The 94,548-nt window shown below is 55.9% G+C and carries 79 protein-coding genes and 2 tRNA genes; 42 read left to right on the forward strand and 39 right to left on the reverse strand.

Annotated features, from left to right (window positions below; all coding sequences use genetic code 11):
* The 3 genes from A1355_RS09885 to A1355_RS09895 all read right to left on the reverse strand — a co-directional run.
* Positions 1-2,215 (reverse strand): ATP-binding protein (locus A1355_RS09885; protein WP_197471775.1); only part of this gene is annotated, 2,215 nt, incomplete at its 3' end.
* A gap of 7 nt (positions 2,216-2,222) precedes the next feature.
* Positions 2,223-3,335, reverse strand: a complete 1,113-nt coding sequence (locus A1355_RS09890) for a substrate-binding domain-containing protein (RefSeq protein ID WP_064027515.1) — start codon at positions 3,333-3,335, stop codon at positions 2,223-2,225.
* A gap of 298 nt (positions 3,336-3,633) precedes the next feature.
* A complete protein-coding gene (locus A1355_RS09895) occupies positions 3,634-8,517 on the reverse strand; it encodes a PAS domain S-box protein (protein ID WP_064027517.1) in 4,884 nt (1,627 codons plus the stop codon).
* Positions 8,518-8,733: 216 nt separating this feature from the next.
* On the opposite strand from A1355_RS09895, the gene A1355_RS09900 reads away from it, so the two are divergent.
* From A1355_RS09900 to A1355_RS25195, 9 genes are all read left to right on the forward strand, one after another.
* Positions 8,734-9,321, forward strand: a complete 588-nt coding sequence (locus tag A1355_RS09900) for a TIGR00730 family Rossman fold protein (protein WP_064027519.1) — start codon at positions 8,734-8,736, stop codon at positions 9,319-9,321.
* A 26-nt stretch (positions 9,322-9,347) separates the two neighbouring features.
* A complete protein-coding gene (locus A1355_RS09905) occupies positions 9,348-9,704 on the forward strand; it encodes a hypothetical protein (protein ID WP_157197833.1) in 357 nt (118 codons plus the stop codon).
* Positions 9,705-9,822: 118 nt separating this feature from the next.
* Complete coding sequence (locus A1355_RS09910) at positions 9,823-10,194, forward strand: hypothetical protein (RefSeq protein WP_064027524.1); 372 nt, start codon at positions 9,823-9,825, stop codon at positions 10,192-10,194.
* Positions 10,191-10,589 (forward strand): glycine zipper family protein, encoded by a 399-nt coding sequence (locus A1355_RS09915; RefSeq protein WP_396641977.1) that lies wholly within the window; start codon positions 10,191-10,193, stop codon positions 10,587-10,589. Before A1355_RS09910 ends, A1355_RS09915 begins: the two co-directional genes overlap by 4 nt.
* A gap of 231 nt (positions 10,590-10,820) precedes the next feature.
* A complete protein-coding gene (locus A1355_RS09920) occupies positions 10,821-11,282 on the forward strand; it encodes a septal ring lytic transglycosylase RlpA family protein (protein WP_064027526.1) in 462 nt (153 codons plus the stop codon).
* Positions 11,283-11,622: 340 nt separating this feature from the next.
* Positions 11,623-12,816 (forward strand): HlyD family secretion protein, encoded by a 1,194-nt coding sequence (locus A1355_RS09925; RefSeq protein ID WP_064027528.1) that lies wholly within the window; start codon positions 11,623-11,625, stop codon positions 12,814-12,816.
* Positions 12,813-15,878, forward strand: a complete 3,066-nt coding sequence (locus A1355_RS09930) for an ATP-binding cassette domain-containing protein (protein WP_064027530.1) — start codon at positions 12,813-12,815, stop codon at positions 15,876-15,878. Before A1355_RS09925 ends, A1355_RS09930 begins: the two co-directional genes overlap by 4 nt.
* The gene (locus tag A1355_RS09935; protein ID WP_064027533.1) at positions 15,875-18,007 is read left to right on the forward strand and encodes an ATP-binding cassette domain-containing protein; all 2,133 of its coding nucleotides are present in this window, start codon (positions 15,875-15,877) and stop codon (positions 18,005-18,007) included. Before A1355_RS09930 ends, A1355_RS09935 begins: the two co-directional genes overlap by 4 nt.
* A gap of 338 nt (positions 18,008-18,345) precedes the next feature.
* Positions 18,346-19,779, forward strand: coding sequence for a glycosaminoglycan attachment protein (locus A1355_RS25195; RefSeq protein WP_157197834.1), 1,434 nt, complete (start codon positions 18,346-18,348; stop codon positions 19,777-19,779).
* 337 nt (positions 19,780-20,116) lie between these two features.
* Here the strand turns inward: A1355_RS25195 and A1355_RS09945 are convergent, their stop codons facing one another.
* The 3 genes from A1355_RS09945 to dbpA form a co-directional block, all read right to left on the reverse strand.
* Positions 20,117-20,947, reverse strand: a complete 831-nt coding sequence (locus tag A1355_RS09945; protein ID WP_064027537.1) for a molybdenum storage protein subunit alpha — start codon at positions 20,945-20,947, stop codon at positions 20,117-20,119.
* 10 nt (positions 20,948-20,957) lie between these two features.
* Positions 20,958-21,770: a uridine kinase gene (locus A1355_RS09950; protein ID WP_064027539.1), complete on the reverse strand. Its 813-nt coding sequence runs from the start codon at positions 21,768-21,770 to the stop codon at positions 20,958-20,960.
* 385 nt (positions 21,771-22,155) lie between these two features.
* Positions 22,156-23,541 carry an ATP-dependent RNA helicase DbpA gene (gene dbpA / locus A1355_RS09955; RefSeq protein WP_064027541.1) on the reverse strand — a complete coding sequence of 462 codons (1,386 nt, stop codon included), beginning with the start codon at positions 23,539-23,541 and terminating at the stop codon, positions 22,156-22,158.
* A gap of 626 nt (positions 23,542-24,167) precedes the next feature.
* Here dbpA and A1355_RS09960 point away from each other — a divergent pair.
* Both A1355_RS09960 and A1355_RS09965 read left to right on the forward strand, forming a co-directional pair.
* Positions 24,168-24,473: a hypothetical protein gene (locus A1355_RS09960; protein WP_197471776.1), complete on the forward strand. Its 306-nt coding sequence runs from the start codon at positions 24,168-24,170 to the stop codon at positions 24,471-24,473.
* A 34-nt stretch (positions 24,474-24,507) separates the two neighbouring features.
* Positions 24,508-24,810: a hypothetical protein gene (locus A1355_RS09965; RefSeq protein ID WP_064027545.1), complete on the forward strand. Its 303-nt coding sequence runs from the start codon at positions 24,508-24,510 to the stop codon at positions 24,808-24,810.
* 184 nt (positions 24,811-24,994) lie between these two features.
* Here A1355_RS09965 and A1355_RS09970 read toward each other — a convergent pair whose 3' ends face one another.
* Complete coding sequence (locus A1355_RS09970; protein WP_064027547.1) at positions 24,995-25,363, reverse strand: hypothetical protein; 369 nt, start codon at positions 25,361-25,363, stop codon at positions 24,995-24,997.
* A 3-nt stretch (positions 25,364-25,366) separates the two neighbouring features.
* Complete coding sequence (locus A1355_RS25200; RefSeq protein ID WP_157197835.1) at positions 25,367-25,528, reverse strand: hypothetical protein; 162 nt, start codon at positions 25,526-25,528, stop codon at positions 25,367-25,369.
* 396 nt (positions 25,529-25,924) lie between these two features.
* Between A1355_RS25200 and A1355_RS09980 the strand changes: the two genes are divergently transcribed.
* The 9 genes from A1355_RS09980 (at position 25,925) to A1355_RS10020 (ending at position 31,853) form a co-directional block, all read left to right on the forward strand.
* Positions 25,925-26,302 (forward strand): hypothetical protein, encoded by a 378-nt coding sequence (locus tag A1355_RS09980; RefSeq protein ID WP_064027551.1) that lies wholly within the window; start codon positions 25,925-25,927, stop codon positions 26,300-26,302.
* Between the two features lie 2 nt (positions 26,303-26,304).
* The gene (locus tag A1355_RS09985; protein WP_064027553.1) at positions 26,305-27,429 is read left to right on the forward strand and encodes a phage/plasmid replication domain-containing protein; all 1,125 of its coding nucleotides are present in this window, start codon (positions 26,305-26,307) and stop codon (positions 27,427-27,429) included.
* Positions 27,430-27,452: 23 nt separating this feature from the next.
* On the forward strand, positions 27,453-27,782 hold the full coding sequence (locus tag A1355_RS09990; protein WP_064027555.1) for a single-stranded DNA-binding protein: 330 nt from the start codon (positions 27,453-27,455) through the stop codon (positions 27,780-27,782).
* A 256-nt stretch (positions 27,783-28,038) separates the two neighbouring features.
* Positions 28,039-28,263, forward strand: coding sequence for a hypothetical protein (locus tag A1355_RS09995; protein WP_064027557.1), 225 nt, complete (start codon positions 28,039-28,041; stop codon positions 28,261-28,263).
* 67 nt (positions 28,264-28,330) lie between these two features.
* A complete protein-coding gene (locus tag A1355_RS25205; protein ID WP_157197836.1) occupies positions 28,331-29,689 on the forward strand; it encodes a hypothetical protein in 1,359 nt (452 codons plus the stop codon).
* Between the two features lie 2 nt (positions 29,690-29,691).
* Positions 29,692-30,060: a hypothetical protein gene (locus tag A1355_RS25210; RefSeq protein WP_157197837.1), complete on the forward strand. Its 369-nt coding sequence runs from the start codon at positions 29,692-29,694 to the stop codon at positions 30,058-30,060.
* Positions 30,061-30,076: 16 nt separating this feature from the next.
* On the forward strand, positions 30,077-31,012 hold the full coding sequence (locus tag A1355_RS10010; RefSeq protein WP_064027564.1) for a zonular occludens toxin domain-containing protein: 936 nt from the start codon (positions 30,077-30,079) through the stop codon (positions 31,010-31,012).
* Between the two features lie 53 nt (positions 31,013-31,065).
* Positions 31,066-31,422 carry a hypothetical protein gene (locus tag A1355_RS10015; protein ID WP_064027566.1) on the forward strand — a complete coding sequence of 119 codons (357 nt, stop codon included), beginning with the start codon at positions 31,066-31,068 and terminating at the stop codon, positions 31,420-31,422.
* Between the two features lie 5 nt (positions 31,423-31,427).
* The gene (locus tag A1355_RS10020; RefSeq protein WP_064027567.1) at positions 31,428-31,853 is read left to right on the forward strand and encodes a DUF29 domain-containing protein; all 426 of its coding nucleotides are present in this window, start codon (positions 31,428-31,430) and stop codon (positions 31,851-31,853) included.
* 495 nt (positions 31,854-32,348) lie between these two features.
* Here A1355_RS10020 and A1355_RS10030 read toward each other — a convergent pair whose 3' ends face one another.
* The 3 genes from A1355_RS10030 to A1355_RS10040 all read right to left on the reverse strand — a co-directional run bounded on the left by A1355_RS10030 (position 32,349) and on the right by A1355_RS10040 (position 33,550).
* Positions 32,349-32,720, reverse strand: coding sequence for a hypothetical protein (locus A1355_RS10030; protein ID WP_064027571.1), 372 nt, complete (start codon positions 32,718-32,720; stop codon positions 32,349-32,351).
* Positions 32,721-32,860: 140 nt separating this feature from the next.
* Positions 32,861-33,145: a hypothetical protein gene (locus A1355_RS10035; protein WP_064027573.1), complete on the reverse strand. Its 285-nt coding sequence runs from the start codon at positions 33,143-33,145 to the stop codon at positions 32,861-32,863.
* 328 nt (positions 33,146-33,473) lie between these two features.
* Positions 33,474-33,550: transfer RNA gene (locus A1355_RS10040), tRNA-Met, on the reverse strand.
* 456 nt (positions 33,551-34,006) lie between these two features.
* Here A1355_RS10040 and A1355_RS10045 point away from each other — a divergent pair.
* From A1355_RS10045 to hypB, 6 genes are all read left to right on the forward strand, one after another.
* Positions 34,007-34,669 carry a hydrogenase expression/formation protein gene (locus tag A1355_RS10045; protein ID WP_231883632.1) on the forward strand — a complete coding sequence of 221 codons (663 nt, stop codon included), beginning with the start codon at positions 34,007-34,009 and terminating at the stop codon, positions 34,667-34,669.
* Positions 34,666-34,887, forward strand: coding sequence for a rubredoxin (locus A1355_RS10050; RefSeq protein WP_064027576.1), 222 nt, complete (start codon positions 34,666-34,668; stop codon positions 34,885-34,887). The genes A1355_RS10045 and A1355_RS10050 overlap by 4 nt, the downstream gene beginning before the upstream one ends.
* A complete protein-coding gene (gene hybE, locus A1355_RS10055; protein ID WP_064027578.1) occupies positions 34,888-35,355 on the forward strand; it encodes a [NiFe]-hydrogenase assembly chaperone HybE in 468 nt (155 codons plus the stop codon).
* On the forward strand, positions 35,331-36,536 hold the full coding sequence (locus A1355_RS10060; RefSeq protein ID WP_082885476.1) for a hypothetical protein: 1,206 nt from the start codon (positions 35,331-35,333) through the stop codon (positions 36,534-36,536). Before hybE ends, A1355_RS10060 begins: the two co-directional genes overlap by 25 nt.
* Positions 36,537-36,674: 138 nt before the next feature.
* Positions 36,675-37,016, forward strand: a complete 342-nt coding sequence (gene hypA, locus A1355_RS10065; RefSeq protein ID WP_064027581.1) for a hydrogenase maturation nickel metallochaperone HypA — start codon at positions 36,675-36,677, stop codon at positions 37,014-37,016.
* Positions 37,016-37,858: a hydrogenase nickel incorporation protein HypB gene (gene hypB, locus A1355_RS10070; protein ID WP_064027583.1), complete on the forward strand. Its 843-nt coding sequence runs from the start codon at positions 37,016-37,018 to the stop codon at positions 37,856-37,858. The genes hypA and hypB overlap by 1 nt, the downstream gene beginning before the upstream one ends.
* Before the next feature lie 49 nt (positions 37,859-37,907).
* Here hypB and A1355_RS10075 read toward each other — a convergent pair whose 3' ends face one another.
* A complete protein-coding gene (locus A1355_RS10075; protein WP_064027585.1) occupies positions 37,908-38,321 on the reverse strand; it encodes a DUF4124 domain-containing protein in 414 nt (137 codons plus the stop codon).
* A gap of 227 nt (positions 38,322-38,548) precedes the next feature.
* On the opposite strand from A1355_RS10075, the gene A1355_RS10080 reads away from it, so the two are divergent.
* The 3 genes from A1355_RS10080 to A1355_RS10090 are packed head-to-tail and all read left to right on the forward strand — an operon-like array spanning position 38,549 to position 42,067.
* Positions 38,549-40,270, forward strand: a complete 1,722-nt coding sequence (locus A1355_RS10080) for a lysophospholipid acyltransferase family protein (RefSeq protein ID WP_064027587.1) — start codon at positions 38,549-38,551, stop codon at positions 40,268-40,270.
* An 8-nt stretch (positions 40,271-40,278) separates the two neighbouring features.
* Positions 40,279-41,292: a M14 family zinc carboxypeptidase gene (locus A1355_RS10085; protein WP_064027589.1), complete on the forward strand. Its 1,014-nt coding sequence runs from the start codon at positions 40,279-40,281 to the stop codon at positions 41,290-41,292.
* Positions 41,285-42,067, forward strand: a complete 783-nt coding sequence (locus tag A1355_RS10090; protein WP_064027591.1) for an alpha/beta fold hydrolase — start codon at positions 41,285-41,287, stop codon at positions 42,065-42,067. Before A1355_RS10085 ends, A1355_RS10090 begins: the two co-directional genes overlap by 8 nt.
* On the opposite strand, the gene A1355_RS10095 is transcribed toward A1355_RS10090, so the two are convergent.
* The gene (locus tag A1355_RS10095; RefSeq protein WP_064027593.1) at positions 42,064-42,381 is read right to left on the reverse strand and encodes an H-NS family nucleoid-associated regulatory protein; all 318 of its coding nucleotides are present in this window, start codon (positions 42,379-42,381) and stop codon (positions 42,064-42,066) included. The two genes, A1355_RS10090 and A1355_RS10095, sit on opposite strands and share 4 nt — an antisense overlap.
* A 65-nt stretch (positions 42,382-42,446) precedes the next feature.
* The gene (locus A1355_RS10100; RefSeq protein ID WP_064027595.1) at positions 42,447-43,139 is read right to left on the reverse strand and encodes a DUF2914 domain-containing protein; all 693 of its coding nucleotides are present in this window, start codon (positions 43,137-43,139) and stop codon (positions 42,447-42,449) included.
* Positions 43,140-43,279: 140 nt separating this feature from the next.
* Here A1355_RS10100 and A1355_RS10105 point away from each other — a divergent pair, with 140 nt between their 5' ends.
* The 3 genes from A1355_RS10105 to A1355_RS10115 are packed head-to-tail and all read left to right on the forward strand — an operon-like array spanning position 43,280 to position 47,929.
* The gene (locus A1355_RS10105; protein ID WP_064027597.1) at positions 43,280-46,117 is read left to right on the forward strand and encodes a 2-oxoglutarate dehydrogenase E1 component; all 2,838 of its coding nucleotides are present in this window, start codon (positions 43,280-43,282) and stop codon (positions 46,115-46,117) included.
* Positions 46,107-47,285, forward strand: a complete 1,179-nt coding sequence (gene odhB / locus A1355_RS10110) for a 2-oxoglutarate dehydrogenase complex dihydrolipoyllysine-residue succinyltransferase (RefSeq protein WP_064027599.1) — start codon at positions 46,107-46,109, stop codon at positions 47,283-47,285. The genes A1355_RS10105 and odhB overlap by 11 nt, the downstream gene beginning before the upstream one ends.
* Positions 47,286-47,287: 2 nt before the next feature.
* Positions 47,288-47,929, forward strand: a complete 642-nt coding sequence (locus A1355_RS10115; RefSeq protein WP_064027601.1) for an MBL fold metallo-hydrolase — start codon at positions 47,288-47,290, stop codon at positions 47,927-47,929.
* Between the two features lie 11 nt (positions 47,930-47,940).
* Here the strand turns inward: A1355_RS10115 and A1355_RS10120 are convergent, their stop codons facing one another.
* The 23 genes from A1355_RS10120 to A1355_RS10230 all read right to left on the reverse strand — a co-directional run bounded on the left by A1355_RS10120 (position 47,941) and on the right by A1355_RS10230 (position 78,254).
* Positions 47,941-48,348 (reverse strand): Rrf2 family transcriptional regulator, encoded by a 408-nt coding sequence (locus A1355_RS10120; RefSeq protein ID WP_064027603.1) that lies wholly within the window; start codon positions 48,346-48,348, stop codon positions 47,941-47,943.
* Positions 48,349-48,487: 139 nt separating this feature from the next.
* Complete coding sequence (locus A1355_RS10125) at positions 48,488-48,958, reverse strand: copper resistance protein NlpE (protein WP_064027605.1); 471 nt, start codon at positions 48,956-48,958, stop codon at positions 48,488-48,490.
* A gap of 99 nt (positions 48,959-49,057) precedes the next feature.
* Complete coding sequence (locus A1355_RS10130; protein WP_064027607.1) at positions 49,058-52,132, reverse strand: efflux RND transporter permease subunit; 3,075 nt, start codon at positions 52,130-52,132, stop codon at positions 49,058-49,060.
* A complete protein-coding gene (locus tag A1355_RS10135) occupies positions 52,129-53,223 on the reverse strand; it encodes an efflux RND transporter periplasmic adaptor subunit (RefSeq protein WP_064027672.1) in 1,095 nt (364 codons plus the stop codon). The genes A1355_RS10130 and A1355_RS10135 overlap by 4 nt, the downstream gene beginning before the upstream one ends.
* A gap of 14 nt (positions 53,224-53,237) precedes the next feature.
* A complete protein-coding gene (locus A1355_RS10140; RefSeq protein WP_064027609.1) occupies positions 53,238-53,966 on the reverse strand; it encodes an esterase family protein in 729 nt (242 codons plus the stop codon).
* A 10-nt stretch (positions 53,967-53,976) separates the two neighbouring features.
* Positions 53,977-54,930 carry an acetylxylan esterase gene (locus A1355_RS10145; RefSeq protein ID WP_064027611.1) on the reverse strand — a complete coding sequence of 318 codons (954 nt, stop codon included), beginning with the start codon at positions 54,928-54,930 and terminating at the stop codon, positions 53,977-53,979.
* 51 nt (positions 54,931-54,981) lie between these two features.
* Positions 54,982-55,287, reverse strand: coding sequence for an integration host factor subunit beta (locus A1355_RS10150; RefSeq protein WP_064027674.1), 306 nt, complete (start codon positions 55,285-55,287; stop codon positions 54,982-54,984).
* A gap of 69 nt (positions 55,288-55,356) precedes the next feature.
* Positions 55,357-57,018, reverse strand: a complete 1,662-nt coding sequence (rpsA, locus tag A1355_RS10155; RefSeq protein WP_064027613.1) for a 30S ribosomal protein S1 — start codon at positions 57,016-57,018, stop codon at positions 55,357-55,359.
* A gap of 98 nt (positions 57,019-57,116) precedes the next feature.
* Complete coding sequence (gene cmk / locus A1355_RS10160; protein WP_064027615.1) at positions 57,117-57,773, reverse strand: (d)CMP kinase; 657 nt, start codon at positions 57,771-57,773, stop codon at positions 57,117-57,119.
* A gap of 1 nt (position 57,774) precedes the next feature.
* Positions 57,775-59,094 carry a 3-phosphoshikimate 1-carboxyvinyltransferase gene (gene aroA / locus A1355_RS10165; protein ID WP_064027617.1) on the reverse strand — a complete coding sequence of 440 codons (1,320 nt, stop codon included), beginning with the start codon at positions 59,092-59,094 and terminating at the stop codon, positions 57,775-57,777.
* Between the two features lie 5 nt (positions 59,095-59,099).
* Positions 59,100-59,981: a prephenate dehydrogenase gene (locus A1355_RS10170; RefSeq protein ID WP_064027619.1), complete on the reverse strand. Its 882-nt coding sequence runs from the start codon at positions 59,979-59,981 to the stop codon at positions 59,100-59,102.
* Positions 59,974-61,077 carry a histidinol-phosphate transaminase gene (hisC, locus tag A1355_RS10175; protein WP_064027621.1) on the reverse strand — a complete coding sequence of 368 codons (1,104 nt, stop codon included), beginning with the start codon at positions 61,075-61,077 and terminating at the stop codon, positions 59,974-59,976. Before hisC ends, A1355_RS10170 begins: the two co-directional genes overlap by 8 nt.
* 12 nt (positions 61,078-61,089) lie before the next feature.
* The gene (gene pheA / locus A1355_RS10180) at positions 61,090-62,175 is read right to left on the reverse strand and encodes a prephenate dehydratase (protein ID WP_064027623.1); all 1,086 of its coding nucleotides are present in this window, start codon (positions 62,173-62,175) and stop codon (positions 61,090-61,092) included.
* 5 nt (positions 62,176-62,180) lie between these two features.
* Positions 62,181-63,260: a 3-phosphoserine/phosphohydroxythreonine transaminase gene (gene serC / locus A1355_RS10185; protein ID WP_064027625.1), complete on the reverse strand. Its 1,080-nt coding sequence runs from the start codon at positions 63,258-63,260 to the stop codon at positions 62,181-62,183.
* On the reverse strand, positions 63,260-65,857 hold the full coding sequence (gene gyrA / locus A1355_RS10190) for a DNA gyrase subunit A (RefSeq protein ID WP_064027627.1): 2,598 nt from the start codon (positions 65,855-65,857) through the stop codon (positions 63,260-63,262). Before gyrA ends, serC begins: the two co-directional genes overlap by 1 nt.
* Positions 65,858-65,983: 126 nt before the next feature.
* A complete protein-coding gene (locus A1355_RS10195) occupies positions 65,984-66,703 on the reverse strand; it encodes a dienelactone hydrolase family protein (protein ID WP_064027629.1) in 720 nt (239 codons plus the stop codon).
* Between the two features lie 20 nt (positions 66,704-66,723).
* Positions 66,724-67,206 (reverse strand): low molecular weight protein-tyrosine-phosphatase, encoded by a 483-nt coding sequence (locus tag A1355_RS10200; RefSeq protein WP_064027631.1) that lies wholly within the window; start codon positions 67,204-67,206, stop codon positions 66,724-66,726.
* Positions 67,207-67,582: 376 nt separating this feature from the next.
* The gene (locus A1355_RS10205) at positions 67,583-68,584 is read right to left on the reverse strand and encodes a cytochrome-c peroxidase (RefSeq protein WP_064027633.1); all 1,002 of its coding nucleotides are present in this window, start codon (positions 68,582-68,584) and stop codon (positions 67,583-67,585) included.
* A gap of 200 nt (positions 68,585-68,784) precedes the next feature.
* Complete coding sequence (locus A1355_RS10210; RefSeq protein WP_157197838.1) at positions 68,785-72,249, reverse strand: response regulator; 3,465 nt, start codon at positions 72,247-72,249, stop codon at positions 68,785-68,787.
* Between the two features lie 5 nt (positions 72,250-72,254).
* Positions 72,255-72,788, reverse strand: a complete 534-nt coding sequence (locus tag A1355_RS10215; protein ID WP_064027637.1) for a YfiR family protein — start codon at positions 72,786-72,788, stop codon at positions 72,255-72,257.
* Entirely contained in the window at positions 72,788-75,724 is a 2,937-nt protein-coding gene (locus A1355_RS10220) for a TonB-dependent receptor (RefSeq protein ID WP_197471777.1), read from the reverse strand. Before A1355_RS10220 ends, A1355_RS10215 begins: the two co-directional genes overlap by 1 nt.
* Before the next feature lie 46 nt (positions 75,725-75,770).
* The gene (locus A1355_RS10225) at positions 75,771-77,801 is read right to left on the reverse strand and encodes an EAL domain-containing protein (protein WP_064027643.1); all 2,031 of its coding nucleotides are present in this window, start codon (positions 77,799-77,801) and stop codon (positions 75,771-75,773) included.
* 30 nt (positions 77,802-77,831) lie between these two features.
* Positions 77,832-78,254 (reverse strand): response regulator, encoded by a 423-nt coding sequence (locus A1355_RS10230; protein WP_064027645.1) that lies wholly within the window; start codon positions 78,252-78,254, stop codon positions 77,832-77,834.
* A 283-nt stretch (positions 78,255-78,537) separates the two neighbouring features.
* Between A1355_RS10230 and A1355_RS10235 the strand changes: the two genes are divergently transcribed.
* The 5 genes from A1355_RS10235 (at position 78,538) to A1355_RS10255 (ending at position 86,003) form a co-directional block, all read left to right on the forward strand.
* Positions 78,538-78,625, forward strand: a tRNA-Ser gene (locus A1355_RS10235).
* A 431-nt stretch (positions 78,626-79,056) separates the two neighbouring features.
* A complete protein-coding gene (locus tag A1355_RS10240) occupies positions 79,057-79,683 on the forward strand; it encodes a class I SAM-dependent DNA methyltransferase (protein ID WP_064027647.1) in 627 nt (208 codons plus the stop codon).
* A 156-nt stretch (positions 79,684-79,839) separates the two neighbouring features.
* Positions 79,840-80,358: a hypothetical protein gene (locus A1355_RS10245; protein ID WP_139306172.1), complete on the forward strand. Its 519-nt coding sequence runs from the start codon at positions 79,840-79,842 to the stop codon at positions 80,356-80,358.
* A 780-nt stretch (positions 80,359-81,138) separates the two neighbouring features.
* On the forward strand, positions 81,139-83,865 hold the full coding sequence (locus A1355_RS10250; protein ID WP_064027651.1) for an ATP-binding protein: 2,727 nt from the start codon (positions 81,139-81,141) through the stop codon (positions 83,863-83,865).
* On the forward strand, positions 83,862-86,003 hold the full coding sequence (locus A1355_RS10255; RefSeq protein ID WP_064027653.1) for a putative bifunctional diguanylate cyclase/phosphodiesterase: 2,142 nt from the start codon (positions 83,862-83,864) through the stop codon (positions 86,001-86,003). The genes A1355_RS10250 and A1355_RS10255 overlap by 4 nt, the downstream gene beginning before the upstream one ends.
* Before the next feature lie 2 nt (positions 86,004-86,005).
* On the opposite strand, the gene A1355_RS10260 is transcribed toward A1355_RS10255, so the two are convergent.
* Together A1355_RS10260 and A1355_RS10265 are read right to left on the reverse strand one after the other, a co-directional pair.
* Complete coding sequence (locus tag A1355_RS10260; RefSeq protein ID WP_064027655.1) at positions 86,006-86,839, reverse strand: PHP domain-containing protein; 834 nt, start codon at positions 86,837-86,839, stop codon at positions 86,006-86,008.
* Entirely contained in the window at positions 86,836-88,632 is a 1,797-nt protein-coding gene (locus A1355_RS10265) for an ABC transporter ATP-binding protein (protein ID WP_064027657.1), read from the reverse strand. The genes A1355_RS10260 and A1355_RS10265 overlap by 4 nt, the downstream gene beginning before the upstream one ends.
* 45 nt (positions 88,633-88,677) lie before the next feature.
* Between A1355_RS10265 and A1355_RS10270 the strand changes: the two genes are divergently transcribed.
* The 5 genes from A1355_RS10270 (at position 88,678) to galE (ending at position 94,462) form a co-directional block, all read left to right on the forward strand.
* A complete protein-coding gene (locus tag A1355_RS10270) occupies positions 88,678-90,630 on the forward strand; it encodes a transglycosylase SLT domain-containing protein (RefSeq protein ID WP_197471778.1) in 1,953 nt (650 codons plus the stop codon).
* 77 nt (positions 90,631-90,707) lie between these two features.
* The gene (fabA, locus tag A1355_RS10275) at positions 90,708-91,223 is read left to right on the forward strand and encodes a 3-hydroxyacyl-[acyl-carrier-protein] dehydratase FabA (RefSeq protein ID WP_064027660.1); all 516 of its coding nucleotides are present in this window, start codon (positions 90,708-90,710) and stop codon (positions 91,221-91,223) included.
* A 13-nt stretch (positions 91,224-91,236) separates the two neighbouring features.
* Positions 91,237-92,457 (forward strand): beta-ketoacyl-ACP synthase I, encoded by a 1,221-nt coding sequence (gene fabB, locus A1355_RS10280; RefSeq protein WP_064027662.1) that lies wholly within the window; start codon positions 91,237-91,239, stop codon positions 92,455-92,457.
* A 46-nt stretch (positions 92,458-92,503) separates the two neighbouring features.
* Positions 92,504-93,397 carry a tRNA 2-thiocytidine(32) synthetase TtcA gene (ttcA, locus tag A1355_RS10285; protein WP_064027664.1) on the forward strand — a complete coding sequence of 298 codons (894 nt, stop codon included), beginning with the start codon at positions 92,504-92,506 and terminating at the stop codon, positions 93,395-93,397.
* 18 nt (positions 93,398-93,415) lie between these two features.
* Positions 93,416-94,462 (forward strand): UDP-glucose 4-epimerase GalE, encoded by a 1,047-nt coding sequence (gene galE / locus A1355_RS10290; RefSeq protein ID WP_064027666.1) that lies wholly within the window; start codon positions 93,416-93,418, stop codon positions 94,460-94,462.
* Positions 94,463-94,548: the final 86 nt, after the last annotated feature.

Consider the following 94,548-nt stretch of genomic DNA (forward strand, 5'->3'; position numbering starts at 1 on the left):
AATTCGCCGCCAACGCGGCCAGCCGCTCCGCCAGCGCGGCGTGTCCGATGCCGATTTGACTTATCGCCGCCGCTATTTGGGCGGCGTCCAGGCTCTCCAGTGCCTGCCGCAGCGATAGGCGCAACGGCGCCGGCAAGTCGGCCAGCGAGTCCTCGATCGGAGCGTTGGCGGGAGGTTCAACCATATTCGATAAACGGTCGTCAACGAACTCGAGGCCCAAATGCCTGGCCAAGCAATCGTAGATCTCTTGAAACCGGTAAGGCTTGGGAATGAAGTCGTCCATGCCGGCGTCCAGCATTTCCTGCTGCTCTTCCCGGAAGGCGGAGGCGGTAACGGCGATAATCTTGATCCGGTTGCCGCCCGGCAGGCGGCGGATTTGCCGGGTCGCCTCGACGCCGTCCAGTACCGGCATCCGTCTATCCATCCAAATCAGATCGGGTTGCCAGTCTCGACAGAGATCCAAACACTGTTGGCCGTTGCCCGCAATTCGGGTTTCCAGGCCAAGACGGTTCATCAATTGCCGGAGTAGAATCTGGTTTTCGATTTGGTCGTCGGCGATCAAGATTCGATAAGCCGGTTGGCCAGGCGCCAGGCGGATCGCCGCCCCCGATCTGGGGGTAAGGCTTACCGGAAATGCCTCATCCGCCACTAGTTCGACCGGCACGTCGACGGAAAATAGCGAGCCCTTGCCGGGCGTGCTGGTCACCGAGATTCGGCCTCCCATCAATTCGACGAATTGTCGGGTAATGGCCAAGCCAAGTCCGGTGCCTTTTTGATCGCCGTTATCCGCCAACTGCACAAATGGTTCGAACAAGCGTTGTTGGTCCTCCGGGGCAATGCCGGATCCGGTGTCTTCGACCGTCATCAGCAAGTGCTGGCGGTGGTTTTCCAGCGTCGCCAGCCTTACCGTCACGCCGCCTGCCGGGGTGAACTTCAGCGCGTTGCCGATCAGATTCACCAATATCTGGCGGAGCCGAGCTTGGTCGGCCTTGATGAAACGGGGAAACTCGGACGATTGGTCTACGCCGAGCCGTAAACCTTTGGCTGACGCCCGTGCTTGCATCATGTCGGTCACGTCTCTGACCAGGCCGCCGAGGTCGAACGGCGCGACCGTCAATTTGAGTTGACCAGCCTCGATCTTGGCGATTTCCAGCACATCGTTGATCAAATCCAGCAGGTGCTCGCCGCTACGATTAATGATGTCCAGACTTTCCAGCTGGCTTTCGCTCAGTTCGGGATCGTCGCGCAACATGCTGGAAAAGCCCAAAATCGCGCTCAACGGCGTACGCAGTTCGTGGCTCATATTGGCGAGAAACGCGCTCTTGGCTTTGTTGGCCGATTCGGCCGCGTCGCGGGCGCGCGCCAATTCCTCGGTGCGTAGCGCCAGTTGTCGCCTATCCTCGCGAAATTGCGCCACGGCCTGGGCCATCTCATCGATTTCGTCGAGGTCGGATCGCGGCGTACTCCCGGTCGCGTTGTCGGGATGGTCTTCGCGTAATTGGCGACTAATGTGTTGCAGACGCGCCAGTACGTGCCGGCCCACGAAGACTTGGGTGATCGTCCAAGCCAGCAGCAAGCTGCCGGCCAGTAGGATTTCCACCCAATGTTCCTTGTCGCGGGCGGTTTGCCACAGCTCCCTCACGCTGTTCCGGTAGGCTTCGGTGTATTGATCGTTCAAGGTCCGGGCGGCGTCTACCATCGCGGTGGCCTGGCGGCGGAGTTCCTCGTCGAATTCCTGTTGCACGCGATGGCGGGCGGCGCTGTCGGCTACGTCTTGGGGCGCCAGGGATTCGCGCACGGCGCTTTCCCGCAACTGCGCGACGACATTCGCGGTATTGCGAAACAATTGACTGGCTTGCCGCAAATCCAGCAAGGCGGCGTCTTCGCCGCCGGCGGCTAGTTTGTCCACCAATACATCGAAGATTTCCATGCGCTTGGCGATATCGGCGTAACTCGCCCGCATTGGGGCGAGTGCGCCGGTCCTTGCCAATTGGTAGGAGGCGCGTTCGATCTGCAAGGTCTGGTCGACCATCTGTTGCGCTTGCCGCAGGCTTTCCAAGCGCTCCTCCGCCAGCCAGGCGACGGTGTTCGCCGAGCCGCGCAAGGCATGGACCGCGGTCAGGCCGCCGGCCAGAATTAAGGCCGCCAGCGCGGCCAATGTGAACAGAAATTGCCGGCGTAGCGTACGGGGCAGATAACGGCGTGACAGGCTCATGTCGGTTTCAAGGTTTCCAAATGTGCCGGAAAATTTCCCGGTAACCATTGTTCGGATCATACAGCAGGTCGGGCGCGCCTTCCGACGCGATATTCGCGGCCGTGACCAGATGTACCGGAACCACGTAGCCGGTGACCGCTTGGCCGGACAGTAGCCGGTTCAATTCGTCGATGAGCTGCCAGCCTTGCAGATTCAGCGGCTCGGCGGCGGTGGCGGTTTGAAAGGCGCCGGCGCGGATACGCAGAAAGGCGGCGGGGCTGCCGTCGCCGGCCGACAGCAAGGCGATACTGGCACTGGACCGACCGGATTGGGTGAGTTCCGGCACCGCGTAGTCGAAATAAATATCGTTGATCGCCAATAGGTGAGTCAGGCCGGTGCCGTGGCGCGCCAACCATTCGCGGGTGATTTTCGGCATCGTTTCAGCGGCCGTGGAAATCGCGATGTCCCGGATTTCCAGCAACTTGCATTCCGCGCAACGTCGCACAACGATGGCCATTGCTTCGGCCTTGGCTAGGGCAATGTCGAAGTTGCTGTCGGTGACGATCACCACACCGGCGCCGCGCGCGTCCGAAACGGCGGCCGTGGCGGTCACGCGGGCAACTTCCAGCGGGTCGCTGGACACGTTTATCGCGATAGGGCCTTTATCCAGCGCGCCGGCCTTGAGATCGACGTGCCAGCCGACCACCGGGATACCGCGCTCGGCGAATGGCGCCAGTCCGGCGCCGATAGCGCGGGCGTCGGTGCCGACCACGATCACGCCGTCCGGCTGCTGCGCGTTGGCGGCGGTCAAGGCCCGGTCGCGTCCGGCCGGGTTGCCGCCCGCGTCGAATATTTTCGTTTGCCAGCCGATTTCGCCCGCCGCCTCGCGGATGCCCCGGGTGACGCCGAGTACCCCGCCATTGCGCAAGTCTTCGCAGACGATCGCCACCCGCGCCCCGATGCGCGCCGGCGGGCCGTTCCGGGCGCCGCCCCATGCGGTGTCGAACGACGAGGCGTTCGATGCTGATTCCGCTTCAGTCGTTGCAGACTTGTCGTCGGCTATTGACGGCGTGCAGGGCAGGCAGGCGCAGCTCAGCCCCAAAACCCAGGCACCGACCCATCGTAAGCTTGGCGCAAACATTGTTAAATATCCTCCGTCTGGGCGTTGCCCATTTCGGGTTAATACTGAAATCGCCGCCGCCGGCCGGTCGCGGCGGACTAGGGTCGGCGTTGGCTTCAGCGGTCCTGATGGCGACGGTTTAGCGTTATGGGGTGCCTGTCCGCTTTGCGACAACTTGGACTCGGCTGCAATTGTAGCCTTTGCGCCATCGCGCCGCAGCGGTGATGGCGCGACGCGCCGGTTTGAGCATCGCGGCGATCCGACACATTTATCGGTCACGGGTTGTTTCAATACCGGAAAGTTAGGGAAAGCCACTCGGCTAGCTGTTAGGCGCCCGGATTAAGGCCGTGCAGCGATCCAGCGCGGTCAGTATCGTCGGATATTCGAAATAGTCGGCGCATCGGCTCAGAGTTTGCGCCAAGTCGGGAGCGACTTCGGCGATTTCGCCGATCGCGGCGGCGATGCGCGCGGCATCCAGGCTTTCCACGGCCGCGCGCAGATTGAATCTTAGCGGTGCCGGTAGCGCCGCCAAGCGTTCGAGGTCGGGTTCGTTGTCGATTGGCTTGTTTCGCGGTGGCGCGCCGAGGTAAACGTATTTCACCCCCAATTGCCTGGCTAGGCAGTCGTAAATTTCCTCGAACCGGTAGGGCTTGCGGATGAAGTCGTCCATGCCGGCGTCCAGCATTTCTCGCTGTTGTTCCTTGAAGGCCGAGGCGGTCACGGCCACGATTTTCACTTTATCGCCGCCCGGTAAGCGGCGGATGCGTAGCGTCGCCTCGATACCGTCCATTTCCGGCATGCGTCTATCCATCCAGATCAAATCCGGCTGCCAGGTTTCGAATAGCTCGACGCCTTGCTTGCCGTTTTCGGCTATTTTGACCGGCAAATCCAGGGTGTGCATCAAGCGACTGAGCAAGGACTGGTTTTCCGGTTGGTCTTCGACGATTAGGATGCGGTAGCGCGGCTGCCCTGGCTCTAAGCCGACGATCGGTCCGAGCTTGTCGGCGTGTTGGCTGGGTATGTCGACGGTATCCGACAACTCGACCGGTAATTCGATCCGAAATAGCGAACCTTTGCCGGGTTGGCTGTCGACCTCGATCCGGCCGTGCAGCATTTCGACGAATTGGCGGGTGATCGCCAAGCCGAGGCCCGTGCCGCTCTGCGGCAAGCGGCTGTCGGCGAGCTGGACGAAGGGTTCGAATAGGCGCTGGCGATCTTGCGGCGCGATGCCGGCCCCGGAGTCTTCCACCTCGATGATCAGATGGTGGCGGGCGTTTTCCTTGACCCCTAGCCTCACCGTGACGCCGCCTTGTTCGGTGAATTTGATGGCGTTATTGATCAAGTTGATCAGGATTTGCCGCAAGCGCGATTCGTCGCTCTTGATGTAACGCGGAAATTCCGACGATTGATCCAGCGTCAGGCGCAGACCTTTTTCCTCGGCGCGAACTTGCATCAGTTCGGTCACATCGCGAACCAAGCCGCCTAAATCGAACGGGGCTATTTCGACTTGCAAGTGGCCTGCCTCGATTTTGGCCATTTCCAACACATCGTTGATCAAGTTCAATAAATGCGCGCCGCTGCGGTTGATGATGTCCAGGTTATCCCGTTGATTGTCGGTCAATTGCGCGTCGGTACGCATCAGTCCGGAAAAGCCCAGGATCGCGTTGAGCGGCGTGCGCAGCTCGTGGCTCATATTCGCCAGAAACACGCTTTTGGCTTTATTCGCGGCTTCGGCGGCATCGCGGGCTTCCAACAACTCGGCGGTGCGTTGCAGAACCGTGTCTTCGAGATGGTCTTTATAGCGCCGCAGTTCTTCCTCGTTACGCTTACGCTCGCTAATGTCGGTGACCATTGCCAACGAACCTTGGAATACGCCGTCGTCGTCGAAAATTGGGGCCGCCGACACTTGCGCCCAAATGAACTGGCCCCGCCGCGTCAGGAAACGCCGCTCGTAGTTCTCAGTGATACCGGCGCGCCGGCGGCGAAGTTTTTCTAAGTGATCGTCGGCGTCTTCGGCCGGCATGAAATCGCTCATCGGTCGGCCGTTCAGTTCTTCGGCCCGGTAACCGACCAGTTCCGCCATCCGGCCGTTGACAAAGTTGGTCAGCCCGTCCGGGCCCACCACCCAGATGCCCTCGGTGGCGGTATCGACGATGCGCCGGTATTTGGCTTCGCTTTCGCGCATGGCCTGTTCGGCCAGTTTGCGCTCGTGTATGTCCATCCGCGTGCCGAGCACACGGGTGACCTTGCCGTGGCTGTCTCGGCGTATTCCGAAACCGCGCACTTGCTGCCAACGGTATTGACCGTCGGCATGACGGAGGCGGGCTTCGTATTGATATTCCAGGAAGCCGTCGATCAGCACGCTTTCGATTTTACCGAGGACTCGGGCGCGATCGTCGGGGTGTAGCCGCGCTATCCATTCCTGGCGATCGCCGGGACCGGTCTCGGGCTGATAACCCAGCATCGTGAAATAGGCGGGCGAAGCGTACCAGAGGTCGTTCTCGATATCCCAATCCCAAATGCCGATTTGAGTCGCTTCCAGCGTCAGCCTCAGGCGCTCTTCGGAATCGTGCAATTTGGATTCGATCTGTTGACGTTCCGACCTGGCCCGCAACACGCTGATCCCGAACGCCAAATCGTTGGCCAATTCGCCTAACAGACGTATTTCGGCCGAGGTGATGCTGCCCACCCGATCGGCATAAATCAACACGATCCCGAAGACGACATTACCGGTGTCCTTCAGCGGCAACGCGATGCAGGACCGGTAATCGCGACGCAAACACGCTTGCCGCCAAGTCGCCATCAGCGGATCGCCGGCAATGTCCTCTATATACACCACTTGTCCGGAGCGAACGGCTAGACCGCAAGGCCCTTGTCCTCGTTCGTTATCGCCCCAGGACAATTTGGCGTTGCGCAAATAGCCGAGTTCAGCACCGGCCCAAGCCACCGGTTGGACGGTTTGCTCGGCGTCGCGCATCAAAAACCCGACCCAAGTCATTCGGTAACCGGCCTGTTCGCAGACGATCCGGCACACTTCGTCGAGCAGGGTTTGTTCGGTGTCCGCGCGCAGCAAGATTTGATTGCAACTGCCGATTGCTTGCAGCTCCCGATTCAAGCGCCGCAATTCATCTTCGTTACGCTGGCGTTCGCTGATGTCCCGGCAGATCGCCAAGTTGTAGCCTTGGCCGGCGTATTCGACAAAATTGGCGGTAATTTCGACCGGGATGCTTAGGCCGTCCTTGGTCAGGTGGCGGGTTTCGAAACGAATTCGGCGTTCGTTGCGCAATCGCGGCCAAAATTCGGTCAGTCTGGCCGGCGACCAATTCGGATCGATGTCGAATACCGTGACGTGGCCTAGCATCTCTTCGCGGCTGTAACCCAGCACGCTGGTGGCGCTTTGGTTAACGTACAAAAAGTCGGCGGCGTTTTCGGCCATCAAGAACACGGTTTCGCCGACTTGATCCATCGCGTCGTTCAGCAGCTGCAGTTGCTGGCGGAGGGTTTTTTGCTCGGAAATATCGGTGCGCAGGTAGAGAAAGTTAGCGACTTTAAACTCGCTGTCGAAGATAGGCGAGGCGATGATTTGCTCCCAGCGCGCTTCGCCGTTTTTGTGACGGTTGACCAGTTCGGCTTGCCAGAGCCGGCCGGCCTTGACCGTTTTTAGGCTGTCGGCGAATTCGGCTTCGGTCATCTCGGAGGCGATCAGTTCGCGGTGACTTTTGCCGTAGATTTCGCCGAATCGATAGCCGGTGATGCGGGTGTAGGCGGCGTTGGTATAGATGGCGGTGCCGTTGCGCTCGGTAATCAGAATACCGACCGGATTTTGATCGGCGGCTTGGGCCAAGCGGTTGATCTCATGTTCGAATAAGCGTCGATCGGTGATGTCGCGGTTAGACACCCGGTGACCGATGTAACGGCCGTCGCGGCTGAACGCCGCTTGGCAGCAATGTGAAATCCAGCGGATTTCTCCGTCCCGGCGCACGATGCGGAAATCCAGCTCAGCCGGCCTGGCATGTCCGGCGTCGTGACGATGCAGATGATAGCTTTCGCGGTCGTCGGCATGCACGACGTCGTGCAATCGAACGGGATCTTCCATGAAGTGTTCCGGCGGGTAACCGGTAATCCGTTTGCAAGAGGGCGACATGTAATTCAACGTACCGTTTTCGTTTAGCCAATATTCCCAGTCGTAGGGATAGTCGGCAACGATATGGAATTTTTCTTCTTCGGCGGCCAGACGTTCGATGATGCGTTGCTGTTGGCGCCAAGCCCGGACGATTAACCAGGCGCCAATCCAGGATATTGCGATGAACAAACACACCAAGCCGGCGATTTGCCAGACTTCGTTATACCACTCCGCCAAATAATCGATTTCGGCGAGACCGACGCTGACGTAGAGCGGGTAGAAATTGACCCGCCGAAACGACACGATCCGGGCCATCCCGTCGAAACTGAGTGGGCTGTGAAAAGTGCCTTGCCTGGAATCCTTGGCAAGTTGGTTTTTAAATTCCTCGGAAATATCTTGTCGACCAATCGTGCTGGCAATGTCGCCGGAAAACGGCAGGCGCGCGATCAAGCGTAGGTCGGCGTCGCGCAAATTGATCGCGCCGCGCCGACCGACATCTACCCGACTGAGCATTTTGTTGAAATTGTCCAGCGAAATATTGGCGAAGACCACGCCGGCAAAATCGCCGTTCGGCATCCGCAAGCGGCGCGCAAAATTGATCACCCAGGTCCGGTTTATCCGCGACATGACCGGTTGATTGATAAACAGACCCAACTCGGGGCGATCGCGCAGCTCGGTAAAATATCGGCGATCGGCCATGCTCGGTGGCGATTCCTTGGGAATGTCGGTACCGAACGCTACCGTGCCGCGCGCGTCGGTGGCCCGCAGTCCGATAACCCATGGCAGCTTGGTCTGCAGCCACGCCATATGCGCCGATAAACCCGCCGAATCTGGATGGCCGGTGGCAAGCTGCTGTTCTATCCGTTCGGCCGCCAGTTGCAAACCCAAATCGACTTGGTCGATCGTGCTTTCGATCGTTTGGGCAATGACGCTGGCCAGGTTTTCGGTGGCCACTTCGGCGCGCTGCCGATAGGCGGTATAGCTGTGGCGCAAGGCTATAGCGGTTACCGAAACGGCGAGGATATCGATCAGGACAATGCCCCAGATCAAACGAAAAAATAAGCCGCGGGTTACGTTCATTATTATTAGGTTAGTGTTGCCCCGGTCCACGCCAGCCGGGGCCACTCGCGGGCGGATTCGCGTCGAGTGGCCGAGGCCTTTGCCTTGGACCGGTTTTACCACAAATAACGGAACGGCGTGTATCGTTCGATCCCATTTAGCCGGCGCCCTGGCGCCGGCGAGCGAGCGACTTTGCACTACACTTTCAAGTACCGTTGCCGATCACTTGGGGTCACGATGTCCTTTCGCAGTCTTTGCGTCTATTGCGGTTCCAGTCCGGGCCGCTTACCGGCCTATACCGCCTCGGCCAACGCGCTGGCCGAGGCGATGGTGCGGCGGGGCATTCGCTTGATTTACGGTGGCGCCGGCATCGGCATCATGGGAGCGGTGGCGGATCGGGTCCTGGCCTTGGGCGGCGAAGCGGTCGGCGTGATTCCCAAGGCGCTGGCTCACAAGGAAGTCGCGCACGCCGGCTTGACTGAACTTTACGTGACCGCGTCGATGCATGAACGCAAGATGCGGATGGCGGAATTGGCCGACGGCTTCGTCGCATTACCGGGCGGTATCGGTACCTTGGAAGAATTGTTCGAAATCTGGACCTGGGCGCAATTGGGTTTTCACCGCAAACCTTGCGGTTTATTGAACGTCGCCGGTTATTACGACGGTCTGCTCGGGTTTCTGGATCATGTTCGCGCCGAACAATTCGTCAAGCCCGAGCAACGCGAGTTGTTGATGGTCGCCGGCGATCCCGAAACGCTGTTGACGCGCTATGCCGCGTATCAAGCCCCACCGACCAAGCAGTGGCTGGCGAATGACGAGACCTGACGCGCTTATTGCCGGTGGGAGAACGTATGCGGATAAATAGGTTTTTAACGCCGGTCTTGAGCCTGATCGCCGTCGCGGCATCCGCCGCGCCGCCGGTTAAATGTCTGGTTGACGGTAAAATGTTGTATACCGACGACGCGGCGCGTTGCCGGAATGCCGACAAACTGCCGATAGCCGGGAATGTGATTATCGCGCCGAAAGCCAAGGCGGCTGCTCCGACATTACCGGGCTTGCCCGGTTTGGAGACACCCGGTATGTTGGATTCGATATTGGAAAGGTTTGGTTTGACCCGGCAAGATGTTGCCGATGGCTGGAAAACCGTCATGGATGCCCGCGAGCGCGGAAGCTGGCAAGCACCGGCCATTCCCGAGGAGGATCGTTAGTCCCGAGCGGAGCTCGGTTTCGCCGTCTTAATCGTTTCATAATCCCGCCTTAATTTTGCTTTAAGCCCCCGTCTTTAGAATTTTCCGCAACTGAATAATTATCCAAAGAGGGAGTGCAATGTTCAGATTAACAAGCTTAGCAATATTGGGTATCGCGTTTTCGTCGACCGTCAGCGCCGACGACGGTTGGGGTGAGCATCACCACCGCCATCACCACCATCATTATCAGCGCGACTATTTTCCGGCGTATCCGGTGGAACGAGTATATGTGCCGGCGCCTGTCGTGCAATACGTACCGGCGCCTCCGGTTTATTACGCTCCGCCACCTCCACCGGTGCGCTACGGATATTACGATCAACGCAACCCATCCGGCTTGGTCGGCGGCATGGTCGGCAGTGCCTTGGGATACGGAATGGGCGGCGGAGATCCGCTGGCCGCCGGGATTGGCGCGGCGGCGGGTTCCTGGCTGGGCAATGGGATGAACAGATGATGACATTACGTTCGTTTTCGTGCTTGATCATCGTCGCGCTCGGCGCGTCCGGCTGCGCTACCCAAACCGGATGGACCCCGACCGTCGATACCTATAACGACCGGAACAGCTATCGTCTGAATCAAGACATGCAGGAATGCCGGCAACTTGCCGAACAAGCCTCTGGCGGTACCGCCAAGGAAGCCGCGATCGGCGCCGGCGTCGGTGGATTAATCGGTGCCGCGGGCGGCGCGGCCTTGGGTGCGATTATCGGAAATCCGGGTACCGGAGCGGCGATAGGCGCGGCGGCGGGCGGTATCGGCGGCGGCGCCAAGCAAGGCATCCAATCCGAAGACCGCTTCAAAAATGCTTACAACAGTTGTTTGCGGCAGCGCGGACATACCGTTGTCAACTAAACTGATTGCCAGTTTGTGCGTTTTGTCTGGTTGGGAAGTCTTCAGCTACCGCGAATCGCCATTTACTGAATTAGTATGCTCAAACACCGTATAGCTGGCGTCGAAGCTCTCGACAATTATTCTTCGCGCCTGCAATCCCCCGCAGACATCGGTTTAAGGATTGGTCGCGCGGGATTTCACCGTGCGAATCTCGCTAGGTCTATATCGAAGCGGCTAACTCGGCCCGGCCTGATGTTGCGACGCTGCGTATTAGCCTTAACGGTACTGGCGTTCGCCGGTTGTTCGCTATTGCCCGATTTGGAAGAAAGCGATGATAGCGCGAACAGGCCGGCCGGTAGTGGTGCCCGCTACAATAGGCCCTATCGGGTTAAGGGTAAAACCTATGTACCGTTGCAAAGCGCGGTGGGTTATAAGGAACGGGGCAGGGCGTCCTGGTACGGCGCCGAATCCGGCCCGCGGACCGCGAGCGGGATACGCTTCGATCCGCGCGGCTTGACGGCCGCGCACAAGACCTTGCCGATACCTTGCAAGGTTAGGGTTACCAACCTGCGTAACGGTCGCCAGGTTGACGTGGTGATCACCGATCGGGGACCGTTTTCTCCCGACCGGTTAATCGATTTGTCCAAGGCGGCGGCCGAGCGAATCGGCATGCGCGGTACCGCTGAGGTCACTATCGAGTATTTGGGCGGATAGGCTCGGCGTTGGTGTATCGTTTTGGGCCCGCGCGCTACCGCATGCTCCGCAAAATCGTCCAGAGAAACGCTAGTCTTCCGAGACTTTGAAACGCTTCGATAGCGACTCGCCAGTAATAAACGCCAACTCGGCACTCCTAGCTTCCGCCCAGTCGATCCGTAAGCTCGCGGCAGCGGCGGACCTTTAATAACCGGGGGAATGGCGCCGGCGGTCGCGGCCGGCACAGAACCTTACCGACACCACAAGCAAATCCTGCCCCGCTGTGAATTAGTTCATTGCGTCGGGCCGGCAAAACGTTCGAAATCTCCGGGCATTCAACGACCGTTACCGGAGAATTCGTTTGCCTACCCGTTTCTCTCGCACCACCCGTTCCCTGGCGCGCGATTCCGCGCGGCATGCCATTCTCGTCTGGTCGCTGGCAGGCGTTTTGCTGGTGGCTTGGCTGTTTTGGTTTTGCATGGCGCGATTGACAATTTACGAGATCAGCTCGCAAGCCCGTCTCGAGGTCAATCGCTCGGTACATCCTATCGCTGCACCGGTCGCCGGCAAAATCGTCTCGATCGACTTTTCGTTAGGTCAGCAAGTCGAGGCCGGTCAGGTGTTGGCAACATTGGACACGGTCAGTGAAACCTTGCGTTTGCAAGAAGAACAGGCGAGATTGACGGCCTTGCCGCCGCAAATAGAGGCGTTGCATAAGCAAATCGCTGCATTGGAGCAGTCCAGGCTGGACGACCAGCAAGCGGCGTTGGCGGCTATCGACAGCGCTCGATCCCGACAGCGCGAGGCTAACGCGGCGGTGTCGTTCGCCAAGGACTACGAGCGGCGCTTGAGCGAGTTGAAGGGAGCCGGCAAGGGCGCTTTGATCGATACACTCCGGGCCGGCACCGAAGTGCAAAAACTCAGTTCCGCCCGCTCCGCGCTGTCCGCCGACATTCAGCGCTTGCAAATGGATGCACAAACCCATTCCCACCAAAAACTGGCCGAAATCGAAGAGTTAAAACAGGATGCCGCCAAATTGAGCGGTGAACAAGCAACCTGCCGCATCACGATAGACCGCTTACGCGAAGAGATCGAAAAACATCGGATCCGCGCGCCGGCCGCCGGGCAAATCGGCGATATCGCGCCGTTGCAGGTCGGCGGCTATGTGGCGATCGGCGACAAGCTGGGTTCGGTGGTGCCGCACAGCGAACTGCGTATCGTCGCCGATTTTCCGCCGGCGGCGGTAATCGGGCGAATTAAGCCCGGCCAAGCCGCCACGATGCGGCTGGACGGTTTTCCGTGGGCACAATTCGGCACGCTGGCGGCGAAAGTGAGCACCGTTGCTTCGGAGATTCGCGACAACCGAGTGCGGGTCGAATTCGCGCCCGAGCAGGCGGCGAACTCGGCCATCGTGTTGCAACACGGTCTGCCGGGCTCCATCGACGTCGTCATCGAACAACTCAGCCCGGCGCTACTGGTATTGCGCAAGGCCGGACAATTGTTTGACGACGGCATTCGCCAACCGCGTTCGTCCGCCGGTGCGCCCGAGTCATGAGCTGGTTCGGAGGGCGGTGTTGGCTGGTGCCGGAGGTGGTACAAACCTCGGCGATGGATTGCGGGCCGGCGGCGCTGAAATCCCTGCTCGAAGGGTTTCGAATTCCGGTCAGTTACGGGCGCTTGCGGGAAGCCTGCCAAACTAATGTGGACGGCACTTCGATCGACATGTTGGAACTGGTCGCCAATCGCTTGGGCCTGCAAGCAGAGCAAGTGATGGTGCCGGTCGATCATGTGTTTTTGTCCGAGGCCGCCGTCTTGCCGGCGATGGTCGTGGCACACCGGGCCGACGGATCGACGCACTTTGTCGTCGTTTGGCGCCGGCACGGCGATTGGCTGCAAGTGATGGACCCGGCGGTGGGCCGGCGCTGGCTGCGTTGCAAGTCATTCGCCGAGGAGATATTGCAGCATAAACTGCCGGTTTCGGCGGACAACTGGCGGGCTTGGGCCGCCTCCGCGGAGTTTGTGAATCCACTCAGACAGCGCCTGGCCGCGCTTGGGGCCGGAAGGGCAGTGGTCGATGCGATCATAGACCAGGCGGAACAAGACCCCGATTGGTTAGGTTTCGCCAAATTGGACGCCGGTTTGCGGCTGGCGTCCACACTGCAATCCGTCGGCGGTATCGGTGCCGGCGCGGTGGCGGTTCGCTTGCTGCGGACCGTGCTCGGCGCGGTTTCCAGCCAGGATTTAACCCGTACCGTTCCGGCGGCGTATTGGTCGGTGGCGCCGTACGATGCCGGGACCGACGAAGCCCTATTGCTGCTGCACGGCGCGGTGTTGTTGCAAATCCGAGGTCGGCAACCCGCGTTGGAAGCCGATCCGCCGGTGCAAGATGCGCTGGAAGCCGAGTTGACAAGCGCGCTGAACCAGCGCCCCGTGAATCCGGAACGAACTGTTTTCGACTTGTTGAAAGCCGACGGCTTGTTGTCGCCGCTAGCCTTGCTGGGGGCCTTGACCGTAGCGGTGGCCGCGGTACTGCTGGAGACCTTGTTGTTCCGGGGCGTGTTCGATATTGCCTGGGAACTGAAAGCCGCCGAACAACGTCTGGGGGCGTTATGTAGCTTATTGGCCTTTGTCACGTTGCTGTTGTCGATCGAAGTGCCGATTGCGATGGAAACACTACGTTATGGCCGGCATCTGGAAATTCAACTGCGTATGGCATTGCTGCGTAAACTGCCGCGTTTACCCGATCGTTATTTTCAAAGTCGGCCGGTGTCCGACATGGCCGAACGCAGCCACGCCATTGCGCTAACCCGACAGATTCCGGGCTTGGCGATTCAATTCATGCAAACCCTGTGCGACTTATGCTTGACGTTGATCGGCATTCTATTGCTGGATCGCGCCGGATTCGCTTGGGCGGCGCTCGCCGCGGGGTTGGCGGTGGCAGTGCCTTTATTTGGTCAAGCCTGGTTAAACGAGCGCGATTTACGGGTGCGCAATCACACCGGCGCAATGATCGGCTTTTATCTCGACGCCTTGCTGGGCTTGGTGCCTATACGCACTCACCGAGCCGAACCGGCGGTGCGCCGCGAACATGAAGGACTGTTGGTGGATTGGGCGCTCGCCTGTCGCGGTTTAATTCGTTCGGCGTTGACGATAGAAGCGGTGCAGGGAGCGGCCAGTTTGAGCGCGATCGGCGTGATGCTGTGCCAACATTTTATTCGGACCGGCAGCGTCACCGGTTCTGACCTGTTGTTGGTATATTGGGCTTTGAAATTGCCGGCGCTGGGTCAAAAATTGACGACGCTGGCGCATCAATATCCGGCCCAGCGCAATAGCCTGTTGCGTTTACTGGAACCGTTGGCCACGCCGGAAGAAGCGGATGATCCGGAAGTGTCGCCGTCGTTCGATACCCGCGATGCCGTGGTCGGCTCGCGGCCGCGGTCGGCGAGTGAGGTTATTGGCGGCAGCGACAGCGGCGGGGCCAGCCCCTTCGGCTCCGCTCAGGGCGAGCACTTCGACTCCGCTCAGGGCGAGCACTTCGACTCCGCTCAGGGCGAGGAATCCATGTCGGGTGGGCCGTTTGGTTTGGCGGACGGCGCGCTTTCGGGTAACGAATCGGGCATTTCCCTTGATGGACACTTCATTTACGGTGTCGGCCGGCCGGGCAAACGCCGATTTGGCAAGGCGCGGAGGAGGGCGGACGCATCCCGGCCTTCCTTCGCCAGACTTGGGGGCGAGCAGCCCGGAATCAACAAGCGGAGCCCCGACAAAATTCGGACGCATCGGCTAGGCGGCTTTACGCGGCCGCCCGCCATCCGCATCAACGAAGGCCACGTGGTCGCCGCCGGTCACGATATCTTGCTGAACGTCGATTTAAGCATCGCTCCCGGCGAGCATATCGCGATAGTCGGTCCTTCCGGCGCCGGTAAGTCCAGTTTGGTCGGTTTGTTGTTGGGCTGGCACCGCTTGGCGGTGGGCAGGTTGTTGGTCGACGGCAAGCCGTTGAGCGGCAAGTATCTTGCCGCGTTGCGCCGGCAAACCGCCTGGCTGGACCCGGCCGTACAGCTTTGGAACCGTTCGTTTTTGGAAAACCTGACTTTCGGTGTCCAGCATGGCGGATTCGGCCGGATAGGCGAGGCCATCGACGCGGCGACCTTGCGCCCGGTGTTGCAAAACTTGCCGGCCGGCTTGCAGGCTCACTTGGGCGAAAGCGGCGCCTTGCTGTCCGGCGGCGAAGGCCAGCGCGTGCGGCTAGCCAGAGCGTTGATGCAAACCCAGGTGCGGCTGGCCTTGCTGGACGAGCCGTTTCGCGGCATGGACCGCGTTCAGCGCCGACAATTGCTGATGGAAGCCAGACAATGGTGGCGCGCCGCGACGCTGTTATGCGTAACGCACGATGTCGAGGAAACCCTGAGTTTCGAGCGGGTGTTGGTCGTCGAAAACGGCGCCATCGTCGAGGACGCCGCGCCAAGGGTCCTGGCCGGCCGAGACAGCCGATATCGCGAGATGTTGAACAGCGAACGCCGTCTGCACGATCGGCTTTGGCAAGGCAAGCATTGGCGGCGTTTGGCTATAGCTAACCGGCGCTTGTCGAGCGAGCGGGCCGGGAGCTCGGCGTGAGTTCGACAATTGCCGCGCTGAGTTGGCCGCTCGCCCGATTGGGGGAGGGTATCGAACAACTCGCGCGCGGTGCCAACTTACTGGCCACCGGCCCTCGGAATCCGCTCACCGCTACTTCACCTCCGCAGCACCGGGCCGAGCTCGGAACTTGGATCGAGTGGGCCGGCGAACGCTTGGGTTTGGAAGCCGAACCGATCGAGAGTTTCGTTCCCCAGGTCGCTGAGTGGTTGCGCGACATCGGGCCGGCTATCTTACAAATCGATATTGCCGGGGAAGCGCGCTGCCTGTTTTTATTGCGCTCGCGCTTTGGCGGTCTGCAAGTGTTGGGGCCGGATTTACAATGGTCGACGTGCTCGGTTGCCGGTTTGCGCAATGCGTTGTGTGCGGATTTCGAAGCGCCGTTGCAAGCGGAAATCGAAGGCTTGCTGGCCTTGGCCGACGTGCCGGAACGACGGCGGAAGGCTGTAAAGGCATTGCTACTGGACCAGCGCCTGGCAACCCAAAAGATTGAAAACTGCTGGTTGTTGCGTCAGCCGGCGACGGCCAATCTGCGCCGCCAATTGGCCGAATCGGGTTTGCCGAGACGGGCATTGGGCTTGCTGGTCGCGCTAGCGGTGGTCTATGCGCTGGAAATTGCCGGCTGGCGTTTGATTGGCGCAGCGGCGTTGAACGGTCGGCTGGATTTCGGTTGGCTGTCGGCTTGGGGTTTGGCGGTGTTCTCGCTAATTCCGCTGCATTGGATCAGCGGCTGGCTCGACGCCGGCTTTGCATTGGACGTTGGAATCTTGCTGAAGAAGCGCATGCTGGCCGGTGCGTTGCGTTTGGATCTGGAAGCTGTCAAACAGCAGGGTAGCGGACAATTGCTGGGAAGGGTCATGGAATCGCAGGCCTTGGAGTCCTTGTCGCTGAACGGCGGATTTTCGACGTTGATCGGCCTTGTCGAGTGGCTGTTCGCCGCATGGATCTTGAGCGCCGGCGTCGCGGGCTTCGGCCACTTGTTGATGCTGGCCGGCTGGACGGTGTTGGCCTTGTGGCTGACCGGACGCTATCTGCGCCGGCTGAAACACACCACCTTTCAGCGGATGACCATGACCGAGCAGTTGGTCGAGCGCATGGTCGGTCATCGTACCTGTCTGGCCCAGGAATCACCCGAACGCCGCGATGCCGACGATGACAGCCTGCTCAACGACTATTTGCTTAGCGCCAGCGAAACCGACGCCGCGCTAATACCGCTGATCGGCTCGCTGGCAAGGGGCTGGCTGGTGCTGGCCTTGCTGGGTCTGTCGCCGGCTTTCGTCAGCGGCGATACCGCATCGATCGGTTTGGCGATCAGTTTGGGCGGCATTTTATTGGCCGGCCGGGCTTTCTCGAACGTTGCAACCGGCTTGGCGGTGCTTGCCAGGGCCTTTATTGCCTGGCAACAGGTGGCGGTTTTGTTTCATGCTGCCTATCGAGCGCCGCCCAGCCAGCCGTTTTTGTCGGCCGCCGATTTGCGCGGCGAAGTCGGCATCGCCGGGTCCGGCAAACTGGTAGATGCCAGCGATTTGAGCTATCGGTATAGATCGGGCGGCGAGCCGGTCTTACGCGGTGTCGATCTGACGATTCGGCGCGGCGAACGCTGCTTGCTCGAAGGTCCTTCCGGCGGTGGAAAATCGACGTTGGCGGCCTTGCTGGTCGGATTACGCCAACCGGAGTCCGGATTGTTGCTACTGAACGGCTTGGACCGATATACCTTGGGTGATAACTGGCACAAGCTGGCCGGCGAGGCGCCGCAATTTCACGAGAACCACATCCTGACCGGCACGTTGGCTTTCAACCTACTGATGGGCCGTCATTGGCCGGCCGACAAGCCGGATCTTCTGGAGGCCGAGGAATTGTGTGTCGCGTTGGGGCTGGAACCCTTGTTACAGCGCATGCCGTCCGGTATTCATCAACGGGTCGGCGAAACCGGTTGGCAACTTTCCCACGGCGAACGGAGCCGGATTTTCCTGGCGCGCGCGTTGCTGCGGAACACCGCGTTGACAGTATTGGACGAGAGTTTCGCGGCACTCGATCCGGAGACGATGGAACAATGCTTGAGTTGCGCGCTCGCCAGAGCCGATACCTTGCTGGTCATCGCTCATCCTTGAGCGCGGCGAACGCGTGTTTATCACTGGCAACGCCAACCCACCTCGCAAGTGACCACGGTCCCACCGGACAACATCCCGAAATCGCATCGACCGCTGGCGATAGCGGCGTTCCGAGCATGAATTCATAGGCGTATTCCATGCCTTTTCAGCGGCTGATTCCGATTGAATACCGGCATCGGTTCCGATGCAAACCAGGCCATCGATTCCGATAAGATCGCGCCAATGTTTGGCGACCGTTCATGGAAGTGGTGAAATGCTGGAATCGACCCTTTGCGGTCTGTTGTTCGAAGTGATTCAATGGCGGCTATCAAGCCCTTACCGCCCCCAATTTTTTAATTATGAAACCAATTTCTAAAGAACGATTTGAAGCATTTATCGCTTACACAAGGCAACCACCTGCGGCAGGCGAGTACTCTCGTGAATTAGAATGGTATGCGAGTGATAATGAAGTATTACTTGCGACTATTATTATCGACTTTGAAGATGAGTTTTCAGCAGTTATTCTTGGAAGAGATGTGGATTCAAAATTCCGTTGTATTAATTTTCCAATGGTATTTCAAAAAATAGAAGAAGCAAGAGAATATATGCTCTGTGAATCAAGAAAAATTCTTTTAGATGATAAATACATCTTTCCTCTGGGCGATGAAAGACATAAAAAACTTGATTTATTCAGTTCAATATGCGACCCAAAAAATCTTAATCAACATTTTGAGGCTGTACGCACGCTAAAAGAGTATTCATCAGCAAGAGAAATTATTGCTGAATTAATGGCTAATTTCAAAGATATTGATGGAAATTTTGTTGAACAGTTTCAATCAACGGGATTTGATTCTCGGATTTGGGAGCTGTATCTATTTGCTTATTTGAGCGAAGAAAGGCTATATATTAATAGGGAATACGAAGCTCCCGATTTTCTTGTTACAGATGGTAGACAGAAGGTAGCTATTGAAGCGATTACTGTGAACTCCTCAGAGGGAGATAAAGACATAGAAAATCTTATGCCCGAAAAAATTGTAGAGCTTTTAAAAAATGATATGCCCTTAAAGTTTGGCAGTGCTTTGTTCTCCAAAATGAATAGAAAAAACAAAAAAGGAAAGCCTATTGAAAAATATTGGGAGCTAGAACATGTTAAAGATTGTCCACTTGTTTTTGCAATTGCCGATTTTTCTTCAGAAGGCTCCATGTGTTGGTCATCTAATGCCATAATAGATTACTTATATGGCACAAAACGCAATTGGCAGGTTTCTGATGATGGGCAGCTAATTATAGATTCAACGGAGATTGATTTTATAAAACATAATGGAACGAAAGTGCCTGGATTTTTCTCTTCAGAAAATGCCGAAAATATTAGTGCTGTTTTATTTTCACCCTCAGGAACAATATCAAAATTTGTCAGAATGGGAAAATCAGCAGGTTTTGGTGATTCTTCTGTTTGTGTAAAATATGGTGGTGTTTGTCATAATCATGAAGGCTTATTACATCCTAATAAATTCTTTTTTGAGGTTGATAGTAATTACAAAGAATTATGGGGAGCTGGTATTTCAATTTTTCACAATCCAAATGCACTTCATCCTCTGCCTCAAGAATTATTTCCTTCGGTTGCTCATTTTTTCCCAATGGAAGATGGTGTTATCGGATGTCTTCCACCAGCTTTTCACCCCTATACTGGACTAACTTTCATGCATCCTGCTACTGAAAATGTAACCGAAGAATATTTTGAGTTGTTAATTACCCGTTTTTCTACCATTACGGGGAAAACGATAAAGTTATAGGGCCAAGGATGCGCTGAGCAAGGCCGTAAGGTGCGCAGACTATAGGGTGCTGCCGTCAGGCGCACCGTTCGCGATCGTTGCGCCTCGCATGGCTCGGCACAACCTATAGGCGGTTGCACTTTTTTGGGATTACGGCTGGCGGCTGTAGATCAACCAACAGACCTTCGTCAGAAAAACTATCCGTCCGCAATTGGCCGATCTCCGGCGTTCAAAAATACGGCTGACTGTATCGGAATCAGTGGCGGTGGCTGGCTAGGTTGGCCGGGCAAGCTTGCCCGGCTGGTATAACGCGTGTTTCTCCGCGTGGCGGAAAGCGCGGAAATCGCTGAATGCGACTTTAACGCGGGTTCGCGCCGCTATGAATGATGGTGCCGACGTGTTCGCCGCGCAACGCGGCGGTCAGTCGGCCCGGCACCAGGCCATTCACGATCTGAATGTGTTCCAGGTGACGCGCGGTCGCCATCACTTCGAGCAGGGCCGGATCGAAGGGCAGAGGGCCTGCCTGCTTGGCCAATTCGGCGGCGCTGGTTTCGCGAATCCACTGCGCTTGCTCGCCGTCGGCCTTGGGGTCGGCAGTGTAGACGCCATCCACATCCTCGACAATGGTCAGGCCGGCCGCGCCGAGCGCGTCGGCCAGCAAAAAGGCGCCAGTATCGGCCCTGTGATACGGCAACCGCGAGGTTGGAAACTCGTGGTGGTGGTAGGGCGGAAAAGCGCTGCCGACCACCGCGCGGGCGGCGGCGAGGTGGATGGCCAACTGACTGGCGATGGTCGGGTGTTCGACGTAGGATACGCCGTCCGGTGCCAGCAAGGATGCCAGGATATGGCCGTTCTGACCCGCTTCGCTGGCGGCGAGCGGCGCGAGCGAACCCACCGGTAGGCCAAGATCCAGTCCAACGCCGTAAAGATGGCGAGCGCGGATTCCGGCTCCGGTCAGGATCAGCAGGCGGTGTTCCGGCAGGATTTTACGCAATTCGTCGACAATGGGCAGGATGGCGTCGGCGCCGCGGTCCATGATGGAACGACCGCCGATCTTGACGACTTGCAGCCAAGGCAGTAATCGAATAGGGCGCCTGCCGGCAACCGGACGGGTAAGATCGCCGTCCAGCAAGGTCTGGCGGGCCAGCGGCGAAGCAACGTGTTTGATGGTATTGGTATGTTCAGCCATTGTCGTATTCTCAGCTCGCGGTAATGATGGTGCCGACGTGCTCGCCGGCGAGCACGCGGGATAGGTTGCCGGGGACCAGTCCGTTGACCACCTGGATTTCGCGAATATGGCGCGCGGTTTTCAACAGGTCGAGCACCGGGAATTCGAGGATGGAGTCGTGCAAGCCCTTGGCCTTCATCTCGTCCACCGAAATCTTCGGGATGAACGTGGCGTCCTTGGAGGTCTTCGGATTCGCGGTGTAGAGACCGTTTTCGTCCTTGACGTAAATCATGGCTTTGCAACCGAATTGCTCGGCGAGCAGGAAGCAGCCGGCGTCGGTACGGTAGGGCGGAATCACGCCTTCGGGGGCTGGGCGCATCCACAAGTTGTAGGGCGGCATGCCGCTGAACACGACCGCATTGACTTCGGCCAAGTACAGAGGCACCGCCGACAGGCCTGCGCCGTCTACCGCCGAAATACCGTATTTCGCCAGCAGTTGTCCCAGCATCACCGCATTTTGGTCGGCAACCGAGGCGCCGAGTTGCGAGAGTACGCCGGCCGGCAGGCCGACGCCGGCCGCGATCGAATACAGATGGCGGGCTCGGGTGCCCGCGCCGGTGCCGATCAGCATCTTGTGGTGTTTACGGGCGGCGACGATTTCGTCCACCAACGGATAAACGGCGGCGCGGCCGCGATCGATCACGCTTTGGCCGCCGATTTTGATGACGGTGGCATCCGGCAGGATGCGAAAATCCGGGGCGGCCTCGGCCGCCGCCAACAGTTGCGGATCGGAGAGAGATCGCTGCATCAGCAGCTCTTCTAGCTCGGCTGTGGAATGAGTCATGTGGGGTTGTCCTATTCGGTTGGATGGCACCGGTTTTGGGGTGTTGTCGCGAGTTACCGTTATTATTCGGGAAACGAGAATATCGCCATGTTTGAGTATGGCGAAGGGTTTAGTCGTGGTTCGGTATCGATCCCAGGGCTAAGCCTACGGCGAGTGCAAGCCTCGAAACTGCTTGGGTTCGCAGCATATCGCAAAGCAAACGCCGAAACAACGGCGTCGGGCGATTGGATGTTCAATTGTTGGCCCGGTGGCGTTTGTATTCGGTGAGACCACGTCCGCCGAGTTTATGAAACGGAAAATTGGCGTTACCCAATCGCGGTTTTCGAGCACAATCGTACGGCCGGTCAAGCCGCGAGGGTAGGCCGGGATGAAGATCGGTGTCAGATTACCATTGCGATAGGCGCACGTTAAAACGATGGCCCTTGATCTTGCCTTTGCGTAAACAGGCCAATGCCAGGTCGGCACGGTCGCGTTTGATCGCGACGTAAGCCTGCTTATCGAACACGTCGATTTTGCCGACTTCGCCGCCGGCTATGCCGCCGGCGCCGGTCAGGGCGCCCAGAATGTCGCCGGGCCGCATCTTGTCCTTGCGGCCGCCGTCTATCCACAAAGTCACCATCGGCGGCTCGTAGCGTTCCTCGCGGTCGAGTCGGAACGGCGCGACTTCGTCCCACCGCGCGCCGACATTCATATAGTCTTCGATAGCTTTTACCCGGTTTAACTCGGCATCGCCGACCAGACTCAAAGCCAGCCCCTTGGCGCCGGCCCGGCCGGTGCGACCGATGCGATGCACGTAGACTTCCGGATCGAACGGCAGCTCGTAATTAATCACCGCTTGCATGTCTTTAATATCCAAGCCCCTGGCCGCCACGTCTGTGGCGACCAAGATCGAGCAACTTTTGTTGGCGAAGCGCACCAATACCTGATCTCTATCCTTTTGCTCCAGGTCGCCGTGTAGGGCTTGTACCGAAAAACCGCAGTGAGCCAAGGTGTCGGCTACGTCCTGGCACTCGCGTTTGGTGTTGCAAAACACCACCGTCGATTCGGGGCGATGATAGGCCAGCATATAACCCAAGGCATTTAGCCGCTTGTTCTTGTCGATCCGGTGAAAACGCTGTTCGATGTCGTTGTCGCGGTGGCTGGCTTCGACACTGACCGACACCGGTCTGAACTGAAAGCGTTGGCTCAAGGCTCGCACGGCCTCTGAATACGTTGCCGAAAACAACAGGGTTTGGCGGTGGCTAGGCGCGTGGGAAATCACATCGGTGATGATATCGGCGAAACCCATGTCCAGCATGCGGTCGGCTTCGTCCAGCACCAACACTCTCAGGTGCTCCAGCCGTAAGCTGTGTTTTTGCAGATGCTCCCATAAGCGGCCCGGCGTACCGACCACCACGTGCGCGCCGTGCTCCAGCGAGGCACGCTGCGACGTAAACGGCGCTCCGCCACACAATACGAGTACCTTGATGTTTTGGGTAAGGCGGGCCAGCTGGCGGATTTCCTTGCAAACTTGATCGGCTAGCTCGCGCGTAGGGCAAATCACCATTGCCTGGACTTTAAAACTGTTCGAATCCAGTCGCGATAACAAGCCAATGCCGAACGCGGCGGTCTTGCCGCTACCTGTTTTTGCCTGGGCGATGACGTCCTTGTTTTCAAGTATATGCGGTAGAGTTTCGGCCTGGATGGCTGTCATGCGGGTATAACCCAGGGATTCGATGTTTTCCAGCAGAGCCGGCTTTAACGACAGGGAACAAAATTCAGGTGTATTCACAATGGGTCGATTATTGGGGCAGAGCGGCGCGTTTATCGCGATGGTCGCTCATGATAACTGTCCGCCCGATTAGGCGTTAGTTTTTTGGGTGGGGGCTCTGAGCGTGGATGCGAAGCCTTTCAAGAAACCGGTATCGATATTGATGTCTTTACGGTGATTTGCCTTTGGGATTGGTCGCAAATCACCGATTCTGCCTAGTATCCGGAATAATCGTCAGCTGTCACGATAAACCAGCCAAACTTCCATGCAGTCCGGCCAGCGCAGCCAGAGGAACGCCCGCACGGGAAAGCGCCTCGAACATGTCCGCTACGCCAATTACCAGATAGCCGGATCTACAACACAGCAGGGCTTCACGCGTTCCGCTTTTCAACAAGGCTCGAACCTCGATAAGGCAGAAGCGCGCCGTGACGTGTAGCTACATTGGGAGACTGTCCGGACGCGAAGCACCGGAGCCGTAAGGCAGTCGGATCACCGCTGATGGTTTTTGATTTTGCGAAAACCCGGCACGAGTGGGCGCCCGACGACGCCGTGTTGTTCTTTAACGAGGTGCAGAACGTGTACGAAACACCGGAAGCGATGGTCAGGCGTCGGATGGCCATTTTCCGATCAGCCAGGTCATCGTGACGGTGACGACCTGGCCAAGTTTGTCCAATAAGACCGACGCCGTCAAGAGCGGCTACAAGCTGCCCAAACACGTGTTCGAGCTGTACAAGTCGGCGAGCCTGCATACCAAGCAAGAACGCAAGTTACCCGTTCAGGTGTATATCCTAGCCGCGTGTCTGGTGGGGTTGGTCTTGGTCGGCATGCGCTTTAAGGCCCGTTATGATCAAATCACGTCTCCAGTGGAAAATGTTGTCGCGGATCCGGGTCAAATGTCCAATTCTGAACCGCTTGTTAGTCAAGATGTCAATAACGCAAAAAACATGCCTTAATCAGATTTTAGAGATAGTTCTTAAAAAAGATGGCATGCAATTTGATTATAATCCGACTATTGCGAACATCCCCGAGTCCGCGCCGGCGTTTGCCGACCTGGCAAAGCCGGTCACGTTCCCGCGCTTATCCGGTTGCGTCGTCGATCTTCGCCAGCCCGAGGGCTGTCGTTGCTACACGCAGCAAGCGACGCCTTATTTTGTCAGCCCGGACCAGTGCCGCGCGTTCGTGAAGTACGGCCGTTTCGATCCTTACCGCGATACGCCGGCCAGCGTTGCGAGTTCTGGTAGCGGCCGCGACACGCGGTCCGACGCTACGGCTTCACGTCCGGCGTCTTAGTCGCCGGCATTCGTTACAGGTTTCCGTTAGTCAGCGATGATTCACCGTATCGGATGAGGCGTATCGCCTTGCTTTGTCCTGTTTGTATGCGTCGAATGGTCGGCGGTTCTCGCGGCCCGCAGCCTCGTTATTGCTCGCCGGCTTGCCGTCAGAAAGCTTATCGTCGGCGCGAGCCGCCTTCCTCCTAAGGCCGCGACTTCGTATAATGTACATTATCGACAAAAACACCGGATTCTTGCCGCAAAAAATCGCCGCCAGTCCATGCCAACGATATAGCCAGTACCACCCCAGCGGCTACATTTAAACGCCGCGCTAGCGCGTCCCACGCGCTCTTGGTATCACCTTCACTTCTTGCCATTGCGGCGGCCAGCAGTAACTCTCCGCGATCCACGCCTAATAGGTCGGCCATTTTAATGGCCGTTTCGTCGGAAACCTGACCTCTTTTTCTCATGTTTGACAACGATTCCTTTCTAATTTCTAGCCTTTTTGCAGTTGCGTAATCACTTCCGGTTTTTGCTTTTAAATCTTCAAAGTATTCGTTGATTGTTCTCATTTTTCACCTTCCTAAGGCCAGGTCTACTAGGAACTTTGTTACGGTCATTATTAGCGCTATTCCTATCATTCTGCCGATCATATAAGCAATTGTTTTCTCATCGTTATTTTTGTTAGTGGGCGGCGTTTTCTCTCTATCTACTTTGTACCAAGCTTTGTCTTCCATTCGATTTTTCCGCTTCAGGGTATTCAATTTGACAACTTACGCTTGACTTCTCTTTAAAGCAAGGTTTTCAATATGACTACCGTATTCGTATTGAATACCGTGTTTTACATAGAGGCGAAGCTATGAACATTCCTGGTCACAAACTCTGTTTTTTCCTTCGAAGCCTACCCAAGCTGGTTTGCAAGCTCCGACGCTTACCCTACTCGGCCCTTCGCGGTCGCCCTGTTGCCGTATCGATAGAGCAGGGCGGCACCCGCCGCGTTTGTTGTCATGTTTGCCTTGAACAAGGCTTTACCAGGCTTGCCTACTCCGGCGAACTGGTCCCTTGCGTTACTTGCGGTGGTCGCGGTGCTCTGCTGATGACCGAGCTCGAATTCAACGAACTCCCGTTCTGATATGCGTCCGTCCATCTACGAACTCGCCGCTTACGCCATCGACCACGCCGACCGCTCGCACCTCGAGCCGCCGCCGGTCGTTCCTAGTCCTCCGCAGCCTAAATTGTCGCTCGCCCGTCCCAGCTATTACCGTTACCGCGTCAACATGCTGGACGGTTTGCCCGAGCCGGTTCGCCAATGGCAAGTCGGCATTTGTGACGACGTATCCCGCGCCGCCGAAATCGCTTACCGAAAAGCTCGCGGCATTTACGTTCCGAACATGCTGGAGCTGTCTAACGAAAAACTGGCTTCACTCAGCGGCAAAAAGTGTGAAAGTGCTAGTGACACTCACACTTTACCCCGGAAGTCCGGGGTAAATATCACCTTTGGGACGGTCTAAAGATGTTTATCGATTGGCTGTCTTGCTATCAAGATTACGACTTCGACTTGCCTGTTATAGCCGCCGATGGCTATGCCTATATTGATTTCGTTACAGACGTTAAACAAGCCAGACAAAACCGGGTCAAACACGAAGGCAGCTTTTCAACGTCGATTCAGATTCAGGTGCGTGGCCGTCGTGTTTACGTGTCTGGTAATCCATCTCGCTTTGATCGCCTGGACAATCTTTTCGGCCTATCAACTATCGATCAGTGCGTTGCCGTCTACAACGGTATTTTGGCAAGCCTTGGCCTGCCTGCTTTCACACGTTGTACTTTCTCGGGTTTCCGTGAAACTCAAAAAGAGGATGGATCGATCGCGCTCACGCCGTTTGTTGATGGCTTAGTGATTACCGAGGTTCACTGTACTACGAACGTTGCGGTAGGCGAGGGCAGTACTGACGCGTACCTGAAAGCCATCGCCATGCTGCCGTATCGCAACTCCGTTCCACGCCTTCACACCAACGGCAAGACCACCGATTGGCTCAGTAAGCAAGGCAATGCCCGCGACCTGTACGCCAAGGTCTACGAAAAAGCCAACGAACTGCGTCTGCATTCTCTACCGATTATTAAAAAACGCTACGGCGAACATTCCGACGAATATCAATATCTCGCCGCTCTGGCGGATTATTGCGACCAAACCGGGGCCGTCCGTTTTGAACAAAAGTTTCGCTCGTCATTCCTGCGAAAAAACAATCTCCAGTTTTGGGGCTTGTCTGATTACACCGACCTTAAACAATTACATGAACAATTCCTAGGCATAGATGAAAAACTAAAGGTGTCCGCCATGAATCTACAGACATTAACTGAAACATTGCTTTCTGAAGGCATTTGCAAAAGTACCCAATCCGCTAATTCTACGGCTTTGTATGCCATTAATTGGATGAATGGCGAAAAGTTCGACTTGAATAAAACCCAGGTCCAAACCAATCGCGCTCGTCTTCGTAAAATCGGTATTGATATTGCAAAGCCCTGCAATCTAACTGTATTTAGTCCGGTAATCGTTAAAGAGGTTATCGAGATTGAAAAAAGAGCATTAACCCCGCCGGCTTTTTACCGGCATCCAAACCACTTGCGGCTAGCCGCTTAAACTCAACCCGTAGAGGTAAAACCATGCATGTCGTGATTGAAAAAGATGAATTAATTAAAGACCAGATAACCAGCCGCAAGAATGGTCAGGTCTTTTATGTTGCCGAACAACCTGCGCTGATGTTTGTTGACCACAGTGAATACCCTTTTCATTTCAAGCTTCGCCTTGCGTTCGAAGATAGTCAGCAAGCACGTGATTCTGTCGGCCCGGTGGCTAAAGGAAAATACATGCTCGCGGATTCCGCCTTTGCCGTGAGTCGTTTTGGCGAATTAGCGTTACAGATAACGCCAAAACATCTTAAGCCTTATTCCGTCTCTTCTGCGGTGAATATCCCCCGCAGTTCGGCGGCTTAATCCGTGGTTGAAATGTTGTCTGGTTGGGTCAACCTCCCAACTGCCTCGGTCACTGGCGAGGCAAGCCTGGAGTATTTGCTGGCTTGCGGCCTCGCCGTTGTAGTGTTCGCGTTAGGTTTCCAATCGGGTCAACAACGATGAGCGCGGGCGCTTGGTTTGTTGGCTTTCTGGTCCTGATGTGGCTGTCTGGGTACGCCTTGGGGCGTATCTTTCTTAACCTTCGACAATTCGTCGAAAAATCAAAATAGGTGAAAACATGTCTAAATTAGGCAAAATTGCTGTTGTTGTATCCTCAACCGTTGCCACTGCCTCTACTCAAGCGGCCGGACTGGAGGCTACCGACTTCGGATCGATACAGGTCGATACCATTGCCACGCTCGGCGTTGCTGCCGGCATCGGTATTGCGATTATGGTCGCCGGTCTCGGTTGGGACGTGGGTATCTCCGCCGTTAAAAAGTTCGTGAAGCGTGGCGCGAAGTAATCCGCAAGGCGGGGCGGCCGGCGCAGCCGGACGGCCCGCCATTCCCTTTATTTCGTAGGGGCTATCCATGTCAAATCGGTCCTTTTCCGCTTCCTTTTTTGTCGCCTGTCTTTTCGCATCCCCGATCCTGCACGCCGCCGCGTTGCCGAGCTATATCTACAAACTGCCCACGTCCGCACCCACTACGCCTCTAACCTCGATTGTGGCCGCTGCAACGCCTATAGCGTATCAAACCGCATCGGGTTTCAAGGGTACGTTTACGCCGTATGGTTTGGGCGCTTCTCTTGGTGCTGCGTTGGTGGGTGTCGCCGTGGGTGAGGGCATTAATCAACTGCGGATACAAGCCGGCGTTAACGTTCGTGAATATACCGACCCTTCTTCATCCGTTGGTAGCGTGTCTTCTGATACGTATTCTATGACTGTAGGCCCTCAGACATGCGGGCCTCAGGCTTTTTATTCCGGTTCAAATACTCAAGTATGCAATAGTTTGAATGGCTGGCTTCAATCTCGTGATCAATGCGCAAATCCTACAAAGAATCCTCAGAATACTGTCTTATCTGTTCTTGATTCTGCTTGTACGATTAAGACGACTTTAAATGACGGTACGTCGTCAAACTGGACCTATACAATGTCTAAGGTAACCGAGGTTACTTGCCCGGCCGGTTATATCAAGAGTGGTTCTTCTTGTATTTTGCAGGATGTTACTTCTGTTCCTTATCCTTCCGACGGCGTTCCGTCCTGGAATATTCGTTTCGGTGCTGACGGCGTGCCAGTGATTAAACCGGATCCCCGCGATCCAGATGTCGCCACAAACCCGCCTCCCCTGGAAGGTACTGGCGAAGACCCTTATGGCAATCCGACATCGATAGCAATTCGGCCGAATGATCGCGGTGGATTGTCGATTGCTAGAGAAACTCAAAGTGAAGACGCGCACGGTAACCCGCAAACTCAACGCGACGTATTGGAAACCGATTCTTTCGGTACGGTCACGAAGGCGACCAGTACCGTTTATAACAATACGACAATCACCAATGTCGCCCAAACCATCGATACTTCGCAATTGGCCCAGCAAGCGACCTTGCAGCAAGTAAAAACGTTGCTTGATCCTCAAGAATCGCCCGATTTAACCAATATCGATCAACCGGTTTTAAACGCTCGTCAATCCTATTTAGAAGCGATTAATGGTGTTTCTACGACATTAACCGCTAATCCCGCCGCAACGGCTCAACCGGTGGCGTTTTGGACGTTTGCCAGCAATACCTGTTATCCCATGGAATTTAGTGCCGGCAAATTCGGCACTATCTCGCTGGATAAGTTTTGTTTTATTTACGATAGCTATGGCCGTCCGCTGATTGTTTGGCTATTCGCTGTGTTCGCCATGCTTCATGCTTTCGAATATTGGTCTACTACCGTTAAAGAGGTGTAATTATGCAGTTTTTACTGTCGTTTCTTGGTTCTGGATTAACTCGGGTTTTTTCTTTTATAGCGACGAAATACGGTTTTCAGGTGGCTGTTAATGCCGCTTTTATCACCATGTGGCTGGCGTTGATTGCATCACTGACGGCCGCCGCAAATACCTGCTTATCGCCGGTGTCCGGTGCGTGCGGCGCGGTCGCGGCGGCTTGGACCACGTTACCCGAAATGGCCAAGTTCGGCATGTCGTTGATTCCGACTGAATTGGTGACGTTTTGCGGTTGTTTGGTGTCTCTGCATTTGTCCGGCTGGTGCGCTGTGGTGCTAGGTCGCATTCTTCGCGTGAAGTCCGGCATGAATACGCGCGATTTAACAGTTATTTAACGTTACAGGTAACAAAATGGAATTAGCCGATTTTTCCGCCGGGAATCTGTTCATTACCGGTGAGCTGGGTTCTGGTAAGACGATGTTCGCCGTGAAGCTGATTCGCGAATATCTGGCCGCCGGCCGTCCTGTAGCCACAAATCTGGATTTGTACCTCGAACACATGATGTCGGCTAAGTCTGAGGCGACTGCTATTCGATTGCCGGATAAGCCTGTTCGAGCGCATTTCGATCAGTTGGGCGATGCTTATCCTGTCGCCGAAGGCTACGATGAAAGCCGCTTTGGCTTGATCGTGCTCGATGAGTGTTTGACCTGGCTGAATTCTCGGCCCTGGCAAGACAAGGAAAGGGCAGGGGTGCTTGACTGGTTCTTGCACGCCAGGAAACACGGCTGGAACGTGGCATTTCTCATGCAGTCCGCCGACTTTTGCGACCCCCAGCTACGTGAAACCTTGCTGACTTATCACGTGAGTTGCCGCAAGATGGCAAAGTATCGTGTCCCGATCGTCGGTAAGACGTTGGGTCTGCGTATGCCCAAAGGGACGTTGGCGACGATTACAGCCGGCTACGGTTCGTCGGCCATTGTGCATGATCGCGAGCTATATCGCGGCTCCGATCTGTATCAAGCCTATCGAACCGGCCAAGTCTTTCAGTCCGGCATGGAATTGATCGACGGCAATTTCGTCGATATGCGTGCACCGTACACGATGTTGTCTGCATGGCACTTGCTTGGCCAATGGCAAGAGCCTGAAAAGTCTATTAACAAAAAGCCGTTACAAGTAATGCTAATAGCGCTACTCAACTGGCTAAGCTGGAATCTTTGGCGTCCCCTGGCGTTCTTGTTGCTTGCGCCGTTCTATCCTCGTGAAGTGCTTGACGCCATCAAAACCACCCGCCGGAAAATGGCCCAGGAACGTGAATTAATTACCGCTACATGTAACGAAATAACTTGACATAATTAACGTGACATGTAACAATAAAGCAACTTTTGAAAAAGGGGGGCTTTATGAAGGACCAAACCGACCAACAAACCATCGAATTATTTCCCACCCCTAAACGTCGCGGCCGGCCATCCACCGGCAAGGCAAAGACCAACGCGGAACGCCAGGCTGATTTTCGCAACCGTAAAGCCTGGAGAGGTGGCTCTGATAACAACGGCCATAAATTATGTCATTGGTGGTTAGACTATCGGCGTTTTTCGGAACTGGAATGCCTGGCTAGCTATCATGGCGTGACGCCTCAAGCGATGGTTGAACAATTGATTCAATCCGCCGACAAACAATTGATAAGCCAGCTCACTCAAACGGCATATTTCGATTACGTCGATAAAAAGTTACACGTAACAGAAAGCAAACCGGAGTAGGGGCCATGTCATACGAAACCGACTTTTACGGCTGGACCATCGAACAGGCTGCCGCCTTGCGTTCCGGCCGCTTCACTCAACTGGATTTAGACAACTTGATCGAGGAAATAGAAAGCATGGGCCGGAGTGAAAAACGCGCCGTCGAATCACGGCTAGCCGTGCTGTTCTTGCACCTGCTCAAGTGGCGCTATCAGCCCGAACGACGCGGTAAAAGCTGGAAATGTAGCATTGATGTCCAGCGGTCACGCTTTCAGAAAATCCTGAAAGAAAATCCCGGTTTGAAGTCTCAACTCGATGGCATCCTGGCCGACGCGTACGAAACCGCGCGCTACGAAGCCTTCCAAGAGACCGGCATCGACATTGACGCCTTTCCCGTTGCCTGTCCTTGGGACTGGGCGCAAATTACCGACGTGTCCTACTACCCGGAATAATCGTTACAGGTCTCCGATCGCAATAACAACGTTACAGGTTTCCGGATGTCTAGATTAATTGTTGGCGATGAGCCTTTTTATGTTCTTACACGCGCTGTTCCGTGTTGTCATTGTGCGCGGTTGATTCGTCGCGAGAATTTTGGCCCGGAGCCTCGTTATTGCTCGTCGGCTTGCCGCCAGAAAGCGTATCGTCGCCGCCAGCGCGGCTAACGCCTCATGCAGTCCGGCCAGCGAAGCCAGCCGGACGCCCGCACGGGAACGCGCCTCGAACAGCCCCACCACGCCACTTACCAGACAAATCGGGCGCTACAGAGCTAGGCTTCAAACGTTCCGCCTCTGTTGCTTTTCAACAGGGCTCGAACGTCGACCAGGCAGAAGCGCCGCTGGCGTCGTTTAAGCGACATGAGGAGACGGTTCAGGCGCGAAACACGGAGCCGGAAGGCGACGGCTACGACCTGAGGGCGTCGAAGCGTCTGGTGGACGATGGCCGACGGTTTACCGTCGGCCGGTTTTGATTTTCTGGACGGCTTCGCCGGCCAGGCCTTTCCAACTGCGAAGGTGGGTCAGCTCCGCCTGGAGCCGCTCGATTTCGTCGGTTTGGTCTCGCCACAGGAGTAGCGACTTGGCCGACCACAGATGGGACTTATATTTCAGCTTGCCACGGGTAAAGACGAAGCCGTCCCAGCCTTCGACACCGACGTGTTTTCGATCCCACAAAAGCAAAACCCGCTCACCGAGCGGGTTTCCTTCCAAATCAAACCGGCGAACCTCCTCGACGCTGACGCCGAGGACCTCCGCCGCGCGTTCCTCGTTCAAGCCGACGCGGTTCCAGCGCACGTGATAAAACGAAGACTTCCGTTTAGCCATCTTTTTGACTCCCTCAGGTTAAAAAGCCACTCTAGGCAAAAACTGAGCCGACGGCCTGCGCGGCGTTTCCACTTCGTATAATGTATATTATGTTAAATAATATACCATTCCACGCCCAGTTTTTTTGGAAGCAACGGTTACTATTTTTTCTTGTTGAGTTCGTTTCGCAAGGCTTCTTCCGAGATTTCATGATATAGGCTGGCGAGTTCCGCTATTAATTTTTGATACTCTGAATGGTGCTTTAACATCGGCATCATCATTCGCGCCTCGGATAATAGTTGCTCGAAATGCATAATCTCGATTTCATTTAATGTGTCGCCAGCAGAAACCCGCTTTTTGATGGTCAAAGCATATGGAATCGACTCCTTTTCCAGTTGCTCAACGTAGGCTGTGATAATGCCAATTTCATCGGATGACGAATACATAGGATTTCCTAAAACGGAGTGATGACAAAACCGACAGTGTTGTACAGTTGAGTTTTTTGATGCTGCTAATCTGTATTCAGACGAAGACCAGATGGTCTAATGCTTCTCCGTCGGCCAGTCTTCAAATATAGCGTATTCATAACTCATTTAAACCGAGGCGATCAGTAAAAAACACGGAAACGGAATTCGTTGTGGTGGCCAGTAATTTTTAAATCAGCGGTTTTTCCGATGGTTTATTAGCCGTTATCCTGCTTTTAAAGGCAATGATGACGCAATAATTCGTGCAAAAAAAAAGCCTAAGTCGTTAAACCTAGGCCTTTAATCTGTCTGGTAGCGGGGGCAGGATTTGAACCTACGACCTTCGGGTTATGAGCCCGACGAGCTACCAAGCTGCTCCACCCCGCGATTGATTTGAGCAATTATACAGGTATTTACAGACATGGCAAGTCTTTTGTCAGATGACTGACATTTGTGGTCGGGCCAATTCTGCTCTGCCCTCGTTAAGTCGCCAATTCCGGTGGAAAAGACGTCACTGGGGCGGCAAAAACAGTTTGACTTCGGCAGCTATTATGGCAAAGTTAGCTGACAACCTTAGCGCTACTGCGGGAATAATCGTCTCTCGCGTGTATTCAAAAATTAAACGACTGGCTTCGTCCGTCCTATTCCTATTTATCCATGACCACAGACACTCTCCCTATTTTCGGTCGCGGCAGTCAACCGTCAGAACCGGACGGCGCTGAATTCGACTATTTGTCCATGCCGAATGAGATGCTGACGTATGCAATGCCACGGATTTCAACCAGCCTCAATTCGCCAGCTCTCTCAGCGGCGAGACAACTCTCCATACAACTGCAAGCGAACTTGGACAACTTTCCGGCTGCCGGAAACACCATCGATTTACTGAGCTTGGATGACGAAAATCGCCAATTCATCGACGAACTGCTTGGTGAGGGCGAGGTCGCGGTGTTGATTGACGGAGGCGCCAACGGCCGGGTGCAGGAATCGATATTGGCCGGCGTTTGGCGCTTACAGCATCGCGACTCACTTGGCGGACTGGTCAAGGATAGTCTCGAAGTTGGCGCATTCCCACCATCGGTGGCGGAAACGGCTTTCGCCGGCGCGGCTCCATCGCTCGATGTAAACATGGCCGCTTTGCCGGAAGGCGTCATGAACGCGCCGCCGTTGATCGCCGAACTCAATGCTCACATCGCGAGCTACCAATCCGGCCATGACGCTCATGTAATCAACCTGAGTTTGCTGCCGCAAACCGAACAGGATCTGGTCTTTCTTGACCAAAGTCTCGGCTGCGGTAAAGTAACGATACTGTCGCGCGGCTACGGCAATTGTCGAATAACCGCTACTGCTACGACTTACGTCTGGTGGGTGCAATACTACAATTCGCAAGATACTCTGATACTCAATACCTTGGAAATTTGCGACATTCCTAGCGTGGCCCAAGCCTCAGCCGAAGATATTGCCGATAGCAGTCAACGCTTGCGGGAAATCGTCGGAGCATATTCGTGAACGCCTCATTTTTCGGTGGAGCCTACGGCGGTGATTGCGGCACCCTGCCCGCCGACGCCCGACTGGAATGCAAAATCTGCTGGCACGTTTACGATCCTGCCGACGGCGATCCGGAGTCGCAAACGCCTCCCGGCACGGCCTTTGCCGATTTGCCGGCACATTGGACCTGCCCTCAATGCGACAGTCCTAAGCAAGGGTTTCTATTACTGGCCGAATAAATGCTTACCCCAGACGGAGAATCGATCCGTTGCGCGCTGACCGCAACGTTCGAGAATATACTAGCAAGCCGAATGCGGGAATTACCGATTATAAATCCGCTATTAAGCGTGCAAACCTCGGCATTGCAACGTTACGGCAACGAGTGGCTCGGTATATTAATCACGCCGTGGAGCATGAATTTGACAATGCTGCCGATCAGTTGTGACGACTGGGATTACGTACCGGGCGCTGCGTTCGAACGCCGGTTCCCCTACGGCAATTACCGCTTTTTGGTCAGCCATGCCGACGGCGTTGGCCCTTATGCGTTATGCTCGTTGTTTTCCCCAATGTTCGAATTTGCCGATCAAGCCGCCGCGCAAGCAACCGCCGAATCGGCATTGCTAGCCTTGCTTGCCGGCCCGAAGCCGCCGTCTCTGAGTCGGCGCGACTGGTTGCGTGGCGCATGGTCGGAGAACGCGGCGTCGTGACACCCGCCGGCCGCATCGATATTCATTTAACCGTTACTGGCGAGAGCATAAGCGGCGTTCGCTTAGCATCCAGCCGCCCGATTGCGGCAACTCAGATTCTACACGGCCTGTCGGCGCGGGAGTTGTTGCATACGCTACCAGTGTTGTTTTCGGTGTGCGGCAATGCTCAGGCTTATGCGGCCCGACAAGTTTGTCGGGCCGTTTTGGATCACCCAGAGACCATAGCCAGCGAATCGGCCCGCCAAATATTGGTTCTCGCCGAATGCATGCGGGAACTGGCTTGGCGAATTTTGCTGGATTGGCCAGAGGTCTTGGCCGAAAAAGCCGAGAAGGCAGCGATGGCAACCCTGTTGCGGAGCGACGACCAACTGAAGCGCATACTGTTCAAGGACGGCGACGCCTTTAGTTTAAGCAGCACGGCCAACGCAAGTGGAGACATCGTCGAACTACTCGATGATCTGCGATACACGCTGGATAAGGCCGTATTCGCCGGCAGTTTGGCAACTGTTTTGCAAATCGCCAGCTTAGACGACTGGAAAGACTGGTGGCGGTACTGTCAGGCCCCCGCCGCTCGGCTAATGCGCGAGATCGTCGATTTTGGATGGGCGGATTTGGGGCGAAATTCAGTCGAACTTCTACCGCCCTTGCCTGCGGCCAAGCTGGCGACGGAGATCGGTGAGGCTCCATCGGAATTTTGCCGAGCGCCACAGTGGCAAGCCCGTTGCCGGGAAACCACGGTGCTGAACCGGCAATCCGCCAGCCCGGCGATTGCCGGCTTATCTCAACATTACGGCAATGGTTTGCTAGTACGAATCGCAGCCAGATTGCGCGAGCTGGCGGAATTGCCGATTCGAATGTTGGCATTGACTCAACATTTGGACGATACCAGCATCATTCCACCGCCTTTCCCGGTGGCCGATGGCTTGGCCTTGAGCCAAGTAGTTGCCGCGCGTGGATTGTTGCTGCATCGATTGGATCTGCGCCAAGGCCGGGTATACGATTACCGGATCGTGGCGCCGACCGAATGGAATTTTCATCCGGACGGCGTCGTCGCCCAGGGACTGTATCGTTTGCACGGCGATAGTGAGACGCTTAAACGTCAAGCCTCACTTTGGATAGCAGCCATCGATCCGTGCGTGGAATATCGATTGGAATGGGATTACGATACCGACGCTTGTTAAGCCGTTTGCCGTATGCCCCGCTTGATCGGCTGTCGCAGAAGTTCTCCGGTCGAAGCCCTGTCCTGTCGTACGAATGAATCATGGTCGGGTTTCGGAATCCTTTATTTTTAGTTGTTCGAGATTTCAACGGATTAACACATGCATGAAATGTCGCTTTGCGAGAGCATTTTGCAAACCCTTGAACAGCAAGCGCCCATTCAACAGTACCGCAAGGTGAAAGCCGTTTGGCTGGAAATTGGCGCGCTGGCCGGGGTAGAAATCGAAGCCTTGCGATTTAGTTTCGACTTGGTAGTCCGAGGCTCTTTAGCGGAAGGTGCCGGGTTGGAAATAGTGACGGTACCCGGAATGGCTTGGTGTCTGCCCTGCGGCCGAACCGTCGAAGTTCAGCAATTTTACGACGAATGCCCTTTTTGCGGCAGTCATCAATTACAGGTGACCGACGGTCATCAAATGCGCATCAAAGAACTGGAGGTAGAATAATGTGCGGCGTCTGCGGCTGCGGCGAGGGCCTAAATCACTCGCATGACCACGATCATCACGAGCATTCTCATACACACGGCCACGGTCACGGAGACGATCACGACCACGACCATCATCACTCGCATCATCCCGCGGAGAGTCCGGAGCACGCGCACGCCAGCGGCTTAACGCCGGCGCGGATGGTACAGATCGAACAGGATATTCTGGCGGGCAACAACCGCTACGCCGCGGAAAACCGCAACTATTTGGCTGAGCGCGGCATCTTGGCGTTGAATTTGGTATCCAGCCCCGGTTCAGGCAAAACCACGCTGTTGACCGAAACTATAGAACGCCTGAAAAGCCAATTCGCTATCTCGGTCATCGAGGGCGACCAGCAAACCGCGCGAGACGCCGAACGGATACGCGCCACCGGTGTCAAGGCTCTACAAATCAACACCGGTAAAGGTTGCCATCTCGACGCTCACCGAGTCGGCCACGCATTCGAGCACTTGCAACTCGAGCGGCACAGTCTGTTGTTCATCGAAAATGTCGGGAATCTGGTTTGCCCGGCGGCCTTCGACCTCGGCGAAGCTCACAAGGTGGTAATTTTGTCGGTGACCGAGGGCGAGGATAAGCCGATTAAGTACCCTGATATGTTTTACGCGGCCGACTTAATGCTATTGAACAAGATCGACCTACTGCCCTACCTGGATTTCGACAGCGAGCAGTGCATACGCTACGCCAAGCAAGTTAATCCGAAAATCAAAGTGTTGGCCGTTTCCGCGAAAACCGGCGAAGGCATGGACGGTTGGTTGAAATGGCTACAGGCCGAATTGACCTTGCAACATATCGAATACGCGTAAACCCGCCGCCTCTCTGGTCAAACCGCGCGGCTGTCCGGCCGGGAAGAATTCAGCGCAGTTTTTCGCCGACGATGGAGCCGCGCACGTTCTCGGCGCTGTCAAGTTCCTTGACCTGTTTGCGCATTGCTTCCGATTGATCGACCTGGGCGTTGGCGTTGCGCTCCAGTGCCTTCACTTCGGCGGCCCTAAGCGCGGCCTCGTGTTGGGCTTTTTCCCGCAAGGCTTCTTGTTCCTTTTTAGCTTGGTAATCGGCTTCTACTTCTTTCAGCCTTTCCAACGCTTTGGCGTTACGCTCGGGATTGCTGATTTCAATATCCACTTGTTTTTCGGCGGACTTGTTCCGACAAGGTTTGGCTTGATAGGTGATCTTACCGTTCTCGCTACACTTGTACAGTTCGGCGACCGCTAAGTTCGGCAACACAATTACTAAGGTCCGAATAAGAACAAAATACACGCTTTTCATTAGCGATCTCCTGAGCTTTAAAGTGGCAAAGTATAGGCCAATTTCAACGCTACCGGATTGGCTATGCGGCAGAATACGCACCGCACTGTTTGTCGCCGATTAAACTGTGTTGGATAACAGAGCTTCTCCAAATCGGCGCGCTTCCGCCGCGCCAAGCGTTGACATATTTCTGACATATTCTGTCATTAGAATCCCGGCAACTACCGTTTTGACCAGGATATTCGCCCATGATCGATGCCGAACGCATTTTGCACGAGACTTACCCCGACCTGAAACTCGGCAAGGACAACAAACTGCTGCTGAAGGCATTGAAAAAACTGATACATGAAGACGACTTCAACGACGTCATTCGCAAAAACCAACATCTGCGTGGCTTCGCGTTTCTCGATAAATTGCTGAATTATTTTAAGTTCAGCTACCAAGTCGGTAACGAATCCTACAACAACATCCCTGCCGAGGGGCGGCTGCTGATCGTCGCCAATCATCCGATCGGCACCTTGGACGGCTTGGCGCTGGTGAAATTGATCCGCTCGGTGCGACCAGACGTGCGTATCGTTGCCAATCGCTTGCTGTACCACATGGAGCCGCTGCAATCGATATTCTTGCCGGTCGACGTGCTGTCCGAACAAAAGAATCTGAAAAATACCTACAAAATTATGCTGGATGCATTGGAAAACGAGGAAGCGATCATCTTCTTCCCGGCCGGCGAAGTATCGCGGATCACGCCCAAGGGCATACGCGACGGCAAATGGCAAACCGGTTTCTTGAAGCTGGCTCGCAAAGCCCAATGCCCGATCTTACCCATCCATATCAAGGCCAAGAATTCCGCGTTGTTTTACAGCATGTCCACGCTGTACAAACCGCTCGGTACCTTTCTGTTGGTCAAGGAAATGTTCAATAAGAAAGGCCAGGAAATCAGCTTTCGGGTCGGTGCGCCTATCCCCTACCAGGCTTACGCCGAAACCGAGCAAACCAATAAACAACTGAGCCAGCGCTTTCGCAAGCACGTGCAGAATCTTGGCAAGAAAAACCAACTGGCCTTGTTCGACACGGTGGCGACCGTCGTGCATCCGTCCGATACCAAGGCGATTAAAAAAGCCTTGTTCCAAGCGCGTCTGCTGGGCGAAACCCGCGATGGCAAAAAGATCTTTCTATATGAATTTCGCGACGACTGTCCGGTGATGCGAGAGATCGCCCGCTTGCGCGAGCTGACCTTCCGCACTGTCGAGGAAGGTACCGGGTTGGCGCTGGACCTGGATAAGTTCGACGTGTATTACAGCCATATCGTATTGTGGGACGACAACGATCTGGAAATTGTCGGCGCCTACCGGGTCGGCGACGGTCCGCGCATTTTGGCCAATCATGGCGTCGAGGGCTTTTACAGTCAAACCTTGTTCGACTTGAAAAGCGAGTTCGCCGACTATCTGCCCAACAGCCTCGAACTGGGCCGCAGCTTCGTGCAACCGCGTTATTGGGGGCAGCATAGTCTGGAGTATCTCTGGTATGGCATCGGCGCCTATTTGCGCGAACGTCCCGATATTAAATATTTGTTCGGGCCGGTCAGTATCAGTAACGCCTATCCTTACGCCGCCAAGGAGTTAATCGTGGGATTTTACCGCCAGCAATTCGGTGCCACCCTCCCCCACGCGATTGCCAGGATGCCGTTCACGATTTCCGAAACCGGTCAGAATTTCGCGGCCGCCGAATTCGCCGGCGACTATTCAACCAGCTTCAAGATTCTCAATTCCGAACTGAAAAAGCTGGGCGTCAAGGTGCCAACCTTATACAAGCAATACGTGGAATTATGCGTGGATAACGGCTGTCATTTCATCGACTTCAATATCGATCCGGACTTCAATAACTGCATAGACAGCCTGATCATGGTCGAAGTTGACAAAATTGCGCCGAAAAAGCGCCAACGTTATATAGAGCGATCCTTGGCGGGGTAACGCCAATCATGCAACGTGCTTTTTCCGAACTCGACGAACTCGAGACGGTCGTCGCGCGCCTGGGCTCTCGTGCCAGATGCCGCGTTGTCGAAACCGTAGCCTGTAAGGGTAGAGAATTCCCGATTCACTGCATCAGCCTCGGTTCCGAACGCCCCGATGCTCCGGTACTGGCCTTTTTTGGCGGCATCCACGGCCTGGAGAAAATCGGCACCGAAGTGATCCTGGCCTATATGCAGACCATAGCGGCTTTGCTGGACTGGGACGAGGAATTCAACACTCGCTTGACCAAGTCGCGGCTGGTGTTTATGCCGATCGTAAATCCGGTCGGCGTATTCCGGGGTACGCGCTGCAACGGGAACGGGGTCGATTTGATGCGCAATTCGCCGATCGAAAGCGTCGGCAAAACCCGCTTATACAGCGGCCAGCGACTGAGCGCGCGCTTGCCTTGGTACCGGGGCGACGAATCGCGGATGGAGAAGGAAGCCCAGGCACTGTGCCGAGTCGTCCACGACGAGCTGTTTCCTGCTCCGCTAGCGATCGCCGTGGACCTGCATTCCGGCTTCGGGATCCAGGACCGGCTGTGGTTTCCGTATGCCTCCAACCATACCCCGTACCCGGACATCGCCGAGGCCTGCGCATTGAAGCAACTGTTCGACGCCTGCTACCCTCATCACGTTTACAAAATCGAACCGATGAGTCAGGAATACGTGATCAGCGGCGATTTATGGGATTACCTTTACGACGACCATGTCGCGCGCCGTGCCAGAGGCAAATTGTTTTTACCGTTGACCTTGGAAATGGGGTCCTGGCTGTGGTTGCGCAAAAATCCGACCCATTTATTTCAACGCCATGGCTTATTCCATCCGTTACTACCGCATCGTCAACAACGCATCATGCGCCGCCACTTGACGTTGTTCGATTTTTTATACCGGTGTTTGCTGCATCCCGGCGCTTGGGCGATTCTGGACCCGGAACGGCAGCAAATCTTGCGCGGCCAAGCCTTGGCGAATTGGTATGGGTGAGGCCGGTCGTCATTGGTTGCTACTGCGCGGTCTAGCGAGGGAAACCGCGCATTGGGGCGACTTTCCCTTACGCCTGCGGTCAGCCTTCCCAGCCTCCACGGTCACCTGTGTGGATTTACCCGGTACCGGTAGTCATTTTCGTGAGGCCTGCCCGACTTCGATAGGCAGCATCCTGGAACTAACCCGTGAGCGAGCCTATCGAGCCGGCGCGCTTGAACGCCCCGTCACACTGTTGGCGTTGTCGCTGGGCGGCATGGTGGCCTGGGAGTGGGCGTGTCGCTATCCCGCAGACGTAGCCGCAGGGTGCTTGATCAATACGAGTTTCTCGGGCGTGAGTCCGTTTTATCGACGGCTACGCTGGCAAAGCTATGGGGCGTTGGCAAATATTTTACTGGAGCGGGAAATTGGTCGCCGCGAACGGCGAATTTTGGAACTGGTCTCGAATCAAACTCGAAATATCGAGGAATTGAGTAATGTTTGGCTCGATATTCAAAGCGAACGCCCGGTAAATCCGAGCAACGCCGCCAAGCAATTGATCGCGGCGGCTCGATTTCGGCCGAAAACCCCGCCCGATGGCATGCCTTGGTTGGTATTGAGCGGCCTCGGCGACCGACTGGTCGCTCCGGCCTGCTCTAGTGCCGTTAGCCAACGCTGGCAATTATCCAATGATAGCCATCCGTGGGCTGGCCACGACTTACCGCTGGACGACCCTGACTGGCTAGTTAATCGGTTGCGGACCTGGATAGCAAATCAGGGAACCGAAGCGATCGATTAAGCGATCTCAAATTCCGCTTTGTCGCGACCCGCGGCCAGTAATTCCTGCATCCATTTTGGTGCCAATCCGCGACCGGACCAAGTTTGGTTGGCGTCCGCCGGATTACGATAACGCGCGGCAACTTTACCGATTTTTCTTTCGGCTTTTTTGTCGAGTTCGTGTATTTCAACGCCAACGCCGATAGAAGTCGCCAAGTCCTTGATTTGTGCAATTACTTCCTTGCGTTTGCTGGATTGTCTGTCTTTCAAGACTTTCTCGGCGTTTTCGATAACTGCTTGCAATTCAGATTCGGATAAAGTAGTTAAATCAGTCATATATTCCTCAGATAATTAAATGACGCAACGGATTCTATCATCAACTTGTAATAAATAAAATACCGTCATTGGATTACATCGAATCCCGTCTCTGAGTATAGTTCGCCTTTTTTTCCAAGCAACTGTACTCGCCACTGACCTTTATCCCTGGACGACAAGTTTTTAGCAGTCCAAACCTTGGCTTTATTATCTTTTACCTCGATTGTCTTTTTGAGTACCGGCTGGCCGTCCTTGAACCATTGATGAAACAAGGTCTTACCTTTCAAGTTTTTCACCTCGTTGAAGTAATATAACTCGATTGGCTCCTTCCTGATCTGAACGGAAGCCGATTTGACTTGCTCGGTCGGCTCGGTATCCTTTATAGCGTAGGTTAACGATGCCCGAATCACTTTCCTTGAGTAAATGATGGCCGGTTGACGTTTCTGTTCCGAGATTGAGCTTGGAGAAACCGGAGTTTCTCCGGGAGATTTTCGCGCCGCCAACGGCGACGTTTCAACTTGCGGCGCCACAATTGCATTGTCGGACCGCATACTAGTTTCCGGGGCCATTGGCAAGGTTTCCGGCGTAAGGTTAGCCGGGGTTTGCTCGCTATTGTCGATGAGTAACCACGCGGATAGCATGATAGCCGCCGCAATTAACCCGGCTACCGCGGCAATTCGCCCGGTATGCCAAACAGTTACCATCTTCGGTGTTTGGGGTGCTTGACCGCTTCTGGATTTATCGTAGTTTATTTTGATAACGACTTTATTTTCAGACATGTGTTTACCGACGTTTCCCAGGGCTGAAATACCGCTCGAGCCGGAATATCGACCGGCGCGGTTCCGCACTTACTGCTTGGTAATATATCATTTTAGCTCTACCATAATGCTCCTTACTTGTGATTCCAGCCGCCCCGGATATGACTAGCCTCTTGAAACTGTTCGAAGAATCATCTTCGCTTTACGGTGGCAACGCCGTTTACGTCGAATCCCTATACGAACAATACCTGCACGATCCCAGTACGGTCTCTGAAGTCTGGCGGCGGCGCTTCGACGATATTCATCGCGGCTCCACCGAGGATACGCCGCACAGCATCATCGTCGAGCGTTTCGAGAAGCTGGCGATCGCCGAACCCGGTCGCCTCGCCAAAATGCGCGGGTTTACCGAACAAAGCGTCAAAAAGCAATCCGCGGTTGCTCGCTTAATCAACCATTACCGCGTCAAGGGACACCAAATCGCCCGTAATAATCCTTTGGGCAAACTCGCGGCGATGCCCGCCGATTTGGAGCCGATTTATTACGGATTGACCGACGCGGATATGAGCACGCTGTTCGATACCGGCGGTCTGTGCGGGGTGGATCGTTTGCCGTTGCGGGAGATCATCCAGACTTTGCAGCAAATCTATTGCGGCAGCATCGGCAGCGAGTTCATGCATATCGTCGACGACGAATCCAAACGTTGGATCAAAAACAAATTGGAAGGTGCCAAACCGGATTTCTCCAGTCACCCGGAAAAACGCCAATGGTTGTTAAAACAACTGATTGCCGCCGAGGGCCTGGAAAAGTTTCTGCATCGCAAATATGTCGGTCAAAAACGCTTTTCGCTGGAGGGCGGCGAATCGCTGATTTTGATACTCGATGAACTGATTCAGCGTGCCGGAGAAAGCAAGGTCACGGAAATCGTGATCGGCATGGCTCACCGCGGCCGTCTTAACGTGTTGGTCAACATACTCGGTAAAAGTCCGGCGGTATTATTCGGCGAATTCGAAGGCACTCACACCTCGATGCCCGGCGCCTTGACCGGCGACGTTAAATATCACATGGGGTTTTCGTCGAATATCGCCACGCCGGGCGGTCCGATACATTTAACATTGGCCTTCAACCCTTCGCATCTGGAAATCATTAATCCGGTGGTCGAGGGCTCGGTTAAGGCTCGTCAGGATAGACACGGCATAGGAGGTATCGATGTCATCCTACCGGTGTTGATACACGGCGACGCGGCATTCGCCGGGCAAGGCATCGTCATGGAAACCTTGAACATGGCGGAGACTCGGGCATTTTCGACCGGCGGTACCGTGCACGTCGTCATCAACAACCAGATAGGCTTCACGACCAGCAATCCGTTCGACGCCCGTTCGACACTGTATTGCACCGATGTCGCCAACATGATTCAGGCGCCGGTGTTCCACGTCAACGGCGACGATCCCGAGGCCGTGGTCTTCATCACCCAATTGGCGCTGGATTATCGAATGACCTTCCACAAGGACGTCGTCATCGACTTGATCTGCTACCGCCGTCACGGTCACAACGAAGCCGACGAACCGGCGGCGACTCAGCCGATGATGTATAAAGCCATCCACCAACACGCCACGCCGCCGCAAATCTACGGTCAAAGACTCGTGCAGGAAGGCGTGATCGACGAGGCCGGCATTCAGCAACTCGAACAGAATTACATGCAGTTGTTGAACGAAGGTAAGCCGGTTTCCCGGCCTATCATCGAAAACAAGGTGTATTCCTACTCGGCACGTTGGGAACCCTACTTGAATAAACATTGGGATATCCCGATCGACACCACGGTCAGCATCGAACGCATCCGCTTCTGCAATTTGCGGCTGCAAAGTCTGCCGTCCGGTTTCGAATTGCACCCTCGGGTCGCCAAGGTGATGGACGATCGCCAAAAAATGACCGACGGAGATTTGCCTATGGACTGGGGCTTCGCGGAAAATATGGCCTACGCCACGTTGTTGATGGACGGTTACGACATTCGCTTGACCGGCCAGGACATCGGCCGCGGCACGTTTTCCCATCGCCACGCTATTTTATTGAATCAGGCCAACGGCGAGAACTATATCCCGCTTAAACACTTGAGCGATCGGCAAGGCCGGCCGCAAATTTTCAATTCGCTACTGTCGGAAGCCGGGGTGCTGGGTTTCGAATACGGTTACAGTTCCACGCAGCCGGACAAATTGGTGATTTGGGAAGCGCAATTTGGCGATTTCGCCAACGGCGCGCAAGTCGTGATCGATCAGTTTATCGCATCGGGCGAAACCAAATGGGGCAAGCTCAGCGGCTTAGTGATGCTGCTCCCACACGGTTTCGAAGGTCAGGGGCCGGAGCATTCCTCGGCGCGCCTGGAACGCTATTTACAGTTGTGCGCGGACCAAAACATCCAGGTCTGCGTGCCGACGACGCCGGCGCAAATTTTTCATTTATTGCGGCGGCAAATGCTGCGCCAATACCGCAAACCGTTGATCGTGATGAGTCCGAAAAGCCTGCTGCGCCATAGATTGGCGGTATCGACGCTGGACGAATTGACCAGCGGCGGGTTTCAGACCGTTATCGGGGAAATCGACGATATCGATCCGTTTCATGTGACTCGACTAATACTGTGTGCCGGCAAGGTCTATTACGATCTGCTGGAAACCCGGCGCCAAGACGGCTTGGATCACGTTGCCATCGTCCGGATCGAACAGCTTTATCCGTTCCCGAATGAGCGATTCAAGCAGGAACTGGACAAATACCCCAACGTCGAACACATCGTTTGGTGTCAAGAAGAGCCGAAAAACCAGGGCGCGTGGTACCAAAGCCGACACCATTTCATCGAACACGTTTCCCCGGAGATTACGATCGGCTATGCCGGCCGAGTAGCTTCCGCCGCACCGGCGGTTGGCAATTACAAAACCCATCTCAACGAACAAAAAGCGGTGGTTCACACCGCACTTTACGGTAGCAACGAAGGAACAACTCATGAGCTTTGAAATATTGGTCCCCAGCCTCCCCGAATCCATCTCCGATGCCAATTTGGTCGCTTGGCACAAGCAAGCCGGGGACTGGGCCGAGGCCGGCGAGAACCTGGCCGATCTGGAAACCGACAAGGTCATTCTCGAGGTGCCTGCACCTCGATCGGGTGTCCTGAAGGAAATTTTGATTCCGAACGATTCGACGGTTGTCGCCGGTCAGGTCCTGGCGCTACTGGACGAACAAGCCGACAAACCCGGCGGATCGCTGACGGCTAGTGGCGTCGAGCCGGTTCTGAGCCCGTCGGTCCGCAAAATCGTCGCCGAACGCGAACTCGACCCACAGGCCATTCCAGCATCCGGCAAACATGGGCGGATATTGAAGAGCGACGTAATGGACTATTTGCAGGAGCAACAGGCAAGCAAGCCGGTCGACGCCGCCGTCGAAGCCTCCCCCGCCCCGCTGTCGACATCGGCGGTGGCCAGTCTACGTCCGGAACAACGGGTACCGATGACCCGGTTGCGCGCCAAAATCGCCGAACGCTTGCTGCACGCCCAGCAAAACGCGGCGATGTTGACGACCTTTAACGAAGTCAATCTGAAAGCCGTCATCGATTTGCGTAACCAATACAAGGACCGTTTCGAAGCCAAGCACAATATCAAGCTCGGCTTCATGTCCTTCTTCGTCAAAGCCTCGATAGAAGCCTTGAAGCGTTTCCCGGCCATCAACGCCTCGATAGACGGGAACGACATCATCTACCACGGCTATTACGACATCGGTATCGCCGTCACCACCCCGCGCGGGCTGATCGTTCCAATTCTGCGCGACGCCGATCAACTCGATTTTTCCGGCATCGAAAAAGGCATACACGACTTTGGACAAAAAGCCCGCAATGGCTCCATCAGTGTCGAGGATCTCAGCGGCGGTACGTTCACGATCACCAACGGCGGGATATTTGGTTCGATGCTGTCCACGCCCATCCTGAATCCGCCCCAATGCGCGATTTTAGGCATGCACGCGATCAAGGACAGGCCGATCGTGGAGAACGGCGAAATCGTGATCCGGCCCATCATGTACTTGGCCCTGTCCTACGACCACCGCTTGGTGGATGGTAAGGAAGCCGTGCAATTTCTCGGCATCATTAAGGAATGCCTGGAGGCGCCGGCACATTTGTTGCTGAACATTTAACGATGCGATATCAGATTATCCCGGTCACCGCTTACCAGCAAAACTGCACGCTGCTGGTCTGCGAACGCAGCCGCAAGGCCGCTTTGGTCGATCCGGGCGGCGACCTGGAACTGCTCTTGGCGGCCGTTGCGCAACACGACGCCGAGTTGGAATCGATATTGGTCACTCACGGTCATCTCGACCACGTCGGCGGGGTTGCGGCGCTAGCGGAAAAGCTGAGCCTGCCGATCTCCGGTCCCCATCAAGACGACGATTTCTGGATACAGCTGTTGCCGGAGCAATGCCGGATGTTCGGTTTTCCGCCAACCAAGATCTTTAAACCGGACCGCTGGTTGCGGGACGGCGATAGCGTTCAGGTTGGACTCAATACCTTACAAGTCCTACATTGTCCTGGCCACACGCCGGGGCATGTGGTTTTTTACGATAGCGACGCGCGTTTGGCCATTGTCGGCGACGTATTGTTCAAGGGCTCGATCGGCCGTACCGATTTTCCGCGCGGCGACCATCAGGCGTTGTTGGACTCGATACGTCTGAAACTTTGGCCGCTCGGCGACGACGTAAAATTCATCCCGGGACATGGGCCGATGTCGACGTTCGGCGCGGAGCGCAAAAGCAACCCATACGTCGGCGATCATTACCGCTAACCGAGTGGGATTTACGGTTCCAGCGCCATATCGCTCAGCGCCGCGCCGTCGAGTACCGCCAGAAATTGTTCGACCGCGTCGCTCAATAAACCGGTCAAGCGGCAACCGTTTTGAAGTGCGCAAACCCCTTGTTTTTGCGGGTTGAAACATTCGGCCATCTGAAACCGGCCTTCCACTTCCCGCACCACCGCGCCGATATTGATTTCGGCAGCGGGCCTGGATAAACGGATGCCGCCGCCCTTGCCGCGCACGGTTCGCACAAATCCCTTGAGTCCCAATTTGTGCACCACTTTGACCAAGTGATTTCTGGAGATACCGAAAAACTCCGCCAATTCGCTAATCGTCACCAATTTATCGGTATTACGGCTCAAATAAATCAACACTCTGAGCGCGTAATCCGTATGAGCAGTCAGTTGCATATCCCTGATTCCTAAAGTTGCAATGGCAATCTTGTCTTGGAATGAGCGGTCGCTCCGAAGTGCGCTATCGATGGGTCAAGCGAATCTCCTAGACCGGCCCATTGTTGCCGCTACCTGCACCCGCAACCCGGCAGTCGGCTTAATGTCCACCGTGAGACGGCGCTTGCTGGGTAAAGTCGGTCCTGCGCAATTGATAGCGTTCCGCTTGCTTGCCGGAAATGCGATTGCCGTGTTCGTCAAGCTGGGTCAGCGCGTTCTCGCCGACCAGATAGACATGGCTGGCGCCACCGTTTTTCGGGGTCAACGTGATGGTTTTACTCTTGTCGTCCCATCTGTATTTACCCTTCTCGACAAATTCGCGATCCGACTTGCCGGCGAATTGAGTCATCAACATATAACTACTGTTTTTGTTCAGCGCCAGCGAAGTCTTAATGCCGGCGCAATCGGTGCAAGGCAGAAAACCGTTGTAGATCCCCGGCCACTCGAAACTGTCGGATCCGTGATGGCCGGCATGATCTTGCGGCCCGGCATTTTCCGCCTGAACCGGGCCGCCGAACGCGATACCGAGTGCAAGACTGGTTAACAACACTTTCAATCGAACAATGCGCATGTTTGCTCCCGAGCAAATTCTATGGTTTATGGCAAGGTGTCAGGACCTGTTTATCGGTCCGATCCGGATATTGTGCCACAGCGGAGGCCCGAATGACCGTTACCGTGTTTTATTGTCGTCGACGGGCGGGGACGTTTGCTCAGCACTGCGATCTTTCGCCAAAATTACGTAAAACGGCGGCACGACGAACAGCGTCAATACGGTACCGATACCCAAGCCGGAAGCGATCACCAGACCGATCGCAAAGCGGCTGGCGGCGCCGGGGCCGGTGGCGGTCAACAGCGGCAGCATCGCGACGATCATCGCGACCGTGGTCATCAGAATAGGCCGAAGCCGGATCCCGGCTGCCTGTTCGATGGCCGCCGGCTTGTTCAAGCCGTCACGCTGTTGCAGTTGGTTGGCAAATTCGACGATCAAAATACCGTTTTTGGCAACCAAGCCGATCAGCGTAATCAGGCCCACCTGGGTATAGATGTTGACGGTCGCGAAATCGAGCATCAAAAATGCCAATGCGCTGGCGATCGATAGCGGCACTGAAATTAAGATAATCAACGGATCGCGCCAACTCTCGAATTGCGCGGCCAACACCAAGTATATAATGAGCAGAGCCATGAAGAAGGTCAGAATCAGCACGTTGCCCTGCTGACGGTATTGGCGCGACTCGCCGGTGTAGTCCGCGGCGAACCCGCGCGGAAAGATTTCTTCGGCAATGTCATCCAGCGCGGCCATCGCATCGCCGAGACCGATACCCGGCGCCGGAATCCCGCTTAGCGTGATGCTGTTGAGTTGTTGGAACTGACTGCGTTTGCCGGGTTCGACGCTATCGACGACTTTAATCAAGGCCGACAGCGGCACTTGGGCGCCGGAGCTGCCTCGCAAGTAATAGCCGTCCAATTTAGCCAAATCCTGGCGGTCTGCGTCGCCGACTTGCGGAATTACCTTGTAGCTGCGGCCTTGCAAGCCGAATCGGTTGACGTACTGTCCGCCCAGCCAACCGGCCAAGTTGGCGCCGATGTCTTCCATCGTGATACCTAAATCGGCGGCACGGTCCCGGTCGATCACCAACGTCGATTTCGGCCGGTCGAAGCGAACGTCCTTGACCAAAAATGCAAATTGACCGCTTTGCATCGCTTGCGCCAGCACTTGCTCGGCCACCTGATCCAGCTTGGCGTAATCGGCGTCGCTGGTCACGACGAACTGCAGGGGCAATCCGCCACCCGAGCCCGGTAAGCTGGGCGGCGATACGACGGCGGTCTGAAAGCCGGCGATACTGTCTACCTTGGCTTGCAGTTCCGGAACGACGGCTTGTTGGGAGCGCTGGCGCTCGAAACTCGACGGCATTTTCATACCGGCGAATACGGTATTGGTATCCCCGCCGAAGCCCATGATCAAAAAGCTTTCTTCGTGCTCCGGCAGGCTTTCGAAATGCCGGATCAATTCGCGGGAGTAGGTCTGATTGTATTGCAGCGTCGCGGTTTGCGGGCTACTGGCGATCGCGAACAAAAAACTTTGATCCTCGGTCGGCGCCAGTTCCTTGCCCGACCAATCGTACATCCAATAGATACTGGGCAACACCAACAGCGCGAAGATCAGCACCGTGTACGGAAATTCCAAAATTCGGCGCAACACGGACCGGTACCCGCTGGCCAAGCCTTCGAAAAAATGTTCGACCATGGCTTCGAAACGTCCGCCGCGCCCGGCTTCCGGCAAGATGCGCGCGCTCATCATCGGCGACAACGTCAACGCGACAATCCCGGAAATCAGTACCGCGCCGGCCAGAGAAAAAGCGAATTCGGTAAACAGCGTGCCGACCAAGCCCCCCATGAAACCGATCGGCACGTACACCGCTACCAGCGTCGTGGTCATCGCGATGATAGGCAGTCCCAGTTCGCGGGCGCCGGCCAGTGCGGCTTGCAAACGGCCGTGACCCTGTTCGATGTGTCGGTGGATGTTTTCGACGACGACAATCGCGTCGTCCACTACCAAACCTATCGCCAGTACCATTGCCAACATCGTCAGCAAGTTGATCGAAAAGCCCATTGCCAGCATGAAAAAGCAGGCGCCGACCAGCGATAGCGGCACCGTGACCGCCGGGATCAGCGCCGCGCGGAACGAACCGAGCGACAAAAAAATCACGCCTAACACGATCGCGACGGCTTCCAACAAGGTTGCGAAGACTTCGTGGATCGAATCCTCAATGAATTGGCTGGCGTCGTAAGGCAGCAAGATATGCATTTCGTTGGGCAAGTCGCGCTCGATCTCTTTCAACAAGGCTTTAACCGATTTCGCAACCTTCAACGGATTGGCACCCGGCGCCTGCTCGATGCCCATGAAAATCGCGGTCTTGCCTTTGTACCAATTAACCGTGTCGTAGTCTTCGCTGCCCAACTCGATGTCGGCGATGTCGTTTAATCGAACCAGCACGCCGCGACGATTGGCAACCACCAATTGTTCGAATTCCCGTTTCGACACCGCGTCGGTCGTGGCACCCAAATCGATTTTAACGAAATTACCCTTGGTAGCGCCGATACCGGATAAATAGTTATTGGCTTTCAGCACGCCGGCGACGTCGTTGGCGGTTACGTTTAAGGCCGCCATGCGCGCGGGGTCTAGCCAGATACGCATCGCGAAGGTCTTGTTGCCCAACATCGCGGCCTTGCCGACGCCGGGGACCGCCTGCAACTTCGGCTGCACGACCCGAAGCAGATAATCGCTAATCTGCGAGTCCTGCAAGGTGTCGCTGTACAGCGCGATATACATGAGTGCGGTGTCGTCGCCGGTTTGCGAACTAATCACCGGATCCTCGGCTTCGGCCGGCAATTGATTACGCTTACCGGCCACCTTGGCCTGAATCTCGGCGACCGCGGCGTTAGGATCGTAATTCAGTCGCATGTGAGCCTCGATGACCGAGCTGCCCTGGCGGCTATTGGAAGACAGATAATCAATGCCGTTGGCTTCGGCTATGGCCTGTTGCAGCGGCGTTGTAATAAAGCCTTTAATCAAGTCGCTGTCCGCGCCGGGATAGGCGGTCGTGATGGTCACGACGGTATTCTCGGTTTTCGGGTATTGGCGCAATTCCAAGACGTCCAAGGCTCTTAAGCCGAGAAGCAGGATCAGCAAACTGACGACACTGGCTAGGACCGGCCGTACAATGAATAAATCGGTCAACTTCACGGAGCCTGCTCGCGTTCGCCGGGCGCGGGTTGGCTGTCCGGCGTGACGGCCATGCCGTTACGCAGCTTCATTTGTCCGGCGGCAACGACTTTATCGCCGAGCCGCAGCCCTTCCAAAATTTCGACTCGCCCTCCCCGACTGTCGCCGGTTTTGACTTGGCGACTTTGCACGATCCATCCGGCCGGACCGCGCTGAACCGCAAACACGGAATTGCCGTAGGGGTTGTAGCTGATGGCGGTATCCGGCAAGGTCGACACGGTTTGGTCGGCCTCGGCGGACAGTTTGATCTGGGCGAACATCCCTGGCCGAAGCAATTTCCCTGGGTTTCTAAACAGTGCCTGTACTTTGATGGTTCGACTATCGGTGTCGACCGCGGGATTCGACGCAGTGACCTCTCCTTCAAAATACTGGTCTGGAAAGGCAGGTACGCTGGCGATCACCTTTTGGCCCTTGCCAATCCGGCCAAGATCGCGTTCTGGCAACGTGAAATCCAAATACATCGGATCGAGTTGTTCAAGCATCACGATCGCCGAACCAACCGGCAAGTACTGCCCAAGATCGACGCGGCGTATGCCCAACTCGCCGGCAAATGGCGCCTTGATGTGCTTCTTAGCGATTTGGATCTGCTTGCCGGCAACCGCCGCCGCGGCTTGATCGAGCTGCGCTCGATTTTGATCCTGATCGGCGGCGGCGATGAATTTTCGCTCCAACATGCTCTGGCCTCGCTGATACCGTAAGCCGGCCAATTTTTGTTCGGCGAGCAGGCCGTCGAGTTCCGCTCGGTCGGTAGCGCTATCCAGTTCTAGCAACAACTGTCCGGCTTTTACAGTTTGGCCGGAGTTGAAATGAATGGCTTGGACCATCCCGGCAATTTCGTTGCTGATATCGATACCGGCGACGGCGCGAAAGCTGCCGACAGTGCTTAACGAAGAGTCCCAGTGTTCGCTTTTGACCTCGGCGAAGGCAACGACGGCCGGAGATACTGCAGGCACTTGGCTGGCCGCTTGGCGCATCCGGTAAAACTTGAGTCCGAAAATCGCACCCAGCGCAAGTAAGGTCAACAATAGTACTAGCAGGCTGCGCTTGATCATCGATGGCGATTCGGTCAAAGGTATAATGGAGCCATGCGCCGCCAGGAATGGCCTTGATGCGCGCGGCCATCCCATTCGTAGAGCCTGTGCGGCACCTGCTTCTGGGTCAGAATATGGCTCAGGTCGTGATTGTTTTGTAAAAATGGATCCGCTCTGCCGATCACCAAGGTGATGTCCAGCGCCCGAATGGCCGCCAATTGGGATTCGCAGGTCAAATTTGGCAAAAAATGCGTTGGCGTATGAAAATAAATATCGTCGTTATAGTGTCCTTCGAATAAATCCTTGAAGCATTCCACCTCCAGGGTTAGATCGAAGCGTCCGGAAAACGCCACCAGCTTTTTGAATAAATGCGGGTGGCGAAATGCGATATTGGCGGCATGATAGGCGCCCAGACTGCAGCCATGCGAAATTAAGCACGGATGCGGGTTCTTCAGTGCAATGAACGGCAGAATTTCATTCAACACATAATCTTCGAATTGCATGTGGCGCTTGATGCGATCGCCCGGTTGACACCAAAAACAATAAAAGCTTTCGTGGTCGATGCTGTCCAGACAATACAATTGCATGTGGCCCGCGTTGATCTTGTCGGCCAAGCTATCAACAATTCGCAGGTTCTCGTATTCGTAAAAACGGCCGTCCCGAGTCGGAAAGACCAGCACTTTGGCGCCGGCATGACCGAATACCAAAAACTCCATATCGCGTTCTAAACGCGGGCTGAACCAATGATGATATTCCCGTTTCATCGCAAGCTTGTCAGTTGGGCGAGAAAAATAGCTTGAGTTCCGCCAACAACTGCTGCTCTTGTAGACGTTGCGCCGGGTATTCGAAATGGCCGGCATCCAGTGTGAACAGGCGTTTCTCACCGTGCCAGGCATTGTAAATCGCAAACTGACCCGGTGGAGCGACTACCGGATCGAACAAGGCCAATGCGGCATGCAGGGGTTGATTGGCATGGCGCACGGCGGTAGCGGCATCGTAATAGGTCAATGTGTCGGGAATATGACCCAGATGCTGACTATAGGCTCGCAATGCGTCGGCACTACCGCAACTGGGCAGACTTAAACGCAACGGCTGGTTACCGAATGTCGGTACGTTTAGGTGAACGCGACGAATTCTGCCGTCCCAAGGCACCGCTAAAGCCCCAATCCCGCCGCCGAAACTGATTCCCATATAACCGATCCGTTCTCGGGCCTGCGGATAAATCGTCCACAATACCGATACCGCCAGCCACAGATCGTCCACGCAACCGCCGATCACATAACGATCTTTATCCAGGATATTCTGCACGACATGCCAATCAGGCCGCTCCGGGATAGACGTACAACGGCTCCGGGAAATGCCACGAAAGCACGGAAACAAGAGCGCGGTATTGGGAAAGCTCAAATGAAAGTCCGGGCCTTCCCGGCCGCCATATCCGTGTCCCACAACGATGGCCTGCGTGACCGTTTGACCGTGCGGTTCCAGTAACCAACCGGCGATCGTGATACCGTCCGTGGACTGGTAGGAAATATCGTTGACCCGATAACCGTCGACCAGGGTCGGGTTACCGATTTGGAAGCGTGGCGATTGCTGCAGGACTTGCCGATAACGGGTGGACCAAAAGTCCTCAAAATCGGCGGGCTCGGTCGGCGCATCGACGCCGAGCAATCGTTCGAGAGTGTAGCCATAGCCTGGGTCGTAGTTGTAAGGATGCTCAAACAGACTCATCGGCGGCTATGGCAAATATCGTAAAAAACTTGAAGCAGGCGGGGTGCCTGATCAATCGACGATTTTGTATTTCTCCCTGGAAGCGTCGACCATATCCCGAAGCTCCTTGCCGGGTTTGAAGTGGGGAACATGTTTTTCGGTTAACGAAACCGATTCGCCGGTTTTGGGATTGCGTCCCAATCTAGCCGAACGATGATGCAACGAAAAACTGCCAAAACCCCTGATTTCTATTCTATCGCCGCTAGCCAGCGTATCGCTCAAGTGATCGACAACACATCTGACAGCGAGCTCCACGTCTTTAAGCGCAAGATGCGGCTGTTTTCTAGCCAGCACCTCTATCAATTCTGATTTTGTCACATCCAACCCTGAATAATCAAAAAGGGGCGGCATGAGGTTTACGCCCACGCCACCCCCGAAGTCGACGAGTTATTTGTCGATTTGTTTAAAGATGTCGCCTAATGTCGCGGTACCGGCATTTTGTGACGAGTAATCCTTAATAGCGTTGGATTCTTCTTCCATATCCTTAGCCTTGATCGACAATGAAATGGATTTGGTTTTTTTGTCGACGCCGATAAACTTAGCTTCGACTTCATCGCCTTCTTTCAGCAAAGTGCGGGCATCTTCGACGCGATCGCGTTGAATCTCGGAAGCGCGCAAATAACCTTCGACGTTATCGGCCAGGGTAATCACAGCGCCTTTGGCATCGACTTCCTTAATGGTACCTTTCACCAAGCTGCCTTTTTCATGCAGGGCGATATAGTTTTGGAAGGGGTCTTGTTCCAGCTGTTTGATACCCAACGAAATACGCTCACGTTCGGAGTCCACGGCCAGAATAACCGTTTCGACTTCGTCGCCTTTCTTGTAGGCGCGAATCGCTTCTTCGTCGTTCTCGTTCCAGGAGATATCGGACATATGCACCAGGCCGTCGATACCGCCATCCAAACCGATGAAGATGCCGAAATCGGTAATCGATTTGATTTTGCCGGAGATTTTGTCCCCTTTGTTGTGCGTAGCCGCGAATTCATCCCAAGGGTTGGAGCGGCATTGCTTCATGCCCAGCGAAATGCGACGGCGTTCTTCGTCGATTTCCAGAACCATGACTTCGCACTCATCACCCAGTTGTACGACCTTGGATGGGTTGACGTTTTTATTGGTCCAGTCCATTTCGGAAACGTGTACCAAACCTTCGACGCCTTCCTCGATTTCGACGAAACAACCGTAGTCGGTCAGGTTGTTGACCTTACCGAACACGCGAGTGCCGGCAGGGTAACGGCGAGCGATGTTTTGCCATGGATCTTCATCCATTTGTTTCATGCCCAACGATACGCGAGTTTTGTCTTTGTCGAATTTCAGGACTTTAACTTTAACTTCCTGACCGATCTCTACGCATTCGGACGGATGACGTACGCGGCGCCATGCCATGTCGGTGATGTGCAACAGACCGTCGACGCCGCCCAGATCGATAAACGCACCGTAATCGGTGAGGTTTTTGACGATACCGGTAACGATCGCGCCGTCTTGCAAAGTTTTGACCAATTCTTCGCGCTCGGCGCTGTATTCGCTTTCGACGACGGCGCGGCGCGACAACACGACATTGTTGCGTTTTTGGTCGATTTTAATGACTTTGAATTCCAGATCGCGGTTTTCCAGGAAGGTAGTGTCGCGAATCGGGCGCACATCGACCAGAGAACCCGGCAGGAACGCGCGCAACGCGCCGACCGCCACTGTGAAGCCGCCGCGTACCTTGCCGTTGATACGGCCGACAATGGTTTCTTGAGTCTCGAAGGCTTTTTCCAGTTCAGCCCACGCTTTACTTTTCTTGGCTTTGTCGCGGGAAAGAAGAGTGGCGCCCAGACCATCTTCGAACAAATCGAGAGCAACTTCGATTTCGTCACCGATATTGACTTCCAAGTCGCCGTCGGCATTCAGAAACTGCCATTTTGGAATGACACCTTCGGATTTCGCCTGTGTACTGACGATGACAAATTCGTTTTCGATGTCGACAACGGTACCGATCAACATCGCGCCAGGACGCATTTCGGTCTTGGCATAACTCTCTTCAAACAACTCTGCAAAGCTTTCGCCCATCTTTTCTTTCCCAAACTTGTTAAAACACGAACAAGTTTTCACATTTATCAAAAATTAATAAAAAGCCGCCGACAACCGCCGACAACCGCCAAAAAGTCTCATACGACTAAATTAACCACCTGATCGATGACTTCTTGAATTGTCAAATTCGAGGAGTCGATGTACAACGCGCCTTCCGGAACGGTAAGCGGCGCGGACGTTCGCTGACTATCGCGACGATCACGTTCTTCTATCTCACGGGTGATTTGCGGAAGATTAGCATCAATCCCCTTTTCAATCAACTGTTTATATCGTCTTAATGCTCGCTCTTCGGCGCTGGCGGTCAAGTAGACCTTGTAACGGGCATCGCTGAACACCACGCTGCCCATGTCCCGCCCGTCGGCAACCAGGCCGGGAAGCTGTTGAAAATCCTTTTGTTTTTGCAAAAGAACCGCTCTGACATCGGGGTAGGCCGCAATGATGGACGCCGTATTGCCAGTGGTTTCTGTCGCCAGACGCGCCGTGATGTCCACACCGTTCAGTTTGACGATCAATGCGTCACCGCAGTCGAATTCTAACAGCATGGCTTGAGCGACCTCGCAAATAGCCGGCACATCGTCCAAATTCAATCCTGCGTTGAGCACCGCTACCGCTAGAGACCGGTATATCGAACCGCTATCCAGATAATTCCAGCCCAAAAGCTTGGCGACGGCACGACTGACCGTGCCTTTTCCCGCGCCGCTAGGCCCGTCTATCGTTAAAACCGGTGCCGTCATATTAAATCACGCTAACATCGAGTCCCAGCTTGACCGCTAAGTCGCGGAACTCCGGGAACGAGGTATTCACATTCGCGCAATCCTTGATCGTAATCGGTCCGGAGGCACGCAATCCGGCGATCGAGAACGACATAGCGGTGCGGTGATCGCCGTGTGAATCAACTTCGCCGCCACCGATTTGACCGCCGTTGATCACCATGCCGTCTTTGGTGGCTTGAGCGTCAATACCCAGGATTTGCAAGCCGTCCGCCATCACCTGAATCCGATCGGATTCCTTGACCCGCAATTCTTCGGCGCCGGTCAGCACCGTTTGGCCTTCGGCGCAGCTTGCCGCGACGAACAGCACTGGAAATTCGTCGATCGCCAGCGGCACCAGATGCTCGGGAATATTGATACCTTGCAATTGCGCGGAACGCACCCGCAAATCGGCGACCGGTTCTCCGCCGACTTCGCGCTCGTTCAGCACTTCGATGTTGGCGCCCATCAGGCGCAGAATGTCGATGACGCCGGTGCGAGTCGGATTGATGCCGACGTGTTTCAAGGTGACATCGGAATTCGGCGCGATACTGGCACCGACTAAAAAGAACGCCGCAGAGGAAATGTCGCTAGGCACGTCGATATTCGTCGCGGTCAATTTGCCGTTGCTGGTGATTCTCGCGGTCGCGCCGTCGCGAGTGACCGGATAACCGAAGCCGGCCAGCATCCGTTCGGTATGATCGCGGGTCGGCGCGGGTTCGGTGACGCTGGTTTCGCCTTCCGCATACATGCCCGCCAGCAACAAACAGGATTTGACCTGGGCGCTGGCGATCGGCATGTCGTAATGCATGCCTTGCAATTTGCCGGCCTTGCCTTTGATATGCAACGGCGCGGTGCCGTTTTCTTGAGTAACGATCTCCGCGCCCATTTGTGCCAAAGGCGCAGTCACTCGCTTCATCGGCCGGGATTCAAGCGACTTGTCGCCGGTTAACACGCAGTCGAACGGCTGTCCGGCCAACAGCCCGGACAATAGCCGCATCGAGGTGCCGGAGTTGCCCAGGTACAATGGTTTTTCCGGGGCCTTCAAACCATGCTTGCCGACACCGTGCACGGTCACTTCGCCGTTGACCGGCCCTTCGATTTGTACGCCCATCGCCCGGAAGGCTTCCAAGGTACACATCGCATCTTCGGCGTTCAAAAAGCCGGTAACGTGGGTAACGCCGTCGGCCAGCGAGCCGAGCATGATGGAGCGGTGCGACATCGATTTATCGCCGGGGACGCGAATCTCGCCGTTCAGGCTGCCGCCGGGTTGGACTTGGAAAATGACGTTAGTGGATGAGGACATAGTGGTTAGGTTGGATCGTCAAAAATTTCGAGAAAACGTTGCCGGGCCTGCTTGGCGTAGCTGAAAGTTTCGAACAACGCGGAAGCGTCGCCGTTTTGCAGCAGGTGCTCGACTTGATTAAGCTCCGCTTGAAATTGTTGAATCAGCGGAATGATTTCCTGTTTATTGGCCAGACAAATGTCCTGCCACATGGTGGGGTCGCTGGACGCGATACGGCTAAAATCGCGAAACCCGCCAGCCGCGTATTTGAAAATTTCGCGCTGCTCGTCCTTGCGGCCCAGCATGCCGACCAACGCAAAGGCCAGAATATGCGGCAGATGGCTGGTAGCGGCGAGCACGGTATCGTGGTGCTCCACGCTCATGATGGCCACGCTGGAACCGATCCGCCGCCAGAATGCATTGAATTGATCCACGGCCCGCGGGTCGGTGGACGATAGCGGCGTCAAAATCAAGCGACGGTTTTTATATAAATCGACCTTCGCCGCCTCGACGCCGCTGCGCTCGGCTCCGGCGATCGGATGTGCCGGCACGAAATTGCTCGGCACCTTGCCGAACACCGCTCGCGCCGCTTCGACCACGCTGCCCTTGGTACTGCCGGCGTCGCTATAAAGCGTTTGCGAATTCCAATACGGCTTGAGTTGCTCGAAGATGGCTTGCATGCTGCCGACCGGCGTGCAAATGATCACGCAATCGGTACCGGCCATCGCTTGGGCCGGATCGGTATAAAACGCGTCGATGACGCCCAACTCGACCGCGCGCTGCATGTTGGGCAGATTCTTCTCCCGGCCCAGCGCCACTACCTGTTTGCACAAACCCTCGGCGCGGGCGGCCTTGGCGATCGAGCCGCCAATCAAGCCAACTCCGATGATGCATAGGCGCTCAAACACCTTGCAATACCTGGGACAATGCGTCGATGAAGATTCGGTTTTCGCGTTCGGTACCGATGCTGACTCGCAAATGATTGGGCATTTCGTAATTGGCGACCGGGCGCACGATCACGCCTTTTCTCAGCAAGGCCTGGTAGAGCGGCATCGCCGGCTGCCGCATATCGACCGAGACGAAGTTGCCGGAAGATGGAATCCAAGGCAAACCCAAGGCTTCGAAGGCTGATGTCAATTGCGCCATACCGGCATTGTTGACAGCAATGGTCTCGGTCAAATAATCGGCATCCGTCAGGGCGGCTTCCGCAGCCGCCAACGCCAACATATTACCGTTAAACGGCTGGCGCACCCTATTCAGCAAATCGGCCACCTCCGGCGACGATACGCCGAAGCCTATGCGCAAGCCGGCCAATCCGTAGGCCTTGGAAAAGGTGCGAGCGATGATCAAATTCGGGTACTTATCCGGCCAGTGCATGGATTCGGTGCGCACGGCTGGATCGACGAATTCGTAATAGGCTTCGTCGAGCACACATAACACTGACTTCGGCAGCGAGGCGATAAACTCTTCGACGGCTTGCGCAGCCAACAAGGTGCCGGTCGGATTATTCGGGTTGGCGATGAATACTACCCGGGTAAGGTCGGTCACCGCCGCGCGCATGGCGTCCAAATCGTGGCCGTAAGCCTTGGCCGGCACGACCACGGCTTTGGCACCGACTGCTTGAGTCAGGATGGGATATAAAGCAAAGGCATGCTGAGCGAATACGACTTCATGCTCGGGAGCGACGAAGGTGCGCATCACCAATTCCAGAATCTCGCTGGAACCGTTGCCAAGCGTGATTTGTGCCGCATCCACTCTCCAGCGGGCCGATAACGCCGTCTTTAGCGCGAAACCGCTGCCGTCCGGATAACGGCTTATTTCCGGCAAAGTATTGCGAATGGCCTCTGCGACTTTCCGGCCGGTCCCCAACGGATTCTCGTTCGACGCCAGCTTGATGACTTCGCTCAAACCCAGCTCGCGCTGCAATTCTTCCGCCGGTTTACCCGGCACATATGGCATCAGTTGTTGAACGCCGTCTAAAGCAAGAGATAAAAATAAATTCATGAAGCAAAAAGATTAAATGACTGCCTTGGGATACGAGCCGAGCACTTTCAGCATTTTGACGTTGTTCTCCAAGGTTTTCAGTGCCTTGGCGACATCGTCGTCATCGCGATGCCCTTCGATATCGATAAAAAACACATATTCCCACAAACCCTGGCGGGATGGCCGGGATTCGATGTGGGTCATGCTGATGCCATACTCTGCGAAGGGCTCCAAAATCCGATGCAATGCCCCCGGTTGGTTGCCGGTCGAAACCAGAATCGAGGTTTTATCGAAACCGGTCGAAACCGGTTGCAAGCGTCCGACGACGATGAAACGGGTCGTGTTGTTGGCTTCGTCTTCAATGTGTCTGGCGATCACGTTCAAGTCGTACAATTCCGCCGCCGTCAAGCCAGCGATCGCCGCTTTACCGTGGTCCAGCGATGCCAAGCGCGCGGCTTCGGCGTTGCTGCTAACCGCGGTACACGGCACGCCGGGCAGATTGGCGGTTAACCATTGCCGGCACTGGGCCAGCGATTGTTGATGGGAAAATACCTCGCCAATCCCGACTAAGCCTTCCATCTTGCCCAGCAAGTTCTGATGGACGCGGATTTCGACCTCGCCGCAGATTTGCAGCGGGCTGTCCATGAAGCGATCCAGCGTATGGGCGATGACGCCTTCGGTGGAGTTTTCGACCGGCACGACGCCGAACTGGCAATGACCGGTCTCTACCGCCTGGAAGATTTCATGAATCGTCGGGACCGGAGTATCCTGGACCGCGTGTCCGAAATGCTTAAACGTCGCCTGTTGCGAGAAGGTGCCGGCAGGGCCGAGGAAGGCGACTTCCAGCGGTTTTTCCAGAGCGAGGCAAGCCGACATCAACTCCCGGAACAAATGCGCGGCGGACTGATCGCCTAACGGGCCAGGATTGATCTCCATGATGCGCCGCAACACCTGCGCCTCGCGATCAGGGCGGTAGAAACTGCCGGTCTCGCCTTCGGCCTGCTTGGTACGCGCGACTTCCAGCGCGCAACTGGCGCGCTGATTGATCAAGTCGAGAATCTGCCGATCTATGGCATCGATACGCTGGCGCAGTTCGGACAAAGGAATGATCGCGGTCATAAGCCTTAATGAGTACGCTCGAACTCGGCCATGAATTCGATCAAGGCCTCGACGCCGGCTTCCGGCATCGCATTATAGATGCTGGCGCGCATGCCGCCCACCGAACGATGGCCAGCCAGCGTGCTCAAGCCTTGTTGTTCGGCTTGCTCCAAGAAGGCTTTGTCCAGCGTTGCATCGGCCAATACGAATGGCACATTCATCCGTGACCGGCAGGCCGGATCGACCGGATTGCGGTACAGACTGGAATCGTCGATGGCTTGGTAAAGTTTGTTGGCTTTGCGGATGTTACGTTGTTCGATCGCGACGACGCCGCCCTCGCCTTTCAGCCACTGCAGCGTCAAACCCAACAAATACCAGTTGTAGGTGGCCGGCGTGTTCAACATCGAATCGGCCTTGGCCTGCTGAGCATAGCTGAACACGGCCGGCGTATTCTTGGCCTCCAAGCCCACCAAATCGTCGCGGACGATGACTACCGTCACGCCTGACGGCCCCATGTTTTTCTGCGCGCCGGCGTAGATTAAGCCATAGTGGCCGATATCGACCCGTCTGGACAGGATATTCGACGACATATCGCAAACCAGCGGCAGGTCGCCGGCGTCCGGAATATCGTTAAATTCGACGCCGTGTATCGTTTCGTTGGAAGTGTAGTGCAAGTAGGCGGCTGCCGGATCGACTCGCCAGTCCGCGTAGGCTGGGATTGTCGTGAACGCGGTCGATTCGCCGCTGGCCGCCACCTGGACTTCGCAATATTTGCCGGCTTCCTTGATCGCCGCGGTAGACCAAGCGCCGGTATTAACGTAGCAGGCCTTGGTTTTGCCGTTCAGGATATTTTGCGGAATCATCGCGAATTGCGCGCTGGCGCCGGCCTGTAGAAACAACACCCGATAATTGGCCGGTACCGCCAGCAGTTCGATCAGATCGTTCTTCATTTGCTCGGCAATGGCCATGAAGTGCGGACCGCGATGGCTCATTTCCATCACCGACATACCGCTGCCCCGCCAATCCAACATTTCCTGTTGGGCTTGTTGCAATACCGGTTCCGGCAACATCGACGGACCGGCGCTGAAGTTATAAATCCTGGCCATTATTCTTCTTCTCCTGTCGACGGTGCCGCGTCGCTATCCGGACTTTCGTCGTCGAGATCGCCTTCTTCGTCGCCCAGCGCTTCGATGCGGTCGACGCCAACCACTTTCTCGCCTTTATCGAGGCGAATCACCGTGACGCCCTGAGTATTGCGACCCACCACCGAAATTTCGTTGACGCGGGTTCGGACCAAGGTACCGCCGTCGGTAATCAGCATGATCTCGTCGGTGTCGTTGACCAGCACAGCCCCGACGACCGCGCCGTTGCGTTCCGAGGTTTGAATCGCGATCAGTCCCTGACCGCCGCGCTTGTGCTGGGTAAACTCTTCGAGCTTGGTGCGTTTGCCGTAGCCGTTTTCGGTGATATTCAATACCGTCCCCTCGCTGGCGACGATCAGCGAAATCACTTTTTGGCCTTCCTGCAAGCGGATACCCCGCACACCGGCCGCAACCCGGCCCATCGAACGTACGTCGCTCTCGTTGAAACAGACCGCCTTACCGTCGCTGCTGAATAACATCACGTTTTGACGGCCGTCGGTCAGCGCGACGCCGACCAGGGTATCGTTATCGCGCAAATCGATCGCAATTTTACCTTTCGCCAATTGGAATGCGAATTCAGTCAGCGGGGTTTTCTTGACCGTACCGGCCATCGTCGCCATGAACACATATTTGTCCTCGCCGTACTCGCGAACCGACAGCATCGCGTTGATGCGTTCGCCCTCTTCCAACGGCAACAAATTGACGAAAGGCTTGCCACGCGAGGCTCGGCTGGCGACCGGCAACTCGTACACTTTCAGCCAATAGACCTTGCCGCGCGACGAGAAGCACAGGATGGTGTCGTGGGTGTTGGCGATGATCAGTTTTTCGATGAAATCGTTTTCCTTGGTAGCCGTCGCCGATTTACCGCGACCGCCGCGCCGTTGCGCTTTGTAATCGGTCAGCGGCTGGGTTTTGACGTAACCCTCGTGCGACATGGTCACCACCATGTCTTCCTCGGTGATCAGGTCTTCAGCGGTCAGGTTGGAATAATCCTGAACGATTTCGGTTCGGCGCGCATCGGCGTATTGGCTTTTGATTTCTTCCAATTCTTCCTTGATGACTTCCATCAAGCGCACATCGCTGCCCAAAATGAACAAATATTCGTCGATCAATTCCAGCAATTGCCGATATTCGTTGACGATTTTTTCCTGCTCCAGCCCGGTCAAGCGATGCAGGCGCAAATCCAGAATGGCTTGAGCCTGATTTTCGGACAGCCGATATAGGCCGTTCGCCAAGCCGAATTCGGCCGGCAAGTCTTCCGGGCGCGAGCGATCCGCATCGGCGCGGTCCAGCAGCGACGCCACCAGACCGGCATTCCAGGATCGTCCCAACAACCCGACTTTAGCTTCCTGCGGATTCGGCGAGGTTTTGATCAGCTCGATCATCTCGTCGATATTGGCCAGTGCTACCGCCAGACCTTCCAAGATATGCGCCCGCTCGCGCGCCTTGCGTAGATTGAAGATCGTCCGGCGCGTCACGATTTCGCGTCTATGGTCGATGAAGGCGGCCAGAATGTCCTTTAAATTCATGCAATGCGGCCGACCGTCGTACAAAGCCACCATGTTGATGCCGAATACGGTCTGCAACTGGGTTTGCTTGTAGAGATTGTTCAACACCACGTCGGCCACTTCGCCGCGCCGCAATTCGACGACCATCCGCATGCCGTCCTTATCCGATTCGTCGCGCAATCCGGAAATGCCCTCCAGCTTGCCTTCCTTGACCAATTCGGCGATTTTTTCCAGCAAGCGGGCTTTGTTGACCTGGTACGGCAGTTCCGTCGTGACGATGGCTTGTCGGCCGCTGTCGCCGATGTCCTCGAAATGGCAACGGGCGCGCAGATAGATTCGGCCCCGGCCGGTGGCATACGCTTCGTGTATGCCCGATGCGCCGTTGATGATGCCGGCGGTCGGAAAATCCGGACCGGGTACGATCCCCATCAGCTCGGGAATCGTCAAATCGGGGTTTTCGATCAAGGCCAAACAGGCGCCGACCACTTCGCCGAGGTTGTGCGGCGGGATATTGGTGGCCATGCCGACCGCGATGCCGGAAGAGCCGTTGACCAGTAGATTGGGTACCCTAGTCGGCAGCACCGTGGGTTCGGATTCTGACTCGTCGTAGTTGGCGACGAAATCGACGGTTTCCTTGTCCAGGTCGGCCAGTAACTCGTGGGAGATCTTTGCCATCCGCACTTCGGTGTACCGCATGGCCGCCGGCGAATCGCCGTCCACCGAGCCGAAGTTGCCCTGACCGTCGATCAACATGTAACGCAGCGAAAACGGTTGCGCCATTCGGACGATGGTGTCGTAAACCGCGGTATCGCCGTGCGGGTGGTATTTACCGATCACGTCACCGACGACGCGGGCGGATTTTTTATACGGTTTGTTCCAATCGTTGCCCAGTTCGCTCATCGCGTACAGTACGCGGCGGTGCACCGGCTTCAGGCCGTCCCTGACATCGGGAAGCGCCCTACCGACGATGACGCTCATCGCGTAATCGAGATAGGACTGTTTCATCTCGTCTTCGAGATTGACAGGAATGATTTCTTTAGCGAAGTCTGACATGGGTCCGTGATTCCATAGCGGTCGACGGCAAGCGCATCGACGGGTGGGCCTGAGTTGTCAATTCCATTTACTCAGTACCGACAGGTTTGTAAAGCCGGCAATTATAGCAAACGCCCCCCAGCCACGTCAGGCAAAAATCTCCGCCAAAAAGTTTTGCATCGCTTGCCACGAACGCCGGTCGGCGAGCGGCTGGTACACCGTGCCGAACCCCGGATTATTGGCCACCGGGTTGGTAAACGCGTGCAGGGTGTGACCGTAGCTATGCAGTTGCCAATCGGCACCGGCTTTGGTTAATTCGGCTTGCAGCGCGATAACCTGCTCCATCGGCACCATCGGATCGTCGTGACCGTGCAAGGCCAAAACCTTGGCTTTTATCATGGGCTCCGGAATGTTGGCGGGCGGCGAGAATAGACCGTGGAAGGCCACCACGCCTTGAATATCGGCGCCGGTCCTGGCTAAATCCAACGCGCACAAACCGCCGAAGCAAAAGCCGATCGCCGCAATTTTGCGATTATCGGCCCACGGCAATAATTTGGCCGCCGCCAACGCCGCCAGCGTCCTACGCTGCAACAAGGCGCGATCGGCCATGAAGGGCTGCATCAACTTGGCATTTTCATCGGGGCCGCTGCCTAACACGCCTTTTCCGTACATATCGACCGCAAACCCCAAGTAGCCCAATTCAGCCAATTTTCGAGCCTTGCCGGCGACAAATTCGTCCCGCCCACCCCAAGCGTGATGAATCAACACCAGCGGGCGCTGGCCGCTAACCGCGTCGTCGTACGCGAAATATCCTTCCAACAAGGTCTCTTGATCCAGATAAGCAACCGTGTTTGCCACTATGGCCATGTCCTAACTCCTTTGGATGGTTACAAACGACCGGTCTGACGCAGGGACTCCAGAAAGGCTTCGGAGGCTTGTTCGACCAAATCCAATACCCGTTCGAAGCCGTAACTGCCGCCATAGTACGGATCGGGGACCTCATGCTCCAGTAGATGCGGCGCATACTCCAAAAACAAACGGATTTTATGCCGATGATCCGGCGGACACAGCTCGGTCAGACTCTCCCTGTTCTCGCTATCCATCGCCAATATGTGGTCGAAATGGGCAAAATCCGCTGCCGATACCTTGCGCGCGCGCAGGTGTTTCAATTCCACGCCGCGATCGCGAGCGGCTTTTTGCGCGCGTAAATCCGGCGCGTCGCCGACGTGATAGGCATGCGTGCCAGCGGAATCGATCTGAAAGCGATCGGCCAAATTTTGACTTTCGATCAAATTGGAAAACACGCCTTCCGCCGTCGGCGATCGGCAAATATTGCCCATGCAGACAAAGAGTACTTTAATTTTATTCATATAGGTCAATTACTTACTAAATTAATCGCTGCAAGATCGCTTCTAGAATCGCCAACCTTGAGTCTTTGACAACAAAGCTAGCGCGCCTATTTTAGTCGTCCGGCGGGATTTTAGGGTAGAGATGCGGCCTTTGGTCGACAAGAACCCGCAACCGATACGCTCGCTCGGGGAAGAGCCTTCTCGTTCGCTGTGCGTGCTCCATAAAACGCCACCATCGCTATAAAAATCGCACAATAGACCCAATCAGCCCCGGCATTCGAGCTGATAGTACTCGTCGGAGACTTTAATTGGCGTGGCGCTTTTGCTGAGGCAAGGACAATCGTCCGTGACAATAAAAAAGGGGCCTTCCGGCCCCTTGTTTGACTTACAGCGCGGATTAGTTGAAAGCCTTGCCTGGCGTGCCGGGGAGATGCGGCATACTTTGTGTCGGAAATTCGCCGCTCAGTGCGTTCAAAAATGCGACGATGTCGGCTACTTCGGCGTCGGACAATTCCTTATTCAATTGCAGTTTTGCCATCAACCATACGGCTCTGTCCAAGGTTTTCACGGAGCCGTTGTGAAAATACGGTGCGGTCAGAGCGACATTCCGTAACGTAGGTACTTTCCAAAAATGCTTGTCGGCATCGCTTTTGGTGACTTCGGCGCGGCCCAAATCTTTTTGGAAATGGTATTGCGCTTCGAAATATCCGTTGGAATTCACTGGGAATTTTTGGAACATGCCGGCACCGTTAAAGGCTGGACCGCTGTGGCAACTGGTGCAACCGATTTCGACGGCTTTTTTCATGCCGCGTACTTGTTGTTCGGTCATGGCGTTGGTATTGCCTTCGACATATTTGTCGTAAGCGCTGTTAGGCGTAATTAGCGTACGTTCGTAAGCCGCGATAGCCTTGGTCGCATTATCCTTACTGATCGAGTCCTTGCCGAAGGCTTTTTCGAACGCATCTTGGTAGCCTTCGATGGTTTTCAGGCGAGCTACCACGTCGTCCCAACTTTTCATGCCCATTTCAATCGGGTTGGTGACTGGACCGGCGGCTTGCTCTTCCAGGCTGGCCGCGCGGCCATCCCAAAATTGCACTGCGTTGAAAGCCGCATTCCAGACCGTCGGCGCGCTACGTCCGCCGGTTTGACCGTTCACGCCCATCGAGTTGGGTCGATTATCTTCGCCGCCCAGCATGGTGTTGTGGCAAGAGGCGCAAGCCACGGTGCCGGTCGACGACAATCGCGGATCGTGGTAAAGCATTTTTCCCAACGAGACTTTTTCGGCTGTGGTGGGATTGTTTTCCGGTGCCGGAGCGCTGGCCGGCAAGGATTCCGCGGCTGATGCGGACAAGGAACCGGTCATCGCCAATGCGGCGACCAGCAAACGAATTTTTAACATAACCATCCTCCTAAAAGTAATTATTGTTAGCTCAAGGCTGCCGAATTGTAAGATATTGCCGTGCGGCAGGTAAATCTAAATGCACGGTCGCCACTGCTACGACTTGGCCCATGCTTGAAGTTGAAAAAAGACAGAGGAGTTCGTGTTTTAGAGTACTGAATGTTCTCCATTCCCCGCCTATCCGTGGTAGCTCGACATCTTCATGGGTTTTCCGGCTGCAAGCCATCGCGCAACCGCGCTAATTGTAGCTGGGCTTCGTCGATTGCAAAGCGATCGATTGATTTGGCGATCGCGTCAAGTTCCGCCTGCCATCCCCCCCCTGCCGCCAGCGCCCGCAGCTCCGCGAGCGCCGATTCTACCGCGCCAAGATCGGTGTCCAAGATCCTCGCCAAACGCTCGGCGGCCTTGGCGACTTCCTGGGTATTGACGACGGGTTTCGGCTCCACCACGTTTTCCGGCTGTTTCGCCGCCAAATCGGTCAATTCGAGGATAATCCGCGCCAAGCATTGCTCCAAATCGGCGAGTTGCGCTTCGGCCGGCGGGTGGCTTTGCTTTAACACCGCGTCAACAGATGAGGCCGCTTCGAACAAGGCTTGCGCGCCCAGGTTGCCGCTGACGCCTTTCAGCGCGTGGCAATGCGCTTCCGCTTCTTCGAAACGCCCCGCTTCGATCGAAGCACGCAGTTCTGTCACCGAGTCGGCGTAATGCGCCAAAAATCGCAGCAATTGCCGCCGATAAGCCTCCGAATTGCCGCCGATGCGCCGAATGCCCTGCGCGACATCGATATGACGTAAACACTGCAGATCCGCCGGGTATGCGACGCTAGCCGTTGCCGAGGCTGGGGGAGTCTGGCTCCCGGTGCCGGCGATCCAGGTGGTCAACGAAGCCAGCAAACGCTCGGGATCGATCGGTTTGGTGATATGGTCGTTCATGCCGGCTTGCAGACTTTTTTCGACGTCTTGCGCCATGGCGTGCGCCGTCATCGCGATAATCGGCATCGCACCGAAACGGTCGGCGCCGTCGGCTTGGGTTAGCGACCGGATTTGCCGTACCGCTTCCAAGCCGTCCAGCACCGGCATCTGAATATCCATTAACACTGCGTCGTAAGCTGTCTGACAGACTTTCCGCACCGCCTCCTCGCCATTCACTGCCTCGTCTACCTCCAGGCCGTGTCCGCGCAATAATTCGCCGGCAAACTCACGGTTGATTTCGTTATCCTCAACCAGCAAGATGCGGCGACCGTGTAATGGTCCGGTTTCCACGCCACCTGTCAGGCGCGGCTTGAATTTGTCGGCCATGCCCTGGATACGGCCACGTCCCAAGGCCGACAGGATGGCATCCAGCAAAGACGACGGCGAGACAGGTTTAATCAAGAAACCGTCGATGCCGACCTTGTCCGCCAGGCGCATGACGTCCTCGTTGCCGTAAGCGGTGACCATGATCGCCTTAAGCCCCGCCAAGCGAGGGTCGGCGCGCATTTGTTCCACCACTTCATCGCCGTTCATGCCCGGCATGTGCCAGTCCACCAACACCAGTTCGTAGGATTGAGTTGCGGTCGCTTGGTGCAATTCGGTCAAGGCTTCGGCACCGCTGGCGGCAACCCCAATGCGTACGCCGAACGGCCTGAGCATATCGGCAATGATTTCCCGCGACGCTTCGTTGTCGTCCACCACCAACACCCGGACGTCAGTCAACAGCCGGCCAACCTTGTCCTCCAGCGATTGCGACCGCAGCGCGCCGTCACCGACAATACCCAAACGCGCGGTAAAGCAAAACGTCGTCCCCAGACCCGGCTCCGACCAATCGATCCAGATTCGGCCTCGCATCATTTCCACCAGTTTCTTGGAAATGGCCAGTCCCAAGCCGGTACCGCCAAAGCGCCGACTAGTGCCTTGGTCGGCCTGAGTAAATTCGGTGAACAATTTATCGCGGTCGGTTCGCGACATGCCGATGCCGGTATCCCGCACCGTGACCAGCAGTTCCATTTCGGTCGGCGCGACGACGCGGCCGTGAAACGCCAGTTCCAATTCGCCACGCTCGGTAAATTTCAACGCGTTGCTACACAAATTGGTCAACACCTGCCCAAGACGCAACGGATCGCCGATTAACAGCGGCGGAATTTCCGGGTCGTGCCGAATCAAAAACTCGATATTTTTTAAGCCGGCTTGATACCCGATGACATCGGCCAATTGATCGACGACCGCATCGAATCGGAATTCGGCTTGCTCCAACGTCAGTTTACCGGCCTCGATCTTGGAAAAATCCAGAATGTCGTTAAGGATGCCTAACAAGGCCCTAGCCGAGCTATATGCTTTGGCCAAATAGTTGCGCTGCGACGCGCTGAGTTCGGTTTGCAGCGCAAGATGCAGCATGCCCAGCACGCCGTTCATCGGCGTGCGGATCTCGTGCGACATATTGGCAAGAAACTGACTTTTGGTTTGAGTGGCCGATTCGGCAGCATTGCGAGCTTCCTTCAGCGCGGTTTCGTATTGTTTGCGTAACGTGACGTCTTCGTAGGTACTGACGAAACCACCGTCGGAAATCGGCCCGCCGCTGATTTCCAACACCTTGCCGTCGGCCCGCGTCCACACGTAGCGGTGTGGTTGAAAGCGACTGATTCTTTCCAGGGCTTCGCGCAACTCGGCCTTGGTTTCGGCGTAACGCAAGGCATCGTCATGTAAATCAAAACGTTCGAAATCGCTGTGATCGCGGCCGGTTTGCAACAATTCTTCCGGATAGCCGCGCACGAGAGCCAATTGCTTGTTCCACACCAGCAATTTCAAATTGGCGTCGAAGGCAATCAAGCCTTGCGACATGCTGTCCAGCACTGTCGTCAATATCGCGCCGTTGTGCGCCAGTTTGACGTTGGTTTCGGCCAACTCGGCGGTCCGCGCCGCCACACGGCGTTCCAGGTCCTCATTGACCGCCGCCAGTTGATGGCGGCTTTCCGCCAACTGGCGATCGCGGTTTTCGATCGTCGCGATCATGGTGTTAAACGCTGAAATCAATGCGCCGAGTTCGTCGTTGCTGTGGCGCTCGGCGCGCAGCGTGTAATCCTGACTGCGGTTGATGGTCTCGACGGTTTTTTTTAGCTTAACCAACGGCGCCGAGATCACCCTTTGCAAGCGCGAAGCCATCAAAAATGCGATGGCACCCGCCAATACCACGATTAGCGATGCCGCGATCAACGAACCCCGCCAGAGATTATTCAGTTCCGCCAAACTGGCCACGATCAACACCCGTCCGACATGCTGACCGTCCAATTCGATATCCTCGGCCATTCGACAAAATTGCTCACCGAAAACCGCCAGTCCGACCTGTTGCCGCGCCGGCCACGAGGCCGGACAAGATTCGCCCCGCCGATATTCGGCGAATAAGCCGCCCTCGGCGTTGTAAATACAGGCGGACACCACCGCGGGCTTGACGCCCAACGCGCTAAGATTGGCTTCGGCGACGCCCGGATCCCCGAAGGACAAGGCGACGGTGCTGCGGCCGGACACAATCCGCGCCAACGACTGCAAGTCCTTGGCCATATCTTCTTTCAGACGCATGCGCTCGTGCACGACGAAACCGGTTCCGGCCAGTAACAGCGCGACCAGGCTGGTTACCAAGATAATCAGCACCAATTTAGTTTTGATATTGACGTCGAGTGAGCGGACCGGCATGGTTTTCAAGGTTTGGAGGGAACGACGATACGGGCAATTTCCATCAACAAGGCATTAACCTTGAGTTGAGCGCCGCTGACCGTTTGGGGGTTGATTTCGACTTTAATCTGATCTTGTTCGCGGTAAAAGCCTATCCCGCCGCCGCGCGCCGCGAATCCATGTTGGTCGCTGACGGTCAGCACCGCCCTGCTCTTCGTTTGCTGTAACAGTCCCGGCAACATCGCCGAATCCCCATCGATGTACAGCAATTGGCATATCTGCAACTCCTCGGTTCCGGACCAGATTTGCAAGGCTCTACCCTTACTATCGCGGCTGGCCAATTCGCCGAGTTGTTCGACCACCGCGTCGGCGCCGACCACGCAAACATGCAAGGGTTCGTCGCCGGGCGTCGGCCATTCGACCAGCCGGGTGAAATTAAACAAATATCCGGCTTTGATTTTCGCGTCGGCACTATCCGCCGCCACCGGCCAAGCCAACCAACACATCGCCCACAAGGCGATAAGGCGACAACGGATCGCCGAAATGCGGGCAGCGCGCATTAGAACTCCAGCCGCGCCGTCAATTTCAGCGTCAGCGGCGGACCGGCCAAAATCGACGTCGGCGCGCCGAAGTCGGTCGAGGCGAAGTTGCTATTGAAAGCGCCGTAATTTTTGAAGTCGAACAAGTTCAAGACGTCCAAACGTAACTTAAATCGCGTATCTCGCGGAGTGTCGAAATTTTTGATTAACGCAATATCGAATTGCCGATAGCCCCACCATTCGCCGGGAAAAATAAAGTCGTAACCACGCGGCGTGTAGGTATCGAAACGGCAGGCACCACTGGTGCAATTGATGCCGTAGCGGGTTTCGGGCGTGGCCAGCGTCAATTTGGCGGCGAAGACCACATCCCACGGTAAATCGACGCTTGCGGTGGTTACGATTTTGTGGGCGCGTACTCCAGAGGTATCGAGCCAACCGACGCTGTGAGTATCCGGCTTTTCAAACAAATAGCTGCTGTTATCCACGAAGGATTGCGGCTTGTTTTCCCGAGAGTCGGTATAGGTATAAGCAAAACTAGCACCCCAACCGCTTTCCTTGACGTAAGGCTTCTCGGCTTTTAAATACACCGAATTGGTTTTGGTTTGCACGCCGTTGTCGAACAGGATCAACTGACCGTAGCCCGGAACCGCTTGAAAAGTACCGCCAAGGTCGCTGCCGGCCCGGTAAAAGCTGCCGTCGGCATTACGTCCGCCCAGCACGCCCACCAAACCATCGTAGCTATGCACGTGCGACACCGCCAGTTCGGTATACCAATCGCCGATACGGTTGCGGATGCCAAGGCTGAATTGATCGGCGAACGGCGTTTTCAGGTTGTTGCGCATTAAGTTGATTTCCCGGCTGGCCGGAGTGGCGCCGGTCAATGCGCTGAGTTGCTCGCCGTTGTAATTCAAATAGGCCGGATCCCAGGCGATGCAGTCGGCCGCCGCGCCGCAATCGTAGTTCGGATCGCCTTGAAACGCCACGCTGAACGACGGGTAACTGCCTTTAGTGCGCTCCAACTGCAACACGTCGTAAATGTTGCGGTCGTAGGCTCTCCCATAACCGCCGAACACGACGTGACGCTGATCGCCGTCGAAGTCGTAGGCAAAACCCAGGCGCGGCGCGATGTTGTCGGCGTCGGCTCGGCGGTTATGGCCGTTGCTGAGATAATCCTCGAGATTGTAGCCGCCGCGGCTGCCGGCGATATTGCTCCAGTCGCGCAACGCGCTCGCCACGCCTGTCGGCGTGACGAAATTCAAGTAGCCGGGGTTGTATTCGTAATCCCAGCGCGCGCCCAAACTTAAACTTAGATGTCGATTCAATTCCCAGTCGTCTTGTAGATAGAGTCCGACTTGACTGACGTCGGTCGATGTCGCGCCGTTGCCGTCGCCCAATCCGGCCATCGGCGCGGCCCAAGTGACCCGGTAGGGCGTCCCGTCCGGGTTGTTCAGGTTGTAGCTGAATTGAGGATTGTAGGGATCGCGTTCCAGTGCGTTCAATTCGATGTACTTCAGCTTTGCGCCGACTTTGACGACGTGCGAACCGTGCCAATTCAAGCCGCTGAAGGTCAAATCGTCTTGCAAGCCAGGACCGCGTTGGCCTTTGTCTTGAAAGTTACCGGCGCCGCCGCCGTTCAGGACCGTGACGCTGCTTAAATTACCGCCGCTTAGGCTACCATCCAAACGCTGTAGCAACTGTCCGGCATTCAAATGCGCCGGCTGTTGCCGCCAATGGCTATCCTCGTAGGTGAAGCGCGCTTCGTTAACCCAGTGTTCGGCGGTGTATTGATATTTGAAGTCCAGGCGTTTTTCGGCGTTGCCCTTGTCCAGCGCGTTCGGTTCGGCATTGCCGCCGCCGATACCCAGTATTTGCGTTTCGTCGCGCAATTTAAACGAGGCCTCTAGCGAGTTGCGCTCGTCCAGCGCCCAATCCAGCTTGGCGAAGAACAGATCGGCTTCGAACGGCCGATTCGCCTCGCCGAGCAGGGATTGGTAGCGGGCCGGCAGCGCCCCACCGTCCGCGGTGCGCACGCCGGCGAAATCGTCGTTTTGTTTGCGCTCGTAAGCGACGAAAAAATGCGCCACGTCGCGGGCGATCGGTCCGCTCAAGGTCACGCCGTATTGGGCCTGCATATTGTCGTAGCGTCCGTTCAGCGTTTCGCTGGGCGTGGCGGCGCGCAAATCTTGATTGGTGTGGTCGTAAAAGGTCTCGCCGTGAAACTGATTGCCGCCGGATTTGGTCTGCACCGAAATCACCGCGCCGCTGGCTTGATCGAACTCGGCTTTGTAGTTTTGACTGATCACTTTGTATTCGGCGACCGCCGATTCCGGAAACACGTTCCCTCGACTGGAATCCTGGCCGGCCACGCCGCCGCGCACCACGTAATTTTTTTGGCTGACGCCGTCGATATAGAGATTGACGCTGTCCGGACGCTGACCGCCGCTTTGCAAGCGGGTACTGCCGTCCTGATCGGTTACCACGTTGACGCCGGGCGCCAGATCGGCGTAGTTCAGGAAGTTGCGGTTGATCTGCGGCAAGCGTTGCATTTGTTCCGGCGTCAGGTAGGTCGCCAGCTCCGGGTTGCGGATTTCCGATGCGGTTGAAGCGGATTCGGTGCCGGCTTCGGCGCCGACCGCCAAGTCCAGCGTCATGGCCTGTCCGACTTGCAAGGTCAGCGCCTGCTCGATACTGCGGCCATCCGGCGCCAATACTTTCAACGAATAGCGGCCGGGCCGCAATGCCATCAACACATAGCTGCCGCCCTCGCGCGACACGGTGCGGGTCGAAAAGCCGCGATCCAAATGGGTGACGATGATTTGGGCGCCCGCTTGATCGGCTGAGCCGGGCATTTCGACCCGCCCGCGTAGCGTTGCCATGCTGGGGTCGGCCCGAGCCGGCAGCCACCAAGCCACGCTCAACAGGCCGATACCGGCCAGCCGGCCAGCCTGCGCTGGCATCGACCGAAGCCATTTGATCGGAGCTGAGCTTTGGTCCGGCATGCCTTCACGCGTCCGATTCGGTATAGCTGGCGGCCGCCACCGGCGAGGGCTGGCCAATGTAATAGCCCTGGGAATAATCGATACCCAGTTCCTTGACCTTGGCCTGGATACGCGGACTGCCGACGAATTCAGCGATCGTCTTCATCCCCAGGCGCCGCGCCGCATCGACGATGACGTGAGCGATCGCTTGCGAATCGCGGCTATCGATGATGTTCATGATGATGGAACCGTCGATTTTTAAATAATCGATCTTCAGCCGTAACAAATGCGCGAAATTGGAATAGCCGCTGCCGAAATCGTCGATCGCGAAACGGCAACCTCGGGCCTTCAGCTTTTCAATAAACTCGGCGATCTCGCCGTAATTTTCGATACCTTCGGTCTCGGTGATTTCCAAGACGATGCGCGGCCCAACCTCCGGCGGCGACAGGCGATCGTACAGAAACGCGGCGGTATCGGCGTCGATGATGTCTTCGACGGTTAAATTCAGCGCCATCAAACCGCTACAATGGGGCAAGGCCTCGATCACTTTGTTGACCATGGTTTTGGTCAGCGCCGTATATTGGCGGGAGCGTTTGGCCACGCCGAGAAAGGTAGGTGGAATCACCGTGCCGTCCTCGTCTATCATCCGCATCAAGGCTTCGTATTCGACAATCCGGCCGGTGGCATTGTCGACGATGGGCTGGTAGTAGGGCACGATCCGGCCGCTGGCTAACGCCGAGCGAATCTTTTGGCTCCAGCGGATGTTGTCGCGGTAATGCGATTTGACCTCCATTTCCTCATCGTAGATCAGGTAATCGCGTTGTTCGGCCCTGGCCCTGGCCAACGCCAGCGCGGCATGGGTATAACAGTTGTCGGTACCCTGGCAAATCCCGGCAGTGACTTGAATGAAAATACGGTCCTCGTCGCAATCGACCGGTTCTTCCTCCAAGTGCCGCATGATGCGGGCTATCAAGGACGCGAACTGCTCCAGCGTGCAATCGTCGCCAACCGCCAGCATCGCGAACAAATCGCCGCCAATGCGGTAGGCTTCGACCCAGCCGCCGCCCATCCGGTCCAAACGTCGGCCGATTTCCAATAAAACCTTGTCGCCGTTGGCCAAGCCGTAAAAGTCATTGATGGCCTTGAATTGGTCGATATTGATCATGCCGAGCAAAGGACGGCTGGCGGCTTCCAAGTCCTGCATCAATTTGACGCGGTTGGGCAGTCCGGTCAATTTGTCGGTGGCTTGTTCGCGGATCAGTTCTTCCTGGTGTATCAAGCAAGTGACGTCCACGCTGCAAGACATGTATTCGCTGGGACGGCCGTCGGCACCGACTACCGGTACGATGGTATTGTTGATGTAAACCGTGTCGCCATTCTTGCGGCGATTGCAATAAATCCCGCGCCAAACATCACCGCCGGCGATGGTCTGCCACATTTCCCGAAACAAACTGCATGGCGTATCCGGATCGGCAATGAGTTTATGGGTTTTTCCGATGACTTCGTCGCGGCTGTAACCGTAGGTATCGACAAAGGCATCGTTGACGAAGGTGATCACGCCGGCCGCGTCGGTACGCGAGACGATGTTGGCGGCATCGGTTGCCCGAGTATACTCGTTGAGCCGGTGCAGGCGACCTTCCAGCGCGCGCCGCAGGCGACTCAGTTCCAGGTGCGTTTTGACTCTGGCGCGAACTTCGTCGATATCGAAGGGTTTGGTGATGTAGTCCCCAGCCCCCAACGAAAAGCCGCGGATTTTTTCGATCGCGGCGTCAACCACCGACACGAACAAAATCGGAATCGCTTCGGTGGCTGGATTTTCCTTGATACGCTGGCAGACTTCATAACCGTCCATGCCCGGCATCATCACGTCCAGCAACAATAAATCCGGCGGGGTGGGGCCGAATACCAAGTCCAGAGCTTTTTGGCCATCGGTGGCAACCAGTATGCCGTAGTCGCCCTTCAAGGCTTCCAGCAGACCATGAATGTTCTCCGGTAAATCGTCGACAACCAAAATGGTTGGTCGGGACTTGCTGACAAAATTGGCATTTTTACTCATGAATTCGTAAGACTCGGGCAGTGAAGCCAATTATAGTCGGCCATAGCGTTTACGATAGGCGGCTAGGGCCAAGTGGGTTCGGACTCTGGCCAGCAAGGTTTCCGGCACGACCGGCTTGGTCAAATAATCCGCCGCACCCATCTGAAATCCCTTGGCTTCGTCGCCCGACTCCGATGCGGCGGTTACGAAGATCACCGGGATGTCGGCAGTGGCGTCCGAGGCCTGCAAGCATTCCAACACCTGGTAGCCATCCATTTCCGGCATCACCACGTCCAGCAGAATCAAATCCGGCACGGGTTGGCGCTGGGCGATCTCCAAGGCTTTCTCGCCGGAGGTTGCCGCCAGAATCGCATACTCGCCGCGGAGTATGTTCAATAGGGTGTGCAAGTTCTCGTGAACATCGTCGACGATCAAAATCCTGGATTTGTCGCCGGCGCTATAAGTGTCAGGCATGGACGCCGCCTCCCAACGGCTGAAATAATGTCTTTAGTGAATTCAATGGCCTACTGATTGCCGAATCGGCACAAGCCGGTTCCGCGGTTTGATTCGAGACAAACATCAACGCTTGCCTCGCAGCCCTGTCGAACCCGCGCTCACCTCGATCCACCTTGCATTTGCTGGGTGTATCGAGTATCCTACCAAGGATAAATCAGTCACCGTTTTTTAAAAAAAGCCTTCCGGCTATCGCCGAGGGGTTGAACAACCTTAGCATGTTTCTTCCGACTGATTCACACCTGGAGAGATGGCCGAGCGGTCGAAGGCGCACGCCTGGAAAGTGTGTATACGGCAACGTATCAAGGGTTCGAATCCCTTTCTCTCCGCCACCGAATATTTTAAGGCCTTGATAAACTCCAGTTTATCAAGGCCTTTTTTATTGTTTGAATTTCCAGTTCGAGCCTGTCTTAGTTTTACCATCGGATAAGCTCGCCGATTCCTAAATCCTTTTCAAGATGTCGGCTCCCCAATCCGAAGCTTTCGATTAGTTTGCGTGCCGGCCCAGGTTCGAGGCCCGTCCGCACACCGCCGGATGGCTTATGTGCCATGGTCTTCGCTTAGAGCATAATCAGTTTTAGCCTCGTCGTACCCAAGCGGTGGATGAGCTAACGACCGCAGCCGGATTTCGAGGAATAGAAGAGTTTCGGAGACTCCTTACGCTGGTAACATCTGGCTGAACAACGTTGCTGGATAGACCTTACATTTGGCGAGCCGGCGACTTCACGCGATACTGACAACCTTCGATTGCAGAGCAAACTTCATGGAAACCGACAGCGAACAACTGACCGAAATCGAAGCCGCCACTTTGAATCATTACGACCTCAATGCCGAATCGTTTTGGGAAGGCACCAAGGATCATGACGTCAGCCAGAATTATGCGGCATTTTTACGGGCGTTACCGGGAGATCGAGCGCTGGATATTTTGGATCTTGGATGTGGGCCAGGCCGGGATCTGTTCTATTTTAAAACCTTAGGCCACAGACCGGTCGGACTGGACGGTAGCGCGAGATTTTGCGAGATGGCGCGCGCTCACAGCGGCTGTCAGGTATTGCGGCAAAATTTTCTAAGTCTGGATTTGCCGACTCAGGGTTTCGATGGCATTTTCGCCAACGCCTCGCTGTTTCATATACCTAGCCGCGAGTTGCCGCGCGTGCTAGATCAGTTACATGCCGCACTAAGATCCGCTGGGGTCTTGTTTATATCCAATCCTCGCGGCAACGGTGAAGGTTGGTCCGGACAACGTTACGGCCATTTCATGGAAATTGACGCGAGCCGAACGTTTTTGGCCGCGGCCCGATTCGAGATCCTCGATCACTACTACCGACCGCCGGGCAAGCCCCGCCACGAGCAACCTTGGTTGGCGCTGACCGCGCGCCGATTGGACTGAACCCACCGGCGACCGGCCCGACGAGATCCAGGGTGTTGGTTTTTATTTTTTGCATCGAAATCCGATTCAGGTGGGTTTCGGCTTGCCTAAGGTCCTCTACCAAACGCAAAAACTCGGCTAGTCTTAGGCATTTGGCGAAAACTAAGGAATATCGAGTTGGAAAACCGTAGACCCAACGTGATCGATTTTGAAGCCTCAGGGTTTGGTGTCGACAGCTATCCCATTGAAGTCGGGGTCGTCTTGGCCGACGGTCAAAAATATTGCGCTTTAATCAAACCGGCTCAAAGCTGGCGGTTTTGGGACGGCGAAGCCGAACGAGTTCACGGCCTTAGCCGTGAGCTGCTGTTGGCGCACGGCAAGCCGATCCAGGTGGTGGTTGGCGAGTTAAACGCCTTTCTCGGTAACCGCGTAGTGTATAGCGACGGTTGGGTCGTCGACAAACCCTGGCTTTCCAGACTGTATTACGACGCCCATGCTCAACCCAGTTTTTATTTAAGTCCGTTGGAAAACATTTTGAAGGAAAGCCAGATGGCGATCTGGAGCGAGATCAAGCACGAAGTGATAGAGACGCTGGCGTTACAACGCCATCGCGCCAGTAGCGATGCGCTGATCGTCCAGGAAACGTTTGCTCGCACCAGGGAAATAAGCGCACTACCTGCTGGATCGCCCGCATGACGACAAAGCGTTCGGACGGAGTCCTACCCTATGTTCCTGGTTATTACGCCTCGCGATAGCACGAGCGGGCAAGCTCGCCAGTAAGGCTATGGCCGCGGTAGCGCGGGCCGACACGTATCCTGGAAACCGGCGAATCTGTCGGTCCGATACCGCGGAAATTGATTCAACAAACGCCTGCGCAAGCAAAAAGTCGTAGTTTATTTTAAGTCGCCTAGCTTACCGCCTACCCCATTCGGCATACCACTCTTTACGTGGCAGCTGCTATGGTCAGCGCTCGCCGTGGCTTTTCAACGTATTATCCGCTAGGCGCAAAGTCAGGATTAGTTGTTGTTTGTCCGATTTGAGCAACGCTGTTTTGCGAGTTCTGCATTCAGAGCCATGGCGGGCACGTTGCGACCCATACCTCGCGTCTGGATCTCGACACCCGCGACAGCGCCAACCCAAATCCCCTCCGAAACCGCGAGCATTACCGAGAATCCGACAAAATACCATCGCGCGAACGGCTCGATTCGTTTGTGCTTGTGCAAGCGGGGCCGTTGCTGGAACGCCTAGCCCTCATGCTACGCGGATCGCGCTATCGGGCACCATCCGCCGTTTTGCTGGCGGATTCACAAAATAAAGCTATATTGGTAATCTTTAGACTAACATACGCCGTGCTAAGACCCGTGAAAGAGTCGCGAGCAAGGCCTAGGACAGCCTAACCAAAACGATAGAGTATGTGACGAACGCCTATTCGGCGACGGTTGACCGGCTTAATTCCACGAGGAGGCTTGGCGGACCATGGCGCGACGCAAACTGCCCGATTTGCCGATGAAGCAAAAGCTTTTGTATTTGCAGGAGCTGACCGTGGCGCTGGCCTTGCTGTTTACGTTGCCGATCACCAGTCTGACGCAAATTCATCAGGAGCGGAGCCGTTTGGAAACCGAAACCCGTTCATTGAGCACGATGGTGGGATTTAGTGCTAGCGCCGCGCTGTTGTTCGACGACGTCAAGACCGCGAACGGCGTGCTGGCGACCTTGCGCGGTAAACCGGAGATTTTGTCCGCGCAACTCTATAGCAGGGAAGGCTTGTTGTTCGCGCAATATCCCTCAAGCGATACAACGCCGGATGTCCCGCGCGACTTGAGCGACGCGCGCTTGGAAAACTCGAGCAACGGCTGGCGACTGACCGAACAGGTCTTGATATACCCGGTTAGCGGCGAGGGTCCCGAAATCATCGGACATCTGCGAATGGCCGTCGATTTACGGCCGATGTGGCGGACGGTGTTAATCAATATGGCGCAACTGTTCGGCGCGTTGCTGACCGCGGTGGTGCTCGCGGTGTTATTCGGCCGTAATTTGGCCAAATCGATCGCCGCGCCGCTAACCGCCTTGTCGTCGTTGGCACGCAAGGTTTCGCAAGATAACGACTACATGGTGCGGGCCGGCGGCGGCGGAGACGACGAGGTCGGCCAATTGGTCGCCAGCTTCAATTCGATGATAGAACGCCTGCAACAACGGGACGCCGAGTTGGCCAAGCAACGCGAAAATCTAGAAAGGCAAGTCGATCTGCGTACCGTCGACTTGCGCCGAGCCGTCGCGGAGGCGCAGGCCGCCAACGTCGCCAAGTCACAGTTTCTAGCGACGATGAGCCACGAAATCCGCACGCCGATGAACGGTGTATTGGGCATGACCGAATTATTGTTGGGAACCCGGCTGGACGACACTCAACGCCAATATGCGGAAACCGTATTCAGCTCCGCGGAATCGCTATTGACCATTATTAACGATATTCTCGATTTTTCGAAAATCGAAGCCGGCAAATTGCAACTGGAAACCATCGATTTCAGCCTCTACGAACTCATCGAGCAACTGTCGGCGTTGTTCTGGGAACGGGCGCGCGCCAAGCATATCGAGCTGGATTGCAGAATCGACGCCAGCGTCGCCGACGCGGTCCGAGGCGATCCGCACCGTTTGCGGCAAATTCTGACTAACTTGTTATCGAATGCCATCAAATTCACCGAACGCGGCTCGGTGGGTTTGTACGTCTCGGCGGCGGAAGCCGATCCGGCCGCACCGGAACGGCGGCTACCCTTGGTGTTTCGGGTGGTCGATAGCGGCATCGGTATCGCCGAAGAAATCTTGCCTAAACTGTTCAAGCCCTTCAACCAAGCCGACGGATCGACCACCCGCAAATACGGCGGTACCGGCCTGGGATTGGCCATCTGCAAGGAATTGTCCAGTTTGATGGACGGGCGGATCGAAGTGCGCAGCCAGTTGGGCGTCGGCTCGCAGTTCACGGTCTATTTGCCGCTCGCCCCGGCCGGCGCTCTCCTGCCGCCGGTCAACGTCGACCCGATTTTGCGGGGACGACGCGCACTGGTGGTTGCCAACGGCCAGCTGGACGTAGAATGCTTGTGCTTGGAACTCTCCGAACTTGGCGTGCATTTCAAGCTCGCAGCGAACGAGGCATCTGCCCTCCTACGGTTGGAAGAGGGCGCAAAATCCGGCATCTATTACGATTTCATTTTGTTCGATGCGGTGATCTTGGACGTCGGCGTGTTGAATGAACGCCTGCAAACCTTACCGCGCCTCGCCTCGATTCGCGCCGTCGAAATCAGTGGCGCTAGCGGCCCCGACCCGAAACGACCGCCGCCGGACTGGCCGGTTTTATACCAGCCCATTCAACGCCAAGCGCTCAGGGAAGTATTGTTGCGTGGAGTAAACGGTAAACCCAGCATCGCCGACTTGGTGGCGATCCGTTGCGATCGTCGGCGAATATTGTTGGCGGAGGATAATCCGGTCAATCAAAAAGTCGCCAAGGCCATGCTCGATCAATTGGGATATCGGGTCAGAATTGCCGATAACGGCAAGTCCGCGCTGCACATTTACGAATCCGAACCGATAGACTTAATCTTGATGGACTGTATGATGCCGGAGATGGACGGCTATTCGGCCGCCAGACTGATTCGAGACAGTGAACGCCAACAAGGCGGCGCCCGAATTCCGATTATCGCGCTAACCGCCAACGCCATGGAGGGCGATCAGCAAAAATGTCTGGACGCCGGCATGGACGACTACGTCAGCAAGCCGTTTTTACAGCAAGCCCTGGCGAGTAAAATTGGCCGCTTTCTACCGAATTCCGGCAACAACGAATCACCGGCCCGTCCGCCCATCGACAAGGACCTGGACAAATTGGACAACAGCGCGCTGGATACTTTACGGCAGATCGGCGGCGATCAGTTGGTCACGGAAGTCGTCGATCTGTTCCGTCAGAATGCGCTCGAACAAATCGACTTAATCGCCACCGGACTACGCGAGCAAAACCCCCAAGCCGTGCGTTTCGCCGCGCACGCGTTGAAGTCGGCGGCCGCGAATATCGGCGCGCGAGGCTTGTCCGAACAAGCGAAAGCCATCGAGCATGCGGCCCGCGACAATACGCTGGATTTCGACGACCGGCTTGCCCTGACCTTGCAAAACAGCTATAAACGAGTGCTTGCAAAGCTTGCTAATCCGGATCCCGAATGACCTCCCCGCCATCCTCCCGTAGTCTGATATTGGTCATCGACGACGACGACATGATACGTCTGATGTTGACGAACATCCTGGACCGGGAGGGCTTCGCGGTGATCGGCGCCAGCGACGGCGAAACCGGTTTGGAGCGTTTGGCGGCAGACCAACCCGATCTGGTGTTGTTAGACGTGATGATGCCCGGCATTAGCGGCTTCGACTGCCTGCAAAGCATTCGCGCCCAGCCTGAAAAACGCTTGCTGCCGATCGTCATGCTGACCGGCGTCGACGATCTGGAGTCGGTCAATCGCGCGTTTCAGCTTGGCGCCACCGATTTCGTCGCTAAACCCATCAGCTGGGCCACCCTCCCGCACCGTTTGCGTTATCTGCTGCGGTCCTCCGCTGCTTTGGCTCAACTCGCCAAAAGCGAGGCGGAACTGCGTAAGGCGCAGAAAATCGCCCAGCTGGGTAGTTGGGAATGGTGGGTCGATACCGACAAAATGATCTGGTCGCGCGAAGTGTTCAATTTACTTGGCGTCTCTCCCGAGCACTTTCAGGCTAGTTGTCAAGACTTGTACGCGGCGGTGCATCCCAGCGAAGTGGGGATCTTGCGGCAGGCCATCGACCTGTGCTTGAAAAATCGCCGCCAATTTCGGCTCGACCTCCCGGTTGTCCACCGCGACGGCGGGGAGCGTATCGTTCACATCCAGGGCGAATTGATCGTCGACGGCGAATCGGCGACCCGGATACAAGGCACGCTGCAAGACATTACCGAGCGCCGCCATATCGAGGAAAGAGTCAGATTTTTATCGTACTACGACCCGTTGACCGGACTGCCGAACCGGGCACTATTTCGGGAAATTCTGGCCGAGGCGATGGCGCAATGCAATCATCAAAATAGCCGGATTACGACCTTGTTCGTTTGCATAGACCGCTTCAGCCGCATCAATGAAACATTGGGCCCAAGAGCCGGCGATCACGTCTTGAAAATGTTTGCCGACCGCTTGGTCGCCGAAGTCCGCGACAGCCACGGCAAGGCGGGAGGCGCCTTTGGCGGCGAATCCACCGTGTCGCGTTTAGGCGGAAACGAGTTCACGATATTGCTTAAACACGCCGACGACGATCAAACCGGCGTGCGCGTGGCCCGCCAAATTCTCAGAACCCTGGAACCCGCCTTCCAAATCGACACGATCGAGTTATTCCTGGGCATCAACATCGGCATCGCGGTTTATCCGGGCGACGGTAGCGACGAAGACGCTTACATTAAAAACGGCGAGTTCGCGATGCACCATGCCCGCGAACAAGGCCAAAACACCTATCAATATTTCAGCAAATCGTTGAATGCGGTCGCGTTCCAGAAACTGGCCATGGAAAACAGCTTGCGGCGGGCGCTGGACCGGGACGAATTGCTGCTGTTTTATCAAGCCAAGGTCGATATGCATCGTCAGCGCGTGGTTGGCGGCGAAGCCTTGATCCGTTGGCGCCATCCGGATCTGGCACTGGTCGCGCCGTCGCAGTTCATTCCCATCGCCGAAGAATCCGGGCTGATCGTGCCTATCAGCAATTGGGTGCTGGAAACGGTGTGCCTGCAAATCCGCGAATGGCAAGATCGCGGCATCAGTCCGGCCATGGTGATATCCGCTAACGTCTCGGCCAACCAATTGCATCAACCGGGCTTTGTCGGCCATGTCCGCAACGCCTTGACCCAGGCCGGCATCGCACCGGAATGCTTGAAACTGGAATTGACCGAAAGCATGTTGCTCGACCATGTCGATGAAGCGCTGGTCACGTTACGCGAATTGCGCGCGTTGGGGGTGAAGACCAGCATCGATGACTTCGGCACCGGCTATTCGTCGTTGTCGTATTTGAAAAAATTGCCGATATCGGAATTGAAAATCGACCGCTGCTTCGTCCGCGACTTGCCGGATAACGAAGACGACGTAGCCATTACAACCGCGATATTGGCGCTAGCCCGGGCCTTAAGCCTGGATGTGATTGCCGAGGGCGTCGAGAATCAAGCGCAGGCCGAATTTCTGATGGCCGGCGGTTGCCATATTGCCCAGGGTTTTTTGTATCACAAGCCGGCCCCGGCCGACGAGTTCTTCGATTTCGTCGCCCATTTCAACCAAGCGACGCTGTCCAACAGCGGACGATAACCCTAGAACAATTCCCAAATCGGCTGGGCGCCGACCGGCAGCGGCGCCAAGCGGCCCAGTTCCAAGTATTGGTTTTCGGGGGCATGAAAATCGGAACCGACCGACGCGAGTAACTGATGCTTGGTGGCCAATTCTTGACTGAAGCGAATATCGTCGCCGCTGGCCCGCCCGGTGACCACTTCGACGCCCTGCCCGCCCGCCACTTTGAATGCCGCCAACGCTTTATTGATCCATTTATTGCTCAATTTGTAGCGCAACGGGTGCGCCAGTACCGCCAAACCGCCGGCGGCGTTTATCCAACCGATAACTTCGGCTAATCCGGCCCATTGCGTGGCGACATAGGCCGATTTGCCCTTGCTCAAGTAATAGTCGAAAGCGTCCTGTTGAGTCCTGGCGCGGCCCACCCCGACCAAAAAATCGGCGAAATGCAAGCGGGTAATTTCGCCGCCGCGCGCCGCGCGGGCGACGGCCTGAAAAGCACCGTCTATGCCTTTTCTAGCCAATTTGTCGGCGATTTTCCTGGCCCGCTCGACACGCAAATCCTGCTGTCTGGCAACGCCGTCGACCAGCACTGGGTGGCTTGGATCGATATTCAATCCGACCACGTGCAAACAATGGCTTTCGAAACTCGCCGACAATTCGATACCTGGAATCAAGCGCAGGCCCAATTCCGCCGCGACAACCCGCGCCTCGGCCAAACCGGCTGTCGTATCGTGATCGGTCAACGCCAAGGCGGTAACGCCGCGGGCATGCGCCCGGCGTACTAACTGGCCCGGCGTCAATACGCCATCCGAAGCATTGGAGTGACTATGCAAATCGTAGATGGCGGCGCTCATTGGTAGTCGCCGTAAAGCTTGGCGTACAACCCGTTTTGCTGAATCAAGACATCGTGCTTACCCTGCTCGCAGATTTTGCCCTGCTCGAAGACGTATACGTGGTCGGCTTGTTTTACCGCACTCAGCCGGTGAGCGATAATCAGCGTCGTGCGGCCCTCCAAAAACTCCGCTAAAGCTTGATGCAACTTGAATTCCGTCTCGGTATCCAGCGCCGAGGTGGCCTCGTCCAGAATGACGACCGCCGGATTGCTGACGATCATCCGGGCAATGGCCAGACGCTGGCGTTGCCCGCCGGACAAACGCATGCCTTGTCGACCGACCACGGTGTGCAGGCCAAGCGGCTGCTCGCGCACCGCGTCCGCTAGTTGCGCCATCGATAAGGCCCGCCACAGGTCGCTATCGGCGACGTCGCGGCCCAAGGTCAGATTGGCCCTTATCGTATCGTTGAGCAAGGCCGGATGCTGTAATACCGTGGCGACATGCTCGCGCACCACATCCAAACCAATCCGATTCAGCGGAACGCCGTCAAAGTAAATCATTCCTCGGCCGGGCGGATACAAGCCGATCAAAGTCTGCGCCAACGTGGATTTGCCGCCGCCGCTGGCACCGACCAATGCGATTTTCTCGCCGGCCGGTATGTCGAGGTTGATGCCGTTCAAAACCGGCTCGTCGCGGTAGCTGAAGTGTAAATCGCGCACGCCGACCGATACCGTTTTCCGGCCGACAAACGGATTCTCGGCGTGCGGATAATCGGGCTCCCGCTGCAAGTGGGTCAATTGGTTAACCCGTGCCAAAGCCGCCTTCGCGGCGTAAAACGATTGCTGTATGCTCAAAATCTCCTGCACCGGCGCCATCATGAACCACAGGTAGCCAAACACGGCCAGCATTTCACCAATACTGAGGTTGGAATACAGCACCATCAGCATCGCGGTGGCGCGAAAAATATCGAAGCCGAACAAAAATGTCAGAAAGCTAAGGCGAATCGCCGCATCGCTTTTCCAGGCGAATACCGTCGAGTGGTTCTTAACCGCCTCGGCACTGGCGACCAACTGCCGGCAATAATGCGCCTCTCGGTTGCTGGCGCGTATCTGGTGTATCGCATCCAAGGTTTCGCTCAAGGCTTGCTGAAACACCGCATAGGCTTTGTTTTCGTTCGCTTTCAGATCCTTCACCTTCGAGCCGATAGCCTTGGCTAGGTAGATCACCAGCGGGTTCAAAAAGATGATGAACAAGCCCAACTGCCAGTGCATCCACAGTAAAATCAACGCGGTGCCGAATACTGTCAATACCGCCACCAACAACTTGCTGATCGTCGTGCCAATAAAAGTATCCAGCGTATCCAGGTCGGTCACCATGTGGGCGCTGACCGTGCCGCTGCCCAGGCTCTCGTATTCCGACATCGACACTCGCTGCAAATGGCCGACCAGGCCCTCGCGTATCCGAAAAATCACATCCTTGGCGATATTGGAAAATTGCCGGGTTTGAATAATGTTCAATACCAACGCGAACAGTCGCATCAACAAGCTGACCAGCAAGATCACGCCGATGTAGAAAATCGGCACCCGCCACTCTGTTGGAATCAATGGGTCCAGAGTATTGAGTACCGTACCGGGATGATGTAATAGCACTTCATCCACTAGCAGCGGCATCAACAGCGGCACCGGTACGCTGGCGACCGTCGCCAGCAAGGCGATGATATGACCGGTCACCAATTGCTTTTTGTGTTGCAGTGCGATGCGATAGATATAATGCCAGGAATACTCCTGAGGTGTTACGGCTTGGGGTGCGTTCAAGGGAATATGACTAAATCCGGTGGCTTAATAGCAAATTATAATAGCGTGGCGATCTTTACTGAACACTTGTTATTTCCGCGCGGCTTTTCGCGATTTCTAAGGATATTGGGTACCGTCCTCTGGCTGACGGCGGCCGGTTGTTGCGTCGCTGCTCAGCCCGCTTCGTCCCAGCGCACGGCTTTCCTGCAAGCCGAACGCGCTGTCGCCGAGAATCGGCTTGGCGATTATCAACGGCTGAGCGCCGAATTGACCGATTATCCGTTACTGCCTTATTTGCGCTACCTTTGGGCTAAATCGCATCTGGACGACGATCAGGCCGTACGTCGATTTCTCGACACTTATGCCAATACCCGCTACGCGGCGCCATTGCGCACCAAATGGCTGATACAACTTGGCAAGCGGCAACGCTGGTCGGAGTTATTAAGCCAATACCGCGGCGGTGAAGACCCCGAACTGCAATGCTACGCCGGCGTGGCCTATTTACAGTCCGGCCGGACCGACGAAGCGTTTGGAATAGCCAGACCGCTTTGGCTGAGCGGCGGCGAGCCGGCGGAACCCTGCATAAGCTTGTTTTCGACGTACCAGGCCTCGCCTTATTTCAACCGAGACCTGCTGTGGCTGCGCTTCAAGGCGGCTCTGAAACGAGGCAATACCGGGCTGGCTCAGCGCTTGCTACCGGCATTCGCGGAAGACGAACTCAGGCTGGCGAATCTATGGCTAGACTTGCAACGCCACCCCGAGCGCCTCGCCAATACAGTGGCCTGGCGCGAATATCCGGCCGAAACCCGCGCCGAGTGCTTAGTTTTCGCCACGGTGGTGTGGCTCGAACAAGACCTGGACGCCGCGCTGATGTTCTGGGATCGCGAAAAAGCGGGCTTGCCGATTCCGGCCGAATCCAGCCAGCGAGTGGAAAAACAAATCGGGTTGGCGCTGGCTACGCAACGCGACCGCCGCGCCTATGCCCGATTGGCGGCGCTAGACGATAGCGACGACTCGATCCGCGAATGGCGGGTGCGTGCCGCGTTGCAACACCAGTCCTGGCCGGAGGTCGATCTGGCATTGTCTCGATTGAACAACGAAGAACGAAACCAGGACAAATGGCAATATTGGTTGGCGCGCAGCCAGGAACTATCCGGACTGCGCGAACCGGCTTTGAGCCTTTACCGGCAAATTGCCGAACATCGCAGTTACTACGGTTTTCTGGCGGCCGGCAAGCTCGGACGGACGGTGAAGCTGGTCGACAAGCCGCTGGCCGTTCCGGAGTCGGAGCTGGAAGACTTGCAATCGCGCTCGGAATTTTTGGAAGTTTCGGAGTTTTTAGCCTTGGATCGACCATTGGAAGCTAAGCGGCAATGGGGCTTCGCCATCGCCAAACTCGATAAACCGCGCTTGGCGGCCGCCGCCAAGTTGGCGCAGCGCTGGGGCTGGTCGGCGCAAGCGATCGCCACGGTTGCCAAGGCTAACGAATGGGACGACATTGGACTGCGCTTCCCCATCGCTTACGCCGACAGTGTGAGGCAAGCCGCCGGCGCCCGCCAATTGGCGCCGGCGCTGATCTTCGGGCTGATCCGCCAGGAAAGCGCCTTCGACCCGCAGGCCGACTCGCCGGCCGGGGCGAAGGGTTTGATGCAAATCATGCCGAACACCGGTCAGGAAATCGCGAAAAATCTGGGGGAGCCCTGGAGCGGCGGAAACGACCTGCTTAAACCGGATACTAACATCCAATTCGGCGCCTGGCACTTCAAGCAGTTGCTGGACCGTTTTGATCGCCACCCGGCTCTGGCCGCCGCGGCGTACAACGCCGGCGCTAATCGAGTGAAGCGCTGGCTGCCGAGCGATAAACCGCTGCCGGCCGATATTTGGGTGGAGACCATCCCCTACAAGGAGACCCGCGGCTACGTGGCATCGGTGTTGATGTATAGTCTGATCTATCGGGAACGCCTGAACGCCGAGACACCACGTTCGGAGGATTTGATGCGTGACGTGAGGCCTGGATGAAATTTAGGGCTGATTTTTTAGGCTAATTATTGGATAATGTCGGGTGTTTTGAACCCAATTTATCAGGTAAGTATTGAATGGAGAAGCCGCACAGTTTTACGCGCGAAGAATTGTTGATGTCCGGTCGGGGCGAGCTCTACGGCCCGGAAAACGCGCAGCTACCGCTTCCCAATATGCTGATGATGGATCGAATTGTCCACATCTCCGACGAAGGCGGTAAATATGGCAAGGGCGAAATCATTGCCGAATTGGACATTACCCCCGATCTTTGGTTTTTTGCCTGTCATTTTCAAGGTGACCCGGTGATGCCCGGCTGCCTGGGTTTAGATGCGATGTGGCAATTGGTTGGCTTTTATTTGTGTTGGATGGGCGGACCAGGTAAAGGTCGGGCGTTAGGCTGCGGCGAAGTCAAGTTCACCGGCCAAGTCTTGCCCAGCGCGAAAAAAGTCACTTATAAAATCGATTTGAAACGGGTGATCTTGCGCAAACTGGTCATGGGCATTGCCGACGCGGTGATGGAAGTCGACGGCAAGCAAATTTATGAAGCCACCGACCTGAGAGTCGGTCTGTTTACCTCCACCCAGGATTTCTGAAGAAGGTCTAGCCATGAGACGAGCAGTAGTAACCGGTCTGGGCATCGTTTCCAGCATTGGCAATAATCGCGACGAAGTGGTCGAATCGCTCCGCCAGGGGCGTTCCGGCATTGGTTTTTGCGAAGATTATCGTGAACTGGGCTTTCGCAGCCAAATCCACGGTCCGATCAAGATCAACCTCGACGAAGCGATAGACCGCAAAGTCAAACGCTTCATGGGCGATGGCGCGGCATACAATTATTTGGCGATGGAACAAGCCATTGCCGACTCCGGTCTGGCCGACGACGAAGTTTCCAATGTCCGCACCGGTCTGGTGATGGGTTCCGGCGGACCGTCTACGTCGAACTTGGTCGATGCGGCCGACATACTACGCTCCAAGGGCGTCAAGAAAGTCGGTCCGTATATGGTGACTCGCGCGATGTCCAGCACGAATACCGCCTGTCTGGCCACGCCGTTCAAAATCAAGGGCGTCAATTACACGATCAGCTCGGCCTGCGCGACCAGCGCCCACTGTATCGGTCATGCGATGGAATTGATCCAACTCGGCAAGCAAGACGTGGTGTTCGCCGGCGGCGGCGAGGAGTTGCATTGGTCTATGTCGGTCTTGTTCGACGCGATGGGCGCGCTATCCTCCAAATACAACGATACGCCGGAAAGCGCGTCTAGACCTTACGACGAAACCCGCGACGGCTTCGTGATTTCCGGCGGCGGCGGCGTACTGGTTGTCGAGGAACTGGAACATGCCAAGGCGCGCGGCGCGAAAATTTACGCGGAACTGGTCGGCTACGGCGCCACGTCCGACGGTTACGACATGGTGCAGCCGTCCGGCGAAGGCGCGGTGCGCTGCATGCAAATGGCGTTGGCGACCGTTGACGGCAATATCGACTACATCAATGCGCACGGCACCAGTACGCCGGTGGGCGATACCCGCGAACTGGAAGCGATGCGCGCGGTGTTCGGCGCCGATTCGGTACCGCCGGTGAGTTCCACCAAATCACTGACCGGCCATGCCTTGGGCGCGGCCGGCGTCAATGAAGCCATTTATTCGTTACTGATGATGCAAGGAAGTTTCTTGAGCGCATCGGCCAACATTACCCAACTCGACCCTGGCGCGGCGGGCATTCCCATCGTTCGCGAATACCGGGACAACGTCAGCTTGAACACCGTGATGTCCAATAGTTTCGGCTTCGGCGGCACCAATGCCACGCTGATCTTCCAACGTTTCAACGGCTAAATCCTTGAGCGGCTGAAGCCATGCTTTAGCCGCTCGCCTAGCGCCCATGTCCGATTCCAGCCAAAAATCCCGAACCCAATTCAACAAACTGCAGAAGCGTTTGCGCCGTAGCGTCGGCGAGGCTATCGCCGACTTCAATATGATCGAGCATGGCGACAAAGTCATGGTTTGCCTGTCCGGCGGCAAGGACTCCTACACGATGCTGGACATTCTGCTGAACTTACAAAAGACCGCGCCGGTGGATTTCGACATACTGGCCGTCAATTTGGATCAAAAGCAGCCCGGGTTTCCGGAACACGTATTGCCGGAATACCTGAGCTCTATCGGCGTGCCGTTTCATATCATCGAGCACGATACCTACAGCATCGTCAAACGCATCATTCCGGAAGGCCAAACCACCTGCAGTCTGTGTTCAAGGCTGCGGCGCGGCACACTGTACGGCTTTGCCAGAGAACATCGGGTCACCAAAATCGCGCTGGGTCACCACCGAGACGACATCGTCGAAACCTTCTTCCTGAATTTGTTTTATGCAGGCAAACTGAAGGCAATGCCGCCGAAATTGCTCAGCGACGACAAACAGAACATTGTGATTCGGCCGTTAGCCTACTGCCGGGAAAAAGACATCAATCGCTTCGCGGCCTTCAAGCAATTTCCGATCATTCCGTGCAATTTGTGCGGCTCGCAGGAAAACCTGCAACGCAAAGCCATGAAGGTGATGCTGAACGGTTGGGATAAACAGTTTCCGGGTCGTATCGAAACCATTTTCGCCGGGCTGCAAAATATTGCGCCATCGCAAATGCTCGACGCCGGCCTATTCGACTTTGCCGGCCTGACACGCGATACTAACCCGCTGCCGGCCGCTAGCGCTTGCGGCGAGGTTGGCACCGACCAATCGGCCGTCGTTGCCTACGGCGCCGGACTGGACATACTCGAACGTTAACCCAATGGAAATCCGGACATGAACCCAACCATTTTGGTCACCGGCGGCGCTGGATATATCGGCAGCCATACTTGCGTCGAGCTGTTAAACGCAGGATTCGATGTTGTCGTCGTCGACAATCTCAGCAACAGCAAAATCGAAGCCATTCGCCGGGTAGAACGTATCACCGGCAAAACAATAGCTTTTCATCAGGCCGACATTACCGACAAAGCGGCGTTGCAAGCCATCATGGCCCAGCACAACATTGCCGCCGTCGTGCATTTCGCGGGACTGAAAGCGGTCGGCGAATCCTGCCAGATGCCGCTGAACTACTATCACAACAATATTTACGGCACCTTGGTACTGCTGGAGACGATGGCGGAGTTCGGGATCAAACGCCTGGTGTTCAGCTCTTCGGCCACCGTTTACGGCGATCCACACAGCGTGCCTATTCTGGAACATTTTCCGCTGCAAGCCACCAACCCTTACGGCCGCACCAAGCTGTTCATTGAGGAAATCCTGCGCGACCTTAGCCAGTCCGATCCGCTGAGCCATAGCGCCACACCTTGGCAAATCACGATATTGCGCTACTTCAACCCGATCGGCGCGCACGCCAGCGGGCTCATCGGCGAAGACCCGAACGGCATCCCCAATAATTTGATGCCCTTCCTGTCGCAAGTCGCGATCGGCAAATTACCGATGCTGTCGGTATTCGGCAACGACTATTCGACGCCGGACGGCACCGGCGTCCGCGACTACATCCACGTGGTCGATTTGGCGGTCGGCCACATCAAGGCCTTGGAATACCTTCTAAAACAGGATGCCAAGGATAGCGTGTGCGACGCCATCAATCTCGGCACCGGTAACGGTTACAGCGTCTTACAGATGATCGAAACCTTTATTGAAGTCACCGGACAAGCCGTGCCCTACCGTATCGCGCCGCGCCGGCCCGGCGACGTGGCGGCCTGTTACGCGGACCCCGGCCTGGCCGCCGAAAAAATTGGCTGGAAGGCCGAGCGAGAGTTGGCTCGGATGCTGGCCGATACCTGGCATTGGCAAACACAAAACCCCAACGGTTACGACTGAACAGCCCTCGGCTCCAGCACCAACCCGGCGTTTTCAACCCGGTTTCTGCCGCTACGCTTGGCCTCGTACAAGGCTACATCCGCCGC

The organism is Methylomonas koyamae (assembly GCF_001644025.1).
In the GTDB taxonomy this organism is placed as follows: Bacteria; Pseudomonadota; Gammaproteobacteria; order Methylococcales; family Methylomonadaceae; genus Methylomonas; species Methylomonas koyamae_A.

Bases quoted from the DNA above. Each gene is read 5' to 3' on its own strand.
- hisC (WP_064027621.1), bottom strand. From the start codon at position 61,077: ATGAATTTATTTTTATCTCTTGCTTTAGACGGCGTTCAACAACTGATG.
- A1355_RS10215 (WP_064027637.1), bottom strand. From the start codon at position 72,788: ATGCGCGCTGCCCGCATTTCGGCGATCCGTTGTCGCCTTATCGCCTTG.
- A1355_RS09950 (WP_064027539.1), bottom strand. From the start codon at position 21,770: ATGACTCATTCCACAGCCGAGCTAGAAGAGCTGCTGATGCAGCGATCT.
- fabB (WP_064027662.1), top strand. From the start codon at position 91,237: ATGAGACGAGCAGTAGTAACCGGTCTGGGCATCGTTTCCAGCATTGGC.
- A1355_RS09910 (WP_064027524.1), top strand. From the start codon at position 9,823: ATGTTCAGATTAACAAGCTTAGCAATATTGGGTATCGCGTTTTCGTCG.
- A1355_RS10220 (WP_197471777.1), bottom strand. From the start codon at position 75,724: ATGCCAGCGCAGGCTGGCCGGCTGGCCGGTATCGGCCTGTTGAGCGTG.
- A1355_RS09945 (WP_064027537.1), bottom strand. From the start codon at position 20,947: ATGGCTGAACATACCAATACCATCAAACACGTTGCTTCGCCGCTGGCC.
- A1355_RS10095 (WP_064027593.1), bottom strand. From the start codon at position 42,381: ATGACTGATTTAACTACTTTATCCGAATCTGAATTGCAAGCAGTTATC.
- A1355_RS10125 (WP_064027605.1), bottom strand. From the start codon at position 48,958: ATGCGCATTGTTCGATTGAAAGTGTTGTTAACCAGTCTTGCACTCGGT.
- A1355_RS25200 (WP_157197835.1), bottom strand. From the start codon at position 25,528: ATGGAAGACAAAGCTTGGTACAAAGTAGATAGAGAGAAAACGCCGCCC.
- A1355_RS10090 (WP_064027591.1), top strand. From the start codon at position 41,285: ATGGGTGAGGCCGGTCGTCATTGGTTGCTACTGCGCGGTCTAGCGAGG.
- A1355_RS10030 (WP_064027571.1), bottom strand. From the start codon at position 32,720: ATGGCTAAACGGAAGTCTTCGTTTTATCACGTGCGCTGGAACCGCGTC.
- A1355_RS10020 (WP_064027567.1), top strand. From the start codon at position 31,428: ATGTCATACGAAACCGACTTTTACGGCTGGACCATCGAACAGGCTGCC.
- A1355_RS10075 (WP_064027585.1), bottom strand. From the start codon at position 38,321: ATGAAAAGCGTGTATTTTGTTCTTATTCGGACCTTAGTAATTGTGTTG.
- A1355_RS10080 (WP_064027587.1), top strand. From the start codon at position 38,549: ATGATCGATGCCGAACGCATTTTGCACGAGACTTACCCCGACCTGAAA.
- A1355_RS25205 (WP_157197836.1), top strand. From the start codon at position 28,331: ATGTCAAATCGGTCCTTTTCCGCTTCCTTTTTTGTCGCCTGTCTTTTC.
- A1355_RS09965 (WP_064027545.1), top strand. From the start codon at position 24,508: ATGCAATTTGATTATAATCCGACTATTGCGAACATCCCCGAGTCCGCG.
- A1355_RS10260 (WP_064027655.1), bottom strand. From the start codon at position 86,839: ATGAGCGCCGCCATCTACGATTTGCATAGTCACTCCAATGCTTCGGAT.
- A1355_RS09905 (WP_157197833.1), top strand. From the start codon at position 9,348: ATGCGGATAAATAGGTTTTTAACGCCGGTCTTGAGCCTGATCGCCGTC.
- serC (WP_064027625.1), bottom strand. From the start codon at position 63,260: ATGGCCAGGATTTATAACTTCAGCGCCGGTCCGTCGATGTTGCCGGAA.
- galE (WP_064027666.1), top strand. From the start codon at position 93,416: ATGAACCCAACCATTTTGGTCACCGGCGGCGCTGGATATATCGGCAGC.
- A1355_RS10200 (WP_064027631.1), bottom strand. From the start codon at position 67,206: ATGAATAAAATTAAAGTACTCTTTGTCTGCATGGGCAATATTTGCCGA.
- A1355_RS09970 (WP_064027547.1), bottom strand. From the start codon at position 25,363: ATGAGAACAATCAACGAATACTTTGAAGATTTAAAAGCAAAAACCGGA.
- gyrA (WP_064027627.1), bottom strand. From the start codon at position 65,857: ATGTCAGACTTCGCTAAAGAAATCATTCCTGTCAATCTCGAAGACGAG.
- A1355_RS10250 (WP_064027651.1), top strand. From the start codon at position 81,139: ATGGCGCGACGCAAACTGCCCGATTTGCCGATGAAGCAAAAGCTTTTG.
- A1355_RS10035 (WP_064027573.1), bottom strand. From the start codon at position 33,145: ATGTATTCGTCATCCGATGAAATTGGCATTATCACAGCCTACGTTGAG.
- A1355_RS09980 (WP_064027551.1), top strand. From the start codon at position 25,925: ATGCGTCCGTCCATCTACGAACTCGCCGCTTACGCCATCGACCACGCC.
- A1355_RS09990 (WP_064027555.1), top strand. From the start codon at position 27,453: ATGCATGTCGTGATTGAAAAAGATGAATTAATTAAAGACCAGATAACC.
- A1355_RS10100 (WP_064027595.1), bottom strand. From the start codon at position 43,139: ATGTCTGAAAATAAAGTCGTTATCAAAATAAACTACGATAAATCCAGA.
- A1355_RS10240 (WP_064027647.1), top strand. From the start codon at position 79,057: ATGGAAACCGACAGCGAACAACTGACCGAAATCGAAGCCGCCACTTTG.
- A1355_RS10140 (WP_064027609.1), bottom strand. From the start codon at position 53,966: ATGAAACGGGAATATCATCATTGGTTCAGCCCGCGTTTAGAACGCGAT.
- cmk (WP_064027615.1), bottom strand. From the start codon at position 57,773: ATGACGGCACCGGTTTTAACGATAGACGGGCCTAGCGGCGCGGGAAAA.
- A1355_RS25195 (WP_157197834.1), top strand. From the start codon at position 18,346: ATGAAACCAATTTCTAAAGAACGATTTGAAGCATTTATCGCTTACACA.
- A1355_RS09930 (WP_064027530.1), top strand. From the start codon at position 12,813: ATGAGCTGGTTCGGAGGGCGGTGTTGGCTGGTGCCGGAGGTGGTACAA.
- aroA (WP_064027617.1), bottom strand. From the start codon at position 59,094: ATGTCCTCATCCACTAACGTCATTTTCCAAGTCCAACCCGGCGGCAGC.
- rpsA (WP_064027613.1), bottom strand. From the start codon at position 57,018: ATGGGCGAAAGCTTTGCAGAGTTGTTTGAAGAGAGTTATGCCAAGACC.
- A1355_RS10085 (WP_064027589.1), top strand. From the start codon at position 40,279: ATGCAACGTGCTTTTTCCGAACTCGACGAACTCGAGACGGTCGTCGCG.
- hypB (WP_064027583.1), top strand. From the start codon at position 37,016: ATGTGCGGCGTCTGCGGCTGCGGCGAGGGCCTAAATCACTCGCATGAC.
- A1355_RS10145 (WP_064027611.1), bottom strand. From the start codon at position 54,930: ATGAGTCTGTTTGAGCATCCTTACAACTACGACCCAGGCTATGGCTAC.
- A1355_RS10105 (WP_064027597.1), top strand. From the start codon at position 43,280: ATGACTAGCCTCTTGAAACTGTTCGAAGAATCATCTTCGCTTTACGGT.
- A1355_RS09995 (WP_064027557.1), top strand. From the start codon at position 28,039: ATGTCTAAATTAGGCAAAATTGCTGTTGTTGTATCCTCAACCGTTGCC.
- A1355_RS09890 (WP_064027515.1), bottom strand. From the start codon at position 3,335: ATGTTTGCGCCAAGCTTACGATGGGTCGGTGCCTGGGTTTTGGGGCTG.
- A1355_RS10135 (WP_064027672.1), bottom strand. From the start codon at position 53,223: ATGATCAAGCGCAGCCTGCTAGTACTATTGTTGACCTTACTTGCGCTG.
- odhB (WP_064027599.1), top strand. From the start codon at position 46,107: ATGAGCTTTGAAATATTGGTCCCCAGCCTCCCCGAATCCATCTCCGAT.
- A1355_RS09895 (WP_064027517.1), bottom strand. From the start codon at position 8,517: ATGAACGTAACCCGCGGCTTATTTTTTCGTTTGATCTGGGGCATTGTC.
- A1355_RS10230 (WP_064027645.1), bottom strand. From the start codon at position 78,254: ATGCCTGACACTTATAGCGCCGGCGACAAATCCAGGATTTTGATCGTC.
- A1355_RS10225 (WP_064027643.1), bottom strand. From the start codon at position 77,801: ATGAGTAAAAATGCCAATTTTGTCAGCAAGTCCCGACCAACCATTTTG.
- hypA (WP_064027581.1), top strand. From the start codon at position 36,675: ATGCATGAAATGTCGCTTTGCGAGAGCATTTTGCAAACCCTTGAACAG.
- fabA (WP_064027660.1), top strand. From the start codon at position 90,708: ATGGAGAAGCCGCACAGTTTTACGCGCGAAGAATTGTTGATGTCCGGT.
- A1355_RS10015 (WP_064027566.1), top strand. From the start codon at position 31,066: ATGAAGGACCAAACCGACCAACAAACCATCGAATTATTTCCCACCCCT.
- A1355_RS09900 (WP_064027519.1), top strand. From the start codon at position 8,734: ATGTCCTTTCGCAGTCTTTGCGTCTATTGCGGTTCCAGTCCGGGCCGC.
- A1355_RS10010 (WP_064027564.1), top strand. From the start codon at position 30,077: ATGGAATTAGCCGATTTTTCCGCCGGGAATCTGTTCATTACCGGTGAG.
- A1355_RS10255 (WP_064027653.1), top strand. From the start codon at position 83,862: ATGACCTCCCCGCCATCCTCCCGTAGTCTGATATTGGTCATCGACGAC.
- A1355_RS10205 (WP_064027633.1), bottom strand. From the start codon at position 68,584: ATGTTAAAAATTCGTTTGCTGGTCGCCGCATTGGCGATGACCGGTTCC.
- A1355_RS10115 (WP_064027601.1), top strand. From the start codon at position 47,288: ATGCGATATCAGATTATCCCGGTCACCGCTTACCAGCAAAACTGCACG.
- A1355_RS10195 (WP_064027629.1), bottom strand. From the start codon at position 66,703: ATGGCCATAGTGGCAAACACGGTTGCTTATCTGGATCAAGAGACCTTG.
- ttcA (WP_064027664.1), top strand. From the start codon at position 92,504: ATGTCCGATTCCAGCCAAAAATCCCGAACCCAATTCAACAAACTGCAG.
- A1355_RS09985 (WP_064027553.1), top strand. From the start codon at position 26,305: ATGTTTATCGATTGGCTGTCTTGCTATCAAGATTACGACTTCGACTTG.
- A1355_RS10210 (WP_157197838.1), bottom strand. From the start codon at position 72,249: ATGCCGGTCCGCTCACTCGACGTCAATATCAAAACTAAATTGGTGCTG.
- hybE (WP_064027578.1), top strand. From the start codon at position 34,888: ATGCTTACCCCAGACGGAGAATCGATCCGTTGCGCGCTGACCGCAACG.
- A1355_RS09920 (WP_064027526.1), top strand. From the start codon at position 10,821: ATGTTGCGACGCTGCGTATTAGCCTTAACGGTACTGGCGTTCGCCGGT.
- pheA (WP_064027623.1), bottom strand. From the start codon at position 62,175: ATGACCGCGATCATTCCTTTGTCCGAACTGCGCCAGCGTATCGATGCC.
- A1355_RS09915 (WP_396641977.1), top strand. From the start codon at position 10,191: ATGATGACATTACGTTCGTTTTCGTGCTTGATCATCGTCGCGCTCGGC.
- A1355_RS10060 (WP_082885476.1), top strand. From the start codon at position 35,331: ATGGTCGGAGAACGCGGCGTCGTGACACCCGCCGGCCGCATCGATATT.
- A1355_RS10120 (WP_064027603.1), bottom strand. From the start codon at position 48,348: ATGCAACTGACTGCTCATACGGATTACGCGCTCAGAGTGTTGATTTAT.
- A1355_RS25210 (WP_157197837.1), top strand. From the start codon at position 29,692: ATGCAGTTTTTACTGTCGTTTCTTGGTTCTGGATTAACTCGGGTTTTT.